Annotated in this window: 110 protein-coding genes and 1 tRNA gene (2 of these 111 running past the window's edge); 57 read left to right on the top strand and 54 right to left on the bottom strand. The window is 57.8% G+C overall.

Annotated elements, in window-relative coordinates; translation table 11 throughout:
* From fliQ to BM395_RS08595, 18 genes are all read left to right on the top strand, one after another.
* Positions 1–54, top strand: the 3' portion of a protein-coding gene (gene fliQ / locus BM395_RS08680) for a flagellar biosynthesis protein FliQ (RefSeq protein WP_069901764.1). The gene continues 216 nt to the left of window position 1, outside the view; only the last 54 of its 270 coding nucleotides appear in the window; the start codon falls outside the window, past its left edge; its stop codon occupies positions 52–54.
* A 35-nt stretch (positions 55–89) separates the two neighbouring features.
* Positions 90–866 (top strand): flagellar biosynthetic protein FliR, encoded by a 777-nt coding sequence (fliR, locus tag BM395_RS08675; RefSeq protein WP_090511022.1) that lies wholly within the window; start codon positions 90–92, stop codon positions 864–866.
* Between the two features lie 8 nt (positions 867–874).
* Positions 875–2,011 carry a flagellar biosynthesis protein FlhB gene (gene flhB / locus BM395_RS08670; protein WP_069901765.1) on the top strand — a complete coding sequence of 379 codons (1,137 nt, stop codon included), beginning with the start codon at positions 875–877 and terminating at the stop codon, positions 2,009–2,011.
* 142 nt (positions 2,012–2,153) lie between these two features.
* Positions 2,154–4,262, top strand: a complete 2,109-nt coding sequence (gene flhA / locus BM395_RS08665) for a flagellar biosynthesis protein FlhA (protein WP_090510651.1) — start codon at positions 2,154–2,156, stop codon at positions 4,260–4,262.
* 13 nt (positions 4,263–4,275) lie between these two features.
* Entirely contained in the window at positions 4,276–5,568 is a 1,293-nt protein-coding gene (gene flhF / locus BM395_RS08660; protein ID WP_090510648.1) for a flagellar biosynthesis GTPase FlhF, read from the top strand.
* A gap of 105 nt (positions 5,569–5,673) precedes the next feature.
* A complete protein-coding gene (fleN, locus tag BM395_RS08655) occupies positions 5,674–6,504 on the top strand; it encodes a flagellar synthesis regulator FleN (RefSeq protein WP_069901768.1) in 831 nt (276 codons plus the stop codon).
* Positions 6,501–7,244, top strand: a complete 744-nt coding sequence (gene fliA / locus BM395_RS08650) for an RNA polymerase sigma factor FliA (protein ID WP_170827796.1) — start codon at positions 6,501–6,503, stop codon at positions 7,242–7,244. The genes fleN and fliA overlap by 4 nt, the downstream gene beginning before the upstream one ends.
* 133 nt (positions 7,245–7,377) lie before the next feature.
* Positions 7,378–7,752, top strand: coding sequence for a chemotaxis response regulator CheY (locus BM395_RS08645; RefSeq protein WP_170827797.1), 375 nt, complete (start codon positions 7,378–7,380; stop codon positions 7,750–7,752).
* A 19-nt stretch (positions 7,753–7,771) separates the two neighbouring features.
* Positions 7,772–8,560, top strand: coding sequence for a protein phosphatase CheZ (locus BM395_RS08640; protein WP_069901770.1), 789 nt, complete (start codon positions 7,772–7,774; stop codon positions 8,558–8,560).
* Positions 8,561–8,573: 13 nt separating this feature from the next.
* Positions 8,574–10,859, top strand: coding sequence for a chemotaxis protein CheA (locus tag BM395_RS08635; protein ID WP_090510645.1), 2,286 nt, complete (start codon positions 8,574–8,576; stop codon positions 10,857–10,859).
* A gap of 86 nt (positions 10,860–10,945) precedes the next feature.
* Complete coding sequence (locus tag BM395_RS08630) at positions 10,946–12,076, top strand: protein-glutamate methylesterase/protein-glutamine glutaminase (protein ID WP_090510642.1); 1,131 nt, start codon at positions 10,946–10,948, stop codon at positions 12,074–12,076.
* Positions 12,076–12,816 (top strand): flagellar motor protein, encoded by a 741-nt coding sequence (locus BM395_RS08625; RefSeq protein ID WP_069901773.1) that lies wholly within the window; start codon positions 12,076–12,078, stop codon positions 12,814–12,816. The genes BM395_RS08630 and BM395_RS08625 overlap by 1 nt, the downstream gene beginning before the upstream one ends.
* Before the next feature lie 19 nt (positions 12,817–12,835).
* Positions 12,836–13,756 (top strand): flagellar motor protein MotD, encoded by a 921-nt coding sequence (motD, locus tag BM395_RS08620; RefSeq protein ID WP_090510639.1) that lies wholly within the window; start codon positions 12,836–12,838, stop codon positions 13,754–13,756.
* 5 nt (positions 13,757–13,761) lie between these two features.
* The gene (locus BM395_RS08615; protein WP_069901775.1) at positions 13,762–14,550 is read left to right on the top strand and encodes a ParA family protein; all 789 of its coding nucleotides are present in this window, start codon (positions 13,762–13,764) and stop codon (positions 14,548–14,550) included.
* Between the two features lie 86 nt (positions 14,551–14,636).
* Positions 14,637–15,497 (top strand): CheW domain-containing protein, encoded by an 861-nt coding sequence (locus tag BM395_RS08610; RefSeq protein ID WP_090510636.1) that lies wholly within the window; start codon positions 14,637–14,639, stop codon positions 15,495–15,497.
* A 103-nt stretch (positions 15,498–15,600) separates the two neighbouring features.
* A complete protein-coding gene (locus BM395_RS08605; RefSeq protein ID WP_069901777.1) occupies positions 15,601–16,080 on the top strand; it encodes a chemotaxis protein CheW in 480 nt (159 codons plus the stop codon).
* A gap of 3 nt (positions 16,081–16,083) precedes the next feature.
* Entirely contained in the window at positions 16,084–16,488 is a 405-nt protein-coding gene (locus BM395_RS08600; RefSeq protein WP_069901924.1) for a DUF2802 domain-containing protein, read from the top strand.
* Positions 16,489–16,621: 133 nt separating this feature from the next.
* Positions 16,622–17,074, top strand: coding sequence for a rhodanese-like domain-containing protein (locus BM395_RS08595; protein WP_090510633.1), 453 nt, complete (start codon positions 16,622–16,624; stop codon positions 17,072–17,074).
* Here the strand turns inward: BM395_RS08595 and BM395_RS08590 are convergent.
* Positions 17,043–17,375 carry an EscU/YscU/HrcU family type III secretion system export apparatus switch protein gene (locus BM395_RS08590; RefSeq protein ID WP_069901779.1) on the bottom strand — a complete coding sequence of 111 codons (333 nt, stop codon included), beginning with the start codon at positions 17,373–17,375 and terminating at the stop codon, positions 17,043–17,045. The genes BM395_RS08595 and BM395_RS08590 overlap by 32 nt on opposite strands.
* Positions 17,372–18,925, bottom strand: coding sequence for a flagellar hook-length control protein FliK (gene fliK, locus BM395_RS08585; protein ID WP_090510631.1), 1,554 nt, complete (start codon positions 18,923–18,925; stop codon positions 17,372–17,374). Before fliK ends, BM395_RS08590 begins: the two co-directional genes overlap by 4 nt.
* A gap of 193 nt (positions 18,926–19,118) precedes the next feature.
* Here fliK and ccmA point away from each other — a divergent pair, with 193 nt between their 5' ends.
* The 10 genes from ccmA (at position 19,119) to BM395_RS08535 (ending at position 26,437) form a co-directional block, all read left to right on the top strand.
* Positions 19,119–19,700: a cytochrome c biogenesis heme-transporting ATPase CcmA gene (ccmA, locus tag BM395_RS08580; protein ID WP_239655590.1), complete on the top strand. Its 582-nt coding sequence runs from the start codon at positions 19,119–19,121 to the stop codon at positions 19,698–19,700.
* Positions 19,697–20,368, top strand: a complete 672-nt coding sequence (gene ccmB, locus BM395_RS08575; RefSeq protein WP_069901781.1) for a heme exporter protein CcmB — start codon at positions 19,697–19,699, stop codon at positions 20,366–20,368. Before ccmA ends, ccmB begins: the two co-directional genes overlap by 4 nt.
* 79 nt (positions 20,369–20,447) lie before the next feature.
* A complete protein-coding gene (locus tag BM395_RS08570) occupies positions 20,448–21,203 on the top strand; it encodes a heme ABC transporter permease (protein ID WP_090510625.1) in 756 nt (251 codons plus the stop codon).
* Positions 21,200–21,376 carry a heme exporter protein CcmD gene (gene ccmD, locus BM395_RS08565; RefSeq protein ID WP_069901783.1) on the top strand — a complete coding sequence of 59 codons (177 nt, stop codon included), beginning with the start codon at positions 21,200–21,202 and terminating at the stop codon, positions 21,374–21,376. Before BM395_RS08570 ends, ccmD begins: the two co-directional genes overlap by 4 nt.
* Positions 21,373–21,831, top strand: a complete 459-nt coding sequence (gene ccmE / locus BM395_RS08560; protein WP_069901784.1) for a cytochrome c maturation protein CcmE — start codon at positions 21,373–21,375, stop codon at positions 21,829–21,831. The genes ccmD and ccmE overlap by 4 nt, the downstream gene beginning before the upstream one ends.
* 11 nt (positions 21,832–21,842) lie before the next feature.
* Entirely contained in the window at positions 21,843–23,816 is a 1,974-nt protein-coding gene (locus BM395_RS08555) for a heme lyase CcmF/NrfE family subunit (protein WP_170860578.1), read from the top strand.
* On the top strand, positions 23,813–24,349 hold the full coding sequence (locus BM395_RS08550) for a DsbE family thiol:disulfide interchange protein (RefSeq protein ID WP_090510621.1): 537 nt from the start codon (positions 23,813–23,815) through the stop codon (positions 24,347–24,349). The genes BM395_RS08555 and BM395_RS08550 overlap by 4 nt, the downstream gene beginning before the upstream one ends.
* Positions 24,346–24,825: a cytochrome c-type biogenesis protein gene (locus BM395_RS08545; protein WP_090510618.1), complete on the top strand. Its 480-nt coding sequence runs from the start codon at positions 24,346–24,348 to the stop codon at positions 24,823–24,825. The genes BM395_RS08550 and BM395_RS08545 overlap by 4 nt, the downstream gene beginning before the upstream one ends.
* On the top strand, positions 24,825–26,111 hold the full coding sequence (gene ccmI, locus BM395_RS08540; protein WP_090510615.1) for a c-type cytochrome biogenesis protein CcmI: 1,287 nt from the start codon (positions 24,825–24,827) through the stop codon (positions 26,109–26,111). Before BM395_RS08545 ends, ccmI begins: the two co-directional genes overlap by 1 nt.
* Positions 26,108–26,437 carry a hypothetical protein gene (locus BM395_RS08535; RefSeq protein WP_090510612.1) on the top strand — a complete coding sequence of 110 codons (330 nt, stop codon included), beginning with the start codon at positions 26,108–26,110 and terminating at the stop codon, positions 26,435–26,437. Before ccmI ends, BM395_RS08535 begins: the two co-directional genes overlap by 4 nt.
* Before the next feature lie 75 nt (positions 26,438–26,512).
* Here BM395_RS08535 and BM395_RS08530 read toward each other — a convergent pair whose 3' ends face one another.
* The 4 genes from BM395_RS08530 to BM395_RS08515 form a co-directional block, all read right to left on the bottom strand.
* Entirely contained in the window at positions 26,513–27,370 is an 858-nt protein-coding gene (locus BM395_RS08530) for a pirin family protein (protein ID WP_090510609.1), read from the bottom strand.
* Between the two features lie 160 nt (positions 27,371–27,530).
* The gene (locus BM395_RS08525; RefSeq protein ID WP_090510606.1) at positions 27,531–28,313 is read right to left on the bottom strand and encodes an MlaA family lipoprotein; all 783 of its coding nucleotides are present in this window, start codon (positions 28,311–28,313) and stop codon (positions 27,531–27,533) included.
* The gene (locus BM395_RS08520; RefSeq protein ID WP_069901791.1) at positions 28,306–29,604 is read right to left on the bottom strand and encodes an alpha/beta fold hydrolase family protein; all 1,299 of its coding nucleotides are present in this window, start codon (positions 29,602–29,604) and stop codon (positions 28,306–28,308) included. The genes BM395_RS08525 and BM395_RS08520 overlap by 8 nt, the downstream gene beginning before the upstream one ends.
* Positions 29,605–29,684: 80 nt before the next feature.
* Positions 29,685–30,176 carry a GNAT family N-acetyltransferase gene (locus tag BM395_RS08515; RefSeq protein WP_090510603.1) on the bottom strand — a complete coding sequence of 164 codons (492 nt, stop codon included), beginning with the start codon at positions 30,174–30,176 and terminating at the stop codon, positions 29,685–29,687.
* A 121-nt stretch (positions 30,177–30,297) separates the two neighbouring features.
* On the opposite strand from BM395_RS08515, the gene BM395_RS08510 reads away from it, so the two are divergent.
* Positions 30,298–30,678, top strand: coding sequence for a hypothetical protein (locus BM395_RS08510; protein WP_090511019.1), 381 nt, complete (start codon positions 30,298–30,300; stop codon positions 30,676–30,678).
* 51 nt (positions 30,679–30,729) lie between these two features.
* Here the strand turns inward: BM395_RS08510 and BM395_RS08505 are convergent, their stop codons facing one another.
* Positions 30,730–32,283: a glycoside hydrolase family 17 protein gene (locus tag BM395_RS08505; protein ID WP_244528955.1), complete on the bottom strand. Its 1,554-nt coding sequence runs from the start codon at positions 32,281–32,283 to the stop codon at positions 30,730–30,732.
* 219 nt (positions 32,284–32,502) lie between these two features.
* On the opposite strand from BM395_RS08505, the gene BM395_RS08500 reads away from it, so the two are divergent.
* Positions 32,503–32,823: a ComEA family DNA-binding protein gene (locus BM395_RS08500; protein ID WP_069901794.1), complete on the top strand. Its 321-nt coding sequence runs from the start codon at positions 32,503–32,505 to the stop codon at positions 32,821–32,823.
* Between the two features lie 168 nt (positions 32,824–32,991).
* Here the strand turns inward: BM395_RS08500 and BM395_RS08495 are convergent, their stop codons facing one another.
* Both BM395_RS08495 and BM395_RS08490 read right to left on the bottom strand, forming a co-directional pair.
* Positions 32,992–34,608 (bottom strand): NAD(P)/FAD-dependent oxidoreductase, encoded by a 1,617-nt coding sequence (locus tag BM395_RS08495; RefSeq protein ID WP_090510600.1) that lies wholly within the window; start codon positions 34,606–34,608, stop codon positions 32,992–32,994.
* A 173-nt stretch (positions 34,609–34,781) separates the two neighbouring features.
* Positions 34,782–35,447 carry a COG3650 family protein gene (locus BM395_RS08490; RefSeq protein WP_090510597.1) on the bottom strand — a complete coding sequence of 222 codons (666 nt, stop codon included), beginning with the start codon at positions 35,445–35,447 and terminating at the stop codon, positions 34,782–34,784.
* Between the two features lie 69 nt (positions 35,448–35,516).
* Between BM395_RS08490 and BM395_RS08485 the strand changes: the two genes are divergently transcribed.
* Positions 35,517–35,912, top strand: coding sequence for a DUF488 domain-containing protein (locus BM395_RS08485; RefSeq protein ID WP_069901928.1), 396 nt, complete (start codon positions 35,517–35,519; stop codon positions 35,910–35,912).
* 2 nt (positions 35,913–35,914) lie between these two features.
* Here the strand turns inward: BM395_RS08485 and BM395_RS08480 are convergent, their stop codons facing one another.
* From BM395_RS08480 to BM395_RS08410, 15 genes are all read right to left on the bottom strand, one after another.
* Entirely contained in the window at positions 35,915–36,172 is a 258-nt protein-coding gene (locus BM395_RS08480) for a cupin domain-containing protein (RefSeq protein WP_090510594.1), read from the bottom strand.
* 90 nt (positions 36,173–36,262) lie between these two features.
* Positions 36,263–36,643, bottom strand: coding sequence for a nuclear transport factor 2 family protein (locus BM395_RS08475; RefSeq protein ID WP_090510592.1), 381 nt, complete (start codon positions 36,641–36,643; stop codon positions 36,263–36,265).
* A 111-nt stretch (positions 36,644–36,754) separates the two neighbouring features.
* Positions 36,755–37,105, bottom strand: a complete 351-nt coding sequence (locus tag BM395_RS08470; RefSeq protein WP_069901799.1) for a DMT family protein — start codon at positions 37,103–37,105, stop codon at positions 36,755–36,757.
* A 62-nt stretch (positions 37,106–37,167) separates the two neighbouring features.
* Positions 37,168–37,431: a pentapeptide repeat-containing protein gene (locus BM395_RS08465; protein WP_212633018.1), complete on the bottom strand. Its 264-nt coding sequence runs from the start codon at positions 37,429–37,431 to the stop codon at positions 37,168–37,170.
* A gap of 65 nt (positions 37,432–37,496) precedes the next feature.
* On the bottom strand, positions 37,497–37,706 hold the full coding sequence (locus BM395_RS08460) for a hypothetical protein (protein ID WP_090510586.1): 210 nt from the start codon (positions 37,704–37,706) through the stop codon (positions 37,497–37,499).
* A gap of 13 nt (positions 37,707–37,719) precedes the next feature.
* A complete protein-coding gene (locus BM395_RS08455; protein WP_090510583.1) occupies positions 37,720–37,992 on the bottom strand; it encodes a hypothetical protein in 273 nt (90 codons plus the stop codon).
* A 50-nt stretch (positions 37,993–38,042) separates the two neighbouring features.
* A complete protein-coding gene (locus tag BM395_RS08450) occupies positions 38,043–38,438 on the bottom strand; it encodes a GFA family protein (protein ID WP_090510580.1) in 396 nt (131 codons plus the stop codon).
* A 40-nt stretch (positions 38,439–38,478) separates the two neighbouring features.
* Positions 38,479–39,306 carry a PhzF family phenazine biosynthesis protein gene (locus BM395_RS08445; RefSeq protein WP_090510577.1) on the bottom strand — a complete coding sequence of 276 codons (828 nt, stop codon included), beginning with the start codon at positions 39,304–39,306 and terminating at the stop codon, positions 38,479–38,481.
* Positions 39,307–39,508: 202 nt separating this feature from the next.
* Positions 39,509–39,877 carry a glyoxalase superfamily protein gene (locus BM395_RS08440; RefSeq protein ID WP_090510576.1) on the bottom strand — a complete coding sequence of 123 codons (369 nt, stop codon included), beginning with the start codon at positions 39,875–39,877 and terminating at the stop codon, positions 39,509–39,511.
* A gap of 58 nt (positions 39,878–39,935) precedes the next feature.
* On the bottom strand, positions 39,936–40,268 hold the full coding sequence (locus BM395_RS08435; RefSeq protein ID WP_069901806.1) for a YnfA family protein: 333 nt from the start codon (positions 40,266–40,268) through the stop codon (positions 39,936–39,938).
* A 35-nt stretch (positions 40,269–40,303) separates the two neighbouring features.
* On the bottom strand, positions 40,304–40,840 hold the full coding sequence (locus BM395_RS08430; protein ID WP_090510574.1) for an AAA family ATPase: 537 nt from the start codon (positions 40,838–40,840) through the stop codon (positions 40,304–40,306).
* Positions 40,841–40,974: 134 nt separating this feature from the next.
* The gene (locus tag BM395_RS08425; protein ID WP_090510571.1) at positions 40,975–41,385 is read right to left on the bottom strand and encodes a low affinity iron permease family protein; all 411 of its coding nucleotides are present in this window, start codon (positions 41,383–41,385) and stop codon (positions 40,975–40,977) included.
* A 174-nt stretch (positions 41,386–41,559) separates the two neighbouring features.
* Positions 41,560–42,126 (bottom strand): HdeD family acid-resistance protein, encoded by a 567-nt coding sequence (locus BM395_RS08420; RefSeq protein WP_069901929.1) that lies wholly within the window; start codon positions 42,124–42,126, stop codon positions 41,560–41,562.
* A 939-nt stretch (positions 42,127–43,065) separates the two neighbouring features.
* Positions 43,066–43,141 (bottom strand) — tRNA-Asn (locus BM395_RS08415).
* 256 nt (positions 43,142–43,397) lie between these two features.
* Entirely contained in the window at positions 43,398–44,594 is a 1,197-nt protein-coding gene (locus tag BM395_RS08410) for an amino acid aminotransferase (RefSeq protein WP_090510568.1), read from the bottom strand.
* A 236-nt stretch (positions 44,595–44,830) separates the two neighbouring features.
* Here BM395_RS08410 and uvrB point away from each other — a divergent pair, with 236 nt between their 5' ends.
* Positions 44,831–46,846 (top strand): excinuclease ABC subunit UvrB, encoded by a 2,016-nt coding sequence (uvrB, locus tag BM395_RS08405; RefSeq protein WP_069901810.1) that lies wholly within the window; start codon positions 44,831–44,833, stop codon positions 46,844–46,846.
* A gap of 43 nt (positions 46,847–46,889) precedes the next feature.
* Here the strand turns inward: uvrB and BM395_RS08400 are convergent, their stop codons facing one another.
* Positions 46,890–47,957, bottom strand: a complete 1,068-nt coding sequence (locus BM395_RS08400) for an FUSC family protein (protein WP_242454870.1) — start codon at positions 47,955–47,957, stop codon at positions 46,890–46,892.
* Positions 47,958–48,109: 152 nt separating this feature from the next.
* Here BM395_RS08400 and BM395_RS23135 point away from each other — a divergent pair, with 152 nt between their 5' ends.
* Together BM395_RS23135 and BM395_RS23320 are read left to right on the top strand one after the other, a co-directional pair.
* Positions 48,110–48,919, top strand: a complete 810-nt coding sequence (locus BM395_RS23135) for a hypothetical protein (protein ID WP_141124083.1) — start codon at positions 48,110–48,112, stop codon at positions 48,917–48,919.
* A 119-nt stretch (positions 48,920–49,038) separates the two neighbouring features.
* Positions 49,039–49,212 (top strand): hypothetical protein, encoded by a 174-nt coding sequence (locus BM395_RS23320; protein ID WP_170860566.1) that lies wholly within the window; start codon positions 49,039–49,041, stop codon positions 49,210–49,212.
* A 37-nt stretch (positions 49,213–49,249) separates the two neighbouring features.
* Here BM395_RS23320 and BM395_RS08395 read toward each other — a convergent pair whose 3' ends face one another.
* Positions 49,250–49,516 carry a hypothetical protein gene (locus BM395_RS08395; RefSeq protein ID WP_244528954.1) on the bottom strand — a complete coding sequence of 89 codons (267 nt, stop codon included), beginning with the start codon at positions 49,514–49,516 and terminating at the stop codon, positions 49,250–49,252.
* A gap of 84 nt (positions 49,517–49,600) precedes the next feature.
* A complete protein-coding gene (locus tag BM395_RS08390; protein ID WP_141124082.1) occupies positions 49,601–49,996 on the bottom strand; it encodes a hypothetical protein in 396 nt (131 codons plus the stop codon).
* A gap of 400 nt (positions 49,997–50,396) precedes the next feature.
* On the opposite strand from BM395_RS08390, the gene BM395_RS08385 reads away from it, so the two are divergent.
* From BM395_RS08385 to BM395_RS08375, 3 genes are all read left to right on the top strand, one after another.
* A complete protein-coding gene (locus BM395_RS08385) occupies positions 50,397–52,571 on the top strand; it encodes a bifunctional diguanylate cyclase/phosphodiesterase (RefSeq protein ID WP_090510561.1) in 2,175 nt (724 codons plus the stop codon).
* Positions 52,572–52,822: 251 nt separating this feature from the next.
* A complete protein-coding gene (locus BM395_RS08380) occupies positions 52,823–54,040 on the top strand; it encodes a Fic family protein (protein WP_090510559.1) in 1,218 nt (405 codons plus the stop codon).
* A gap of 35 nt (positions 54,041–54,075) precedes the next feature.
* Entirely contained in the window at positions 54,076–54,711 is a 636-nt protein-coding gene (locus BM395_RS08375) for a DUF5074 domain-containing protein (RefSeq protein WP_090510557.1), read from the top strand.
* 50 nt (positions 54,712–54,761) lie between these two features.
* Here the strand turns inward: BM395_RS08375 and BM395_RS08370 are convergent, their stop codons facing one another.
* Complete coding sequence (locus BM395_RS08370) at positions 54,762–55,949, bottom strand: MFS transporter (RefSeq protein ID WP_090510554.1); 1,188 nt, start codon at positions 55,947–55,949, stop codon at positions 54,762–54,764.
* Positions 55,950–56,056: 107 nt separating this feature from the next.
* On the opposite strand from BM395_RS08370, the gene BM395_RS08365 reads away from it, so the two are divergent.
* Positions 56,057–56,986 carry a LysR family transcriptional regulator gene (locus tag BM395_RS08365; protein WP_090510552.1) on the top strand — a complete coding sequence of 310 codons (930 nt, stop codon included), beginning with the start codon at positions 56,057–56,059 and terminating at the stop codon, positions 56,984–56,986.
* A 97-nt stretch (positions 56,987–57,083) separates the two neighbouring features.
* On the opposite strand, the gene BM395_RS08360 is transcribed toward BM395_RS08365, so the two are convergent.
* Both BM395_RS08360 and BM395_RS08355 read right to left on the bottom strand, forming a co-directional pair.
* Positions 57,084–57,512: an organic hydroperoxide resistance protein gene (locus BM395_RS08360; protein WP_069901818.1), complete on the bottom strand. Its 429-nt coding sequence runs from the start codon at positions 57,510–57,512 to the stop codon at positions 57,084–57,086.
* A 397-nt stretch (positions 57,513–57,909) separates the two neighbouring features.
* Positions 57,910–58,359: a MarR family winged helix-turn-helix transcriptional regulator gene (locus BM395_RS08355; RefSeq protein ID WP_090510549.1), complete on the bottom strand. Its 450-nt coding sequence runs from the start codon at positions 58,357–58,359 to the stop codon at positions 57,910–57,912.
* Between the two features lie 179 nt (positions 58,360–58,538).
* Here BM395_RS08355 and BM395_RS08350 point away from each other — a divergent pair, with 179 nt between their 5' ends.
* Positions 58,539–60,041 (top strand): aldehyde dehydrogenase family protein, encoded by a 1,503-nt coding sequence (locus BM395_RS08350; RefSeq protein ID WP_090510547.1) that lies wholly within the window; start codon positions 58,539–58,541, stop codon positions 60,039–60,041.
* Positions 60,042–60,192: 151 nt separating this feature from the next.
* Here the strand turns inward: BM395_RS08350 and BM395_RS08345 are convergent, their stop codons facing one another.
* Both BM395_RS08345 and BM395_RS08340 read right to left on the bottom strand, forming a co-directional pair.
* A complete protein-coding gene (locus BM395_RS08345; protein WP_069901822.1) occupies positions 60,193–61,446 on the bottom strand; it encodes a ribonucleotide-diphosphate reductase subunit beta in 1,254 nt (417 codons plus the stop codon).
* A gap of 453 nt (positions 61,447–61,899) precedes the next feature.
* On the bottom strand, positions 61,900–64,803 hold the full coding sequence (locus BM395_RS08340) for a ribonucleoside-diphosphate reductase subunit alpha (protein WP_090510542.1): 2,904 nt from the start codon (positions 64,801–64,803) through the stop codon (positions 61,900–61,902).
* 774 nt (positions 64,804–65,577) lie between these two features.
* Here BM395_RS08340 and BM395_RS08335 point away from each other — a divergent pair.
* Together BM395_RS08335 and BM395_RS08330 are read left to right on the top strand one after the other, a co-directional pair.
* Positions 65,578–66,303: a response regulator gene (locus BM395_RS08335; protein WP_090510540.1), complete on the top strand. Its 726-nt coding sequence runs from the start codon at positions 65,578–65,580 to the stop codon at positions 66,301–66,303.
* Positions 66,300–67,904 carry an ATP-binding protein gene (locus BM395_RS08330; protein WP_090510537.1) on the top strand — a complete coding sequence of 535 codons (1,605 nt, stop codon included), beginning with the start codon at positions 66,300–66,302 and terminating at the stop codon, positions 67,902–67,904. Before BM395_RS08335 ends, BM395_RS08330 begins: the two co-directional genes overlap by 4 nt.
* Positions 67,905–67,921: 17 nt before the next feature.
* Here the strand turns inward: BM395_RS08330 and BM395_RS08325 are convergent, their stop codons facing one another.
* Genes BM395_RS08325 through BM395_RS08315 form a run of 3 tightly spaced genes read right to left on the bottom strand, consistent with a single transcriptional unit; the run spans position 67,922 to position 69,723 of the window.
* Positions 67,922–68,329: a hypothetical protein gene (locus tag BM395_RS08325; RefSeq protein WP_239655556.1), complete on the bottom strand. Its 408-nt coding sequence runs from the start codon at positions 68,327–68,329 to the stop codon at positions 67,922–67,924.
* Positions 68,316–69,410: a polymorphic toxin type 44 domain-containing protein gene (locus BM395_RS08320; protein ID WP_090510531.1), complete on the bottom strand. Its 1,095-nt coding sequence runs from the start codon at positions 69,408–69,410 to the stop codon at positions 68,316–68,318. Before BM395_RS08320 ends, BM395_RS08325 begins: the two co-directional genes overlap by 14 nt.
* Before the next feature lie 37 nt (positions 69,411–69,447).
* Positions 69,448–69,723 carry a hypothetical protein gene (locus tag BM395_RS08315; protein WP_090510529.1) on the bottom strand — a complete coding sequence of 92 codons (276 nt, stop codon included), beginning with the start codon at positions 69,721–69,723 and terminating at the stop codon, positions 69,448–69,450.
* A 316-nt stretch (positions 69,724–70,039) separates the two neighbouring features.
* On the opposite strand from BM395_RS08315, the gene BM395_RS08310 reads away from it, so the two are divergent.
* Positions 70,040–70,264 carry a hypothetical protein gene (locus tag BM395_RS08310; RefSeq protein ID WP_090510526.1) on the top strand — a complete coding sequence of 75 codons (225 nt, stop codon included), beginning with the start codon at positions 70,040–70,042 and terminating at the stop codon, positions 70,262–70,264.
* 17 nt (positions 70,265–70,281) lie between these two features.
* A complete protein-coding gene (locus BM395_RS23715) occupies positions 70,282–70,416 on the top strand; it encodes a hypothetical protein (protein WP_280142219.1) in 135 nt (44 codons plus the stop codon).
* Between the two features lie 509 nt (positions 70,417–70,925).
* Here the strand turns inward: BM395_RS23715 and BM395_RS08300 are convergent.
* The 3 genes from BM395_RS08300 to BM395_RS08290 all read right to left on the bottom strand — a co-directional run bounded on the left by BM395_RS08300 (position 70,926) and on the right by BM395_RS08290 (position 74,362).
* Entirely contained in the window at positions 70,926–72,104 is a 1,179-nt protein-coding gene (locus BM395_RS08300) for a vWA domain-containing protein (RefSeq protein ID WP_090510521.1), read from the bottom strand.
* Positions 72,105–72,291: 187 nt separating this feature from the next.
* Positions 72,292–73,137 (bottom strand): AAA family ATPase, encoded by an 846-nt coding sequence (locus tag BM395_RS08295; protein ID WP_069901828.1) that lies wholly within the window; start codon positions 73,135–73,137, stop codon positions 72,292–72,294.
* Positions 73,138–73,297: 160 nt separating this feature from the next.
* Complete coding sequence (locus BM395_RS08290) at positions 73,298–74,362, bottom strand: DUF748 domain-containing protein (protein WP_069901829.1); 1,065 nt, start codon at positions 74,360–74,362, stop codon at positions 73,298–73,300.
* Positions 74,363–74,482: 120 nt separating this feature from the next.
* Here BM395_RS08290 and cysK point away from each other — a divergent pair, with 120 nt between their 5' ends.
* Complete coding sequence (cysK, locus tag BM395_RS08285; protein WP_090510518.1) at positions 74,483–75,457, top strand: cysteine synthase A; 975 nt, start codon at positions 74,483–74,485, stop codon at positions 75,455–75,457.
* 61 nt (positions 75,458–75,518) lie between these two features.
* On the opposite strand, the gene BM395_RS08280 is transcribed toward cysK, so the two are convergent.
* Positions 75,519–76,427, bottom strand: coding sequence for a DMT family transporter (locus BM395_RS08280; RefSeq protein WP_090510515.1), 909 nt, complete (start codon positions 76,425–76,427; stop codon positions 75,519–75,521).
* A gap of 176 nt (positions 76,428–76,603) precedes the next feature.
* Between BM395_RS08280 and aceK the strand changes: the two genes are divergently transcribed.
* The 3 genes from aceK (at position 76,604) to BM395_RS23710 (ending at position 80,658) form a co-directional block, all read left to right on the top strand.
* The gene (gene aceK, locus BM395_RS08275; protein ID WP_090510513.1) at positions 76,604–78,316 is read left to right on the top strand and encodes a bifunctional isocitrate dehydrogenase kinase/phosphatase; all 1,713 of its coding nucleotides are present in this window, start codon (positions 76,604–76,606) and stop codon (positions 78,314–78,316) included.
* Between the two features lie 62 nt (positions 78,317–78,378).
* On the top strand, positions 78,379–80,403 hold the full coding sequence (locus tag BM395_RS08270; RefSeq protein WP_090510510.1) for a TonB-dependent receptor family protein: 2,025 nt from the start codon (positions 78,379–78,381) through the stop codon (positions 80,401–80,403).
* A gap of 120 nt (positions 80,404–80,523) precedes the next feature.
* Entirely contained in the window at positions 80,524–80,658 is a 135-nt protein-coding gene (locus BM395_RS23710; RefSeq protein ID WP_256547039.1) for a PA1414 family protein, read from the top strand.
* A 36-nt stretch (positions 80,659–80,694) separates the two neighbouring features.
* Here BM395_RS23710 and BM395_RS08265 read toward each other — a convergent pair whose 3' ends face one another.
* The 5 genes from BM395_RS08265 to speB form a co-directional block, all read right to left on the bottom strand.
* Positions 80,695–81,417, bottom strand: a complete 723-nt coding sequence (locus BM395_RS08265; protein ID WP_090510508.1) for an MBL fold metallo-hydrolase — start codon at positions 81,415–81,417, stop codon at positions 80,695–80,697.
* Between the two features lie 73 nt (positions 81,418–81,490).
* Positions 81,491–82,831, bottom strand: a complete 1,341-nt coding sequence (locus BM395_RS08260) for a purine-cytosine permease family protein (protein ID WP_090510505.1) — start codon at positions 82,829–82,831, stop codon at positions 81,491–81,493.
* Between the two features lie 190 nt (positions 82,832–83,021).
* On the bottom strand, positions 83,022–84,413 hold the full coding sequence (locus tag BM395_RS08255; RefSeq protein ID WP_090510502.1) for a sodium:solute symporter family protein: 1,392 nt from the start codon (positions 84,411–84,413) through the stop codon (positions 83,022–83,024).
* A 90-nt stretch (positions 84,414–84,503) separates the two neighbouring features.
* Entirely contained in the window at positions 84,504–85,226 is a 723-nt protein-coding gene (locus BM395_RS08250; RefSeq protein WP_090510500.1) for a class II aldolase/adducin family protein, read from the bottom strand.
* Between the two features lie 91 nt (positions 85,227–85,317).
* Positions 85,318–86,277 (bottom strand): agmatinase, encoded by a 960-nt coding sequence (speB, locus tag BM395_RS08245; RefSeq protein WP_069901837.1) that lies wholly within the window; start codon positions 86,275–86,277, stop codon positions 85,318–85,320.
* A 213-nt stretch (positions 86,278–86,490) separates the two neighbouring features.
* On the opposite strand from speB, the gene BM395_RS08240 reads away from it, so the two are divergent.
* Together BM395_RS08240 and BM395_RS08235 are read left to right on the top strand one after the other, a co-directional pair.
* On the top strand, positions 86,491–87,384 hold the full coding sequence (locus BM395_RS08240; protein ID WP_090510496.1) for a LysR family transcriptional regulator: 894 nt from the start codon (positions 86,491–86,493) through the stop codon (positions 87,382–87,384).
* Positions 87,385–87,425: 41 nt separating this feature from the next.
* Positions 87,426–88,079, top strand: coding sequence for a tRNA-uridine aminocarboxypropyltransferase (locus BM395_RS08235; protein WP_090510494.1), 654 nt, complete (start codon positions 87,426–87,428; stop codon positions 88,077–88,079).
* Between the two features lies 1 nt (position 88,080).
* On the opposite strand, the gene BM395_RS08230 is transcribed toward BM395_RS08235, so the two are convergent.
* From BM395_RS08230 to BM395_RS08220, 3 genes are all read right to left on the bottom strand, one after another.
* Positions 88,081–89,430 (bottom strand): HlyD family type I secretion periplasmic adaptor subunit, encoded by a 1,350-nt coding sequence (locus BM395_RS08230; RefSeq protein ID WP_090511012.1) that lies wholly within the window; start codon positions 89,428–89,430, stop codon positions 88,081–88,083.
* Positions 89,431–89,434: 4 nt separating this feature from the next.
* A complete protein-coding gene (locus tag BM395_RS08225; RefSeq protein ID WP_090510491.1) occupies positions 89,435–91,585 on the bottom strand; it encodes a type I secretion system permease/ATPase in 2,151 nt (716 codons plus the stop codon).
* A 142-nt stretch (positions 91,586–91,727) separates the two neighbouring features.
* Positions 91,728–93,083 (bottom strand): TolC family outer membrane protein, encoded by a 1,356-nt coding sequence (locus BM395_RS08220; protein WP_090510490.1) that lies wholly within the window; start codon positions 93,081–93,083, stop codon positions 91,728–91,730.
* Between the two features lie 442 nt (positions 93,084–93,525).
* Here BM395_RS08220 and BM395_RS08215 point away from each other — a divergent pair, with 442 nt between their 5' ends.
* Together BM395_RS08215 and BM395_RS08210 are read left to right on the top strand one after the other, a co-directional pair.
* Positions 93,526–100,002 (top strand): retention module-containing protein, encoded by a 6,477-nt coding sequence (locus BM395_RS08215; RefSeq protein ID WP_090510487.1) that lies wholly within the window; start codon positions 93,526–93,528, stop codon positions 100,000–100,002.
* Between the two features lie 111 nt (positions 100,003–100,113).
* Complete coding sequence (locus tag BM395_RS08210; RefSeq protein WP_069901843.1) at positions 100,114–100,452, top strand: tryptophan synthase subunit beta; 339 nt, start codon at positions 100,114–100,116, stop codon at positions 100,450–100,452.
* Positions 100,453–100,522: 70 nt separating this feature from the next.
* Here BM395_RS08210 and lapD read toward each other — a convergent pair whose 3' ends face one another.
* From lapD to BM395_RS08190, 4 genes are all read right to left on the bottom strand, one after another.
* Positions 100,523–102,472, bottom strand: coding sequence for a cyclic di-GMP receptor LapD (gene lapD, locus BM395_RS08205; RefSeq protein WP_090510485.1), 1,950 nt, complete (start codon positions 102,470–102,472; stop codon positions 100,523–100,525).
* A 9-nt stretch (positions 102,473–102,481) separates the two neighbouring features.
* The gene (gene lapG, locus BM395_RS08200; RefSeq protein ID WP_090510482.1) at positions 102,482–103,159 is read right to left on the bottom strand and encodes a cysteine protease LapG; all 678 of its coding nucleotides are present in this window, start codon (positions 103,157–103,159) and stop codon (positions 102,482–102,484) included.
* Positions 103,160–103,252: 93 nt separating this feature from the next.
* On the bottom strand, positions 103,253–103,651 hold the full coding sequence (locus BM395_RS08195; protein WP_090510480.1) for a YbaN family protein: 399 nt from the start codon (positions 103,649–103,651) through the stop codon (positions 103,253–103,255).
* A gap of 8 nt (positions 103,652–103,659) precedes the next feature.
* Positions 103,660–104,247, bottom strand: coding sequence for a UPF0149 family protein (locus BM395_RS08190; protein ID WP_069901847.1), 588 nt, complete (start codon positions 104,245–104,247; stop codon positions 103,660–103,662).
* Between the two features lie 154 nt (positions 104,248–104,401).
* On the opposite strand from BM395_RS08190, the gene recQ reads away from it, so the two are divergent.
* From recQ to BM395_RS08160, 6 genes are all read left to right on the top strand, one after another.
* Positions 104,402–106,528 carry a DNA helicase RecQ gene (gene recQ / locus BM395_RS08185; RefSeq protein ID WP_090510477.1) on the top strand — a complete coding sequence of 709 codons (2,127 nt, stop codon included), beginning with the start codon at positions 104,402–104,404 and terminating at the stop codon, positions 106,526–106,528.
* Between the two features lie 110 nt (positions 106,529–106,638).
* On the top strand, positions 106,639–107,811 hold the full coding sequence (locus tag BM395_RS08180; RefSeq protein ID WP_244528953.1) for a GGDEF domain-containing protein: 1,173 nt from the start codon (positions 106,639–106,641) through the stop codon (positions 107,809–107,811).
* A 120-nt stretch (positions 107,812–107,931) separates the two neighbouring features.
* Positions 107,932–108,366, top strand: coding sequence for a MarR family transcriptional regulator (locus tag BM395_RS08175; RefSeq protein ID WP_090510476.1), 435 nt, complete (start codon positions 107,932–107,934; stop codon positions 108,364–108,366).
* Positions 108,363–109,769 (top strand): DHA2 family efflux MFS transporter permease subunit, encoded by a 1,407-nt coding sequence (locus BM395_RS08170; protein ID WP_244528952.1) that lies wholly within the window; start codon positions 108,363–108,365, stop codon positions 109,767–109,769. The genes BM395_RS08175 and BM395_RS08170 overlap by 4 nt, the downstream gene beginning before the upstream one ends.
* Positions 109,770–110,016: 247 nt before the next feature.
* Complete coding sequence (locus BM395_RS08165; RefSeq protein WP_090510473.1) at positions 110,017–112,215, top strand: FimV/HubP family polar landmark protein; 2,199 nt, start codon at positions 110,017–110,019, stop codon at positions 112,213–112,215.
* A 117-nt stretch (positions 112,216–112,332) separates the two neighbouring features.
* Positions 112,333–112,614: an Rdx family protein gene (locus BM395_RS08160; protein ID WP_090510471.1), complete on the top strand. Its 282-nt coding sequence runs from the start codon at positions 112,333–112,335 to the stop codon at positions 112,612–112,614.
* A 33-nt stretch (positions 112,615–112,647) separates the two neighbouring features.
* Here the strand turns inward: BM395_RS08160 and BM395_RS08155 are convergent, their stop codons facing one another.
* The 3 genes from BM395_RS08155 to BM395_RS08145 all read right to left on the bottom strand — a co-directional run.
* Positions 112,648–113,499 carry a DMT family transporter gene (locus tag BM395_RS08155; protein ID WP_069901852.1) on the bottom strand — a complete coding sequence of 284 codons (852 nt, stop codon included), beginning with the start codon at positions 113,497–113,499 and terminating at the stop codon, positions 112,648–112,650.
* On the bottom strand, positions 113,496–113,831 hold the full coding sequence (locus tag BM395_RS08150; protein WP_090510470.1) for a tRNA-binding protein: 336 nt from the start codon (positions 113,829–113,831) through the stop codon (positions 113,496–113,498). The genes BM395_RS08155 and BM395_RS08150 overlap by 4 nt, the downstream gene beginning before the upstream one ends.
* 81 nt (positions 113,832–113,912) lie before the next feature.
* Positions 113,913–114,018, bottom strand: partial view of an AraC family transcriptional regulator gene (locus BM395_RS08145; RefSeq protein ID WP_090511008.1) — the end only. 638 nt of this gene lie beyond the right edge of the window; only the last 106 of its 744 coding nucleotides appear in the window; its start codon lies off the right edge, out of view; its stop codon occupies positions 113,913–113,915.

Genomic DNA, 114,018 nt, shown 5'->3' with positions numbered 1-114,018 from the left:
TTAATGGAATACACGCAAAATTTAATCATGAGCATTCCGACGATGATTGGCTGAATGTACGCGCCTGAAACGGAGTGGCTGCAATGCCTTTGCTAGAGCTTAGCGATGCGCAAATTGGCGGCTGGGTCAGTACGTTTTTATTGCCGCTTTTTCGCATCGCCTCGCTGTTGATGACCATGCCGGTCATCGGTACGCAGTTGGTTCCACTGCGTGTGCGCCTGTACCTTGCACTGGCGGTGAGTGTGGTGTTGGTGCCGAGTTTGGCACCAATGCCGGCCGTGGATGCACTCAGTTTGCAAACCTGGTTGCTGATTGCACAGGAGGTGCTGATCGGCGTGATGATGGGTTTCACCCTGCAGTTGTTTTTCCATGCGTTCGTGATCGGCGGGCAAATACTCTCGACTCAGATGGGTCTGGGCTTTGCGTCGATGGTTGACCCTACCAACGGTGTTTCGGTGCCGGTAATCGGTCAGTTTTTCACGGTGCTGGTAACGCTGCTGTTTTTGGCCATGAATGGCCACCTGGTGGTCTTTGAAGTGTTGGCCGAAAGCTTCACTTCATTGCCGGTTGGCGAGAGTCTGGTCAGTCAGCATTACTGGGCAATTGCCACGCGCCTGGGATGGGTCATGGGCGCCTCGCTGTTGTTGGTGTTGCCGGCGATTACCGCGTTGTTGGTGATTAACTTGGCGTTTGGGGTCATGACCCGGGCCGCGCCGCAGTTGAACATCTTCTCCATCGGTTTTCCGCTGACGTTGCTGCTGGGTTTGGGGATTGTCTGGATTGGTACCGCGGATATCCTCTCGCAGTATCAGGTGTTCGCCACTGAGGCTTTGCAGTTCATGCGTGAACTGGTTCGGGCGAGTTAAAAAATAAAATGGCAGAATCTGAAAGCGGTGCCGATAAAAGTGAAGACCCCACGGAGAAACGCCTTCGTGAGTCCAGGGAAAAGGGACAGGTCGCACGCTCGAAAGAGCTTAATACGTTAGCTGTAATGCTCGCGGGTACAGGTGGATTGTTACTCGTCGGCGGCAATCTAGCCAATGCAATGCTCGAGGTAATGAGCACGAGTTTCGCGTTGAAGCGAGACATGATCATGGATGATCGAATGATGGGTATGTTGTTTATGTTCTCCGGGCGTGTCGCCCTGGAGGCGATGATGCCGCTTTTGCTGGTATTACTGGTCGCCTCCATTCTGGGGCCGATTGCTCTGGGTGGCTGGCTGTTTTCAGCCAAGGCCATGGCGCCCAAAGTCAGCCGGATGAATCCGGGTCCCGGCCTCAAGCGGATGTTTTCCGCCAAGGCGCTAATCGAACTTCTCAAGGCGCTGGCCAAGTTCAGTATCGTCTTGGTCGTGGCGTTGGCCGTGCTCAAATCGAATGAGCAGGAACTGCTTAAAATCGTTCACGAGCCCCTTGAGGGCGCCATTAAGCACGCAATCAATATTGTTGGTTGGAGTGCGCTGTGGATGTCCTGCGGGCTGGTTCTGATTACCTTGGTCGATGTGCCGTTTCAGCTCTGGGATAACAAGCAGAAGCTGATGATGACCAAGCAGGAAGTACGCGACGAATACAAGGACAGCGAGGGCAAGCCCGAGGTCAAACAACGTATTCGCCAACTGCAGCGCGAAATGACCGAGCGGCGGATGATGCAGGCGGTGCCGCAGGCCGACGTGATCATCACCAACCCGACGCACTTCGCCGTGGCGCTCAAGTACGATCCCGAAAAGGGTAATGCACCCGTGATGCTGGCCAAGGGCGCCGACTTTACCGCGCTGAAAATTCGTGAGATCGCGCAGGAGCATAACGTCATGCTGTTGGAGTCTCCGGCGCTGGCGCGGGCGGTGTTCTACTCGACTGACATCGACCAGGAAATTCCCGCGGGTCTGTATATGGCGGTGGCGCAGGTGTTGGCTTACGTCTATCAAATTCGCCAATTCCAGGCAGGGCGGGCCAAGCGTCCGGCGCCGCTCAAGGATCTGCCGATTCCCCCGGATCTGCGCCGCGACGAGTAACGCAAAAATAGCCATTGTTTTTGCCGGATACAGCTTATCCGGCAAAGTTGGACAGCTTTTTGCAAAACCAACCCCAAGGACGCTTCATGCGTCAAAAGTTTGAATCGTCTGGGGTAGGCAAGTGGCATTAGATCGCTCACAAATGCTGGGGAACGTGCGCAGTAACCTGTCTGGTTTGCGCGAAGGCAATCTCGGTATTCCGTTGATGTTGCTGGTCATGCTTGGCATGGTCATGCTGCCGATCCCGCCGTTCCTGCTCGATGTGCTGTTTACCTTCAGTATCGCCCTGTCGATCGTCGTACTGCTGGTGAGCATCTACGCGCTGCGCCCGCTCGATTTTGCTGTATTCCCCACCATTCTCCTGGCCGCCACCTTGCTCCGGCTCGCGCTAAACGTCGCCTCTACGCGCGTGGTATTGCTCAATGGTCACGACGGCCACGCAGCGGCGGGGCAGGTGATTCAGGCCTTCGGTGAAGTGGTGATCGGCGGTAACTACGTGGTCGGTATCGTGGTGTTTGCCATCCTCATGATCATCAACTTCGTAGTGGTGACCAAAGGTGCCGGGCGTATCTCCGAGGTGAGCGCGCGCTTCACTCTGGATGCAATGCCAGGCAAGCAGATGGCCATCGACGCGGATCTCAATGCCGGCCTGATCGACCAGCCGGAAGCCAAGAAGCGCCGGACTGAAGTGGCGCAGGAAGCCGACTTCTATGGTTCGATGGACGGTGCCAGCAAGTTTGTTCGCGGTGACGCAATTGCGGGCCTGCTGATCTTGTTCATCAACCTGATTGGCGGTATCGCCATCGGTATCTTCCAGCATCAGCTGAGTTTTGCCGACGCCGGCAAGGTGTACACCTTGCTGACCATTGGTGACGGTTTGGTGGCGCAGATTCCGTCACTGCTGCTGTCGACCGCTGCCGCGATCATGGTGACCCGGGTTTCCAGCTCCGAAGACATGGGTGCGCAGGTCAACCGGCAGATGTTCGCCTCGCCGCGTGCGCTGGCTGTCGCCGCGTCGATCATGATTGCCATGGGCCTGGTGCCGGGCATGCCGCATTTCTCGTTTATCAGCCTGGGCCTCGTGGCTGCCGGTGCGGCTTACTGGATCGCCAACAAGCAGCGCAAGGTCAAGGAAACCGAGATCAAGGAAGTCCAGCGTCAGCAGGAATTACTGCCGGCTCAGCGTGCTCAGGAAACCAAGGAGCTTGGCTGGGATGACGTGACCCCGGTGGACATGGTCGGGCTCGAAGTGGGCTACCGGCTGATTCCATTGGTTGATCGCAATCAGGGTGGCCAGCTGCTGGCGCGGATCAAGGGCGTGCGTAAGAAACTCTCGCAGGAAATGGGCTTTTTGATGCCCTCGGTGCACATTCGCGACAACCTGGATTTGCAGCCGAATGCTTACCGCCTCACCTTGATGGGCGTCAGCGTTGCCGAGGCAGAGGTGTACCCGGAACGCGAGCTGGCGATCAATCCGGGGCAGGTGTTTGGCCCGCTGAACGGCATTGCCGGTAAAGACCCGGCATTTGGCCTTGAGGCGGTGTGGATCGACCAGAGCCAGCGTGATCAGGCGCAATCCCTCGGCTACACCGTGGTCGACGCCAGCACCGTGGTGGCGACTCATCTCAATCAGGTACTGCACAAGCATGCGCATGAGTTACTTGGCCATGAAGAAGTGCAGCAGTTGCTGCAACTGCTGGCCAAGAGTTCGCCAAAGCTGGCCGAGGAATTAGTCCCGGGGCTGGTATCGCTGTCGACCTTGCTCAAGGTGTTGCAAGCGCTGCTGCAAGAGCAGGTACCGGTGCGTGACATTCGCACCATCGCTGAGGCGTTGGCCAACGTCGCCGGCAAGAGTCAAGATCCCGCCGCTATGGTCGCAGCCGTCCGGGTTTCGTTGGCCCGTGCAATCGTGCAAAGCATTGTGGGACTAGAGCCGGAGCTGCCTGTGATCACTCTGGAACCAAGGTTGGAACAGATATTGCTAAATAGCTTACAGAAGGCCGGGCAAGGCGCTGATGAAGGCATCCTGCTTGAGCCGGGCATGGCTGAAAAGCTGCAGCGCTCATTGATTGACGCTGCGCAACGCCAGGAAATGCTCGGCAAGCCGGTTGTGCTGTTAGTAGCAGGCCCGGTACGGGCAATGCTTTCACGGTTTGCGCGGATGGCAGTGCCGAGTATGCATGTACTGGCCTACCAGGAAATTCCAGACAATAAACAGGTCACTATCGTTGCGACGGTAGGGCAGAACTAAACGAGGTTAAGGCATGCAAGTTAAACGCTTTTTCGCAGCTGATATGCGTCAGGCCATGAAGCTTGTGCGTGATGAGTTGGGTGCCGACGCCTCGATTATTGCTAATCGCCGCGTGGCGGGTGGTGTCGAGCTGACAGCGGCGCTGGATTACCAGATGCCGGCCGCACCATCGCGCCAGGCTAATCCTGAGCTTGAAGCCGAGTTGCGCAAGACTCAGTCGCTGATCGCGACGGCGCATGCCGAATTGGTCACCCGCAGCGAAGTTGGCAGCAAGGATTTGCAACTGCAGGCAGAAGACCTGGGTCCGGCCCCGGTTGTAGCCGCCGCACCAATCGCCCAGCCAGCTGCCGGCGGTCACTTCGAGCAGAGCGCACTGGATGCCATGCGCTTTGAGCTTAATGGCCTGCGTGAGTTGATCGAGGTCCAGCTGGGTTCGCTGGCGTGGGGCCAACTGCAAACGCGGCGCCCGCAGCAAGCCAATCTGTGGCGTCGTCTGCAGCGCATGGGCTTGTCTGCCGACCTGTCGCGCAGCCTGCTGGAGAAAGTCTCAAATATTGATGAGCCACGTCAGGCCTGGCGCATGTTGCTGGCGCATCTGGCGCAGGCTATCAACACGCCGAAGGTCGAGCCGCTGGAAGAGGGCGGGGTTATCGCGCTGGTGGGGCCGGCAGGTATGGGTAAAACCACCACGCTGGCCAAGCTGGCTGCACGTTATGTGCTCAAGTACGGCGCGCAGAATGTGGCGCTGGTGAGCATGGACAGCTACCGCATCGGCGCGCAGGAACAATTGAACACGCTGGGGCGCATTCTCAATGTGTCGGTCACTCAGGTCGATCCTGGCCAGTCACTGACTCAGGCGCTGGCACCGTTGGCGCGTCGTCGCGTGGTGTTGATCGATACCGCTGGTTTGCCCGCCAATGATCCGGCGCTGCGCATGCAGCTAGAGGCATTGGCCAGCCGTGGCGTGCATGCACGCAACTATCTGGTTATGGCCGCCACCAGTCAGGATCAAGTGCTCACCGCCGCCTTTCACACCTACAAGCGTTGTGGGCTGGCAGGCTGCGTGCTGACTAAACTGGATGAAGCTGGCAGTCTGGGCGGCGTATTGAGCCTGGCCATCAGCCAGCGTCTGCCTGTGGCGTACACCACAGATGGTCCGCGGATTCCGGATGACTTGCAGATTCCGCGTAGCCATCAGCTGGTAAGCCGGGCCGTTGGCATGCAGGCTCAAGATGAGCCCAGCGAAGACACAATGGCGCAAATGTACAGTGCAATCGGCAGCCAACCGGCTTTGCGCGCCAGTTAGTAGAATGAATTACACGGTTATAGGCCCACTATCTGGCCTAGTGGGTGGTTTGCAGGGCAGAATAAGCCATGGGCTCACGACGGATTGACAAGGTAACGGAAAAAAATGGTTAAGCATCCCGTACAGGTGATCGCGGTAACTGGTGGCAAAGGTGGCGTCGGCAAGACCAACGTGTCGGTGAACCTCGCGCTGGCGCTGGCGGAACTCGGGCGTCGGGTCATGCTTATGGATGCCGACCTTGGTCTGGCCAATATCGACGTACTGCTTGGGCTGACGCCAAAGCGCACACTGGCTGATGTGATCAGCGGTGAATGTGATCTGCGTGATGTGATTCTGCAGGGCCCCGGTGGCGTGCGTGTCGTTCCGGCCGCGTCCGGTACTCAGAGCATGGTGCAGTTGTCGCCCATGCAGCATGCCGGCCTGATCCAGGCATTCAGTGATATCAGCGATAACCTCGATGTACTGATCGTCGACACCGCCGCCGGTATTGGCGACTCGGTGGTGAGTTTCGTGCGCGCCGCCCAGGAAGTGCTGGTGGTGGTGTGCGATGAGCCAACCTCAATTACCGACGCCTACGCGCTGATCAAGTTGCTCAACCGCGATTTCGGCATGAACCGTTTCCGCGTGCTGGCCAACATGGCGCACACGCCGCAGGAAGGTCGCAACCTGTTCACCAAACTGAGCAAGGTGACCGATCGTTTCCTCGATGTGGCGTTGCAGTATGTTGGCGCGGTGCCTTACGACGAAAGCGTGCGTAAAGCCGTGCAGAAACAGCGTGCAGTGTACGAGGCGTTTCCGCGCTCGAAATGCTCCCTGGCGTTCAAGGCAATCGCCGAGAAGGTTGATGCCTGGCCGCTCCCTGCCAACCCGCGTGGCCACCTCGAGTTTTTTGTCGAGCGTCTGGTCCAGCCCGCCATACAGGAAATCGAGCCATGAGCAACGCAGGCCTACGTATGTATAGCAAGGCGCAAGCCATGGACGCTCAGCATCAGTTGATTGAACGTTACGCGCCGCTTGTCAAACGTATCGCCTACCACTTGCTGGCCAGACTGCCGGCAAACGTTCAGGTCGACGACCTGATTCAGGCCGGCATGCTCGGCCTGCTGGAAGCATCGAAGAAATATGACGCCAGCAAAGGCGCCAGTTTCGAAACCTTTGCCGGTATCCGCATTCGTGGCTCCATGCTCGATGAGGTGCGCAAAGGCGACTGGGCCCCCCGTTCGGTCCATCGAAATAGCCGCATGGTCAGTGATGCAATTCGAAAAATTGAAGCCAGAACGGGTCGAGACGCTAAAGATCAGGAGGTTGCTGCCGAACTCCAATTGAGTCTCGAAGATTACTACGGCATTCTTGGCGACACTTTGGGCAGTCGCCTGTTCAGTTTTGACGACCTTTTACAGGACGGTGAGCAGGGCGGATTGCAGGAAGACGTCAATAGTCATCATCCCGGGCCTTCGCGTGAGCTGGAAGACGAGCGCTTTCAAAGCGCACTGGCAGACGCCATCGGCAATCTGCCGGAGCGTGAACGCCTGGTCTTGTCGCTGTACTACGACGAAGAGCTGAACCTCAAGGAAATTGGTGAGGTGCTTGGGGTGAGTGAGTCTCGGGTAAGCCAGTTACACAGCCAGTGTGCCGCTCGTTTGCGGGCGCGGCTGAGTGAGTGGCGGGCGAAGTAAACAGATTTCTGGCGCGCCAGAGCAACGTTGCATATTGCTGGAACGCGGGCCAATCAGCCGGTTTCTTGATTAAGGGGCGTGCCCATCAGTTGGGTGCGTTTGGGACTGTTCGGAGGTCGACTTGGACAAAAATATGAAAATCCTCATCGTTGATGACTTTTCAACGATGCGTCGGATTATTAAGAACCTGCTGCGCGATTTGGGGTTCACCAACACTGCTGAAGCGGATGATGGCGTAACCGCCTTGCCGATGCTGCAGAGCGGTAGTTTCGACTTTTTGGTAACAGACTGGAACATGCCTGGCATGAGCGGCATTGATTTGCTGCGTGCCGTGCGCGCGGATGAGCGCCTCAAGGGTATGCCGGTATTGATGGTGACGGCTGAAGCCAAGCGTGACCAGATTATCGAGGCAGCGCAGGCCGGCGTTAACGGCTACGTGGTCAAACCTTTCACCGCTCAAGTGCTGAAAGAAAAAATCGAGAAAATCTTTGAGCGAGTCAACGGCTGATCCACGCCGCGAGGTTGCAATGGAATACCAGGACTCCAGTAAGGCTGGTTTTGAATCAGCTTTAAAGCTTAACGCCAGCCAATTAGTCGACAGCCTAGAAAAAGGCGACATTGGCGAGGCGGTGCAACTCATCAATGAGCTTAACAAGACGCGTGATCGTGGCCTGTTTCACGAAGTCGGCAAGCTGACGCGTGAGCTGCACAATGCCATCGTCAACTTCAAGCTCGACCCGCGCTTGCCACATGCCAGCGAAGTCTCACAAATTGCCGACGCCACTGAGCGTCTCAATTACGTGGTGACGATGACGGAGAAAGCTGCCAATCGGACCATGGATCTGGTCGAGCTGAGCAGCCCTTTAGTCACGCAGGTCAGCACCGAGGCGCAAACCCTCAGCGAAGATTGGGGGCGCTTCATGCGCCGCGAAATGGACGCCGATGGTTTTCGTGAGCTTACCCGTCGAATCGAGCAGTTCCTTGCCCGCACGGCGCAGGATGGTGCTGCGGTTTCAGGGCACTTGAATGACATTTTGTTGGCGCAGGATTATCAGGATCTCACCGGTCAGGTCATCAAGCGTGTGACTCAGCTGGTCACCGAAGTTGAAAGCAATCTGTTGAATCTGATGCTCATGGCCAGCCGTGTAGACCGTTTTGCCGGTATCGAACACGGCGAAATTTCAGGGTCTGAGAAGGCTCACAAAGAAAAAAGTGCAAGTCACGGTGAAGGTCCGCAGATTCATGCCGATAAGCTTGATGACGTTGCATCCTGTCAGGACGACGTCGACGATTTGTTATCAAGCTTAGGGTTTTAGGAGCAGGTCCATTATGAGCTTCGGCGCCGATGAAGAAATCCTCCAGGATTTCCTGGTAGAGGCCGGCGAGATTCTCGAGCAGCTGTCTGAACAGCTGGTAGAGCTTGAAAGCCGCCCTGACGATATGAACCTGTTGAACGCGATTTTTCGCGGGTTTCATACCGTAAAAGGTGGTGCGGGCTTTCTCCAGCTGAATGCGTTGGTTGAGTGCTGTCACATTGCCGAGAACGTCTTCGACATCCTGCGCAAGGGTGAGCGTCGCGTCGACTCTGAATTGATGGACGTCGTGCTGGAGGCATTGGACACCGTCAATGCCATGTTTGACCAAGTGCGCGAAGGCGCCGAGCTGACCCCGGCAACGCCCGAACTGCTCGCGGCTTTGGCCAATCTTGCCCAGCCACAAGAACTGTTGAACGAAGAAGCCCCAGCCCCTGTTACAGAACACGTTGTGGCTGACAACCCTGCGGCAGCCGATGATGCGGCAGCCGATGATGTGGCAGCCAGTGCTGTGGCAGGTGATGCTGCTATTGCCGACGATGAATTCGAGCAGCTGCTCAGCGCATTGGCAGATAACGCAGCGCAGGCGCAAAAAGCGCCAGCCAGCCCGGTAGCCAGTGCGGCGCAACCGTCAGACAGTGATGAAATCACCGATGACGAGTTCGAGTCGTTACTCGACCAGCTGCACGGTAAAGGCCAATTTGTGGCCAACGCAGGCGGTCAGCCAGTTAAGGCTCAGCAGGATGACGATGTAGCCGTGGCCGATGCGCCCGACGAAATCACCGACGACGAATTCGAAGCCCTGCTCGATCAGTTGCACGGCAAAGGTCAATTCGCCAGCGGAGCTGCCCCAGGGTTGCCTGCCACAGCTTCGGCTGCCAGTACGCCGAGTGAACCAGTGGCCCCGGTTGCTGCCAGCAGCGCGGCGAGCGCTGATGAAATCAATGACGATGAATTTGAAGCGCTGCTGGATGAACTGCACGGCAAAGGCAAGTTCTCGGAAACGCCGGCCGTCAATGCCGCGCCCGTTGCTGCCAAGGCGGTAGAAAAGCCAGCGGCCAAGCCTGTAGCAAAACCAGTTGCTGCTGCGCCAGCCAAAGCCCCTGCGCCTGAAAAAGCTGCACCGGTCAATGAGGCCGAAACCACTGTGCGGGTGGACACGGCCCGGCTTGATGAAATCATGAACATGGTTGGCGAGCTGGTGTTGGTGCGTAACCGGCTGGTGCGTCTGGGTTCAACCAGCAGCGACGAGGCGATGGCCAAAGCCGTATCGAATCTCGATGTTGTCACCGCAGACCTGCAATCCGCGGTGATGAAAACCCGCATGCAACCGATCAAGAAAGTCTTCGGGCGTTTCCCGCGACTGGTTCGTGACCTGGCGCGTAGTTTGAAAAAGGAAATCTCGCTTGAGTTGATCGGTGAAGAAACCGACCTCGACAAGAACCTCGTTGAAGCCTTGGCTGATCCGCTGGTTCACTTGGTGCGCAATGCGGTTGACCACGGTATTGAAACCCCGGAAGAGCGCGTGGCTGCGGGCAAATCGCGCGGCGGTAAAGTGGTGCTCTCGGCCGAACAGGAAGGCGATCATATCCTTCTGGTCATCAGCGATGATGGCAAGGGAATGGATGCCGATGTGCTGCGCCGCAAGGCTGTCGAGAAAGGTTTGCTGGAGAAGGAAGCGGCCGACCGGCTCAATGAATTTGAATGCTACAACCTGATTTTCGCGCCGGGCTTCTCGACCAAAACCGAGATTTCCGATGTGTCCGGTCGCGGTGTTGGCATGGACGTGGTGAAAACCAAGATCAGCCAGCTCAACGGCACGGTCAACGTCTTCTCGGTCAAGGGTCAGGGCTCGCGGATCGTCATCAAGGTGCCGCTGACGCTGGCAATCATGCCAACGCTGATGGTCATGCTGGCCAATCAGGCGTTTGCGTTCCCGCTGGTCAACGTCAATGAAATTTTCCACCTCGACCTGTCTCGCACCAATGTGGTGGACGGTCAGGAAATGGTCATCGTCCGTGACAAGGCATTGCCACTGTTCTATCTCAAGCGCTGGCTCGTTGGCCAGGCTGCTCACGAAGAGCAGGTTGAAGGCCATGTGGTGATTCTGACTGTGGGTAATCAGCGCGTCGGCTTTGTTGTCGACCAGTTGGTCGGGCAGGAAGAAGTGGTCATCAAGCCGTTGGGCAAAATGCTTCAGGGCACACCGGGCATTTCCGGGGCGACCATTACCGGCGACGGTCGAATCGCGCTGATCCTCGATGTGCCGAGCATGCTCAAGCGCTACGCCCGTCGTTCCTGATCGCGCCTGTAGGGCAGTGGATGCGGCGCGGTTAAATTTGGCAGGACTGATCTGCAGTGGATTCAGGCAGATTATTAGGAGTGGGTATGGCGGTTAAGGTATTGGTTGTTGATGACTCCGGTTTTTTCCGCCGGCGGGTGTCCGAGATTCTTTCGGCTGACCCGAACATCATGGTTATCGGCACCGCTACCAACGGCCGCGAGGCAATCGATCAGGTGCTGGCGTTGAAGCCGGACGTGGTCACCATGGATTACGAAATGCCTATGATGGACGGCATTACCGCCGTGCGAAACATCATGCAGCGGTGCCCGACGCCGGTGTTGATGTTCTCGTCGCTCACCCATGAAGGCGCTCGCGTCACCCTCGATGCACTGGACGCAGGTGCCGTCGATTTCCTGCCGAAGAACTTTGAAGACATCTCGCGCAATCCCGAGAAGGTCAAGCAATTGCTTTGCGAGAAAGTGCATAGCATTGCCCGCAGCAATCATCGCTCCATGGCCCGGCTGACCACGCCGAGCGCAGCGCCTGCCGCTGCACACACACCAGCCCCTGCCGTGCGCACGCCGCCGAGTGCAGCGGTTGCGCGCCCTGCAAGCACGCCTACAAGCGCCACCCCGGCGCCTGCTGCGCGGCATTCTGTGGCCGTTAAGCGCAAGGCCTACCGGCTGGTTGCTATCGGTACGTCCACTGGCGGGCCGGTTGCTTTACAGCGCGTACTGACGCAACTGCCGGCAAACTTTCCAGTGCCGATCGTGCTGATCCAGCATATGCCGGCGGCCTTCACCAAGGCTTTTGCCGAGCGCCTCGACAAGCTCTGCAAGATCAGCATCAAAGAGGCCGAGGAGGGCGATATATTGCGCCCGGGTCTCGCCTTGCTGGCGCCAGGTGGCAAGCAGATGATGATTGATAATCGCGGCACGGTGCGCATTCTGCCAGGCGATGAACGCGTCAATTACAAACCCTGCGTGGACATTACCTTCGGCTCTGCCGCGCGTACCTATCACGACAAGGTGCTGGCGGTTGTACTGACCGGCATGGGCGCCGATGGCCGCGAAGGCGCACGTCTGCTCAAACAGGGCGGCAGCCAGGTGTGGGCGCAGGATGAAGCCAGTTGCGTGATTTACGGCATGCCGATGGCCGTGGTCAAAGCCAACCTCACCGATGCAATTCTGCCGCTGGATGATATTGGCCGGCATATTGTCGAGGCCTGCCTGTAATGGACGTCCTCAGCCTCATCGGGATTGTACTTGCTGCCGTGGCAATACTCGGCGGCAACTTTCTCGAAGGTGGCCATGCCAGCGCGCTGCTCAACGGCCCGGCGGCGTTGATTGTAATCGGCGGCACACTGGGCGCTGCGTTACTGCAGACGCCGATGCCGGTCTTCAAGCGGGCACTGGTGATTGTGCGCTGGATATTCATCGCGCCGGCCATCGATCTGGCGGGCGGTATTGATCGCGTGGTCGGCTGGAGCATGGTGGCGCGCAAGGAAGGCTTGCTCGGGCTTGAGGTGTTGGCCGATGGCGAACCGGATCCCTATGCGCGTAAAGGCTTGCAACTGCTGGTGGACGGCGTTGAGCCCGAATTGATTCGAAGCATTCTTGAAGTCGATTTGTACACCCAGGAAGGGCGCGATATTCAGGCGGCCAAGTTTTTCGAGTGCATGGGCGGCTACGCGCCGACTATCGGCATTATTGGCGCCGTGATGGGGCTGATCCACGTGATGGGCAATCTGGCGGACCCGAGCATGCTCGGCAGCGGTATTGCCGTGGCGTTCGTGGCGACCATTTACGGTGTTGGCTTCGCCAATCTATTGCTGCTGCCAATCGCCAACAAGCTCAAAGCGATCGCCATGCGCCAGTCGCGTTACCGCGAAATGTTGCTCGAAGGGTTGCTGTCTATTTCTGAAGGCGAAAACCCGCGCGCCATCGAACTCAAGCTCCAGGGCTTCATGGACTGATCGGCTCAGGGAGTTGGCTATGGCGCGGCGTCGGCATCAAGAAGAACACGAGAATCACGAGCGGTGGCTGGTTTCCTATGCGGATTTCATCACCTTGCTGTTCGCCTTTTTTGTGGTGATGTATTCGATCTCATCGGTTAACGAGGGCAAGTACAAGATTCTCTCGGAAACCCTGACGGGCGTGTTCAATCACCCCGAGCGCTCGATTGTGCCGATTGCTGTCGGCGAGTCGCGGCCGAAAACCACCTCGATGGATCAGGCCATCAGTAATCAGAATGGTGCGGACGACAACATCGAGAGCAGCAGTAATCAGCTCACGGTGATTGCGCAAAGCGTGCGCGAGGCATTTGCCGATCTGATTGATGCCGACCAGTTGCAAGTGCGGGGCAATGAGTTGTGGATCGAAATCGAACTGCGCTCAAGCCTGTTGTTTGGCAGCGGTGATGCGCTGCCCAATGACGCGGCCTTTTCGATTGTGGATAAAATTGCCAAAATATTGGCACCCTATGCCAACCCGATTCATGTAGAAGGCTTCACCGATGACCGGCCTATTAACACCATGCAGTTTCCGAGCAACTGGGAATTGTCGTCGGCGCGTGCCGCGAGCATCGTGCAGATACTGGCCATGAATGGAGTGAGTCCGGGGCGCATGGCCGCCGTGGGCTACGCAGAGTTCCAGCCCATCGCCGACAACACCACCGCCGAGGGACGTGCGCGCAACCGGCGGGTGGTGTTGGTTATTTCACGCAATTTGGATGTTCGCCGCAGCGTAAGTGGAGTCGGCAGCGCCAATGCCAAGCCCGATTCCACGCTCAAACGCGCTGGCATGCAACCTGCAACAGTCTCGTCGAAAGAGCCGGCAAATGCGGCTTCACAGCATGTAGACGTCAACCCTCCGTCGCCAGTTCTCGACCGGCCGGTGCCAGAGTCGAGAGGATAAATACAATGAGAGTTTGGGCTGTAGCCAATCAAAAAGGTGGAGTCGGCAAGACCACCACGTCCATCGCTCTGGCGGGTTTGCTGGCGGATGCTGGCAAGCGCGTGGTGGTGGTCGATCTCGATCCGCATGGCTCGATGACCAGCTATTTCGGGCATGATCCCGATAGCCTTGAGCACAGCACGTTCGATCTGTTCCTCAATCAGGGCAATGTGCCTGAAGGCTTGCCCCAGCAATTGCTGCTGCCAACCAGTCACGAGCGGATTTCGTTGCTGCCGTCGAGTACTGCGCTGGCCACGCTGGAGCGTCAGTCGCCGGGGCAGAACGGTCTGGGCCTGGTGGTCTCGAAAAGTCTGGCGCAGCTGTGGGGCGATTTTGACCATGCCATCATCGACAGCCCGCCATTGCTTGGCGTGTTAATGGTCAACGCATTGGCGGCCAGCCAGCAGTTGGTGATTCCGGTGCAGACCGAATTCCTCGCGGTCAAGGGGCTGGAGCGGATGGTCAGCACGCTGGCCATGATTAACCGCTCACGCCGTCAGGCATTGCCGTTCACCATCGTGCCAACATTGTTTGATCGTCGCACTCAGGCGTCCATGACCACGCTGCGCCAATTGCGCAACAGCTACCCCGAGAACCTGTGGCAGGCATACATTCCGGTGGATACTCGTTTGCGCGACGCCAGCCGTGCCGGCGTCACGCCTTCGCAGTTTGATCACAAGAGCCGCGGTGCGCTGGCTTACAAGGCGCTGCTTAAACACCTGCTCGAACAGCACGTGCGTGAAAAGGTAGCCTGAGTGGCAAACAATAGTGTGTGTCGGCCCTCAAGAATTTACTGCAACCTGCCGATAGCTGTTGCAAGTCAACTCTGTGAATTCGAACCATGAATCGTACCTTGCCCACTGCAACCAGGCCTCAAGTGGCCTTGCAGTCTTATCTCGACAGCTTGCTGCAAGAGGCCGTTATCGAGCTGGACAGCGGCAGTGAGTTGGCGGATTTCGAAGCCGCAGTGCTGGAAGAGCAATTGCGCGACGCCGAGCGCCTGCTCGAAAGCGTAGCGCCGGTCAGTGCGCCGCTGATACGTCCGGTCGAGTTGAGCCTGGTGACGGTGGCCGAAGAGCCGCCGGTTGCAACACCGATCCCGATGCCGGCTCCGGCCGCCAGTGAGTATCTGGCAGTCGCCGAACAAGCGCCGGCTCTTGAGGCGCCGCTGATTGACTTCAACCTCAACAATGAAGTGCCGGCAAGCCTTACGGTCGATTGGGATGAGCGTCCGCAGTGGGCAGAAGAGCCTTTTGAATGCCTGCTGTTCGAAGTCGGCGGCCTGACTCTGGCTGTGCCGCTGGTGTGTCTGGGGTCGATTTATCCGCTGGCGGGGCAGGAGCTGACACCGCTGTTTGCTCAGCCGGACTGGTTCCTCGGATTGCTGCCGTGTCAGGCCGGTAACTTGCGGGTACTGGATACGGCGCGTTGGGTGATGCCCGAGCGCTATCGCGATGAGTTACGCGAAACGCTGCAGTACGTGATTTCGATTCAAGGTTTTGAATGGGGGCTGGCCGTGCATCAGGTCAGCCGCTCGATCCGTCTCGATCCCGATCAGGTCAAGTGGCGCTCGCAGAGAGCCCAGCGGCCCTGGTTGGCGGGTACGGTTATTGAACATATGTGCGCGTTGCTGGATGTCGCCGCGCTGGCCAAGCTGATTGAAAGCGGCAATGCCCAGCGAGCACTGGCCGGCAATGGCTGACGGAGTATTGCGCGTGACCTGAAAAAGGTCGGCGCAGCCTGATAATTGACTGCGGGGTTTAACCGCGAATGCCGCTCAGGCGGCTTGTGATGAGGTCTGAATTATGAACAAAAGTGCAGCGCAAAGTGCTGATGATCCCATCCTGCAGTGGGTAACATTCCGCCTCGATAACGAGAGCTACGGCATCAACGTGATGCAGGTTCAAGAGGTGCTGCGTTACTCTGAAATTGCCCCGGTACCGGGCGCGCCGAGCTATGTGCTGGGCATCATCAACCTGCGCGGCAACGTGGTGACGGTGATCGACACGCGTCAGCGTTTTGGCTTGCAGCCGAGCGAAGTGACCGACAACACCCGTGTGGTGATCATCGAGGCCGACAAGCAAGTGGTTGGTATCCTGGTCGATTCGGTTGCCGAGGTGGTGTATCTGCGCCAATCTGAAATTGAAACCGCGCCGAATGTGGGCAATGATGAGTCGGCAAAGTTCATCCAGGGCGTGTGCAACAAGAACGGCGAATTGCTGATTCTGGTTGAACTGGACAAGATGATGAGCGAAGAAGAGTGGTCTGAACTGGAGTACATCTGAGTGATGGTAACGAGTGCGCTGGTAGCGCTGGCCTGCCTATGCCTGATTCTTGTCGGCGTTTGCACCAGCCTGCATGTACGCCTCAAGCGCGCCCTGCAACAGCAGGCCGAGCGTGATGGCGTGCGTGATCAGCGCATCAAGGAATTGTCCAAGCGCCTCGACGCGTATCTGACCGGCAGCATCACCATGGGTGAAGAGTTGCATGAGTTACGGCAGATCGTCGCGCCAATTCCCGACAAGCTCAGCCAGATCGAACAGCGTAATCCCAGCAGCCTGTCCTTCACGCAGGCCGCAAGGCTCGCCGGAATGGGTGCCAGTGTGGACGACCTGACCTTGTCCTGTGGCTTGAGCAAGGCTGAGGCTGAGCTGGTCGCCAAGTTGCATCAGTCGCGCCAAGCCAATCGCTGACGCACACAGCTTTTTCCAGTGCCTTTAGTCCACCAGGCTCTTAGCCTGCGCGGCAGGTGCGCTTTTTATTCCTTTACGTAACGGTCCTACCCCCTAAGCTGAACCTGTGTGAAACCAACACGGGAGCAAGCTCATGCGCGCAATGGTTATTGTCGCAGTCCTCCTGCTCGGCTGGTCTGCTGCGAATGCGCAGGAAGCCCCGGCGCAAGTACCTGGTGCGGTTACCGTCAACGTTTTGCAGGCGCGTTATCTGTATGAGCAGGGCGCTTTGTTCGTTGATGTTCGCCCACAGCGTGAGTGGCTCTGGGGGCACGTTAATGGCGCCGTACAACTGGGGTTGGCGGACGAGTTCAAGAGCCTTAAACAGCCCGATTTGCCGCGCGAAGTCGCCTTGGTCATTTACTGCGAGAGTGAGATTTGCAGTGCTGGTGCTCAGGCCGCCAAGCTCGCCGTAAGCTGGGGCTACAGCCAGGTTTACTACTTCCGCGAAGGCTATTTTGCCTGGCAGTTACTGGATTTTCCGCTGGCCAAGGGCTTTGAAGAGCCCAACGGGCTTATTGCTCAGGCGACTCGGGTGGCGCATTGAGCAGCAGTTGTGAATTGGCTTCGGGTTGCTCAGCGTTAAAGCCGGCCGGGCTTTTGCCTTGCAGATACCAGGCAAAGGCAATGATCTCGGCAATGCAGCGGTACAACTCGGCGGGTATCGCATCTCCCAGCTCCAGGCGCGCCAATAGTCTGACCAGTTCAGCGTTCTCGTAAATCGGAATCTCGTGCTCGCGGGCAATGGCCAGAATGGTCTCCGCCAACTGGTCATCGCCCTTGGCTGAGAGAGTCGGGGCGTTGAGGCCGTCGTAGGTGAGGGCAATGGCTTGGCGAGGGTTGCTCATGCGGTTTCATCCACCCAGCGTTGCTCCAGTGTCGTGCGCGCACCCTGCGGCGCCGTGCCTTGCTTGCACGCCAATTCCCTGACTTGCAGCCCGGCTGCCAACAGGCGTTCGCGCAGGTTGTCGAGTTCGCTGTCGATCAATAGTGCGGTGTCACTCTGTTGCGCCCACAAACAACCCGACAAACTGCCAAACGCCAACTGCGCCTGAACATGGATCGGCCCGAGTGGCGGTATATCGAACGCCAATTCGACCTTCCACAGGGTTTCCCGCGGCTCATCCGTTTGGCTTTGCTGCTGTTGCTGGTCCTGCTGAACCTTGATCTGCACCGGGTAGAACTCCTGCGCGTGACGCATCGGTACTTCCAGTTGCCAGGTGGTCAGTAAATTGCCATCCGGGCCGATCTGGCTTTGTGCAAGGCTTGAAAGCTGGTGAGTCTGCAGGCGGGAAATCGCGGCTGCCGCCAGTTTGAGCAGTGCTTCAAGATCGGCTTCTTCCTCACCATTGAGCGCTGCACCCGCATGCAGCGGGAAACTCAAAGCTTGTTGGCGGCTGTTGGACTGCGCCAGATTACCCAGAATATTGCGCGCGAACGCCGGCAAGGCTTGCGACAGCGCCGTGCTTGCCGCTGCATTGGCGGGGAGCAGTGGCGCCGGATTGGTCAGGTTGGGCTGCAGTTGGCCGAGCAGGCGCAGCAAATTGGCTTTGAGGTCGGTGGGCAACTGCTGGGTTTGCCCGCCGAGCAGCTTGCTCTCCAGAAACAGCCCGCTGTTTTCCAGTGCGCCGCTCAGGCCCTTGGCGGTGCTCAACTGGCTGCTGTCGGGCAGGGCGGCGAATAATTTGTCGATACTGCTGCGCAGGCCTTCACTCAAACCGGGTTGGCTGTTCAGGCTTTGCATGGTTTTCAGCAGGCCATCCAGCGAGCCCTGGCGCGTCTGTTGGCCGCCAAGGTGCTGGTTCAACGCCAGCTGGTCGAGCCGCGAGCCCAGCGGAATGAAATTCAGGGCCTGTGCACCTTTTACTTCGGCGCTGAGCAGGCTGCCCGGTTGCAGCGCCAGGTTGGTTTCAAGGTTGAGTGTGCGTCCCGCCAGCGCCGAGTTAAGCAGCATAACCACGGTCTTGAACACTGCCTGCGGGCCCGTTTGCCCCGGCAGGGCTTCACGGCTGAGCACCTTGCCCTGAAGCAGGGTGCCAACCGGTAATTGATTAAGGTCCAACTGGCCAAGGGGTTTCTCCGTTCCGCCCTGCAAGAGCACGCTCAGGCGGGTATCGGACAGGGCTGTGACCGCGGTATTCAGGCCGAGTGCCAGCGGGCGAGACGAGGTCGCTTCCAGGGTTGTTTGCCGGCCACTCTCGAGGGTCAGCTTGAGCAATACCTGAAAGCTCTGTTCGATCGACTTGACCGCCACCACTTCTGCCTTGGCGGTCTCGCCGCTGGCCAGCAAGCCGCCCAGCGGTTGCAGCAGTTTCAGCGTCTGCGCAACATTCTGCGCGGCGCTGCGAGCACTGGCTGGTGACGGGGTGGCTGGGCGAGGGCCGCTGATTTCGGTCATGGTGGGTTACAACCTTTTGGAAATGGCCCTGCGGTGGTGCAGGCATGCTATGTATAATGCTGCGCCAATTGAGCTTGGAGCCTTAGCATGTTAACGGCTACCAGTCTGCCAACTTGAATCAAATTTGGGTATCAATGCCTTGACCCGCGCCCTGATAGAAGCTGAAGCCATCGCCTGCGAGCGTGACTGGCGCATGTTGTTCGAAGATCTGCACCTGCGCCTGTTACCGGGTGAGATGCTGCAGGTTTCCGGCCCAAACGGCAGCGGTAAAACCAGCCTGCTGCGTCTGCTGGCGGGCTTGATGCAGCCCACAGCCGGACACATTCGGCTCAACGGGCAGGCGCTTGACGGCCAGCGCAACGAACTGACGAGCAATCTATTGTGGATTGGTCATGCCGCCGGAATCAAAGGTTTGCTCACCGCCGAGGAAAATCTGGCCTGGCTATGCGCGTTGCACAGCCCGGTGGAGCGCAGCCAGATCTGGCAAGCGCTGGAGGCGATCGGCCTGCGCGGTTTTGAAGATGTGCCGTGCCATACGTTGTCTGCCGGCCAACAGCGCCGGGTTGGCCTGGCGCGTTTATACCTGCCAGGCCCTGAATTGTGGATTCTCGACGAGCCGTTCACCGCGCTGGATAAACGCGCTGTGACCCAGTTGGAACAGCATCTGGCTGACCACTGTGAAAAGGGCGGTGCCGTGGTGCTGACCACTCACCACACCTTGGCCATCAAGGCGCAGGGTTATCGTGAGCTTGATCTGGGATTGCGCGCCGCATGAGTAACGTTTTCAGCCTTTTACTGGCCCGCGAATCGCGCTTGCTGTTTCGTCGTCCGGCGGAGCTGGCAAACCCGCTGGTATTCTTCGCAATCGTTATTGCACTGTTTCCGCTTGCTGTCGGCCCCGAGACCGAACTGCTGCAAAATATTTCCCCCGGCCTGATTTGGGTAGCGGCCCTGCTGGCCGTGCTGCTCTCGCTGGACGGGCTTTTCCGCAGTGATTTCGAGGATGGCTCACTGGAACAGTGGGTCCTTTCGCCGCACCCCCTGCCACTATTGGTTCTGGCTAAAGTGCTGGCACACTGGGCTTTTTCCGGGTTGGCGCTGGTCGTTTTGGCGCCGTTGCTGGCCATGATGCTGGGCTTGCCCGTGCGCTGCCTGCCGGTGCTGTTGATATCGCTGCTGCTGGGCACGCCGATACTGAGCCTGCTGGGCGCGGTCGGTGCGGCGCTCACGGTCGGGCTCAAGCGTGGTGGGTTGTTGCTGGCGCTGCTGATATTGCCGCTGTACATCCCGGTACTGATTCTGGGCACGGGTGCGCTGCAGGCGAGTTTGCAAGGTTTGCCTGCGGTCGGGCAGTTGCTCTGGTTGGCTTGCCTGACCGCACTGGCCGTAACATTTACACCTTTTGCCATTGCCGCCGGACTTAAGATAAGTGTTGCAGAATAGACAACACGGCTAACGTCCTGCGGCCTTGTGTGCCGGTGGGAAGCTCCACCGAATAATTGAAGAACTGATGAGTAAATAGATGAACTGGACGTGGTTTCATAAACTCGGCTCACCTAAATGGTTCTACGAGATCAGTGGCCGTTGGCTGCCCTGGTTGGCTGTCGCGGCTGGCGTCCTGATGGTCGTCGGACTTGTCTGGGGGCTGGCGTTTGCGCCGCCCGAACGTTATCAGGGCGACAGCTACCGGATCATCTATATTCACGTGCCGGCTGCATTCCTTGCACAGGCCTGTTACATCACCATGGCGCTGGCCGGCGCCGTAAGCCTCATCTGGAAAATGAAACTGGCCGACGTGGCCCTGCAACAAGCCGCGCCGATTGGCGCCTGGCTGTGTTTTATCGCGTTGGTCACCGGCGCCATCTGGGGTAAACCCACATGGGGCACATATTGGGTCTGGGATGCGCGACTGACCTCGATGCTGATCCTGCTGTTCCTGTACTTCGGCGTCATTGCACTCGGCCAGGCAATCAGTAATCGTGACAGCTCGGCCAAGGCCTGTGCGGTTCTGGCACTGGTGGGCGCTGTGAATATCCCGATCATCCAGAAGTCGGTCGAGTGGTGGAATACCCTGCATCAGCCGGCGACCTTCAAAATTACCGGCAAGGCCAGTATGAGCGCCGAAATGTGGTTGCCGCTGCTGATCTCGGTGCTGGGTTTTTACTGTTTCTTTGTGGTTGTGCTGTTGCTGCGCATGCGCCTTGAAGTTCTCAAGCGCGAGTCGCGGAGCAGTTGGGCCAAGGCTGAAGTTATTCGTCAGGTGGAGGCGCGCTCATGAGTTTCGACTCCTTCCAGGATTTTCTGGCAATGGGCAAACATGGAGCCTACGTCTGGTCGGCGTATGGCATCAGTCTGGCGGTTGTCGCGTTGAATATAGCCATGCCGATTCTAGCTAAACGGCGTTATCTGCAAGACGAGGCGCGCCGTTTGCGCCGGGAGAAAAAATCGTGAACGCGGTCCGTAAAAAGCGTCTGTATATTGTTCTGGCCCTGGTTGCCGGTGTAGGTATTGCTGTCGCACTGGCGTTGTCGGCGCTGCAGGAAAATATCAACCTGTTCTACACCCCGACGCAAATCGCCAACGGTGAAGCGCCAACCGGTTCGAGGATTCGCGCCGGTGGCATGGTTGAGGAAGGATCGCTGAAACGCTCGGGTGATTCGTTGAGCAATGAATTCGTCGTAACCGATTTTGCCAAGAGCGTGACCATTCGTTATCACGGCATTCTTCCAGATCTGTTCCGTGAAGGGCAGGGCATTGTTGCGCTGGGCAAACTCAATGCGGACGGCGTGCTTGAGGCCGATCAGGTATTGGCCAAGCACGATGAACAGTACATGCCGCCCGAGGTGACCAAAGCCCTCAATGAAAGCGGCAAGTCGAAACCACAGACCAAAGAGGGCGGAGCATGAGCAGCAGTCTGATGATCCCGGAACTTGGCCATCTGGCCATGATTCTGGCGCTGTGCATGGCGCTGGTGCAGGCAACCCTGCCGATGATTGGTGCCTGGCGGGGTGATCGCCAGTGGATGAGTCTGGCCCAGCCAGCCGCCTGGGGCCAATTTGCCTTCCTGCTGTTCTCATTTGCGTGCCTGACCTATGCCTTCATGGTCGATGACTTCTCGGTGCGTTACGTTGCCAGCAACTCCAACAGCGCACTGCCGTGGTACTACAAGTTCAGCGCCGTGTGGGGCGCTCACGAAGGTTCATTGCTGCTCTGGGCGCTGATCCTTGGCGGCTGGACCTTTGCGGTGTCGGTCTTCTCGCGCCAGTTGCCGGAAGAAATGCTCGCCCGTGTACTCGGTGTGATGGGCATGATCAGCGTTGGCTTCCTGCTGTTTCTGATCATCACCTCCAACCCGTTTGCACGCTTGCTGCCGAATATCCCGGCAGATGGCCGTGACCTCAATCCGCTGCTTCAGGACTTTGGCCTGATCATTCACCCGCCGATGCTCTACATGGGCTACGTCGGTTTCTCGGTTGCCTTCGCCTTCGCCATTGCGGCGTTGCTCGGCGGCAAGCTGGACGCTGCATGGGCGCGTTGGTCGCGGCCGTGGACGATTATTGCCTGGGCATTTCTCGGCATAGGCATCGCACTCGGTTCCTGGTGGGCGTATTACGAGCTTGGCTGGGGTGGCTGGTGGTTCTGGGACCCGGTAGAGAATGCTTCGTTTATGCCGTGGCTGGTCGGCACCGCGCTGATTCACTCGTTGGCGGTTACCGAAAAGCGTGGCGTGTTCAAAAGCTGGACCGTGCTGTTGGCCATCGCCGCGTTCTCGCTGAGCTTGCTCGGTACGTTCCTGGTGCGCTCGGGTGTACTTACTTCGGTGCACGCGTTCGCCACAGACCCGGAGCGCGGGGTGTTTATCCTGGCGTTCCTGCTGGTCGTCGTAGGCGGCTCGCTGGCCCTGTTTGCAGTGCGGGCGCCGGTGGTTAAAAGTCAGGTCGGCTTTGCGCTGTGGTCACGGGAAACCTTCCTGCTGATCAACAACCTGATCTTGGTCGTCACGGCGGCAATGATTCTGCTCGGCACCCTGTATCCGTTGGTGCTTGATGCCATGACCGGCGCCAAATTGTCGGTCGGCCCGCCTTACTTCAATGCCTTGTTCGTGCCGTTGATTGGCCTGCTGATGGCCGTGCTGGCGGTAGGTGTGCTGGTGCGCTGGAAAGACACGCCGGTGAAGTGGCTGGTCAGCATGCTGCTGCCGGTTGCGCTGGCCAGTGCGGTGTTGGCGGTTATTGCCACGCTGCTGCTGGGCGACTTCAACTGGTCGGTACTGGCTGTGTTCATGCTGTCAGCGTGGGTGGTGTTGGCGGGCGTGCGCGACATTCTCGACAAAACCCGGCACAAGGGTTTGTTCAAAGGATTGCCGGGTCTGGGCCGCAGCTATTGGGGCATGCAGATGGCCCACTTCGGCCTGGCGGTCTGCGCCATGGGCGTGGTGCTGACCAGCGTTGGCAACTTCGAGCGTGACCTGCGCATGGCGCCGGGTGACTCGGTTGACATGGGCCACTACCAGTTCGTGTTCGAGGGCGCAGCCCATCGCGAAGGCCCGAACTTCCAGGCTGACCGTGGCACCGTGCGGGTACTTGAAGACGGTAAGCAGATTGCCGTTCTGCACCCGGAAAAGCGTTTTTATCAGGTTCAGCAGTCGATGATGACCGAAGCGGCGATTGATGCCGGCTTTACCCGCGACTTGTTCGTTGCCTTGGGCGAGCCGCTGGAAAACGGCGCGTGGGCCGTGCGGGTTCAGGTTAAGCCGTTTGTACGCTGGATCTGGCTCGGCGCTTTGCTGATGGGCCTGGGCGGCTTGCTGGCTGCTGCTGACCGGCGGTATCGGGTCAAGGTCAAAACGCGCGTGCGCGAAGCGTTGGGGATGGCAGGAGCACAAGCATGAAACGACTGATTTTACTGGTGCCTCTGGCGATCTTTCTGGCTGTCGCCGTGTTTCTCTATCGCGGGTTGTTTCTCAACCCGTCTGAACTGCCTTCGGCGCTGATCGACAAGCCGTTCCCGGGCTTTGAGTTGCCTGCAGTTGAAGGCGACAAGACTGTGTCGTTGGCGGACATCAAGGGTAAACCGGCGCTGGTGAACATTTGGGCGACCTGGTGCATCTCGTGCAAAGTCGAGCATCCGGTGCTCAACGAGATTGCCAAGACTGGCGTCAATATCTACGGCGTTAATTACAAGGATGACAACGCCGCTGCGCAAAAATGGCTCAAGGAATTCCAGAACCCCTACCAACTGAATATCAGCGATCCGAAAGGTACGCTGGGTCTGGATTTGGGGGTTTATGGCGCGCCGGAAACCTTCCTGATCGACAAGAACGGCATTATCCGCCACAAGTTTGTCGGTGTGATCGACGAGTCGGTTTGGCGCGATCAGCTGGCACCGCTGTATCAGGCGCTGGTTGATGAGGGCACGCCATGAAACGTTTGCTAGCGGCCTGTGTGATTGGCCTCAGCCTGATCGGCGTGGCCAATGCGGCCATTGACACTTATGTGTTCAAGACCGACGCCGAACGCATGCGCTATCGCACGCTCACCGAAGAGCTGCGTTGCCCGAAATGTCAGAACCAGAACATTGCCGACTCGGATGCGCCGATTGCCATGGACCTGCGTGCGGAAATCTACCGCATGATGGAAGAGGGCAAGGACAACCAGCAGATCATTGATTATCTGGTCGCCCGCTACGGCAATTTCGTGCTCTACAACCCGCCAGTCACGGCGCGCACCATGCTGCTCTGGTATGGACCAGGCGGTTTGCTGATCTGTGGCTTTATCGTGCTTGCGGTCATCCTCATCCGTCGACGTAAGAAAGCCGCCGCGCCTATTGGCCTGCTTGCCGATGAGCAGCAACGTCTTGACGCCCTGTTAACTCAAGCGCCTTTGGATAAGAAAGACTGATGATTGAATTTTGGCTGTTAGCCGGCCTGCTATTAGTGGCCGCTCTGGGTTTCCTGTTGGTTCCACTGGTGCGTGGGCGTAAGGCTCAAACCGAAGAAGACCGCACTGCACTCAACGTTACGCTCTATCAGGAGCGCATGGCTGAACTCGAAAAGCAGGCAGCGGCCAACGTGTTGACCGCCGAGCAGTTGCAGGCGGGCAAAGATGAAGCCGCCCGCGAACTGCTGGCTGATACCGATGGCTTGCAAGCCAAGGGCACAACGGTGCTGGGCCGTCAGGTGCCGATTATCATCGCCTTGCTGGTGCCGTTGATGGGCTATGGCATGTATCTGCACTGGGGCGCGATTGGCGATGTCGAGCGCACGGTGGACATGGTTGAGAATCAGCCCAAGAGCATCGAGGAGATGACTGCCCGGCTTGAGAACTCCCTGAAAGAAGACCCCAACTCGGCTGAAGGCTGGTACTTCCTCGGCCGTACTTACATGGCGCAAGAGCGCGCCAGCGAGGCCGCCAAGGCTTTCGAGCGTTCCATTGAGTTGAGCAGCCGCGACCCTGCATTACTCGGCCAATGGGCGCAGGCGTTGTATTTTGCCAGTGACAAGCAATGGACCGAGCAACTGCAAAGCATCACCGACGAGGCGCTGAAGGCCGATCCGGAAGAGGCAACAAGCCTTGGGCTGCTGGGTATCGCGGCGTTCGAGGAAGGCCGCTTCAACGATGCGATTGGCTATTGGGAAAAGCTGGTGGCCGTGCTGCCGCCTGAAGACCCTTCGCGTGCCGCGATTCAGGGCGGTATCGAGCGTGCGCGTGCGCAGATCAATCCGGACGCTCAGGCCCCGGCTGTTGCCGGCGCTGATCAGGCTGGGCCGCAATCGGCTGGGCCGCAGTCGGCTGAGCCAGAAACTGCTGGGCCGCAAACGGCTGCCACTGACAGCGCTGCCAAGCTTAACGTCAAGGTTTCACTGGCCGCTGACCTAAAAGACAAGGTGCAGCCGGGCGACAGTGTGTTCGTATTCGCCCGCGCCGTTTCCGGGCCGCCAATGCCGTTGGCCGTCAAGCGCATGACGGTTGCAGATTTGCCAGCCGAGGTGAGTTTGTCTGACGCTGATGCAATGATGCCGATGCTGAAAATTTCCGGTTTCAAACAGGTGCAACTGGTGGCGCGCATCTCGCGCAGCGGCAATGCCCGCGAAGGCGAGTGGGTGGGGCAGAGTGAGCCCTTGAACAATGACACCGCCGAGTTGCAGCAACTGACCATCAACACAGCAGACACTCAAGTCCAATGAAACTGATACGTGGGGCGCTAGTCGCCGGTTTGTTGTTTGTTTCGGGGTGCGCCGTGCAGAGCACGGCGCCAGGCACTACGCCGGCCAGCCAGTTGCCGACCAAGCCGTCGCATCCGCGCTATGCACCGCCGCCTGGCGTGAGTAGCGAATGGGTGCCAAGCCTGGGCGTGTATGCCGTGGGTGGCCAGCGGGATATGTACTACCGCGAACGCACCTACTACCGTTGGAACAATGGCTGGAGCTGGGCGGTCAGCCCGAACGGCCCGTGGACTGACACGGACAGCAGCGGGATTCCGCCTGGCCTGTATCGCCAATACATTCAGTAACGTGTTCAGGGTTCGATAAAAAACCGCACAACCTCCCGGCTGTGCGGTTTTTATATTGCTGGCAACTACGCGCCGTTATTGGCCGAATACGCCATCGCGAAAATCACGCATGGCCTGCTCGATCTCTTCGCGACTGTTCATCACGAACGGCCCATATTGCACGATGGGCTCACCCAGCGGCTTGCCGGCAATCAGCAGCACGCGTGCGCCAGATTCGCTGTGGATAGTCAGGCTGCCGCTATCTGACAGACGCACCAAGTTGCCAGCCTTGACGCTACGGTTCGGCGTGCCCGGCAGCTGGATTTCACCTGAATACACATAAAGCATCGGGCGGATGCCGTCTGCCAGCAGCGGCGCGATGTGCGAGCCAGCCGGCAAGGCCAGATCGAACAGCTGCGGTTCGGTATGCGCACGCTGCACCGCACCTGCCTGTTCAATGTTTGCGGTGCGCAATGTACCCGCAATCACCACGGCCTCAACACCCGCTTCGGTGGTAATGCGTGGGATGCTCTTGGCCGGTATGTCGCGGTAGTCGGCGGGGTTCATCTTGTCTTTGCCTGGCAGGTTCAGCCACAACTGAAAGCCGCGCATCATGCCGTGTTCCTGTTCGGGCATTTCACTATGGATAATCCCGCGTGCGGCGGTCATCCATTGCACGTCACCGGCTTGCAGCAAGCCGACGTTGCCCAGATGGTCTTCGTGGCGCATGCGCCCTTCAAGCATGTAGGTAATGGTTTCGAAGCCGCGGTGCGGGTGCGGTGGAAAACCGGCGATGTAGTCATCGGGATTGTCGGTCGAGAACTCATCGAGCATCAGAAACGGGTCGAAGCGTTCGATACCGGCGCCACCAATTACCCGGTTTAGACGCACGCCAGCGCCATCCGATGCAGGCTGGCCGGGCTGAATGCTGAGAATGGAGCGAGGGTTATCCATGTGGCACCTCCGTAGTGAGCGATGTGCCTAGCTTATTCGGATTTATTCGATTAATGGGTGAGTAATTTACGACTTAAGAATCGAATATTTTGATGATTTGCCTTTAACCGGGTGACCTCAGTTGCCCCGGTTAAAGGCAGATACAGCATAACTTTCGGCGTTACTCGGCGATTTGCAGCTTACGTGCCTCGGTCACCACGTAGCGGATTTTCTCGTACTCGAATGGCGAGTTGAGCTGGCCGTAACGGAAGTCCGTGGTCTTGCGCAGGTCGATTGCCCACAGAGCGGTCATGGGCAGGGTGTCCATGCTGATCGAGGCAAACTCAAGGAAATCCACAGAGCCTTCGGTCTCGAAGTCGACCAGCAGACCGGTGCCATCGCGCAGGCTGGATGGGCCGAAGAACGGCAGCATCAAGTAAGGACCGGCTGGCACACCCCAGTAACCCAGTGTTTGGCCAAAGTCTTCGCGCTGCTGGGGAATGCCCATCTTGGTCGCCGGGTCCCAGGCACCCAATACACCAATGGTGGTGTTGAGGAGGATACGCGCGGTGGTGTCCATCGAACGCTTGACCTTGAGCTGCAACAGGCTGTTCATCAGGCCGCTGAAGTCGCGGATGTTGTTGAAGAAGTTGGTCACCCGGTCTTCGACAAAATCCGGGGTTATCCAGCGATAGCCGCGCACCGTTGGCAACAACACCCACTCATCAAAGCGGTAGTTGAAGTGGTAGATTTCCCGGTTGATCGGTTCAAACGGATCGTAGACTTCAAGTGCTTCGAGGGTTGAACGCTCAAACACGCGTTGATCCAGACCCGGGCGGAACTTGAGTTCTTGCAGCGGATTCTTGAAGCCATCGTCATCGACAGCGGGTTTTTCGCTATCAGGCTGTGCATGGGCCAGGCTGGTGGCGAGTAACAAGGACGGCAGGAGAAGATTCTTAACCACGGAAGAACTCCAGCATGGCGTCGCTGTTGACGCGGTAATTAAGGTTGCCGCAATGGCCCCCGAGCGGATAAACAGTCAGGCGATCACCAAAGGTGCTGCGCAAAAAGCCCAGATCGCCACGGCTGAGGATGATGTCGTCGGCGTTGTGCATGACCGCAATTTTCGGGCTGTTGTGCAGGTAGTCCTTGAGGCTGTAGAGACTGACGTCCTGAATCAACTGATTGAGACTGCCGCCGTCATAGCGCGCTCGCCACATGGGGATCAGCTGTTCGGTCATGTAGCAGTCAAAATCGCACGTCAGCGCACGGCGGAAATACGGCGTCATGTCGGTGCTTTTCTTGATCTTGACGTCTGGCGGGGTGATCAGCCCGCGATGGTTGAGCAGGTCTGAGGTGAAGGCAATATCGGCGGATGAGAAGCGAAATGCCGTGCCGATCAGCATCGCCATCTGCTCATCGTTCAAGGCTTCCTTGGAGCTTTGGAAGTCGGCCAGCATCGCTTCATTGATGTCGATGTAGCCCTTTTGCTTGAAGTAGCGCGTGAGCTTCTTGAAGATCAAGTCATAGAAGTTGGTGTTGTTGCTGACCCCCTTGACCTCGGTTTGCACCAGCTTGTTGAGGTTGCTGATCGAGGCGTACAGGTTCACCGGCGGGTTGAGCAGGAGCACGCGCTTGAAGTTGAAGCTGCGGCGTGTTTCATCCAGCTTGCTGACGAACGCGGCGTGCAGGCCGCCCAGGCTGTAACCGGTGAGGTAATAGTCGGTGACTTTGAGTTCCGGGTGCTGAGCACGTACCGCCTGCATGGCGCGGTAGAGATCGTCGGCATCTTCAGTAGACACGCCGGGCGTGGCGAAGCGCGAAGCCGATACCATGAAGTCATAGCTTGTAGGCGATGAGAGTTGCACCACATGGTAGCCCGCGCCATAAAACAGTTTTTTCAGGTATTCCGGCGTGCTGCTGGAGTAAGCCGCACCTGTGCCGGCAATGATGAATACCAGCGGCGCCGCGCCTTTTTGCCGGGCCAACCGGTAACCCATCTTGGTGACCGGCCAAAAGTTGTCAGTCAACTCAAAGGCGCGCTCGGGGTGCAACTGGATCTTGTAGTCATCCTGATCAATGTCGCTGTCCTCCGGAAGCTTCGGGCGCAAAGCTTCTGGGGTGGTGGCCAGCGTGGCGGCGAACGGATTGGTGATGGGGTAGCCGTAAGTCTGTGGGTCTACATCCAGTGCTAAAACCGGCGCACTGGAAAACAGACCGCAGAGTACAGCGGCAAAGTAGAAAACACGCAGCATGGCAAAATCCTGTTTAGCAAGCAGGGCAATTTAGTTATGGATGTATGACAATCGATTAAGCAAAATGATCGCTTAGCCTGCTATTTATTGTTATAGGCAGCCAACTCACCCAAGGCCGAGCCGGTTAACCGGTACACCGTCCATTCATCTTGCGGTACTGCGCCCAGCTTCTTGTAAAAGCCGGTCGCGGGTTCATTCCAGTCGAGAACAGACCATTCCAGGCGACCGCAATTACGCTCGACGGTCAGCTTGGCCAGTGCTCCGAGCAATGCTTTGCCGAGACCGACGCCGCGCGCGGACTGCCGCACATAGAGGTCTTCGAGGTAGATGCCGGGCTTGGTCAGAAACGTCGAATAATTGTGGAAGAACAGCGCAAAGCCCATTGGTACGCCGTCGATTTCCCCGATCAGCACTTCAGCATAGGGTTTGGCGCCAAACAGGTGTTCGGACAACTGCGCGGGATCGGCAACCACCTGATCACTGAGTTTCTCGTACTCGGCCAGCTCGCCAATCAACTCGATGATGAATCTGACGTCTTGAGGTTGAGCAGGGCGGGTGTTTATCTGGTGCATGGTCATTCCTTAACGGCTTAGCCTGAAGAGAATGCCGTGCTACCGGCAAATGAGCAACAGCACTTGCATCCTTTGGCCGTCAGATTACTCTAGCGGGCTTGATTGATAGGAATGCATGTTGATGCCTCGTTACCTCGGTTGGCTGGTCTTTGCGGTGAGTGTCTTGCTGGTTCTGGCAGCCAGTTTGTGGCTGCGCTATAGCTTGATGGAAGACGCGCAGTGGGTTGATATTTGTCTGCAACCCGAGGTGAGCTGGCAGTGCCAGTTGCGAGCCTATCTGGGCCTGTGGATACACTTCGGGGTCTTGTCGGCTGCCGCGTTGACCAGCGCCGTAGTGGCTTTTTTCTGGCCGGGCAAAGCAGGGCGTGTTATCGCAGGCCTAAGTTTTTTATTGGCGATACCGGCGCTCATTTTGTACAGCGCCAGCCTCGGTGTGCTGGCTACGGTGTTGGCGCTGTTGCGTTTGGTGCGTGACAACAAGCGGCCTTTCGCTGCCGCTTGATGTGCCGACTCATGGTTGTTTGCACAAAACCATTGCGGGGTTTGCGAGGCCTTATCCGGGCAACGGCCGCGAGCTGCGCCAGAGTGCGCAGGCGAGCAGTGCACTGACCAGCGCCCAGCCAATGGCCTGCTGATTACCCAGGGTTTCGATATACAGCTGCGGTGCAATGCCCAGCGTAACGATCAATGCCAACAGCCTGCACTCACGAACCGGCATACGCACTGGGCGCAACGCATAGAACAACGCCGGCAGCAGCAAAGCACTGCTCGGGAAGCTGCGATAACGCGCATCCACCACCAACGCGAGCATCATTACTGCCCCCGCAAAACCAGCCCCCAAAAGCCAGTAATGGGCGCGACGCTGCAACCACTGGAACCAGCGCTGGCGCCAGCCGTGCTGATTTGAAAGGGCGAGGGCCGCGTGCGCCATGACCAGCAAATTGAGCAGCAGCAAGGCAAATGCCCACAACCATTCGCCCCAATAGCGGCTGGTAAGCCAGCTCAACTGGGCCCACAGCGCGATAGAACCCCCGGCAATACTGGCCAGTGCAGGCAGCAGCAAGGCATTGCGTCGCGAAGTGACTGTACCGCCCAGCCATAAGGCTATCAGCGCCAAAGCGCCGCTGACCGCCAGCCAGACGGGCCAGTCAGGCACATTGGAGACATCGCCCTGCAAAATCGCCTTGTCGTTGCGGTCGGCATCATAAAGCCCCCAGTAACCGCCCACTGCGCCTTCGCTGGCGCGCTTCCAGGGCTGATCGAACGCTTCGATCAAGTTGTAATGCCAGCCATTTTCCTCAGCCATCGCCACGAAGCCGCGCATGAAGAGCGCTTGATTAACCCGGCTGGGCACTGCGGTTTCACGCTGGCGGCCTTCGCTTGGCCAGCCGGTTTCACCGATGAAAATCTCTTTCGGGGCGAATTGTCTGGCAAAGCGATCATGCACCTTGGCAACTTTGCTCAGCGCAGTGTCGATGCCCGCCGGATTATCTTCCCAATAGGGCAGCAGGTGGATGGTGATGAAGTCTACCGCCGGTGCTACTTCCGGATGCTTGAGCCAGAACTCCCAGACATCGGCGTAAGTGACAGGCTGCTTGACCTTGGCTTTGACCTGCTCGATCAGCTTGACCAATTGGCGCGGCGTCACTTCTTTGCGCAGCAGCGCTTCGTTGCCGACAATGACCGCTTTGACAACATCCGGATTGGCGTTGGCCATGCGTATCGCGTTATTGATTTCGACTTGGGTGTCGTCATGGCTACGGCTGACCCAGGCGCCGATCATCAATGTGAGGCCATGTTCGCGGGCAATTTCTGGCAACGCCTCAAGGCCTGTGACCGAATAGCTGCGCACGCAGGTGAATTGCTTGGCCAGCAGCGCCAGATCGGTCTCCATTTGCTCGCGGTGTATTTGCAGCGGCTGCTGGAATGGCGACTGGTCCTTGCCGAACGGGCTGTATGAGGCGCACTGCATTTTGTGGCTGGCGCTGGCAACATCAGGCAGGTTCACCGCGCGGCCAAGTCCGTACCAAAGGTAGGTCAGGAGCGCGAGGCTGACTGCGCAAGCAACAAGGTAGACGAGGCGAACAGAGGGTTTTTTGGCTGGCATAGTTGCGGTAGTCAAGGGACAAGCGGCGCATATTAGCCCAAGCGCAGCGGCGCGGATATGGACGGATTAACCGACCGTGAACGATCTACTTAAACGATATGAGCGCGCAAACACAAGCCCCGGATTGACAGCCGCTTACTGCCAGCTAGGTTTGCCCTTGCAGTTCGCCAACGCAACTGTGGCCAGGCCGGCCAATATTTACCGAGATGGAGTTCGACCATGCGCAGTCATTTTTTGCAGCTCATTTTTGCAACCCTCCTGTTAGCAGGCCCTTGTCATGTAATGGCCGAGCCGGAGCAGGCAGTGGCCGGTACTGAACCGGCCGTTCAGGAGCAAAACAACAGTGCGATAAACCTCAATACCGCCGATGCACAAACCTTGCAGCAGTCACTGGCTGGTGTCGGCGAGGTAAAAGCCTCGGAGATAGTCAATCATCGCGACGCGCATGGCGATTTTGTCAGCGTCGATGAATTGCTGGAGGTGAAAGGAATTGGCACCTCGATCATCGATAAAAATCGCGACAAACTGATCGTGGACTGAGATGTATACCAGCCGCCGGAGCGGAGACAGGCGGCAGGGATGTGATTAGCTGCGCCATGCCTCAGCGAGCTGGGGCGATGGCGCGGCACGCAAAACGCTTGGGGCATCTATGCTGAGGCGGGTGGGGTTGAACACGCCACCTGCCGCTGTATTGCGCGGTAAAAGGGCTCAGGCAGGAGAGGTGCCGAGCATGTCATGGATCACCGCTTCAGCAACCCGAATGCCGTCGACGCCCGCCGAGAGAATCCCGCCGGCGTAACCTGCACCTTCACCTGCCGGGAACAAACCTTTGACGTTAAGGCTTTGCAGTTCTGCGTTGCGGGTAATACGCAGGGGCGATGATGTGCGGGTTTCGATTCCGGTGAGCACTGCATCGTGCATCGAGAAGCCGCGAATCTGCTTTTCGAACGCGGGCAGCGCCTCGCGAATGGCTTCAATGGCGAAGTCCGGCAAAGACGGCGCCAGATCGCCCAGTTTCACCCCAGGCTTGTAGGACGGCTCGACGCTGCCCAGTCCCGTGGATGGCTTGCCGGCAATGAAATCACCGACCAATTGGCCAGGCGCTTCATAGGTGCTGCCGCCGAGAATGTAGGCGTGGGATTCAAGCTGCTCTTGCAGTTCGACACCCGCCAACGGGCCGCCCGGATAATCCTGCTCCGGGGTGATGCCCACGACGATACCGGCATTGGCGTTGCGCTCATTACGCGAGTACTGGCTCATGCCGTTGGTGACCACGCGATTGGGCTCCGATGTAGCCGCCACCACAGTGCCGCCCGGACACATGCAGAAGCTGTAAACCGAGCGGCCATTTTTTGCGTGATGCACCAGTTTGTAGTCGGCCGCGCCCAGTTTCGGGTGGCCGGCGTATTTGCCCAGACGGGCGCGGTCAATGATCGACTGCGGGTGCTCAATGCGGAACCCCACCGAGAACGGCTTGGCTTCCATGAACACGTCGCGGCTGTGGAGCATGCGGAAGGTGTCTCGCGAGCTGTGACCGAGCGCCAGAATCACGTGACGGCTGAGCAATTGCTCGCCGTTTTCGAGCACCACGCCTTGCAGTTGCCCGTCTTCTATCAACACATCGCTGACGCGTTGCTCAAAACGGACTTCGCCGCCCAGCGCCTTGATTTCTTCGCGCATGGTGGCCACCACGCCGGTGAGGCGGAAGGTGCCGATATGCGGCTTGCTGACGTACATGATCTCTTCCGGCGCGCCGGCTTTGACGAACTCGGTGAGCACTTTGCGGCCGAGAAATTTCGGGTCCTTGATCTGGCTGTAGAGTTTGCCGTCCGAGAATGTCCCGGCGCCGCCCTCACCAAATTGCACGTTGGATTCCGGGTTAAGCACATTCTTGCGCCACAAACCCCAGGTGTCTTTGGTGCGTTGGCGGACTTCCTTGCCGCGCTCCAGCACGATCGGTTTAAGACCGGCCTGCGCCAGAATCAAGGCCGCAAAAATCCCGCAGGGGCCAAAACCGACAACGATTGGGCGTTGTTCGGGCGCGGTCTTGGCTGCGCCCGCAGGCTTGTAGCTGATGTCGGGGCTGACGCTGATGTGGCGGTCTTCAGCGAATTTTTCGAGCAGTGCGGCTTCATCACGCACGGCGCAGTCGATGGTGTAGATGAACTGCAATTCGCTGGATTTCTTGCGCGCATCGTAGCTGCGCTTGAACAGGGTGAAGTCGAGCAAGGCGTCATCGCTGATGCCAAGACGCTGCGCAATGGCCGGGCGCAGGGCTTCTTCCGGATGATCGAGGGGTAATTTGAGTTCGGTAATGCGCAGCATGAGGGCGTCCACATTCAGGGCCGGAGGCAACCCGGCAACTTGAGAAGGCGCTGATTATACGCGGATTTGCGCGCCGCGAGACTGCCCGGCGCTGAGCCCGGTCAGCCGTTTGGCTGAAAGTGTTGCGAAGCAGCGGCTGCCAGCATCGGGGGTCGCCAGCAGCCACTTGCGATTTAGCGGTCGTATGCGCCGCCGTAGTAGGCACAACCGCGCATAACCGTGCCATTGAGGCGCAGTTCTGCGCTCAAGTGCTGCACGCCTCCGCTCATGCTGTTAATGCAGCGCTGCGGAGTGACCCACAATTCAACGCGCTCACCATTGGCTTCGCTGGCGATGCTGGTGCGGCCTTCCGGCATCTGCTCGACCACATAAGGCAGAACCAGCGGGTCTTTATCCAGACGCTTGAGGAGCATGCCCTTATTGCTGACCAACACATTCCAGTCTGGCTCAGTGCCACTGGCGTTGATCACGGTTGGCAAGAAATTCAGGTCGCGGCAGGTTTGGCCTTCGGCCTGCAGGCGATAAACCGTGTCGAGCACAAATCGGCCATCGGCTTCGTTGTTGTCACCGGCGGTCAGCTGGCCGCCAAAGTCGGCGTGAAGCGAGGTGGCGCCGTCAGCCATGAGGCGACGGGCGTCCTGAGCAACACCGGTTGGGTCATCGTCGCTGATGACAAACTGACGCTTCTCATCGCACGGCTGAAACAGCAGCTTGCCGGCACTCATTTTCACTTCGCCTTGCATGCGACTGGAAGGAATTGGCGCATCCGGCTTGCCGGTGTACACGCAACCGGCAAAAATGGGTAACAGGGCAAATACAAAGGCGCGGCTGAGTTGCATCACAAGGTCTCCTGACAAGTGCGGCCACGTTACCGAGCCCGCCCGGTGTTCACAAGAGGCAGCATGGCGATGATTCAATCTAAGCGAGTCTATGAAGCCGTAACCGATAACGACGGACAGCGGGTGCTGGTGGATCGGCTGTGGCCGCGCGGCATTAGCAAGGCTGATTTGTCTGACGTTAACTGGTGCAAAGAGGTGGCGCCGAGTGATGCGTTGCGCAAACAGTTTCACCAACACCCCGACACCTTCACTGAGTTCCGTCAGGGTTATCGTCAGGAACTGGCGGCGCATCCGGAATACTGGCAGCAACTGCTGGTGATCGCCGCACGTGAAACCCTGACGCTGCTGTATGCGGCCAAGGACACGGAGCAGAATAACGCCGTGGTCTTGGCCGAATTCCTTGAGGATGAGCTGGATAGGCGCGGCGATTCAAGCTCGCCAGTGTGTTACGCCGACGAACGCTAAGGCTATTCTGCTGCGATGTCGGTTGGCTTGAACCAGAACTCGATTTCGTCGGTGTCCTGCTCGAAAGAGGCGGCATGTTCAACATGCGCCGGTACGTGATACCAGTCGCCGATGCCGAAGCGCTGAACAGCGCCGTGCATATGCAAGATTAATTCGCCGCGAATAATCACCCCATAGTTATCGGTGTCGTGGCTGTGGGGTTCGATATGGTCGCCGCTGGCGTAGGAGGCCAGCAGGACATCGGCGCCGTCTGCCGCCAACTTGTAGGCATCAAATCGCCCGCTGTAGAGGGGTAGGGTGCGAAATTTGTCGGGATAAAGACCGCTCTTTAAACCTCCGTGTCGGGATAGCTAGAACATTCCGTGTTGATTCGGTGACTGGGCAGGCACCGCCTGAGCAATATCCCACAGTTCGACGATAAGGCCATCGACAAATCGAAACAGGTGCACCACCGCAATGCCGGGATCGCCCGGTTTATGAATCACCCGCGAGTGAACAGCCACGCGGTCACCGTCCTGCAAGCAGGTCTGTACCTCGAGTGCGGCGCAAGGATTGTTCTCGGCATTTTCCTGCATGGCCTGCATCAGCGACTGGGCATCGCCCTTGAAGTGCGGGTTATGGTGGATAAAGTCGTGGCGCACGCAGGCGCTGTAAGCCTTGGCGCTATGCCCCGAGATAGCCAGCTGGAGAAAGGCGACTGCGGTTTCTTTGTTTGACTGGGCTGTGTTCATCTTCGGCTCCTGTCAGGTGGCGCGTGATGCTGGTCCGCGATGCCAGTGGGTTAGCGCATGAGTAAAGCGCATCACCCGAAAAGCCACAATTTTCAGCTGTTACCAGCCGGATCAGCCGAGCTTGCTTCTAAACATAAAGTAAACCGCGCCCACCAGGCAAAGGCCTGCCCACAAGTAATCCAGCTTCAGTGGTTCCTTGAGGTACATCACCGAAAACGGCACGAAAACACTCAGGGTGATGACTTCCTGAATGATTTTCAGCTGGCCGACACTCAACACAGTAAAGCCAATGCGGTTGGCCGGAACCTGCAGCAAGTATTCGAACAGCGCGATGCCCCAACTGATGAACGCGGCGATTATCCAGGGTTTGTTATTCAATTCCTTGAGGTGGGCATACCAGGCGAAGGTCATGAACACATTGCTGCAGGCGAGAAGCCCGATTGAGACGAGGATTGGATTCATTGCTGTGGTTTCTGCGAGGTCAGGCCAGAGTCAGGCCGCGAGCGCCAATGATAGGGTCGAATTCAGCGCGCGTGAAGCAGCTGGTAGGCACGAAACAACTCGCTGACGGCAATGCCATCAATGGTCATTTCGCTGAGGTCGGCATCTTCGATACGAACCCCGCTCAGGCAGACGTTGCGCAGGGTAGCGTTACGCAACGAGACGTTGTTGAACTGTGCCAGATCCATGCGAACGTCATTGAAGCGGGCGTGGCTCAAATTGACGTCGTCAAAAGTCGAGCCTGTAAGGTCGGTGTTCTCGTGGTGTACGGCGTTGGTGTTCGGCATCGCTGTGCTCATTGGCAGTGGTTGCAGCATCCATTTATCGCGGCGATAACACGCGGTTGTTGAGCCTAGCGCCTGAAAAAGTAAGGCAATGCCGCCACCACGGCGCACACCGCGACCATCAGCACAACAGATTCGATGAAGTAGGGCAGGCCCATCAGCAGCAGGCCGCAAACAAAAGGCACGGCTGAGCGCTGTTTCTTGCCGTAAATGGCGTAGCCGAGGCCAATAGAGCCGAACAGCAAACCCCACAACAGTGCTGCTGTGCCTGAGTTCAACCTGAGTTACCCATCAGCGTTTCAGGCTCCAGGTGTCTGGCGCGCCCTGAACGGCGATAATTTCCGGGCTGCGCGTGCAAACTGCGCGAACCCGGTCGGGGGGCAGGAGTAACGCTTCGGCCATGCCTTGCGCGGTGTGGCGGGTTTCAGGGTTTGTGGCGGCAGCGTCTCGCAGAAACTTCAGCACCACGCCTTCATCGATTTTGAACTTGATCCATTTATAGAGCCAGTAATGGCCGATAAGCGCCACGATCACCACGATGGCAATTATCACTTTTGCTTCCATGTCCGGCTCCTGTTTCTGCGCTCAGGCTTAAAGCGCCAAGCATACGGGTTTCAGCGCCCCGGCTGCCACTGATCATAGGCCGGCAGGCCGTTGTATTCGAGCCACGGCACGTCGTATTCAGTCCAGATATGGTGCTGAGGTTGCACGCCAGGGTCTTCATCGAGTGTGGCAACGCGCACAATCACATGAGGCTGCTGGTCGCGCTCGGCAACCAAGTGCGAGCCGCAGACTGAGCAGAAGCGCCGCAGTTTGCCGGGCGATGACTCGAAAGATGCTAGTTTGTCTTCACCTTTGAGCCAGCGAAAATGCTCGCGCAGTACCCCGGCCGTGGTGGCAAAGGCCGCAGAGTGCGCCTTGCGGCAGGTGCGGCAATGACAATGCCCGATCGGCTTGTCGAGGCTGTCTATCTGGTATTCGATTGCGCCGCACAAACAACTGCCTTTCATGTTGCCTCCAGAGACGCTGGTTAATGAATGGTTATTGCTTTCAGAGGGTTCGTACCGCGCCTGAAACACGGATGGAGGCGCCTGGTGTTGGGGGAATATGCGCGGTGATTCGCGAGCGCATCCCCATGTCCTCACCCTGAATAATCTCTATTTGGCCGTTATGTGGCCAGCTTATGTCACGCAGGTAGCCCGCCAGTGCAGCGGTTGCTGCTCCGGTTGCCGGGTCTTCGTAAACGCCGCCCGAGGCAAAGGGATTACGGCTATGGATCAGCTGCGGTGTTTGCGCATAGCCGAGCAGAATGGTCACCAGCCCGGCATCGTTCATCAGCTTGCGACCAGCCTCCTGGTCGTAGCGCATGGCAGCGAGTTGTTCGCGGCTGTTGAGCATGATCAGCAAATGATCGGCGCCGCCGTTTGCCAGCGCGGGTGCAATGCGCGTGTCCAGTGCTGCACGGTTATAGCCGAACAACGTCAGGGCTTGATCCAGCAGGTCATCGGGCGCTGGCGCGCTGCGTGTGGGAGGGGATTGCAGCGCCGCCGAGAGCTGACCATCGACTTGTTGGCCTTCGACGCTGATCGATGCCAGATTCAGTTCCAGCGGATAGACGCCATTGCCGTGACGCATGGCCAGCGCTGCGCCCAGTGCAATGGTTGCATGGCCGCAGAAAGGCACTTCCGATTCTGGCGAGAAATAGCGCACGCGCCATGCCGAGCCTTGAGGCGCCGCGAAAGCTGTTTCGGAGTAACCGACTTCATGGGCGATACGCTGCATGTCTTCGGCGGCGGGCAATTCGTTACAGATAACAATGCCAGCAGGATTGCCGCCCGTTTCTCCATCAGCAAATGCCGCCAATCGTTGGATGTCCATGATCGCTCCGGGGCTAGTCGTGTGTTATCAATTTTACTGTGAAGTCCTGCGTTGCGCCTGGTGCTGCAAACAACTGTCCGAGTGTGTGAAAGTCTTCTTCGCTAGCAAAAGCGCCGCGCTGCGGTTGTTAGCGTCTGCGCTCCGCCAGTTGCGCCAGACGCAGCGCATCGCTCGTTTGCAGTCCGTATTGGGGCTCGATTTCTCAGGTGTCGGTGGCCATGGTGAAGATCAGGCGGTTGCCGAACGGGTCCATCACCGACATATCGCGGCTGCCCCACGGCATGTCGGCAATGTGCGGGCGACTGTAGCCGTAGGGTTTGGCGAGTAATTGTTGCTGCAGTGCATCGATGTCTGCGCTCTCGATACGCAGTGCCGCACCGGGGCAGCAATCGCCGTGATGCTCAGACAAGTGAATAATGCAGGCATCGCGCGAGACCTGCATATACAGCGGTAAGTCTTCGGCAAAGCGATGTTGCCAGTCGAGCGTGAAACCGAGGAAGTCGACATAAAATTCAAGGGCCTTGGCACTGTCGAAAATCCGCAGAATCGGGGTGGTTTGCAGCAGCTTCATGGCCACGCGCTCCCTGTGCGAGTTGTTGTGTGAGCCTTGTATAGTTCAGCCCGGCGCTTCAAAGCTGGCGCGGGGCAAACATGATGATTGCCATGCCCAGCAGCGCCACGCCGCCGCCAATCAGGTCCCAGTGGCTGGGTTTGATCCCGTCCACCAGCCACAGCCAAATCAGCGCGGTTGCTATATAAACGCCGCCATAGGCTGCATACACGCGACCTGCGGCCGTTGGGTGCAGGGTTAAGAGCCAGGCAAACAGGCTCAGGCTGAGCAATGCCGGGAGCAGCAGCCAAATGCTCTTGCCTTGCTTCAACCACAGATAGGGCAAATAGCAGCCGATTATTTCGGCCAGCGCGGTCAGTACAAACAGGCCGATGGTTTTAAGCTCAGGCATGGGCGATTACCTGCAACAGGCGCTGGTGCGGGGAGTCAAAATACATCTTCGACTACGTCCAGAATGAAGTCGGCGCGCTCTTCAATACTCACCTTGGGCACCTCGACAGGCGTGTATCCCCAGAGCGTGTACCACTGTTTCAGTCCCTCGAAAACCTGCACCGACTCCTCGAAGGTCTGGTCGCGCTCGGTGTCGGTCGCGTAGATTTCCGGCCACGGCTCGAACAAAAACACCACCTCGTTGTACGGATGGGCAACCACTTTGCGGGCCTTGTCGAGGTGTGAAAGGGCGCCGATGACATTGAGCATGTACAACGCATCGAGAACGCCACGGTCGTAAAACGTGGGTTCGTCTTCGATCCAGAGTTTGTGATATTGCTCGATGTCTGCGCGCAGAACGTCCTGGGCAAAGGTTTTCGGGTCTGGGCGCGGCGGCAGATTCTGACTCAGACGGGCTTGGATGATTTGCCTGGCAGACTCCGGTGCAACCGCCAGTTCACGTTGCTGCAAGGCATGCAGTACGCTGGTTTTGCCCGCACCCGGGCCGCCCGTGAGTACAAATCTGCTATTCATTTACACCGCCAATGTGTGCTGGGAGTCATCTGCTGCTGCCGAGTGTTTGCGTGGCCGTGGCACAAGGTCTGAGCACTTTACCCGAGCACAGGTTCAAGTTTGTTGAAAAGTTACAGATTGAACCGGCCACGTACTTAGGCTTCGGGTGTGCCCGTGTCCTGGTCGCCTGAAGACAAACCAGCCCGTGCGGCTGCGGCCAGGGCCTGATATTTGAGTTTGAAGGCATCCAGCGCGTCTTCTTCCAGCTCTTCAAGGTCCAGCAACGCGTTGTGCGCACCTTGGGTGGCACGAATCAACTCATCCAGCTTGACCTGAATCGCCTCGGTGTCGCGGTTCTGGGTGTTTTGGATGAGGAACACCATCAGGAAGGTGATGATGGTCGTGCTGGTATTTATCACCAACTGCCAGGTGTCGCTGAAGCCAAACAGCGGGCCGCTGATCAGCCACACGACGATTAATCCGGCAGCGAAGGTGAATACGCGTGGGCGGCCGCAAAAGTGTGCCGCCGATTTGGCGAAGCGGGAATACCAGGCGTTGCGTTGCATCAGGCAGCTCCAGTGACGGTTGTGGGCTTACTTTTGTCGAGATTTACGAGTCGATGATCATGTCGTTTAGCAGCACTCAGTCTTGGATGAAGGTGGCTGCACAAAAAAGGGATCAGCCGACCATTTGCATCGGGCTGATCCCTTGTTTAACGGTTGAGCTTTGGGCCTGAGGCGTTAGCTATTAACCAGTTGTTTCTTGAATTTCTTGGCCTTGAACGCCAGCACCACCATGATCACGCCAAAAACAACCGCATATGTGGCGATGAGCCAGAGCAGGGTCAGAGCACCGGCAAGCGGTTGCGCCACCATGATCACGCCAAACAGAATCGAGGCGGCACCTGCCAGAATCAACAACCACTCACCCTTGATCTCACGGCGCAGACGAATAGCCGTAACCACCTGCATTACCCCCGATGCAATCGCCCAGATTGCAATGTAGAACATCAGCGCCACGGTCGTAATGCCCGGGGCTGTGAGCGTCAGTACCCCAATGCCCACGCCGACCAGCCCCCAAAGAAGAAAGGCCCACCAGTGATCGTCTTCTTTACGCCCGGATATTGCAGTCCAAATCCCCAGTACCCCATCTGTCAGGCTGTAGATACCGAACAGAATGACTAATGCCGCCAGAGAAATGCCCGGTTGGATCCACGTCAGTACGCCAAACAAAATTGCTATCACGCCGCGTACCAGCAGCATCCACCATGTATCGGAAAGAATGCCGGACAATTGGTTTTTATCCATCTGAATATCCATATGCGATTTACTCCGTCAATTAAGAACCTGCCACTTCAGTCTATGCCAATCTGCAATTTTTGCTTGAGTCATACGCCGTCCAGAAATGTGCGCACGGGGTGTCTAACAGGCATGGATCGGGGCTTTAGCGATACGGGGCTGGGGGAAAGGACAACGTGGTACGGCGTCGACGTTTTTTGCGACCGAAGCTGCCCGGCAAAATAGTAGGGCTAGCCCACCGAAAGATGGATAACCGCAGGTTAAGTGACCATTGAGAAAAGGTGCGGCATTGTCGCGGGCCCGAGATTGGGCGATTGTCATCGCCATGACGGATTACTCGGCGCCGCCGTGTTATCCATCCTCCGGTTTAGCCATCAAGACCGAGGCGAGTGGCGGAGGATGGATGAACCGCAGGTTGATCCATCATTGGGGGATCGGCGTGTAATGGTTGCGCCCGCATTGGGCGATTGTCATCGCCATGACGGATTACCCGGCGTAGCCGTGTTATCCATCCTCCGGTTTGGACATCAAAACCGAAGCGAGTGTCGGAGGATGGATGAACCGTAGGTTGATCCGTCATTGGGGGAGCGGCGTGAAATGGCTGCGACCGGTTTAGGCGATTACCATCGCCATGACGGATTACCCGGCGTAGCCGTGTTATCCATCCTCCGGTTTGGCCATCAGGACCGAGGCGAGCGGCGGAGGATGGATGAACCGTAGGTTGATCCGTCATTGGGGGATTGGTGTGTACAGGTTGTGACCGGTTTAGGCGATTGCCATCGCCATGACGGATTACCTGGCGCAGCCGTGTTATCCATCCTCCGGTTTGGCCATCAGGACCGGGGCGAGTGGCGGAGGATGGATGAACCGAAGGTTGATCCATCATTGGGGGAATGGTTTTGTAACGCGCATAAAAAAGCCCCGGTTATTAAACCGAGGCTTTGAATTTGGCTCCACGACCTGGACTCGAACCAGGGACCCAATGATTAACAGTCATTTGCTCTACCAACTGAGCTATCGCGGAACAACGGTGCGTATCCTACTGATTCAGAACGGAAAGTCAACACTCTACCGATCATTGAAATGCAATTTTTTTCGCTCTTTTATAATTTTAGCTGGCGCTGCAGAATTTTGGCCGGTGAGGCGCTGCTGAAAAGAAAAAAACGGCATAAAAACCCAGATTATTTAGAAGCAATCTGGGCCTTTAGCCGTTTTCAGGGTGCCGATTATCTCGACACCGTTTCTGCTGGAGGCGCATTTTGGTTGCGCCTCTTAATCGCTTACAGGACGCTGGCGATTGCTTCGGTCACTGCTGGCAGGTTGCGCTGGTTCAGCGCCGCTACGCAGATGCGGCCTGTGCCGACGGCGTAGATGCCGAACTCGTTGCGCAGGCGTTCTACTTGCTCGGTGGTGAGGCCGGAGTAGGAGAACATGCCGCGCTGTTGGGCAACGAAGCTGAAATCGCGCTTGGCGCCACGGGCAGCCAGTTGTTCAACCATGGCCATGCGCATGTTGCGGATGCGGTCGCGCATTTCGCCCAGCTCGGCTTCCCACATCGCCCGCAGCTCTGGCGTGTTGAGCACGGTGGCGACAACGCTGGCGCCATGCGTTGGCGGGTTGGAGTAGTTGGTGCGGATGACACGCTTGACCTGCGACAGAACGCGGCCGGTTTCGTCGTTGGAGCCGGTCACGATCGACAGTGCGCCGACGCGCTCGCCATACAGCGAGAACGACTTGGAGAACGAGCTGGACACGAAGAAGGTCAGGCCCGACTGAGCAAACAGGCGCACAGCCACGGCATCTTCTTCAATGCCGTCGCCAAAGCCCTGATAAGCGATGTCGAGGAATGGCACGTGCTCGCGCTCACGGAGGATTTCCAGGATCGCTTGCCAGTCTTCAAGGTTCAGGTCCACGCCGGTCGGGTTGTGGCAGCACGCGTGCAGCACAACGATTGAGCGGGTTGGCAGGTTCTTCAGGTCTTCGAGCAGGCCGCCGCGGTTTACACCGTTGCTGAATGCATCGTAGTAGCGATAATTACGCACAGGGAAGCCGGCCGACTCGAACAGGGCGCGGTGGTTTTCCCAGCTTGGGTCGCTGATGGCGACAGTTGCATCCGGCAGCAGGCGCTTGAGAAAATCTGCACCAATCTTCAGTGCGCCGGTACCGCCGAGCGCCTGAGTGGTGACTACCCGGCCTTCGCTGATCAGTCGCGAGTTGGCGCCGAACAGCAGGGTTTGTACCGCTTGGTCGTAAGCCGCAATGCCTTCAATTGGCAGATAGCCGCGCGGGGCGTGCGCTTCAATGCGCGCCTTTTCCGCCTCGGCCACTGCGCGAAGCAGCGGAATACGGCCTTCTTCGTTGGTGTACACACCAACTCCGAGGTTGACCTTGGTGGCGCGGGTATCCGCGTTGAATGCTTCGTTAAGACCCAGGATAGGATCGCGCGGAGCCATTTCGACGGCAGAGAACAGACTCATGGATGCGGCAACTCTGTGGCAAAGAGTGGAGGGCAGCAAACCGCAGTCGGCAAGGGCTGCGGGTTACGTAGTTGGCCCGGTAGTATAACGGGCCTGTGCACGTGCTGCGACTGCGCAAGCACGCTTTTCGTTAGGCTCTTTTGCCGCGTTAACGCCAGTTGACGCAGAAACGGCAATAGACCCTCGTTATGACGTACTCTATTGGGTCGCGTCACAACCGTTTGTCGAGGTTTGCTATGTCTGAGTTTGAATTAGTCACCCGTTTTCAGCCTGCAGGTGATCAACCGGAAGCAATCCGGCAGATGGTCGAGGGCCTTCAAGCTGGGCTCTCTCACCAGACCCTGCTCGGCGTGACCGGCTCGGGCAAGACCTTCAGCATTGCCAACGTAATTGCTCAGGTAAAGCGCCCGACGCTGGTGCTGGCGCCGAATAAAACTCTCGCCGCGCAGCTTTACGGGGAGTTCAAGAGTTTCTTCCCGCACAACGCAGTCGAATACTTCGTTTCCTACTACGACTATTACCAGCCCGAGGCGTATGTACCGGCGTCGGACACGTTCATTGAGAAAGATGCCTCTATCAACGACCATATCGAGCAGATGCGGCTGTCGGCGACCAAGGCGTTGCTGGAGCGCAAAGACGCGATTATCGTCACCACCGTGTCGTGCATTTACGGTCTGGGCAGCCCCGAGTCGTACTTGAAAATGGTCCTGCACGTTGACCGTGGCGATCGCATGGATCAGCGCGAACTGCTGCGCCGTCTGGCCGACTTGCAATACACCCGCAACGACATGGACTTTGCCCGTGCGACCTTCCGGGTGCGTGGCGATGTAATCGACATCTTCCCGGCGGAATCGGACCTCGAAGCGGTGCGCATTGAGCTGTTCGATGACGAGGTGGAGAGCATTTCGGCATTTGATCCGCTGACCGGCGAAGTGATCCGCAAAATGCCGCGCTTCACCTTTTACCCCAAGAGCCACTACGTAACGCCTCGCGAAACGTTGATGGAGGCAATCGACAAGATCAAGGTCGAGTTGGCCGAGCGCCTCGAATACCTGCGCGGCGCCGACAAGCTGGTCGAAGCGCAGCGCCTTGAGCAGCGCACACGGTTTGATCTGGAGATGATTCTCGAACTCGGCTACTGCAACGGCATCGAAAACTACTCGCGCTATCTGTCCGGTCGCGGGCCGGGCATGCCGCCGCCAACTCTTTACGATTACCTGCCGGACGAAGCCCTGCTGGTGATCGACGAGTCGCACGTGAGCGTGCCGCAAGTGGGCGCCATGTACAAAGGCGACCGCTCGCGCAAAGAGAATCTGGTCAATTACGGCTTCCGTTTACCGTCGGCGCTGGATAACCGCCCGATGCGTTTTGAGGAGTGGGAAGCCGCCAGCCCGCAAACCATCTTTGTCTCGGCAACGCCTGGGCCGTATGAAGCTGAACATGCCGGACGGGTGATTGAGCAAGTGGTGCGGCCGACCGGTCTGGTCGACCCGGAAATTGAGGTGCGCCCGGCGCTGACGCAGGTTGATGACTTGATGTCAGAAATCCACAAGCGCGTGGAGATCGGTGAGCGCGTGCTGGTGACTACACTGACCAAGCGCATGGCTGAAGATCTGACCGATTATCTCGGCGATCACGGCATCAAGGTTCGCTACCTGCACTCCGACATCGACACGGTTGAGCGGGTCGAGATTATTCGTGATCTGCGCATCGGCGCGTTTGATGTGCTGGTCGGGATCAACTTGCTGCGTGAAGGCTTGGATATGCCGGAAGTCTCGCTGGTGGCGATTCTCGATGCCGACAAGGAAGGCTTCCTGCGTTCTGAGCGTTCATTGATCCAGACTATCGGTCGTGCCGCGCGAAACCTTAACGGCCGGGCGATTCTCTACGCGGACCGAATGACTGGCTCCATGGAGCGCGCAATCGGCGAAACCGAACGCCGCCGCGACAAACAGATCGCCTTCAATAAGGCAAACGGCATCGTGCCCAAGGGCGTGTTCAAGGACGTCAAAGACATCATGGAAGGCGCCGTGGTGCCGGGCTCGCGCAGCAATAAGCGCAAAGGCATGGCCAAAGCGGCAGAGGAGCAGGCGCGCTACGAAAACGAACTGCGCTCGCCGAGCGAGATTGCCAAGCGGATTCGTCAGCAGGAAGAGAAGATGTACCAGTTGGCTCGCGATCTGGAGTTCGAGGCTGCGGCGCAAATGCGCGACGAGATACAGAAATTGCGCGACCGCTTATTGCAGGTTTGATCGCTTTTATTGCGCGGGCGGTTTTCCCGCGCAGTGATTGCGATTAGTGGGCCTTCCACTTTTTCGCGGTATCGGCGAGTTGTTCACGCATGCCTTCAAGTGTTGCCGACAACTCATGCGTCAGCAGTATGTAGCCACCCAGGCTGGAAATGGTGTCGGCCTCAAAGTGCAGCGGTTTTTCCAGCGGATGGCGTTGCTTGCTGATCGCATTCGCCGAGCCGATGCGCAGTGCACGCGCCATGCCCACCAATAAGCGCCTGATGCTGCGATTCTCTGCGCCCAGCGCGGACTGCAATAACGCCAAACCTTGTTCGTCATTCGGCCGGGTATGCGCGAGAATTTCCAACGTGCTGATGCACATGCGCAAACTGCGCTGAATCGCGTCCATGCGGGTCATGGATATGTGCATTTCCTTGGCCGCCGAAGGCATTAATGAACGCAGTTGCACCATTGTCTTGTTCAGGCGATTGAGAATCGCCTGATGCTCATCGCCCGTTACCGGCTTGCCGGAAATAATCCGACTATGAATGGCCGCGCAATCACGCAGTGCGCCCGACAGGTTGTAGCGCCAGGAATAAAACGCGTAGAGCGGCAAAGCAAACGAGAACAGCAGCGCCAGGACGATACCAATCAGAATATTCAGGCTGCGCCAAATGCCAATGCTCAGCGGATTATCGCCATGCCCGGCGACGATAAACAGGGTGATGGCCGAGAGCAGGGCGATGTAGCCGCCCTTGTCGATGGCGTGATAGGCAAACACGCCGCAGCATAACGACATCAAGGTGTACGTCAGCACTGGCATTTGCAGGTAGTCGTGCTGGATAGCCAACAGCAAACCCAAACCAGCGCCGATCAGTGTTCCTGCCGCACGTTCTGCGGCCTTGCGGCGAATATTGCCGTGATGCTGCAAGCCGCCAATAACCACCAGCATGGTCACCGAAGCCCATTCACCGTGGGGCACACTGATGCCGGTGGTGAGCAAAATGGATACCAGCAACCCGACCGAAATACGTCCCGCATGGATATAACGCGCATTGCGATAACGCCGGTACGGATCAGTAACCGGGCGAACCAGTTTGTGCAAAAAAGTGCGGATACGAAGAGTGTGCAAATCGCCGCCTGTTCGATGTTCAAGGGTCGGACGTTCAGAGTACTAAAGTCCATCTGCAAACCGTAGCCCAAAGCCGGTCAGCCACCAAACGCCGATGCGTTGCGCAGAGAGATTTTATCGCCGGCCGATAATATGCCGACCCCGTATAACCGGTGGCGAGCCATGACGGAAGCCGCGACGCGGATTCCATCCTCCACATTCAACCCAGAACCGAAACCGGAACACCGAAAAACCGAAAACCCGGAGGATGGATAGCGTGCGCAGCACCGCAATCCGTCAAGGCGATACAATCGCCCAATCAACAGACCAACGCAAAATCCCTCACCGCCCAAAGCCCAAAGCCAATCCGCGCAACACAGCCCCGCCGTCATGACGGAAGCCGCGATGCGGATTCCATCCTCCACATTCAAACAAGGACCGAAACCGGTGATCCGAAAAACCGGAAAACCGGAGGATGGATAGCGTGCGCAGCAACGCAATCCGTCAAGGCGATGCAATCGCCCAATCAACAGACCCACGCACAATTTCGCACCGCCCAAAGCCAATCCGCGCAACACAGTCCCGCCGCCATGACGGAAGCCGTGATGCGGATTCCATCCACCACATTCAAACCGGAACCCAAATCCGGACAACCGAAAAACCGGACAACCGGAGGATGGATAGCGTGCGCAGCACCGCAATCCGTCAAGGCGATGCAATCGCCCAATCAACAGACCACCGCAAAATCCCGCACCGCCAAAAATCCAAAGCCAATCCGCGCAACACAGCCCCACCGCCATGACGGAAGCCGCGTTGCGGATTCCATCCTCCAGATTCAAATAGGAACCCAAATCCGGACAACCGAAAAACCGGACAATCGGAGGACGGATAGCGTGCGCAGCAACGCAATCCGTCATGGCGATGCAATCGCCCGATCAACAGACCCACGCAAAACCCCGCACCGCCAAAAAGTCCAAAGCTAATCCGCGCAACACAGCCCCGCCGTTATGACGGAAGCCGCGTTGCGGATTCCATCCTCCACATCCAAACCGGAACCCAAATCCGGACAACCGGAAAACCGGACAATCGGAGGATGGATAGCGTGCGCAGCACCGCAATCCGTCAAGGCGATGCAATCGCCCAATCAACAGACCAACGCAAAATCCCGCACCGCCATAAAACCAAAACCAATCCGCGCAACACAGACCACCGCCATGACGCAAATCGCGATGTGGATTCCATCCTCAGAAATAAACCTCAAACATCGCTTGGATGACGGCGATCCGCGCGCGGTGTGGCCGAAAATGCAGACCTTAGCGTTTGCCCATCGAACGACGGGTGCCGTTTGGTGCGGGGCCGATCTTCTTTTCGTGGGCGGATTTATGACCTTTGCCGTGCCACGCTTGATTGTCGTTCTTGCCCGGCGCAAATGTGGCGGGTGAGAACGGGAATTTGAAGGCAGGAATAACCGGCTTGCTGTTGGGTTCGCCAGTCGCTTCAGGCGTCGACTCGTTGATAGCTGCCTCCGGCGAAATCGCTTGGGGCTCGAGTGACTGGGCGGGCGTTTGTTTTGTGGTCATGATGATCCGGCAGGCGCTGGGGGAATAGGGGGCGCGAGTATACGCCTTGCCCGCTAATTAGCTATGCAGGGCGCTGGCCGCTGATCAAATTCCGATGCGCAGCGTCAACAACGCGCCTGGCACATAACCCGGATGAGGGGCCGGCATGGTTTTAATCGATGTGACATTAAAGCTGACCCGTTCATGGCGCGTCTTGGCTGCGGCAATAAAATGACTGGGTTCGTGGTTGCGTCCGGGTATGGCGACCAAGCGCGTCAACAGTTGAGTGTTCCGGCCACCCTGGCTCAGCCGGCGCTCAATACTCACCGCCTTGATTTCTGTAAGCCCCATGCTGGCCGAGGCCATTGGTGGTTGGATCAGAGATTTGTCCATGCCGGTTGCACCGACTCGTTCAGACAGGCAGGCGGTGATTAATCCGGTAAAGGTGAGACAGAGCGCGTGGAGGTGGAGCATTGCACAATCCTTGTGGGGTAAATCCATGCTGAAAATCAGCGCGATAGTCGTTGACTCGATGCGCCAATTCTAGAGCCAGCAGCGCTGGCTAGGGCTAACCGCAATCACACAATTGCCGACACAAGGCGTGCCACTGCCAGAGGCTTGCAAAACTGTGATCTACGCCAGCAACAGCAACTCGCTGGTAGGCCAATAGCGTTGAGCCGTCCTGAGAAATGGACTGATTTTCTACCGTTGATCGCTTTTGGAAAATCTTTCGTAAAGTAAATCAAGAAGCAGGCCGATATGCCCGAAGAGGCCTCTATTGCACAGTTTTCGGCGTTAAAAAAACACTGTAAATTTTGTGGGATTGGCAATGGTGTTGCGTATATAGTGGCTATTTGATGTCAATGGTGCCGTTTCGTCGTCTGCACCCAATAGGTGTTTCATGCTTGCCAGCAGTTACAACAGTGTTTTTGTCATCTTTTCTCTGATTGTTGCCATTCTCGCGTCTTACACTGCCCTGAACATGGCTGGGCGTGTTTCCAGTTCCAGAGGGGCGTCCCACACGGGCACGTCCTCTACTGGCATGTCCCGAACGGGCACGTCCTCTACAGGCACGTCCCGCACGGGCAAGTCCCAATACAGCAAATCATCTGCGCTCTGGTTGGCGGGCGGCTCGTTTGCGATGGGCTTTGGGATTTGGTCGATGCACTTTATCGGCATGCTCGCATTCAGTTTGCCCATCCCGCTGGGCTATGACGTCACGCTGACAGTGCTGTCGTTGTTGATCGCTATCGTATCCTCGGCCTTTGCGCTGTGGCTGGTTTGCCAGCACAATCTTCCCGGCGTGCGGCTCGGGGTTGGCGGCTTGTTGATGGGCTCAGGCATCGCCGCCATGCATTACACCGGCATGGCCGCAATGATGATGACGCCAGGCGTGGTCTATATCCCGTGGCTGTTTGTGTTGTCGATTGTTATTGCCGTTCTCGCTTCGTGGGCATCGTTGTGGATTGCCTTCCGCCTGCGCAGTGACAGCAAAAAGAATACCTACGCGCGTATTGGTGCATCGCTGGTGATGGGCTGCGCCATTGTCGGTATGCATTACACCGGTATGGCGGCTGCGCAGTTCCCGGTGGGGAGTTTCTGCGGCGCGGCGAACAGTGGCATTGATACCAAGTGGTTGGCGGTGCTGGTGATTGTTGTGAGCCTGGCTGTGTTTGCCATTGCTCTGATTATTTCGATGCTGGATGTGCGCACCAATATCCTCGCCACCTCCCTGGACCGGGCCAACAGCGAACTCTTGCAGTTGGCGCTGCATGACACCCTGACCAAGTTGCCGAACAGACTGCTGCTTAACGACCGCCTGGAACAGGCGATCAATAAGTCAGCACGCGAGCGTTACCCCTTTGCGGTGCTGTTCATGGACTTGGATGGCTTTAAAGCGGTCAACGATGTTTATGGGCATCACACGGGTGACCGCCTGCTTATGGAAGTTTCACAGCGGATTCTGAATACCAAGCGGGTTGAAGATACGGTGGCGCGCATAGGCGGTGACGAGTTCGTGTTGTTGATTGATCCGAGCGCTCCTGAAGACGCAGCGGCATTGGCGCAACGTTTGATCGACACCATCAACAAGCCTTACAGCATCGCCGGTAACGCCCTCAATGTGAGTGCAAGCATTGGCATTGCACTATTCCCGCATGATGGCAAGACCGCGCACGATCTGATGATTAACGCCGATGCGGCGATGTATCACGCCAAGGAAACCGGTCGTAATGGATACTGCTTCTTTGAGAGCAAGATGAACGCCAACGCGCACGAGCAAATGCAGCTGCAACAAGAGTTGCGCAATGCTGTTGAGCGCAATGAATTCCTTTTGCACTACCAACCAAAAATGCTCGCACCGAAAGGCCCGATGATTGGCGTCGAAGCGCTGTTGCGCTGGCAAAGCCCTGAGCATGGTCTGATTCAACCCGATATTTTCTTGCCACTCGCAGAGAGAAGCGGGTTGATTATCCCGATTGGCAACTGGGTGATTGATGAAGCTTGCCGGCAAATTCGCCAATGGCATGACGAAGGCCATACCAGCTGGAGCGTAGCGGTAAACCTTTCGACAGTTCAGTTGGCCCATGCCAGCTTGATCGATGTTGTACGTGACGCTTTGGCGCGGCATTCGCTCGATGCACGCCATCTGGTTCTGGAAGTGACCGAGTCCACCGCCATGCGCGATGCCGAGGCCAGCCTTGAGGTGCTCAATCGTTTGTCGGCACTGGGTGTGAGTATTTCCATCGATGACTTTGGCACCGGCTACTCCAGCCTGTTGTACCTCAAGCGGCTGCCCGCCAATGAGCTGAAAATCGACCGTGGTTTCGTCACTGAGTTGGCGCAAGGCAATAATGATGCAGCGATCGTTTCAGCAATCATCGCGCTGGGGCAAACCCTCGACATGCGAATCGTGGCTGAAGGTGTGGAAACCACTGGCCAACAGGAACTGTTGACGCGTTTGGGTTGCGACACCTTGCAGGGATATTTCCTGGGCAGGCCCATGCCGGCAAACAAGTTGATCAACAGTTTGGCTGCAAACACCGCAATGGCTAATGATGCTGTGGCAGCTGGGTAAAGTGGCGCTCATATCAATCTGAATCGGCCCAATCTGAACACCGCTGAGCCGGCTGCAGTTGATGATGCAAGCAAAGAGACGGGGACGGCTCTGGTCAGCAAGCGACCGGGCCCGTCCCCGTTTTGCTGTGAGCCTGTTGCATCACGTGCCTGCCAACAACTGGAGCGTGGCGGCAATCGCTGCTTGAATGATGCACGACGAGTTTTTCTGCTAAGGCTCTAGCGAAATGATTGCGGGCGTGGTGCGAAGCAATGGATTCACTGATTACAGCGGCGGCGCAGGCACTGGCGGCGGGCGATGCGTTAGGTGCGCTGAATCGGGTTGCCTTGCGTGATGATGCGCCGGCACTGGCGTTGCGCGGCATTGCCATGGCGCAGCTGGGTGATTTGGCGCGGGCGAAAATACTGCTGCGCAAAGCCCGCCAGACGTTTTCGCCCCGGGAGACAATGGCTCGTGCACGCTGCGCAGTGGCTGAAGCCGAAGTCGCCCTTGCCGACAGAGATCTGAATTGGCCGACTCAGGCTTTGCTGAGCGCGCGGGCCACTCTGGAGGCTCATGCTGATCTTGAAAATGCGGCGCACACGTATTATCTGCAAGCCAGACGCTGGCTATTGCTCGGCCGGTTGGATGAGGCGCAGCAGGCGCTGGTCAAGCTTGATGGCAGGCGTTTGTCTGCGGCCCTGAAAGCAGCCTGTGAGTTGGTTGTTGCGGGCATTGCCATGCGGCGCTTACAGGCGCAGCCCGCACGCGACGCACTCGAGCGGGCGCTGCATTCTGCGCGGCAATCGGCTATTGCGGCACTGGTGAGCGAGGTGGAAAACACCTTGCGGGTGATCAATCAACCAGTTGCCCGGCTGCTGAAAGGCGGGCAGGCGCAGCCGCTGTTGCTTGATGAGGTAGAAGCGCTGCACGCCTCTTCGGCGCTGGTGGTTGATGCCTGTTGTTATGCGATCAGCGACTCGCGAACACGGGTATCACTGGCCACCCGGCCCGTGTTGTTTGCGTTGGCGTATGCTCTGGCTGAGGCGTGGCCTGCGGATATTGCCCGGGCAGCGCTTTATGAGCGCGCGTTTCGCGGCACCTTCAGTGATGAAACCCACCGCGCCAGACTGCGCGTAGAGATCGGCCGGCTCCGCGGTTTGTTAGGCGAAATGGCCGCGATCAAGGCGACTGCCAACGGTTTTGTTCTGCAGCCGCGTGCTGACGAAATCGCGGTGCTGGCACGACCTGTCACTGACAAAAACGGCGCCATACTGGCATTGCTGAGTGATGCGCAAGCTTGGTCCAGCTCGGCCTTGGCCATGGCATTGGGCATCAGCCAGCGCAGTGTGCAGCGGGCACTGGATGCATTGGAGACGTCCGGGCTGATAAAGCCAATCGGCAACGGCAGAGCGCGTCGCTGGATCACCTCACCGGTGCCGCGATTCGCGACGACCTTGTTACTCCCGGTCTCATTGGCAACTGATTAATCTGGACTTCTCGATCACTGATGAGGTTTTAAGCGATGAAACGTTCCAGTGCTGAAATTGTTCGTGAGTTTTCCGATTTCCCCGGTGTTGATCACGTCAACGGTGTGAGTTACGACGGCACGCATGTGTGGGTCGCGACCGGTGCCAAACTCAATGCGCTCGACCCGCAAAGCGGTGTCATCCTCCGCTCGCTGGATATTGCGGCTCATGCGGGTACGGCGTTCGACGGGCGCTATTTGTATCAGATAGCGGAAACACAGATATACAAACTCGACCCGCAAACCGGCGCGGTGCTTGCCAGTATTGCCGCGCCGGGAGGCGGTGAGGATTCGGGATTGGCGTGGGCAGAGGGTTCGCTTTGGGTGGGCCAGTACCGTGAGCGCAAGATCCACCAGATTGATCCCGAAACCGGCAAGTTGATTCGCAGCATCGACTCCAATCGCTTCGTCACCGGCGTGAGTTGGGTCGATGGCCAGCTGTGGCACGGGACCTGGGAGGGTGATGAAAGCGAGCTACGCCAGATCGATCCCCAGTCGGGCGAAGTCCTGCAAAGCATGGTCATGCCTGAGGGCGTTGGTGTTTCCGGGCTTGAGTCGGATGGCGGCGAGCTGTTCTTCTGCGGCGGGGGGAACAGCGGCAAGGTGCGGGTAGTGCGCCGACCCCGCGGATGACGAGTCAGCGCAACGGTGGGAGGTTCGCCCACCGTTGCGTGTTCAAGCGGTTACTGGCGGCGCAGCATCAGCAATGCAATGACTACGCCGAGGGCGGCAATGCCGGTGGCAATAATGCCCAGCGACGCCAAGCCAAAATGGCGGATACCCAAGCCACCAATAATCGCGCCCAAGCCAATCCCGGCGTTCGCGGCCGAGATATTCATCGTCGCCGCCAGCGCCTGAGCCTTGGCGCCTGCTTGCATGACGCGCACCTGACACACCGGAAACATGGCGGTGTAGGCAACGCCCCAGGCGATAAGTGCGATCACCAGCCCAATAGAATTTGTGGCCAATGGCACAGCAGCGAGCATGCCCGCGCCAAGAATTAACAGGAACAGCAGCATTGCGCCGAGCGGGCTTTTATCGACCATGCTGCCGCCAATCTGGTTGCCGATCATGCCGATAGCGCCGAAGCCCATCAACCACCAGCCAACTTGACTGGCCGGGATGCCCGCGAGGCTTTCCAATGTGTCAGCCAGATAGGTGTAAGCCGTGAACATCGCAGTAAAGGCGACGACTGAGAGCAGCACGTGGGCGAGAAAGCGCGGCTCCCTGAGGATCGTCGTTTGCTTGTCGCCTGCTGCGCGTTTGGGCGATGAGGGCAGCGTTGGCATGCACAGGTGCATCAGCAAGCCAATCAGCAAGCACAGCGCCGCCAGAATCCAGAAACTACCGCGCCAGCCCACTGAGTCTGCCGCAAGGGTGCCCAGCGGCACACCGAACACCAGTGCTGCGGAGATGCCCAGATAAACCCTGGCGACTGCTTTACCAGCCTTGCTCGGCCCGGCCAATTGTCCGGCTGTTTCGCTGGCCGTGCCCCAGAAAACCGGTAGAAACAGCGCCGGGATAAACCGTGCCAGCGCCAATATCCAGAAATTGCTGGCGAGCGCGGCCAGCACGTTGGAAGCCGCAAAAATCAGCAGAATACCGGTGAACAGTTGCTTGCGATTAACCTGCGCCAGCTTGGCGGTTAGCACGGGCCCGAACAGCATGACGGTAAAGGCAAACAGTGTGACCACCTGGCCTGCCAGCGCGACGGAAATGTTCAGGTCACGCGCGAGCGCAGGCAGCAGGCCGACAATCAGGAACTCTGTGGTCACGATGACAAACGCGGCCACCGCCATGATCAGAATCTGTAAGCCTGTGCGGGAGGTATCTGGCGTGATTGCGCTCGGCGTCAGCGTCGAGGTTTGCATAAACCTTTACTCAAAGAAGAATTTGAGCCAGCTTATTAGAGAATTTAATGCTGATTCAGGCTTAAATTTATTAATTGTTATGAAATAAATTCTCAAATGAGGCGGCGATGTATTCGTCTGAACGGCTCAAAGGCATTGATGTGTTTGTTTGTGTGGCCGATGTCGGCAGCTTCACGGCTGCTGCCGAGCGCTTGAACCTGACCAGTTCTGCGGTCAGTAAAGGCATTGCCCGGCTGGAGAGCCGCCTGCGGGTTCGGCTGTTCAACAGAACCACGCGGCGCTTGTCGCTTACCGACGCCGGTGTCGAGTTTTATCGCACCTGCGCAGGTGTGCTGGCCAATCTGGAAGAGGCCGAGCTGGCGTTGCATGCCGAGGCCGAAGAGCCCCGTGGCAAAGTGCGCATCGACTTGCCTGCCTCATATGGTCGCCTGCATGCGCTACCGGCGATTCTGCAGTTTGTTGAAGATCACCCGTTGTTGAATCCGCATATATCGTTCTCCGATCGATTCGTCGATCTGGTCGAGGAGGGTGTCGATATTGTTGTGCGCATTGGCGGCGCAGATACGTGGCCGGCCACGCTGGGTCGACGATTTCTCGGCATGCAAAGGCTGATTTTCTGCGCCGCCCCTGCGTATCTGCGCAAGTACGGCGAACCGCGGAGTGACCGCGACTTGGAGCAGCATCAATGCATCAGCTACGGTGCGACCGATGGTTTGCTAAGGCCCTGGTATTTTGCCGGAGCCCAGCCCGGTGAGATGGAACAACGGGTGCTCCCGGCACGGATTGCTGTCGGCGATGGAGAAGGCCAGGTGATGGCGGTATTGGCCGGGCACGGCGTCGCGCAACTGCCAACCTGGCTGGTCAGGCATCACCTTGAACAAGGGGCTCTGGTTGAAGTGCTGCCGCAGTTGGCCACTGATGGCCTGCCGCTCAATCTGGTGTGGCTGAAAAGCCGCGAGAAACTGCCGAAAGTCAGTGCGATGCTGGAAATGCTCAGCGCCTGCCTGACCCCGGCAGGTCGATCCGACGCGATATAGAGTCGAGAGGATATAACGGGGCCCATCAAGTGTTTATGCTGGGCCACGCTATCAGCCGGAGTGCTTTGGGTAAGCACTCCGGCCACTTACGCGTTGATTAATCGACCAACGTCAGGGTGACGTCGATATTGCCACGGGTGGCGTTTGAGTAAGGGCAAACGATGTGCGCCCGGTCGATGAGCAGTTGTGCTTGCTCACGGTCCACGCCCGGAAGGCTGATGCGCAATTCAACTTCAATGCCGAAACCGTCAGGAATGGCGCCGATACCCACCACGCCTTCGATTGAGGCATCCGCTGGAATCGCCAGTTTGTCGCGGGCGGCGACGAACTTCATGGCGCCAATAAAGCAAGCGGAGTAACCGGCAGCGAACAGTTGCTCCGGGTTGGTGCCTTGGCCGCCCGCGCCACCGAGTTCTTTTGGCGTGGTCAGGGCAACATCAAGCACACCATCGGAAGAGATGGCACGGCCGTCACGGCCACCTGTGGCTTCGGCGTAAGCGCGATAAGCAATGGTTTCGATCGACATAGCAGTATTCCTCTTCACGTGTGTTCGGGGTGCCGAACTGAAATGGTTCTGTGCTATCCAATGATTAACCGCAGGGTTGGATTCATCGGCAGCATTCGATTTGTTGCGAGCCAGATTCTTGCGCGCTAATCAAATTCGATGGGCAAACATTAGCGCTCAATTATTTAGTGCGCAATATATATTTTAGAGTATTCGGCTATAAAGCCATTTGCGTTGGCTATTTCAGGTTGTCACGGGTGAGATGAACCCTGCGCTTCGAGCGTGCACTGGCCAAGCATTTCAATGATAGTCGCTGCTGCTCGATACGCAGTGGTTCCGCCCGGCACACAGGCAATCTGGGCGTTTGCGTGGGCAATGTCAGGCAGGGGAATGCAGCCGCAGGGCGCAGCTGCTGGGCTCAGAGAGCGTCTTGCAGGCTTTTGCGCAGCACGATCAAATCTTGTTTGAGCGACTGCAACTGTTCCACCGTCTGCTGGCTGGCGCGCACGATACACGCGGGAACTGCTTTAGCCTTCTCGCGCAGTGCACGGCCCTTTTCCGTGAGGTGCAGTTCGACCACACGCTCGTCAGTTCTGCTGCGGGTGCGGGCGAGTAATCCTTCTGCTTCCAGGCGCTTGAGCAATGGCGTTACCGAGCCCGGATCGGTGATAAGCCGGGTGCTGAGTTCGCCGACGGTAATGCCATCGCCTTCCCAGAGCACCATCATGGCCAGGTACTGCGGGTAGGTCAGGCCGAGTTCCTGCAGCAGGGGTTTGTAGACCTTGGTCATCATCAGCGAGGTGGAATAGAGGGCGAAGCATAACTGGCTGTCCAGATGCAGTTCGACGTCGGAGTCTGGGGTTTTCATGAGGGCCTCGAGTGACGCAGGTGTGTGCAACAATTTAACGCGCAAATTAACAGAGTGCCAAGTTATTACCGGCATACGTGGAGGCGGCATACACAGCCGAACGAAATGCCGGGTCAGATGACGCTATAAAGTGATTCCTATACATTACGAGCCCGCTCATTGAATGGTGAAATTGCTTCATGGCTCTCGCGCTCGAACGTCTCATCGCCGGTACACCGATACCTTACGCCGGTAATCGTGTTTCTTTGGTCAGTGCCGAATTGGCCGCTCGTTTCCAGCCGGGTGACCACCTGTTGGTGGAGCAAACCAGTGGCGAGTTGCTGCTGATCCCCGTGGCTGACCAGCAAGCGGCTGCCGTAGCGATTGAGCGGGCGCAGTTGGCCTTCAAGGCCATGTCGGCCGTTTCAGATGCGGACATCAGTCGATTCTTTGATCTGTTTGCCCAGCGTCTGGAGTCCGCTGAAACATGGGTACTGATCGAAGCCGCCAATTTGGCTGACATTGAAAAGGCCAAGGCGCGCGGCCGTTCAACTACCCGGTTGCTCGCCAACGAGGCCATGCGCCGCGACATGATCGCCGGCTTGCGTGCATGGCGAGACGCTGCGCCAACACGTGGCAAGGTCTTGAGTTGTGTCGAGCATGACGGCTGGAAGGTCGAACAAGTGATGGCGCCATTGGGTATTGTCGCCTTCGTGTTTGAAGGCCGCCCCAATGTATTTGCCGATGCCGCCGGTGTTTTGCGCACGGGTAATAGCGCGGTGCTGCGCATTGGCAGCGACGCCTTGGGCACGGCGCAAGCGATTGTCAGCCATGCGCTGAATCCTGCGCTCAGTGAAGCCGGGTTACCTGTCGGTGCCGTATCACTGGTCGAAAGCATCAACCATGCCGCGGGCTGGGCAATGTTTGCCGACCGGCGTTTATCGCTGGCCGTTGCCCGTGGCTCCGGCCGTGCGGTCAGTCAGTTGGGCAGCATTGCCCAGCAGGCCGGCACGGATGTCAGCCTGCACGGTACAGGCGGCGCCTGGCTGATTGCCAACCATGACGCCGATGCTGAGCGCTTCTCCAGCGTTGTGCGCAACTCTCTCGACCGCAAAGTCTGCAACACCCTGAATGTTTGCCTGATTCACCGTGACCGCGCGGCGCAGCTGGTGCCGCTGTTCCTTGCCGCCTTGCAAGAGGCCGGTGCAGCCCGAGGCCAGGCCTGCAAGCTGCACGTTGTTGAGGGCAGCGAATCGTATCTTCCAGCCGATTGGCTGAGCGCCAGCGTCGAGGTTTATCGCGCCGAAGGCTATCGCACCGAGAAGCAAGTTGAACCGCTGCCTGAAAATCAGTTGGGCCGCGAGTGGGAATGGGAAGAAACGCCGGAAGCCAGCCTCAAAATCGTCGATGATCTGGACCATGGCATTGGCTTGTTCAATAGCTACAGCCCGCAGTTCACAGTGTCGCTGATCAGTGAAAGCGCGCAGGCACATGCGCATTTCTACGAGCAGGTGAATGCGCCTTTCGTGGGCAACGGCATCACCCGCTGGGTAGACGGCCAGTACGCGCTGAACAAGCCGGAGCTGGGCCTTTCCAACTGGGAGAACGGCCGCCTGTTCGCGCGCAGTGCCATTCTTTCCGGCGATGGCGTATTCACTATCCGCAGCCGCATGACCCAAACCGATCTGGGCGTCAAACGCTAACGACGCAAGAGAGCAGGGTGGATGAAGCTGTGTTCATCCACCAACTCCAGGCTGCAACGTTTGCCTGTCTTGGGTTTACGCGTTAGCTGCGTAGCAGAAACAAAAAGCCCCGCACTCAGGCGGGGCTCTCAACTTTCAGCGAGTGAGCTGATTAATCCCAGCTCAGCGCGCCGCCTGTTTGATACTCGATCACGCGGGTTTCGAAGAAGTTCTTCTCTTTCTTCAAGTCCATGATCTCGCTCATCCACGGGAACGGGTTGGTGGTGCCCGGGTACTCTTCTTTCAGGCCAATTTGGGTCAGACGACGGTTGGCGATGAACTTGAGGTAGTCCTCCATCATTGCCGCGTTCATACCCAGTACGCCGCGTGGCATGGTGTCACGTGCGTATTCGATCTCAAGCTGAGTGCCCTGCAGAATCATCTGCGTGGCTTCTTCTTTCATCTGCGCATCCCACAGGTGTGGGTTTTCGATTTTGATCTGGTTGATCACGTCGATACCGAAGTTCAGGTGCATCGACTCGTCACGCAGAATGTACTGGAACTGCTCGGCAACGCCGGTCATCTTGTTGCGGCGGCCCATCGACAGGATCTGGGTGAAGCCGCAGTAGAAGAAGATGCCTTCCAGTACGCAGTAGTAAGCCACCAAGTTGCGCAGCAGTTCTTTGTCGGTCTCGACGGTGCCGGTATCAAACGTCGGGTCGGAGATCGAACGGGTGTACTTCAAGCCCCAGGACGCTTTCTTCGCGACCGAAGGAATCTCGTGGTACATGTTGAAGATCTCGCCTTCATCCATGGCCAGCGATTCGATGCAGTACTGGTAAGCGTGGGTGTGGATCGCCTCTTCGAACGCCTGACGCAGGATGTACTGGCGGCATTCCGGGTTGGTGATCAGGCGGTACACAGCCAGCACCAGGTTGTTGGCAACCAGCGAGTCGGCGGTGGAGAAGAAGCCGAGGTTACGCATGACAATGCGGCGCTCGTCGTCGGTCAGGCCGTCGGTGCTTTTCCACAACGCGATGTCGGCGTTCATGTTGACTTCTTGCGGCATCCAGTGGTTTGCACAACCGTCCAGATACTTCTGCCAGGCCCAGTCGTACTTGAATGGTACGAGCTGGTTCAAGTCTGCGCGGCAGTTGATCATGCGCTTCTCGTCAACCGCTACGCGGGCCGAGGCACCTTCCAGTTCGGCCAAGCCTTCAGCCACATCGAGCTCGTCCAGTGCAGCTTTGGCGCGCGCGATTGCAGCGCTGTCGTCAGCCGAGACTGCGCGGGCTTCTTGAGCGGCAGCGTCGCCAACCTGATCCAGTTTGTCGATGTTCATGTCTGCCATCGAGGCAGCAGCGTTGCTGCTGGCGGCTGCAGTTTCTGCGCCGTCTTCCTTATCGAATTCGTCCCAGCTCAACATAGTCGGCTCCTTAAGATATAAATTTCGTGGGCCTGCTGCGCATAGCCCAGACTTCGTTGAACGCGATAATCGCGGGTTCTTGTACGCCACCCGCTCAACCGCGTCTGCCTTGCCTGAACTCCGCTCGCAAGTCCCTGACTCGAAGCTTAAAGCGCTAGGCGCTCCACGTCGTGTATCGCTGCTGCCGCGAAATGCAGCGCCAGCAGAGTGCTCTTGTGTCTGACAAAGCACCTTGATTTGAATCACTCAACTGCATCTGCAAGTGCACTCAAACCAAAATGCTTTTATGTTCTTGATCTCACCCGTATCACTACAAATGCAGCGTGCTGCTGAGAGAGTAGCCGTTAGGCACCGGCTGGCACTGAACCCTGAGCGTACGCCTGTACGTGAGGGGGCTGGGCCAGTCGGCAACAACGCGGATGCCTCTCAGCATCGCGCGTCATCTGTTACAACTTACTGACAAGCTTCACAGTCTGGCTCGTCGATGGCACAGGCTTTAGGCACTGGCGCCGGACCGGCGGACATCTCAACTGCTGGCGCCTTGGCTGGAGCGGCGCTCAGACCATCACCACCACCGCTGGATACGGCGTTCAGCTTGCCGGTGCTGACAGTCGACTTCTCGGTGCTGGTCGCGGCCAGGGCACGGAGGTAGTAAGTGGTTTTCAGGCCACGGTACCAAGCCATGCGGTAGGTCACGTCGAGCTTCTTGCCTGATGCGCCGGCGATGTACAGGTTCAGCGACTGAGCCTGGTCGATCCACTTCTGGCGACGGCTGGCAGCGTCAACAATCCACTTGGTTTCAACTTCGAACGCAGTGGCGTAAAGGTCTTTCAGCTCTTGCGGGATGCGCTCGATCTGCTGCACGGAACCATCGTAGTACTTCAGGTCGTTGATCATGACCGAATCCCACAGGCCGCGAGCTTTGAGGTCGCGAACCAGGTACGGGTTGATCACGGTGAACTCGCCGGAGAGGTTCGATTTCACGTACAGGTTCTGATAAGTCGGCTCGATCGACTGCGACACGCCTGTGATGTTGGCGATGGTGGCGGTCGGTGCGATGGCCATGATGTTGGAGTTACGAATACCTTTCTGTACACGGGCGCGAACCGGTGCCCAGTCGAGGCTTTCGTTGAGGTCAACATCAATGTACTTCTGGCCGCGCTGCTCGATCAGGATTTGCTGCGAGTCGAGCGGCAAAATGCCTTTGGACCACAACGAACCGTCGAAAGTCTCGTAAGCGCCACGCTCATCAGCCAGGTCGCACGAGGCTTGAATGGCGTAGTAGCTGACCGCTTCCATCGACTTGTCGGCGAACTCAATGGCAGCGTCCGAGCCGTAAGGAATGTGCTGCATGTACAGCGCATCCTGGAAGCCCATGATGCCCAGACCGACCGGACGGTGCTTGAAGTTGGAGTTACGCGCCTGTGGCACCGAGTAGTAGTTGATGTCGATAACGTTATCGAGCATGCGTACCGCGGTGTTGACGGTTTTTTCCAGCTTGGCAGTGTCCAGCTTGCCGTCCACGATGTGGTTCGGCAGGTTGATAGAGCCTAGGTTGCAAACTGCGATCTCGTCCTTGTTGGTGTTCAAGGTGATCTCGGTGCACAGGTTCGAGCTGTGGACCACGCCAACATGCTGCTGCGGGCTGCGCAGGTTGCATGGGTCTTTGAAGGTCAGCCACGGGTGGCCGGTTTCAAACAGCATGGAGAGCATTTTGCGCCACAGGTCTTTGGCCTGAATGGTTTTGTGCAGCTTGATCTTGCCGTATTCGATCAGCGCTTCGTAATACTCGTAGCGCTCTTCGAAGGCTTTACCGGTCAGGTCGTGCAGATCCGGCACTTCGCTCGGCGAGAACAGGGTCCACTTGCCGTCATCGAAGACACGCTTCATGAACAGGTCAGGGATCCAGTTAGCGGTGTTCATGTCGTGCGTACGGCGACGGTCATCACCGGTGTTCTTGCGCAGTTCGATGAACTCTTCGATGTCCATGTGCCAGGTTTCAAGGTAGGCGCACACAGCACCCTTACGCTTGCCACCCTGGTTCACTGCAACAGCGGTGTCGTTGACCACTTTCAGGAAGGGTACAACGCCCTGTGATTTGCCGTTGGTGCCTTTGATGTATGCGCCCAGCGAACGAACAGGGGTCCAGTCGTTACCCAGACCGCCTGCGAATTTCGACAGCATGGCGTTGTCGTGGATCGCGTGGTAGATGCCCGACAGGTCATCCGGAACGGTGGTCAGGTAGCACGAAGACAGCTGTGGACGCAGAGTGCCCGCGTTGAACAGCGTAGGGGTCGAGCTCATGTAGTCGAACGACGACAGCAAGTTGTAGAACTCGATCGCGCGGTCTTCTTTCTGCTTCTCTTCAATCGCCAGGCCCATGGCCACACGCATGAAGAACACCTGTGGCAGTTCGAAGCGAATGCCGTCTTTGTGAATGAAGTAACGGTCGTACAGAGTCTGCAAGCCGAGGTAGGTGAACTGGCCGTCGCGCTCGTGGTTGATCGCTTTGCCGAGTTTCTCCAGGTCGAAGTCTTGCAGCTTCGGATCCAGCAGGTCGAACTGAATACCTTTGGCGATGTAAGCCGGCAGGGCCTTGGCGTACAGGTCGGCCATTTCGTGGTGAGTCGCGCTGGTTGCAACTTCGAGGAAGGTCAGGCCTTCAGCACGAATGTTGTCCATCAGCAGGCGAGCCGTTACGTAGGTGTAGTTCGGCTCGCGCTCAACCAGAGTACGCGCGGTCATTACCAGCGCGGTGTTGACGTCGCTCTGAGCAACGCCGTCGTAAAGGTTTTTCAGGGTTTCTTTCTGGATCAGCGCGCCGTCCACCTCAGCCAGGCCTTCACAGGCTTCGGTGATGATGGTGTTCAGACGACCCATGTCCAGCGGCGCAACCGAGCCGTCGGCGTGGGTGACGCGGATGCTTGGGTGCGGCTCGGCAATATCGGTGCCTTCGCGCTTACGCTCTTGCGAACGCGATTCGCGGTAGATCACGTAGTCGCGGGCCACTTTCTGCTCGCCTGCACGCATCAGCGACAGTTCGACTTGATCCTGAATTTCTTCGATATGAATGGTGCCGCCCGAAGGCATGCGACGCTTGAAGGTTGCCGTGACTTGTTCAGTCAGGCGGGCAACGGTTTCATGGATGCGCGACGAAGCGGCAGCGGTGCCGCCTTCTACTGCGAGAAACGCCTTGGTGATGGCGACGGTGATCTTGTCATCGGTATACGGCACGACGGTACCGTTACGCTTGATCACACGCAGTTGGCCCGGTGCGGTTGCCGCCAGGTCTTGAGTGGCGTCAGGGCTTTGCGGTGCAGCGCCCTGCGATTTCTCGCGAGAAGTGTCGGTGTGCATGAATGTCTCCGTGTTCATAATTATTTCAGTTAGACGCTTGTGCGGTTGATTGCTACGACGTACCAACGTTCATTCCATTTCTAACAACGTCACTCGCCCGGAACACAGTCCGAGCCAATTGCATATTGCTGGTGGTATCTGGAGGTGCGACGAAAGCGCCTCTAACAGCTTGCTTAAGTCTAGTGCCGGCTTTTCGCAGGCACCACTACATGTAGTGTTCTGTCTGTTCGTGCTCAACAGCCTGTGGAAGGCCCGTGCGCGCGAGTGGCGTCTTACCGGTTACGCTTGCTACAGGTGGTGCTCAAACAGCCAGTAATGCTTTTTTATGCACAATTTCGGTTCGGGATATGGACTAAAACTGTGCAAATGTGTTTGGGTTGTTTTTAGGTTAAACCCCAATATGTAGGTGTTTAACGCGATGGGGATACAAGATAGTGCGATGGGTGAGGGTTGGCAAGTTGATAAAAACGCTCAGCCTGTGGATAAAGCTGTGGGTTATCGTGGGGTAACAATCGCCAAGCCGCGTTGTTGCTGGGATTGTTGTCTGTTCGCCGTTCGTCGAAGTCGCCGGAGGTTTTTTTTAGTGACTTTTTAGGCGTTATCAGTCAGTCACAAAAACACTACATATAGTCATAGAAGCCCTGCATATGGTGTGTGTTTTGCAGTGCTGGCAGCGCACTCGGCGCCAGGCCTTTTTCAGTGCTACGGATTAGCCGTGCGGCGTGGTTACAATGCACGCCGAAGAGATGGTTTTCGAAAACCCTGGAGGTCGTGGTGGAGCAAGCGTCTTGGCAAATTCTGATCGTTGAAGACGATCAGCGGCTGGCCGAACTGACCCGCGAGTATTTGCAGGGTAACGGCTTTGCCGTTGCGGTGGAGTCGGATGGCGCGCTTGCCGCTCAGCGTATTTTAACCGAGCAGCCCGATCTGGTCATACTGGATTTGATGCTGCCGGGCGCCGATGGTCTGACAATCTGCCAAGCGGTGCGTGATGGCTATTCGGGGCCGATTCTGATGTTGACGGCGCGTACAGATGATCAGGACCAGGTGCTGGGTCTGGACATGGGCGCAGACGATTACATGTACAAGCCGGTGCGCCCGCGCGTGTTACTGGCGCGGATCAATGCGCTGCTGCGTCGGCTCGATGCGCCGCAAGTGGCCCTGGCAGATAACCCGGCGCGGCGTTTGCAGTTCGGCTCGCTATTGATAGATGCCTCGCGGCGTGAAGCATCGCGCGCGGGGGAGCGGATCGATCTGACCAGTGCCGAGTTCGATCTGCTCTGGCTGCTCACCGCCAATGCCGGGCGTATTCTGTCCCGCGAAGAGATCTTCACCGCCTTGCGCGGCATCGAGTACGACGGCCTCGACCGTTCGATTGATGTGCGCATCTCACGCATACGCCCCCGCATCGGCGATGACCCGGTACAACCGCAAGTCATTAAAACCGTGCGCGGCAAGGGTTATCTGTTTGTCGCTGAAGCGGCTGTCGAGCTGCTATGAACTCGATCTTCCTGCGTATCTACGGTGGCATGCTTGCTGTTTTGGTGTTGGCGGCACTGCTGGGCGTGGTGACTCTGCACATGGTTAACGAGGTGCGCACTGACCAGTACCGCGAAGACCTGGCGCGCGGTACGTTCCGCCTGATGGCGGATAATCTGGCCGGCCTCGACGATGTTGAGCGCCGCCGCGCCGTGGCGGTCTGGGGACGACTTCTGGGCGTGCCGCTTAAAGTCGAGCCCGTGGACGCTGCTGGTTTGAACAGCGGTGAGCGCGGGCGCTTACTGCGCAGCCAGGTTGTGGTGCGCATGACCGGCCCGCACGCGGCACATATATATAGCCTGATTGGTGAGCAGAACGTGTTGCTGCTCACCGGCGAAGTGCAGCAAGTCAGCGAACAGCTGGCGCGCGCCACCGCGTTCCTGTTGATCGATGAACTGGTACGTTACCCGGTGGATGAGCAGCCACGGCGTCTGGCCGAGTTAAAGCAATCGAAGCAGTTCGGCTTCGAATTGCGTCTGGTCAAGCTCGATAAAGCCAATCTCGATGACGACCAGCGTCGCCGCGTCGATGAGGGCGACACGGTGATGGCATTGGGGCAGGGCGGTGACACCATTCATGTGTTCTCCGGCATCGTCGACACGCCATGGGTATTGGAGATCGGCCCGCTGTATCAAATGAATCCCTATCCGCCGGAATTGCTGGTGCTGATCGGTGCGCTGGGCCTGAGCATGATTGGCCTGATGGTTTACCTGTTGGTCCGTCCGCTGGAGCAACGGCTGCGAGAACTGGAGGGCGCCGCTACGCTGATCGCCAGCGGCCGGCTGGAGGCGCGGGTGCCGACACGTGGCCCGGATTCGATTGGTCGCCTCGCCGTCGCATTTAACGACATGGCCGAGCACTTGCAGCGCTCATTGGGCATTCAGCGCGAAATGGTGCGGGCGGTGTCGCATGAATTGCGTACGCCGGTCGCACGCCTGCGTTTTGGCCTGGAAATGATCGAGGATGCGCCCAGTGAGCAGGCGCGGCGAAAGTACATGGAGGGTATGGATAATGACATCCAAGACCTCGACAAACTGGTCGACGAGATGCTCACCTTCGCCCGGCTGGAGCAGGGCGCGCCGGCGCTGAATTTTGTCGATGTAGAGCTCGACACGTTAATCGATCAGGTAATCGGCGAACTGGCACCGTTGCGCGCCGATGTGCAGGTTGCTCAAGGCCCGGTGTCGTTGGCCGAGGCGGGAATGAGTACGCAGGTTGATGCAGATTTTCGCTATCTGCACCGTGCCCTGCAGAATCTGTTGAGCAACGCCATGCGTCATGCTGAAACGCAGGTGCGCATAAGTTTACAAATTGGTCTTAAACACTGTCGGATCGACGTGGACGATGACGGGCCCGGAGTGCCGCAAGAAGCCTGGGAGCACATATTCACCCCATTCCTGCGCCTCGATGACAGCCGCACCCGAGCCTCCGGTGGCCACGGTCTGGGCCTGTCGATCGTGCGGCGCATTGCCATTTGGCATGAAGGTGAGGTGTTGCTCGATCACAGCAACGCACTAGGCGGCGCCAAATTCAGCCTGGTGTGGCCGTGTAAGCAAGGGTAAGTGCGTAACCGTGTGGGCTACATATCTGCTGACATGTAGGCGCATCTGTGGAGTCGGTCAGCGTCGGTGTCTTTGCTGTAGTCAATATCGGCATTCTTGTCGAGGTAGATAACCGTATTTGGCCACTTTGGGGTGACGCTGACACAGTGAGTGCGCCCTCCATTAGGCTGCCACCATATAAACTCGACGTAGTAATCCTCGTCCCTGACGATATCCAATAGTTCGATGGTATAGCCGCCAGGGTAGATCGCACTGTCGTATGTTCGTCTGTTGTCTTCCCAAACGAATCGAAGTTCTTTTGGTGCATCTTCTGCGTAGTGGACGCTGACGCGTGGCATCACCAGCGATCCGTAGCGCATACAAACAAATGCAACCACTAGCCACATCCACCAGCGTATGCGCCACTTGCGTTTACTTGCACTCATGCTTTTGTACACCGCCTCCCCAATCTTCGATAGGCACCGCAAGCACTTCGGCCTTGATCATTTCTCCGGTCACGCCGCCTTTGGGGTACAGCCGCGCCAACTTCATGCCGATGCCAACCGAGATTCTGTCCGGTACATCATCGAATGCTCGCATGCCCTCGCTCAAGTCCCCCGAAATTGTCGGCCCCTCCATCTTGCCTGTGGTATCGCCCAGCCACCGAACAGTGTCCGAACCAACCTGCTCTACACCTGCCGCATCCAGTAGCACCGCTTCCGGCACTCCGGCGATCACGCCGACGTAACCGTAATGCACGTTGGACCATATGTCGTAGTAGTAATCGTAATCACCCTGCTTATGCCACACATCGTCAAATATTCTGCGCAGCTCAGGCTTGTGATCCCACACCTGATCCTGTCCGACTTTCCCCATCCAGATCGCCGCCGCTCGGGTCTTTTTGCCCAGCGCGATACCGAAGAAGTTCGGCGTTGGGCCGAGCTGTAGATACAGCGGCAGTTCTCTGTACTCGCGCTGCTTGGCCAGTGGATCGTAGCTGTTCAACTCCTGCATTTCGAGCACTGTCGGGTCGTGGATGTTCTTGTTCATTTCACCGGCAATGTAAGTCGCCAGCTCGATCATCCGGTCGGGATCGGTACAGGCTTTGGGTGTCGGTGCGTTCGGGTCGACCAGCGCTCCGGCAGCGACCGCCTTGGCGATCAGGTTCGGGTCGCTGATCAGGTCGGCCATTATCGGCTCAGACACGCTGCCGTCCGGGCCGATAGCCCCCATTTTCTGGAAGTCGACGATTGGCCCCATGATCACACCGCCGCCGACATTTTCCGAACCGCTGATGATCATGCCGCCGTGGCTGGTCGGGCTGCCTAAATAGGCCATTGGCCGACCGTTGACCATGATCGTCGGGAAGCCCGCGATGATCACGGCTCCGCACCCACAGGCATCGCCGACTCGCGCCGACCCCATGCCGTTGATTACCACGTTGCCGCTGGCTGAATTTATGGCCGTGGTGCCATGCCCGGGAAGCGGGCAAACGTGGCTGTCGCCCTTACGCGCCGAAGGGATCATCTATGCACCTCATTTCATCCGTGAAAAGTAGCGCTGCCTAGCGGCAAACCACGCTGTTGTGGGCGGCTTCGTAGCAAGTGACCGTTCGCCGTGGGGCGGGCGATTGGTTGCTGTAGCCGTAGTCAACCACCGTGTCTTCCACTGGCGCCTGTGGCGGCGGGGCCGCGACTGGTTTGGGCGGGGTTGAGTTGAAATACTGAATAGGCGGCGCGGGCGGGATATACCCATCGTCGTACGCATCGTAGTCGTAGTCGTAGGCGTGCGCAGCAAACGGCGTGAGCACCAGGGCGAGGACGCAAAGTCCCATTTTCATAAGCGAAATCCTTTCGCGGAAAAATCCATAAAAAATTTCATTTCCCGCGTGGCAATTGTTGCGGGTTAGAGAGGTTTTGCCCGCGCAAAGTCGCATAGCGAATGACGCTGGGTAAAGGAAATAAGTTTGTAGGAAAAGGACTACACGCGAGGAAAGTTCCGGGGCGAATGCCACAGGTCGCGGGTGACTGGGGGGTATGGGGGGTTGGCTGGCTAGGGACTCCCAAACGGATTCGACTTCTGGTTCCGGTCGTTCTCGTTTTCAAACCCAAGGAACCTTGTTTTGACCCCCCCGGGGGGGTCTAGGAGACAGCGACATGATCTGGCTGACCACACCCGCAGAGCGCACGCACGCGCACACCTACCGCATGCAGCGAGCGACCCGCGACATGGAATTGTTGTTGTGCGAACTGGCTATTGAGGCAGTGCATCCGGGCAACTTGGGTGCGTTGCCACCCTCGCCCGAGGTGCTGCTATGCAAGGCGCAGCAGATAGGGCTCGTCACACCTGCTGAGCAGCGAGTGCTACTCGGCTTCAACTGATCAAGGAGGATCAACGTATGAACGACATATACATGGTAGTCGCAGCCTTCTGGCTGCTCAGCGTGGCCGTTACGGTATGGCCACTTGTTAAAAAGCCTGCTCACCGCAGCAACGGTGAGCAGGCCACACGTAATACCCCACAAACTAAGTAAAGGAACTACACCATGCACGCTATCAAAGTCACCGATATCATCGCAACCGCTCGCGGCACAGAAGTGCTGCTGCCACTCATTACCAAGCAAGTCACACCTAAAGAATGGGCAATGGCACTCGCCAAAGAGTCCGTCACCGTCAAGTCGGGGCGTAAAGTCAGCGCTGCCCGCCACGCGCTCAACGGCTCGCAGTTTGCGATGACCAACATCAGCATGGCCTTGCGCGCTGCCACCGAAATCGGCGCGCTGCCCTTCACGCAGGCGGTACGCGAAATCAACCGCGTGTACACCCTGCTCGATGCCATGCGCTCAGCCTTCTCGGGCATCCGCGAAGAAGCGCACCGCGAGCTGACGGTCGCCGAGGTCACACTGGACGTTAAGGACGGCGCGTTCTCGGGGCTCCAGTCGGTTGACGACGAGCCATACGGGGAAGAAGAACTGCGCGACACGGGCATGGCTTGGGAGGACGTTCAGGAGTTGCGCCGCATTGCGGCGCAATCCATCAAGGTTTATTTAGACAAGAACTTCATGCCGTCTTCCAGACCCTGCAGCGTCAGCGGGTACATCTGGTCTTCGATCAGCTCGCGGACGATGTTGGTCGAAGCCGTAAAGCCCCAGGTGTCTTTTGGATACGGGTTGATCCAGATGAGCTTCTTGTATTTATCCATGAAGCGGCGAATCCACACGTGTCCGGCTTCCTCGTTCCAGTGCTCGACGCTGCCACCCGCCTGAGTGATTTCGTAGGGCGCCATCGCCGCATCACCGACGAACACGACCTTGTAGTCGGCGCCGTATTTATGCAGCAAATCCTGGGTGGAGAAGCGTTCCGAAGTGCGGCGCAAATTGTTCTTCCACACCGATTCGTACACGCAGTTATGGAAGTAGTAATACTCCATATGCTTGAACTCGGTCTTGCAGGCGGAGAACAGTTCTTCACAGACCTTTACGTGCGCATCCATCGAACCGCCAATATCAAACAGGATCAGCAGTTTGACCGTGTTGCGGCGCTCCGGGCGCATCTGGATGTTGAGCAAGCCACCGTCTTTGGCGGTGTGGTCGATGGTGCCGTCGAGATCGAGTTCGTCTTCGGCGCCTTGGCGGGCGAACTTGCGCAAGCGGCGCAGGGCGACCTTGATGTTGCGCGTACCCAGTTCGACCTGATCATCGAGGTTCTTGTACTCGCGCTGATCCCAGACCTTGGCCGCTTTACCCTGGCGCTTGCCCGCGTCGCCGACACGAATGCCTTCCGGGTTGAAACCGCCCGAGCCAAACGGGCTGGTGCCGCCGGTGCCGATCCACTTGTTGCCGCCGGCATGGCGTTCTTTCTGCTCTTCGAGACGTTTTTTGAACTCTTCGATCAGTTTGTCGAGGCCGCCGAGTGATTCGATCTTGGCGCGCTCTTCTTCAGACAGCGAGCGTTCAAACTCCTTGCGCAGCCACTCATCGGGGATTAGTGCCTCGATGTGCTGATTAAGGTTTTGCAGGCCGTTGAAGTAAGCGCCAAATGCGCGGTCGAACTTGTCGAAATGGCGCTCGTCTTTCACCAGAATGGTTCGCGACAGGTAATAAAACTCGTCCATGTCGGCGAACACCACGTTGTGCTTCAACGCGTTGATCAGGTCGAGCAGCTCTCGCACCGAGACCGGCACTTTAGCTGCACGCATTTCATTGAACAGGTTGAGCAGCATGGCTGCACCCTCGTTATTCGTTGGTTGCAGAGCGCGGCCAATGAGGCCAGCCGTGCTCTTTCATCGCGCAAGGCAGGGCTTGCGAGCGTCAATCAGGCATATCGGAAGCCGCTGGTGGCGCGCCATTCACAGCAGAGAAGGCGCACGCTGAGCCAAATGCCAGCGCCGCATGCCCGACAACCGCTAATTATCGAGAGCCGCGACGGCTCATGAAGGCCAGGCGTTCGAGCAGTTGCACGTCTTGCTCGTTCTTGACCAATGCTCCAGCCAACGGCGGAATGGCCTTGGTCGGATCGCGCTCGCGCAGAACCGCTTCACCAATGTTGTCGGCCATCAGCAGCTTCAGCCAGTCAACCAGTTCTGAGGTCGAGGGCTTCTTCTTCAGACCTGGCACTTTACGCACGTCGAAGAACACATCCAGCGCTTCAGCAACCAGATCTTTCTTGATGTCGGGGTAGTGCACATCCACGATCTTTTGCAGGGTCGTGCGATCCGGGAAGGCGATGTAGTGGAAGAAGCAGCGGCGCAGGAACGCGTCCGGCAGCTCTTTCTCGTTGTTCGAGGTAATGATGATGATCGGGCGCTGAACGGCCTTGATCGTCTCGTTGGTCTCGTAAACGTAGAACTCCATCTTGTCGAGTTCTTGCAGCAGGTCGTTAGGGAACTCGATGTCGGCCTTGTCGATCTCGTCGATCAGCAGAATCACCCGCTCTTCAGACTCAAACGCTTCCCAGAGCTTGCCTTTCTTGATGTAGTTGCGCACATCGTGAACTTTGTCCGAGTCGAGCTGCGAGTCACGCAGGCGGCTGACCGCATCGTATTCGTAGAGGCCCTGATGGGCTTTGGTGGTCGACTTGATGTGCCAGGTAATCAGCTTGGCACCAAAGGACTCCGCCAGTTGCTCGGCGAGCATGGTCTTGCCGGTGCCGGGTTCGCCTTTGACCAGCAGCGGGCGCTGCAAAGTGATCGCTGCGTTTACTGCCAGCTTAAGGTCGTCTGTGGCGACATAGGACTGAGTGCCTTCGAATTTCATCAATAAATCCTCGAACCGAACGCCCGGGCTAAGCACCTCGGGTCAAATAGGTAAAAAACTACTATACCGCGCAGGCCGGTCGACTGTGAACGTAGACGGGGCATTCAGTCACTGAATGGCGAGTCACGCCAGCAACGTACCCGCCTCGGCGGGCACGGGTTTACTCGCTTGTGGAGTCAAATCGATTGCTGAAGGCTTTGACGAAGGCATTGCGCAGAATGGCCTTGAATGCCTGCCATTGGCTGACGTCGTAGGCGTTGAGGTCGCCGGCCAGCTCGATGCGTGTGGCGAATTGATCTTTTTGGTGGTTTTTCAGCAGCCAGCCACCGCTGCCGACCAACGCTTCCCAAATGCCGGTGAGAATATTTTTGTCCTTGGCTTCAACATCCTGCTTCCAGTCGAAAATTTCCATATCCCGAAGCAAGGGTTTGGCGTAGCCATCAAGCTTGCCTTTGCGCGCCTTAATTTCCATGACGAAATCCCCGTGACCTTTCACAAAGTCAAACTCGGCATAGGTGCGGGTGAAGTCGTTAAGCCGCTTGAGTTGAATGTCGGTGATGCGCAGTTTCAAATCGAAGTCATCGAGTTTGCCCAGCGGATTGAGCTTGGCGCTGGTCTCGAGTGGTGCGTCGCCGAGCACGTTTGCCGTGGCCTGGAAACTGGCGGGCAGCAACTCCTTGCTGTTGCGGGTGTTGCTCAGGTTTAGCAAGGTTGCGTTGACCTGAGTGGCTTCGAGGTCAACGTTGGGTTTCGAGGTGAAATTGCGAAAGGCCAGCGTGCCTTGCTCCACACGCACCTCGTTAAGGGTGATGGGCAGCAACGCTTTGAGTTGCTCACGCCAGTCGACGCCTTCACCGGTTTGCGAGGCTTCAGCATTGCCGCCGTCAACAAAGTTCAGCCGGGGTTGTTCAAACACCACGCTGGCGACAATTGCATGCTCATGCCAGAGCGCGCTCCAGCTCACCGATAAATCAATCGCAGGCGCGTCGAGCAACGGCACCGGTACCTTGCCGTTGACCTTGTTGATCTTCAACTCATTAATCCGGTAAGCGCCACGCCAAAGCGCGAGGTCTACGTCGGTGACATGGCCACGGTAGTCGCCCATGTCAGCCATCTGTTTATTGAGGTAGTCACGCACCAGAGACGGCAGGGCAATATGCAGCACCACCAGTGCTATGACCAGCGTTAGGATAATCCCGGACGGAATAGCGAAACGTTTTCTCATAGTTATGTGACTAAGGTTATGGCAATAAGTTTTAATCATGGTCTGTGACGCACTGGACTGCCAACCCAACGCGTCATACGCTTGCAGGCTAACCGGCAACGCACGCACAAGGAATTCGTTATGAGCCGTATCTATGCAGACAACGCCCAGGCCATCGGCAATACGCCGCTGGTGATGATCAATCGTCTGGGCCCTAAAGGCGTCACAATTCTGGCCAAGATCGAGGGCCGCAACCCGGCTTACTCAGTAAAGTGCCGCATTGGTGCCAACATGATCTGGGATGCTGAAGCGCGTGGCGTGCTCAAGCCGGGTATGACTATTGTAGAACCAACCTCCGGTAACACCGGGATTGGCCTGGCCTTTGTGGCCGCAGCGCGTGGTTATAAATTGCTGCTGACCATGCCGGCGTCGATGAGCCTTGAGCGGCGCAAAGTACTCAAGGCGCTGGGCGCCGAGTTGGTGCTCACCGAGCCTGCCAAAGGCATGAAGGGCGCGATTGAAAAAGCCAGCGAGATTGCAGGCTCCGATCCAGCGCAATACTTTTTGCCGCAGCAGTTCGAGAACCCGGCCAACCCGGCGATTCACGAGAAAACCACCGGGCCGGAAATCTGGAACGACACGCAAGGCGCCATCGACGTACTGGTGTCGGGCGTTGGCACTGGCGGCACGATTACCGGTGTCTCGCGCTACATCAAAAATACCGCGGGCAAGGCGATAATCTCGGTGGCCGTAGAGCCCGTCAGTTCGCCGGTGATCAGCCAGACCCTTGCCGGTGAAGAGGTGAAGCCCAGCCCGCACAAGATTCAGGGGATTGGCGCAGGTTTCGTGCCGAAGAACCTCGATTTGAGCGTGGTTGACCGGGTCGAGCAAGTAACCGATGAAGACGCTAAGGACATCGCCCTGCGACTGATGCGCGAAGAAGGCATTCTCTGCGGCATTTCCTGCGGCGCGGCCATGTCGGCTGCCATCAAGCTGGCCAACGAGCCGAACATGATGGGCAAGACCATCGTGGTTATCCTGCCGGACTCCGGCGAACGCTACTTGTCGAGCATGCTGTTCAGCGACATGTTCAGTGAGCAGGAACTGGTGCAGTAATCGCCGCTTAACCGCTGCGAACAAAGCCGCACATCCGCGAGGGTTTGCGGCTTTTTACGTTTCAGCGCGCGGCATTATTGAGCTGGACTGTTTCAGTCGGGCGCACCACCAGCCACAAGGCCAGCGCGATCACTGCACCGCCGTAGAGGTAAGCCCACGACAGCGGCTCGTCGAGCAGCAGCCAGCCCCAGAAAACCCCGAAAACCGGAATCAGAAATGTCGTGGTCGAGGCTTTGATCGGGCCGATGTCGGTTATCAGACGAAAGTACAGCACGTAGGCGAATGCCGTGCAGATAAAGCCCAGCCCGGCCAGAGACAGCCATTCCTGCAAGCCGCCCCACGAGGCCGGCGGCTGTACGGCCAGCGAGCCGAAGAACAGCGGCAGCAAAAACAGGCTGGCACCGCACAAGCTGCTGAATGCAGTCAGGCGATTGTCCAGACCGCCTTGCTGGCCGATCCATTTACGCGTGAGAAACCCGGCAAAGCCGTAGCAGATAGTCGCAATAAGGCAGGCACCAGCGCCCAGCAACAGGTACATGTCGACCGCGACCGGGCCGGTTTGCGTAAGCAGCCAAACACCAAATAGCTCGAGCGCAACGCCAGTGGTTTTGCTGGGCGTGAGCGCCTCGGAGAAGAACATTGCACCGATCAGCACGCCCATCAATGGCGTCAACGCATTGAAGATGGATGAGTAACCGGCGGGCAAGACCAGCGCGGCCAGGCAATACATGGCCGAAGGCAGACCGGCGTTGATAACGCCGAGTACCAGGCATTGCTTGAGCTTGCCGCGAAAATCCCAGCGCACGCGCATGATCAGCAAAATCGCCAGCAAACCGAGTGCGCCCAGGCTGGCGCGGAAGAAGGCCGTGGGCATACTGCCCAGCACCGGCGCAACAATACGCATCAACAGGAAACTGGCGCCCCAGATGGCGGCGAGCAATAGCAGTCTGAGCAGGTCGGTAATGCGCACAATAGGCTCCGGGCAGTGGCAGGCGGGAAGTGTTGCTGCGCACCGCAGCCAATGCAATACACAACTGACTTTTAAATTCGCGTGCGGGCAACTGGCAATCGATGCAGAGGCTTTCCCGTGCTAGTTTGACTGAATACGTTCACCGCCACCCAGCCTTGCACGCACTGAGGTTTTTCATGTCGCAGCAACCGCTAGCCACCGAGATCGCCGCGCAGATTCTGACCGGGTTTGATGATTACCGTGAGCATTTCCGGCAGATCACCGACGGTGCCCGCGCGCGCTTCGAGCAAGCGCTCTGGCAAGACGCGCAAAAAGCCTCGGCGGCGCGGATCAACCTGTATGAAGATAAAGTCAGCGAGTGCAGCCAGCGCCTTAAACGGCATTTCCAGCAGGGGCTGACTGATGTGGAGCAGTGGCCGCTGGTCAAGCGTGCCTACATCAAGCTGATTGATCTGCGCTTTGATGATGAGTTGTCCGAGACTTGGTTCAACTCGATCTTTTGCAGCCTGTTCAGCCATGACCAGATCAGCGATGGTTGTATGTTCATTCACAGCACACGGCCAGCCTTGCGCAGCCAGGAACGTGTGGCGCAAACGCGGGTGTACCAGCTCGATGGCAGCCTCGGCGAGATGCTCCAGGCAATTTTCCACGATTACTGTTTTTCGGTGGCATTCGAAGATTTACCACGGGATTTGGCGCGTCTTGAAGGCCAGTTGCGCGAGAGCCTGCCGGACTGGGTGTGCAAAGACCCGGCCTTAACCGTCGAGTTGTTCTACTCGGTGCTCTATCGCAATAAAGGTGCGTACCTGATCGGGCGCATTTACACCCATGATGAGCAATGGCCGTTGGCGATTCCGTTGCTGCACCGTGAAGGCCAGGGCATCCAGATTGACGCGCTGATTACCGACGAAGCCGATGTGTCGATCATCTTCTCGTTCACCCGCTCGTACTTCATGGTGGATGTCGCCATCCCGGCCGAGTTTATCGGCTTTCTCAAACGGATTTTGCCGGGCAAGCACATTGCCGAGCTTTACACCTCTATCGGCTTCTACAAACACGGTAAATCCGAGTTCTATCGCGCGCTGATCAATCACCTGGCCTCGACCGATGACAAGTTCATCATGGCGCCGGGTGTGCGCGGCATGGTCATGAGCGTATTCACGCTGCCGGGCTTCAACACCGTGTTCAAGATCATCAAGGACCGTTTCTCGCACACCAAGAGCGTGTCGCGCCAGACCGTGATCGAAAAGTACCGGTTGGTTAAAAGTGTCGATCGGGTAGGGCGCATGGCCGATACCCAGGAATTTGCCGATTTCCGCTTCCCCAAAGCCAAGTTTGATGAGCAGTGCCTGGCCGAACTTTTGGAAGTTGCACCTTCAACCGTTGAAGTTGAAGGCGACACCGTGCTGGTGCGCCATTGTTGGACCGAGCGGCGCATGACGCCGCTCAATCTGTATGTCGAGAGTGCCAGCGAGTTGCAGGTCAAGGCGGCGCTCGAGGACTACGGATTGGCGATAAAACAGCTGGCGGCGGCGAATATATTTCCGGGCGACATGTTGCTGAAAAACTTCGGCGTTACTCGTCATGGCCGTGTCGTGTTCTATGACTACGATGAAATCTGTTTTCTGACCGAAGTTAATTTCCGGCGCATTCCGCCGCCGCGTTACCCTGAAGATGAAATGGCCAGCGAGCCCTGGTATTCGGTGGCGCCGATGGATGTGTTTCCGGAGGAGTTTCCGCCATTTCTGTTTGCCGATATCCAGCAGCGGCGCTTGTTCAGCAAGTTGCATGGCGAACTTTACGATGCCGAGTATTGGCAGAGCCTGCAGCAAGCGATAAACACCGGCAAAGTGATTGATGTGTTCCCTTACAGGCGTAAGACCGAATAAACCAACGCGTGTCAGCAAACCTGGCTCATCCCCCGGATACAGAGGTTTTATTGAGATTATCCTTGGTCACAGCGGCCGGCGTGCTGCTGGGTACAAATGCGCAGCTGGCACCTGCAAGCGAGCCCGAATCAGACCAAGCGGTCGAGATGGCGCCTCTGCTGATTGTCTCGCCCCGCATCCGCAGCAGCTGGTTGACCACGCCCGCGGCAGTCAGCGTGGTCGAGAGCAATGATGTCAGCGCCGAGAAGAGCCTTACCCTGCAAGGCCTGTTGGCTTCAGTGCCGGGCGTATTCAGCCAGAATCAATACAACCTGGCGCAAGGTTTAAGGCCGTCTATTCGCGGCTTTGGCGCGCGCGGCAACTTCGGTGTGCGCGGCGTGCGCGTGCTGGTTGATGGCGTGCCGCTGACCATGCCGGATGGCCAGACTGAACTCGACGGGCTGGATTTGGGCTTGGTCGAACGACTGGAGGTGCTGCGTGGGCCGTCTTCTGTGCTTTACGGCAACGCAGCTGGCGGGGTTTTGAATATCGAGACCCGGCAGCCACCCGCCACGCCCTACAGCTTTTTTGATCTCAGTGCCGGCGAGTTGGGCTATCAGCGGGCGCGCGTTGAAACCGGTGGCAGTGTTGGCGATATTGGCGGGTTGCTGGCCTTCAACAGCACCCAGTCCGACGGCTACCGTGACCATGCGCGGGCCGAGACCAATAGCCTGACCGGCAAGCTGCGCTGGTACAGCGATTATGGGCGGCTGCGCATTGGCTTCAACGCCATCGACAACCGCGCCGAAGATCCGGGCGGCTTGCGGGCCAGTGAAGTTGACGCTGATCGTGGTCAGGCGGCACCGAATAACTTGCGTTACGACGCTGACGAGACCATCCGCCAGCAGCGCTTAAGCGCGGTCTGGGATGGTTTCGCGACCGGCAGCGATGAGTATCAGCTTCGCAGCTACGTCGGCCAGCGTGAGTTTGGCAACCGGCTACCGTTTACCGGCGGCGGCCAAACAACTTTCGACCGTTTGTTCGCCGGGATTGGCGGTCAATACAGTCACAACAACGAGTGGCTGGGCATGGCCCATAAGATTACCTCTGGTTTCGACGTTGAAACCCAGCGTGATGATCGTCGTCGTTACGATAACCTGCTCGGCGAGCGAGGCGCTGAGACGCTCAAAGAGGACGAGAATGCCGACAGCAGCGGGATATTTGTCGAAGATCAAATCGACCTTGCACAGAATTGGCAGGCCACATTGGGCGTGCGCTACGACCGCGTGCGCTTGTCGGTCGACGACCGCTTTCTGAGTGACGGTGACGACTCCGGCTCACGCAATCTCGAGGACTGGAACTACAGCGCCGGCTTGAGCTATCAACTCGATGCCCATCAGTCGATTTACGCCAAGATCGGCACCTCATTTGAAACACCGACCATCAGCGAGCTGGCCAATCCCGCCGGCGGTGGTTTCAATCCCTCGTTGCAGCCCTCGCATGCGCTCAATCGGGAGCTGGGCCTGAAAGGTGAGTGGCAAACCTTACGTTACGATCTGGCCGTATACAGCATGAAGCTGGATGACGAACTGGTGGCTTACAGTTTGCCGGGCCAGTCGGGGCGCAACTTTTACCGCAATGCTGGTGAGTCGCACCGCGAAGGTGTGGAAATGAGCCTGAGCTGGCAGCTGGCCGATGCCTGGCGCTTGTCGGGCGCTTATACCTACAGCCGCTTTCGGTTTGATGAGTATCAGCTCGATGGCGCCGATTACAGTGACAACTCGCTGGCAGGGATTCCGCAGCAATCCCTGTTTACCGAGATTGCCTTTGAGCAGAATGATTACTACGCACGCTTGAATCTGCGTGCGTTTGACTCCATGTATGCCAATGACGCCAACACGGTCGAGGTGGCCGGCTACGCGCTCACCAACTTGCGCGCAGGCAAACGTTTCAAGGCCGGCGGGCAGCTGTGGGAGCCTTATGTTGGGGTCGATAATCTGTTTGATCGGGAGTATTACGACAACGTGCGCATCAATGATGCAAACGGCCGGTATTTCGAGCCGGGCCCTGGCCGTACGGTGTATGCGGGGCTGCGTGTAACATTTTGAGTGGAGTTATTGGCGCGCAACTGACGAACATCAAGCTTGCGCAGATTCATTCAAGGTAATCTATGCTCATAGCAAGCATGTAAACAGTGCTTTTCGTTAGTCTTGGCAGGAGGGTGTCTTATGATCGCCAAGTTGCAGAATGCTTTTCATGACCTGTTGGTGGCGTTGGGCTTGCTGGACCGCCCAAAACTTCAACCTATTCCAGTGCGCACTGATGATCCGCGTCGCCCGCGTGAGCCGCGCCGTCAGCGCTGAAATCCGCTCCACCTGCTGCAAAGCGTCAATCGCTGATCAGTGGTCCAGAAGCCACTGATCTATCATATCGCGCATCCGCTGCCCGGAAAAACTCTGAAAATGCCCGCCATGAACCGTGCGTATCGGCAGCTCCCGCAGCCGTTGCAGGCTCTTGGCGTAATCATCGAGATTGGAATGGTAGGCATCTTCGATCAGCGGGCCGTCATAAATAATGTCGCCGCTGAACAGCGTCTGCGTTGCCGCTTCCCACAGGCTGATACCGCCCGGTGAATGGCCTGGCGTGTGCAGCACTTGCAACACGCGATCACCCAGATCAAGCACATCACCTTCCTCAATCAAGCGTGTGGCGGGTGCTGCGCGCACCTTGTACTCGGCGTAGCACAACGGACAATCCGGGTGCGCTTCGAACATATCGTCGCCAACAAAGTCGCTGGCCAGCGTATTGGCACCGGTTGGCGCAGCGAGAATGTCGGCTTCCGCCGGATGCACCAGGCGTTCGGCAAACTCATGATGCCCGGCAATATGGTCGAAGTGGCAATGGCTGGCCACGGCTAATAGCGGGCGCTCAGTAAGCCAGGGCAATTGTTCGCGCAAGCTGACCAGCCCTGAGCCCGAGTCAATCAACACATCGCGATCACGCCCCTGCACATGCCACAGATTGCAGCGATAGAAGGGCCGTACGTACGGCTCATGAATCAGGCTGATGCCATCGTAGCGATGCTCGACCTCGAACCATTTGTCGCGGCTGACGATTTTCATGCGGCAATTCCTTGCTGGCGGTGCAATGGGAATCGGGCCTGAGGCGCAGTGCTCAAGCCCGATGTTGGCGTGCTTAGGCGGTTTGCTGGCGCGGAACCAGCAACCATTTACGCACCACCACGTAGCTGCAGGCCGTGATCACGAATACCGGCAGCGATGCGCCAAACGCCAACGGCGAGACCCAGCCCCAGTAATACGCCAACACGGCGCCGAGTGCATAGGCGACGAATGCCGCCGGGTTGATGCCGTTGCTGTAGTGATAGCAGCCACCGTCTTCGCGGGTCAGGTCGCTCACCGAGTACTGGCCGCGATTGATCACGAAGTAATCGGCGATCAACACCGCAAATGCCGGAATGAACACGCTGCCGATAATCAGCAGGAAATTCTGGAAATTATCGAGGATGCCCGGAATCTGCGAGCCGAGAATCGACAGCACACCGATGATCAGTGCGGGTTTCCAGAACGTGCTTTTCGGGCTGATGTTCAGGTAAGACAGAGTGGCGCTGTACACGCACATTACGTTGGTGGTCATCACCGAGAGGAACACCACGATAGCCGCCGGCAGACCAAAGCCGAAGCCAGACAACAGCACCGCCGGGTCGTAGGTTTGCTCGCTGCCGGTAAGGATGCTGAAACCCGAAACCGTCGCGCCAAGGCCCATGGCCAGCAGCGTTGCCGCCACATAACCGACCCAGGTGCCCGTTGCGGCAATGCCCTGGCTGCGGCAGTTACGGTTGTAGTCGGCGGCCAGCGGAATCCATGAAAACGCCGTGGCAATCACGATGTCGAATGCAATGCCGGCGGTAATGCCATTGCGCGGCTCCTCGTTCATGCTCAGCAGTTGGCTGAATTCGAAGTGCTGGTTCATCGAATAGAACACGGCGGCGGCAAGAATCAGCATGCCGACAGCGGCCCAGCGCTCCACACGTTCAATGCCCAGATGCCCGCGCAGGGCAATCAGCAGTACCAGCGTTTCACAGAGGATGGTGAACAGCGCCAGGTTCGAATAACCGGTGATGTGTTCGACGGCAAAGTTCAGGCTCATGCCCGCCAGCAACGCCTGAATCCAGCTCCAGGCCAGCAGCGTCAGCAGGTTGATCAGAGAGGGCAGTTTAGCGCCCAGGGTTCCGTAGCTACCGCGAGCCAGCACCATGGTGGTGAGGCCTGTGCGCTGGCCCATCAAGCCGACCAGCACCAATGGCAGGATGCCAATCGCAGAGCCGATCAGCACGATCACCATGGCTTGCAGAAACGGAAGGTCCGGCACCAACAGCATGCCGGTAAGAATGGTTGTGACCACCACGTTAGCGCCCAGCCACAGCGCGGTTGTGCCGCTGAAGCCGAGGCTGCGGTGGTCGGCCGAGGTCGGGGCAAGCCCATCCTGACCAAAGTGTTTAGTGAGGTTCTTGAGCACGAGGGTTACTCCCAGAGTCTTTATGATTATGGTTGTTGGGTTAAGCGTTCGTGGCAGATTTCAAAAACAGCAATCGTTGCAAGGTTCAGGTTCACGCTGACGCGGCGAGACCTTTTTATTAGGGGTAAAACCAAAACATCGACTCAGCCGGCTAGCGGCTGAGTCGATGGTCTTATCAGTGCAGCAGCCCTTACGCGAGGCTGATGCGGCTGGTGCTGGCGCGGGTCATGAGGCTGATGGCAACAAAGCTCACGCCACCGGCAGCCAGGCTGTAGTAGATCGGCGTGTTGGCTTCGAGGCCGTCGATGTACATGAACACGCAGGCGGTCAGGCTGCCCAAGGCCATGCTGGCGATAGCGCCGGCAGTGGAGGCGTGCTTCCAGTAAATAGCGCCCAGCAGCGGGATCAACATGCCGCCAACCAACAGGTTGTAAGCCATGGTCAGCGCGCTGATTACATCGCTGACAACCAGGGCGATGGCCAATACGACGAGGCCCAGCAAGAAGGTGAAGATGCGGTTTTCATGAGCGCTCGACTCATTGCCCTTACCCTTACCCTTGCGCAGCAGCGGCCAGAGGTCTTGCGCAGCAGTGGTCGATGCGGCCAGCAGGCCAGCACTTGCGGTCGACATCAACGCAGCCAGAGCTGCTGCAATGACCAGGCCGCGTACGCCGTCCGGCAGGCTCAGTTGCACGATGCTGGCGAATGCATTGTTGACGTTTTCAAGGTCCGGGATCAGCACTTTCGCGGCCATGCCGATGATTGCAGCGGCCAAACCGTAAAGGACGCAGTAGATCCCGGCAGCGGAGCCGGCAACCTTGGCAACCTTTTCACTGCGTGCGGTGAACACACGCTGCCAGATGTCCTGGCCAATGAAGATGCCGAAGAAGTAGATCAGGAAGTAGGTGATGATGGTGTCCCAGCCAATCGCGGTCATCGAGAAGTAGCTGGCGGGCAATTTAGCGACCAGTGCGTCCCAGCCGCCGGCATCGCTGATCGACATAGGCATGAGAATGAACACCAGGCCGATGGTCATGATCAGGAACTGAACGATATCGGTGAGGCTCAGCGACCACATGCCTCCAACGGTCGAGTAGGCCACTACGATGCCGCCACCGATCAGAATCGATACCCAGAACGGCAGATCGAACAGAACGCCCATCACGGTGCCAATGGCAATGGTCGAAATGGCACCGATCATCAGCGCGTAGATCAGCATGATGGCTGCGCTGGCGGTACGCGCTGTTGGGCTGTAACGGCGCTCAAGCACTTGGGTGACGGTGAAGATTTTCAGTTTCAACAGGGGTTTGGCGAGGAACAGGCTGATGCCGACAATCCCCAGCCCCAATGTTGCGCAAAGCCAGAAGCCGGAAAGGCCGTAAACATAGCCAAGGCGCACGGTGCCGATGGTGGAAGCGCCGCCCAGAACAGTTGCCGCCATGGTGCCCATGTAAAAACCAGGGCCCAGATTGCGACCTGCTACCAGGTAGTCTTCGCGGGTTTTCGCACGGCGCATGCCGTAAAAGCCGAGCCCGAGCATGGCCGCGACGTACAGTAGGATTACAACGATATCTAAGGTCATTTCAGGTCACTCACTCTGATTTTTTTTATAGGCAGTGCTGGTGTTAATGCTTCGCCAAACGCATTCGCGGCCAGCGCTGTGCAGCAGGTTTTAGTTTTTGTAGTCGGGACACTCACGATCAAGCTTGCGCAGCCAGGCCTCCCATAACAGCTGGCGTTGCCCTTCAGCCCCCTGAAATTGTTCGCAGGCATGCTGGCTGAGGGCTTCAGGCATTTCGCTGACACCCTGCAGCGCCGCAGCACTGAGTTGGATTTCACAGGCTTTGTTCAGGTAATACATGACGTAAAACGCATCGGCGACACTGGCGCCAACGCTGAGTAAGCCGTGGTGCCTGAGAATCAGCGCGATATTGTTGTCGAGCGAAGCGACCAGTCGCTCGCGTTCTCCCAGATCCAGCGCAATACCTTCATAGGTGTGGTAACCCACACGCTGATGAAATTCGGCGTTGATCTGGTTGAGTTGCAACAAACCTTTATCGGCAGCCGCGACGGCCATGCCGGCCAGCGTGTGCGTGTGGATGACGCAATGGGCGTCTTCGCGGGCCATGTGCACAGCGCTGTGAATGGTAAAGCCGGCGACATTGTAATCGGCTTTGCCCTCAATAACGCGGCCGTGCATGTCGACAATAATCAAGTCACTGGCTTTGACTTCTTCGAAGAACAAACCGAATGGATTGATCAGAAAGCGCGGCTCTTCGCCGGGCAAACGCGCAGAGAAGTGGGTGTAGAGCGTGTCATCCCAGCCGAACATCGCCGCTAACCGGTAAGCGGCAGCGAGATCTCGGCGCAGGGTAGCCTCATTTGTTGTAGTCATAGGCTTGAATCCGCTTGAGCGTGTATCGGGTTGGTCGCGGCGCCCCATCACTTACCGCTGCGGGATGGGGCGGGCGCTGGTTTGCTTGCGATTACCGGCGTTCAACACCTGGCAAAATGCAGAGCATTTCGTACAGCAGGTTGGCACCCAACAGCGAAGTGTTGCCGGTGGTGTCGTAAGGGGGGGAGACCTCGACCAGATCGCCGCCGATAATGTCCAGGCCCTGACAGCCACGAATGACTTCGATGGCCTGAATGGTGGTCAAACCGCCAATTTCAGGGGTGCCGGTGCCCGGCGCCCAGGCCGGATCGATGCCGTCGATATCGAACGACAGGTAAACCGGGCCGCCGCCGACTTTCTCGCGGACTTCAGCCATCAGCGGCTCCAGCGATTTGTGCCAGCATTCTTCGGCCTGGACCACGCGGAAACCCTGCTTGCGGCTCCAGTTGAAGTCTTCTGCGGTGTAACCCTGAGCCCGCAAGCCAATCTGCACGACGCGGTCGCAGTCGAGCAGACCTTCTTCAACGGCGCGGCGGAAGGTGGTGCCGTGGGCGATTTTCTCGCCAAACATGTGATCGTTGACGTCGGCGTGCGCATCGATATGCACCAGACCGATCTTGCCGTGCTTCTTCTTTAGCGCACGCAGAATCGGCAGAGTGATGGTGTGGTCGCCGCCCAGTGTCAGCGGCAGGATGCCGTCTGCAACGATCTGGTCGTAGGATTGTTCAATGATGCGAACGGCTTCAGCCATGTTGAAGGTGTTGATTGGCACATCACCGATGTCGGCGATATTCAGCGAATCAAACGGCGCAGCGCCAGTGGCCATGTTGTAGGGGCGGATCATGACCGACTGAGCGCGAATCTCGCGTGGGCCAAAGCGGGTGCCGGAGCGCAGTGAAGTGCCGATGTCGAGGGGAACACCGACGAAACCAACGTCGAGTTCGGCGCGCTCTGCAGGCGACTGAATATGCGGCAAGCGCATCATGGTGGCGATCCCGCCGAAGCGTGGCATCTCGTTGCCGCCAAGTGGCTGGTGCAGATTCTTTTCCATGGAGGCCTCACAGTTTTTATGGTTTTAAATTTCAGTGAGGGAATTCTTGGTCAGGACGGCTTGCGGAAAAATCGCTGGGAGAAAAAACTTAGTTCATGATTTTCTAAACTATTGGCATGTACACTTAGCGCCGTTGCAGTTGAATGAATTGCAGTCCCGGCCCATCGGCGTTCCCTCGCGTCGCCAACGGCCGCTGATTCGTGTGGAGTGTTCATGAGCCAAACCTTGCCCGACCTGAAGTTACTGCGGATTTTTGTCAGTGTGGTCCGCAATCAGGGCTTTGCAGCGGCGCAGCCCGAGCTGAATTTATCGACCTCGGCCATCAGTACTTATATGAGCCAACTGGAATCCCAGCTCGGCCTCGTGCTGTGCCACCGTGGGCGCGGTGGTTTCAGCCTGACCAGCAAAGGTGAGTTGTTCTATCAAGAGACGCTGCGTCTGTTGAGTGAGCTGGAAGGATTCGAGCGCTATTCTGCAGCGCTCAAGGGCGAGTTGCGCGGCACGCTGAATCTGGGCGTGTTGGACTCGACCGTGGGCGATAGCTCGTTGCCCCTGGCTGAGGTGATTGGCGCCTACAGCCTCGAACACCCCGGCGTGCACCTGCATTTGTCGGTGATGAGCCCGTATGAGTTGCAGTTGGCGGTGCTCGATAACCGCCTGGATATCGCCATTGGCGCGTTCTCGACCCGCATGACTGGCTTGATATATCAGCCGCTTTACCGTGAACAACACTGGCTGTATTGCAGTGAGCGTCACTCGCTTTATACCCAGCGGCGCATTCCGGCTGAGGTGATTACCCAGCAGCGCATGGTGGGGCGTGGATACTGGAGTCAGGCCGAACTGGCGCGGCACGGTTTCAAGCACAGCGCGGCCACGGTGGATTCAATGGAAGCCCAACTGATTCTGGTGCTTTCGGGCGCCTACATCGGTTATCTGCCCGAGCATTACGCGCAGTATTGGGTCGACCGCAAAGAATTACGGGTTTTGCTCCCGGCCACCTTTGGATATCAGGCGCCGTTTTCGCTGATTTTGCGCCGCGGACGAACGCGCGAGCCACTGATTCAAACCTTCCGCGACTTGCTCAAGGCACAGCTTAATGCGCAATAACAGTCAGCAGATTCAGAAGTCGTCAGACGCGCGGGGCGGCTATGGCGCGGCCTGAATGTGAGCGTTGTAAACGGCCGCAGACGCGCTGCTTGTGCGCCATGATTCCGCATTTGCACTGCCGCACGCGGGTGCTGATCCTGCAGCACAGCAGCGAGGCGGGGCATGCGCTGAACACCGCCCGGTTAGCGGCTCTGGGGCTGGATAACGCACAGCTTGAGGTCGGCGAAACATTCAGCCAACTGGAAGACTGGTTGGCGTTGCCAGGCTATCGCCCTTGCTTGCTGTTTCCGGGGGATGAGGCCGTGCCGGTCGCAGACTTTGCCCAGGCTGCAGTGGCCACGCCGTTATTGCTGGTGGTGCCGGATGGTACGTGGCGCAAGGCGCGCAAGTTGCTGTATTGCAATCCACTGCTGCAAGCGTTGCCGCGCATCACTTTGCCGTCCGGGTTGAGTTCACGCTATCGCTTGCGCAAGGCGCCAGAGCCTGGCGCGTTATCGACTATTGAAGCGATTGTGGTGGCACTTGAGGCTATCGAGAAGCCCGCGCAGTTTGGCGAATTGCTCAAGCCATTCGAGGCCTTGATCGAAGGCCAGATCGCGGCGATGGGCGCTGAGACCTATCAGCGTAATCACGCGGGCGGTGCCGCAACGGCGGCACCTAAAACCGGCCCGGATTCGCCCGAGCAGGCTGACTGAATCAGCGTTCGCGCAGGGCTTCGGTTCTGGCTTTGAGCACCGGTTTGAGCAAGTAGTCGAGCACGCTTTTCTCGCCGGTTACGATATCTACAGTGGCGATCATGCCGGGAATAATGGTTAACGGGTGGTCATCTCCGCCTAAATGGCTTTTTTCAGTGCGCACTTGAATCAGGTAGAAACTGTTGCCTTCATCATCGGTGATGGTGTCGGCGCTGATCAGTTCCAGATTGGCTTTGAGACCACCGTAAATGGTGTAGTCGTAGGCGCTGAACTTGACCATGGCCTTTTGCCCCGGATGGAGAAAGGCCACATCCTGTGGGCGCACCTTGGCTTCGATCAGCAGATTGTCGTCCAGCGGTACAATCTCGATCATGTCATTGCCCGGCTGAACCACGCCGCCGATGGTGTTGACCTTGAGTTGCTTAACGATGCCGCGCACCGGTGAAACTACCGTGGTGCGGCTGACGCGGTCATCTATCGCCTCGGTGCTGGCGCTGAGTTTCTTAAGCTCTGTGCGCGCATCATTGAGCTCCTTGAACGCATCGGAGCGAAACGCCAACTCGGACTCGTCCACCTTGCTTTTGATTTCGTTAATCGCCGACTCGGCGCGCGGAATGGCCAGTTTGGTTGCATCCAGCGAGCCACGCATTTCCACCGCTGTGCGGCGCAACCGCAGAATCTCGACCTGCGAGATGGCGCCACTCTTGACCAGCGGCTGTGACATGTTCAGTTCCTGCTGAACCAAACCAAGCCCCGAGCTGTATTGCTGGGCTTTCGAGCGGTACTCGGCCAATTCCTGTTGCTTCTGGCGCAGTTGTTCGCCCAGCGTGCGTTGCTCGCTTTGCAAGCGATCCTGACGGGAGCGGTACAGGCCTTCCTCATCCAGTGCCAGTTGTGGGGCTTTGCTGGCAATTTCTTCTGGCATCTTCAACGGGCGGCCTTCGGCCTCCGCAGTCAGGCGTTCGATCCGGGCGATCAGGGCGAGCCGGTCGGCATCGCTTTCGCCTTTGTTCGAGAGAAAGCGGGTGTCGTCGAGGCGCAGCAGCACGTCGCCTTTCTCGACCACCTGACCTTCACGGACGAATATCTCGCTGACAATGCCGCCTTCAAGGTTCTGGATTACCTGAATCTTGCTTGATGGAATGGCTTTGCCCTGACCGGTAGTCACCTCTTCGAGTATCGCGAACTTGGCCCACACCACGGCTGCAACCAGGCACGCACAGACCACCCAAAGGGTGACGCGTGAAAGCCAGGGCGAATCCTCAAGCATCACGCCCTCGACTTCGGGCATGAACTCGGCGTCTTTCCTGTTCGGCCGCTGGTTGACGAAATAGCTGCTGTCAGTCGTCATCACCTCACCCCGCAGCCGGGCCAACACGGCCCTTACGCAATGCATCAATCACGGTTTCTTTCGGACCATCGGCAACGATGTGCCCGTTATCCATGACAATCAGTCGCTCAACGAGGCTGAGCATCGACATGCGATGGGTAATCAGCAGCACGGTTTTGTCTTTCGCCCAGCTCATCAGCTTGCCGCGCAGGGCATCTTCGCTGCTGTTATCCATTGCGCTGGTAGGCTCATCCAACACCAGAATTGGCGGGTCGAGGAGCATGGCGCGGGCGATCAAAACGGCCTGGCGCTGGCCACCCGAAAGCAGTTGGCCGCGTTCGCCCACGGGTCGGTCAAAGCCTTGCGGGTGTTGTCTGGCCAGCTCGTTGACGCCGGTTAGCTCGGCAACTTCAAGCATCCGCGCATCACTGACATAACGCGCGCCGAGGGTCAGGTTGTCGCGCAAACTGCCCGCCAGCAGGGGCAGGTCATGCGAGACGTAACCGATCTGGTGACGCAGGTCGGCGACATCGAGCTGGCGCAGGTCGAGGTCGTCGAGGAGTATTTGGCCTTCATCCGGGCTGTAGAACGCCATGAGTAATCTGGCCAATGTGCTCTTGCCGGAACCGCTGCGACCGATGATGCCAATCCGCTCGCCCGCTGCCATGCGCAAGCTGACTCCGGCCAGCGCTGGCGTGCTTTGCTCCGGGTAACTGAACGTAACGCCACGCACTTCCAGCGCGCCTTTAAGCTGGGTGCGTTCCAGTGGCCGTTGTTTGGCTTCGCGCTCTTGTGGCAAGGCCATCAATGCATCGGTTGAGGTCATGGTCAGGCGGGCTTGCTGGTAGCGCGTGATTAAACTGGCAACCTGGCCCAGTGGTGCCAGCACGCGGCTGCCGAGCATGTAACAGGCAACGAGGGCGCCGACGCTGAGATTGCCAGCGATAATGCTGTAAACGCCGGCGATAATCGTGCTCATGCCGGCGAACTGCTGAAGGAACAACGTGCCATTGGTGGCCAGTGAGGCCAGAAAACGTGCATGCATGTCGAGACGGGTCAGGGAACCGTGGGTTTTCTCCCACTGATGCTGGCGTTCACTCTCGGCGCCACAGGCCTTGAGGGTTTCCAGCCCGCCGAGGGTTTCGATCAGCAACGCCTGACGTTGTGCGGCCAGCACCAGGCTGCGTTCCACGGTATCGCGCAGGCGCACTTGAATGATCCAGGCGAACAGGGCGGTGAGTGGAAATGCCAGCAGCGGGATCACCACCAGCCAGCCGCCGAGCAGGCCGATAACTGCAATCATCAACAGCGCGAACGGCAAGTCGATCAGGCTGGTCAGGGTAACAGCGGTGAGAAACTCGCGCAGGCCTTGGAAGTCATGAATACTCTGGGCAAAGCCGCCGACGGTGGCCGGTCGCGACTTCATGGACATGCCGGTGATGCGCTCGAACAGCGTGGCGGATAACACGATGTCGGTCTTTTTGCCGGCGGTGTCCAGCAGGTGCGCGCGCAGCACGCGCAGCAACAACTCGAACCCCGCCCCGATCAGCAAGCCAATGGCCAATACCCATAGCGTCGCCGTCGCCTGATTGGGCACCACGCGGTCGTAGGTTTGCATCACAAATAACGGAACCAGCAGCCCCAACACGTTAATCAGCAGACTGGCCAGCACGGCGTCGGCATACAGCCAGCGTGACAGCTTCAAAGTGTCGCGAAACCACGCTGTCATTCTGGGCATCAGTGGATTGCGCGCTTGCTCCAGTTCGTGACGCGGCCGGGCAAACAATGCTTGGCCGGCGTATTCGTTGGCAAGCTCAGCGCCGTTCACCCATTGTTCGCCGCCATCTGTTTCGCAGGGGAGAATCAGTGCCTGCTCATTTTCGCCCCAGGCCTTGAGCACGGCACTGCGGCCATCTTTGAGCAGTAACAGAACCGGCAGATTGAGCGCCGAAATCGCGCTCAGCTCACGGCGTAGCAAGCGTGCCTGCAAACCGGCACGCGCTGCGGCGCGACTGAGTAAATTGGCGGACAAGGTTTGTTGCGGCAGCGGCAGGCCGGCAGTCAGGCTGCCGCGGCTGACTTTGCAATCATGCAGGCGACAGAGAATCAGTAAACCATCAAGCAGCGGATCGTCATGGCTCAGGCGTGGGTCATTAACCGGACTGCTGTGCTCCATATTCGTCACTAGCGACTACTCCTAAACATCTGTCCCTGAGGTTTCAGCGCCATGTGCTGGCCAGTCACGCAACTGAAAAATCCGTGAAACGTGTGTTGCCAGTGGCCACAAGGCCCTGCCCGGAGCAGGGCCTTGTGGTTACTTATTGCAAAGCAGGCAGATGCGCCTCGCTTTTGACTTCGCTCAGCGCAACCGATTCGGCTGGCAGCACCACTTGCTGTTGGCGCAGCAATTGGCCGGTGGCTGCCAATACGCGGTACATCGAGTATTCCTCGGTGTAACGCACATCGGTGTAGCGACGGTTGGCGGTGAACAACTCGTTCTCACTGTCGAGCAAGTCGAGCAGGGTGCGCTGCCCCAAGGTGAATTGCTGTTGATATGCCTCACGAACACTGGCGGTGTATTCGGCATAGTCACGCGCTTTCGGGGTTTGCAGCCGCGCATTTTCCATCGCGTTCCAGGCCAGCGCCGTGTTCTCGTTGATCAGACGCAGGGCATTGTTGCGGATGTCCATAGACTCGTTGATCTGGTGTGAAGAAGACTCCAGACGTGCCTTGTCACGCATGCCGTTGAACAGGTTGTAGTTCATCACAACACCTGCGCGCCACGTGTTGTAGTGGCCGGCGTCGCCCTGAATATTATCGTCAGCAGTGGTTGCCAGTTCGGCATCTACGCGCGGGTAGAACGGCGCCTTGGCGGACTCGTATTGTTTCTCGGCCGCGTTGACATCGGCTTGCGCAGATTTCAGGAACGGGTTGTCCGCCATCATCACCTGGCGTGCAGTGGGCAAGTCAGCCGGCACTTCGCCCTTGACCGACGCCGGTGCAGAGAGCTCGTCCGGATAACGGCCCACGGCGCTGAAGAAGTTGGCCTCGGCATCGGCCAGGTTGACCTGCTCGGTGTAGAGATTGTTTTCCGCCAGGGCCAGACGTGCACTGGATTGGTCGAGGTCAGCCGTGCTGCCAACGCCTTGCTGGCTGCGCAGCGAGATCTGGTCGTTGATGCGCTGATGCGCCAACAGATTGTTCTTGGCCAGCGCAACCATTTCCCGACGTTTCAGTACATCGAGGTAAACCTCGGCGGTGCGCAGGGCCAGGCTCTCGGATGTGCCGCGCACGTAGTAGGCACGTGAGTTGACCACCGCCTGGGTCCGCGCCACTTCATTCGGGGTATTGAACCCGTCGAAGAGCATCTGTCGCAGGCGCAACTCGGTGTTGCTATAGGTCAGGGTTTCCTTGTTGTGATCGCCGATGATGCGGGTGCTCGGGCTGTCGGTATTTTCACGGCCATAGCCGACGAGTGCATCTACGGTTGGCAAGTAACCGCCCTTGGCAATTTTCACGTCCTCGTCTGACGACAGACGACGGTTCACGCCCGCGCTTATTTCCGGGTGGTTATCGATGGTGCTCTGGATCGCCTCTGACAAAGTCATTGCTTGGACGGGTGAAAAAGTCATGGCCAGAAGCATGCCTGTCCATAGCGGGTTGACTGCACGCATTGGTAATACTCCTTTGCTGTGTGCTCTGATCTTTCCTCTCCGCCAAAAAAATGTCTTTTTAAGGCGGGCGTCGTTTTTGGGTTCTCACTCTAGGCATTGAAGATCATTATTTATGTTGGCACAGAAAAATTTAGCACAAGATTTATGAAAAAATATTCTTATACAAAAAAGCCGACAGAGGACATTGTTACCCCTGAAAGTAGGCGTGGAAGCCGCATGGCGTCTAAGCTTGATGAAAATAGGCCTGAAACAGGCAGTTGTTTACACAGGGCGGGGTTGCAGTTGGGACGGTAGGCAGCAAGGAGGCGACAATAATTTGTCGTTTTTACGAAGGGCCGAATTGCTGTCTTCTCAACCGCTTAGGTGAAGTATCTGTGTTTTGCACTGTTGATGCCTTCTTTAGGAGATACCGGCGAACGCCGGTGGCAGTGAGGAACACGTTATGGCCACTCTGATTGGTAAAGTCACCCAGGTTATTGGTGAGGTTTTCGCCGTTGCAACTGATGGCTCGCGTCGCCCACTGGGTGTGGGTGATCAAGTTTTTGCAGGTGAGCAATTAGTCACGGGCGCATCGGGTGCTGTGGCTGTAGCGATGACCGACGGTCAGCAATTAACCTTGGGGCGTGAGAGTCAGCTCAGCCTGAATGCCCAAATGCTTGGCCAGGGGGACGACAGTCAGGCGCCTCAGGATGCGCCTGTCACGGCGCCAAGCGCTGATGACTTAACAGACGTCGAACAACTCTTGGCGGCGATTGAAGCGGGTGCCGACCCCACTCAGGAAGCCGAAGCCACAGCCGCAGGGCCTGGTGGCGCCGGATCGGGTGGCGCTGGCGGTGTAGGGGGTGGACACAGTTTCGTGCTGCTCGATACCGTCGGGGGTGCGGTTGAGCCGGTTCTGGGCTTCGATACCTCAAACTTCAACACGGGGCCAGAGTTCCCTAATCCTGAACCCATCGTGATTCCAGTGCCGCCGCTGGTTCAGGAAGCTCCAGTTCCTCCAGCTCCGCCAGCGCCTCCAGCAGAGCCTGAAGTGGTTGATTTCCAGCCGGTCGTCAGCGTTATTTATCAGGACGCTGTCGGCAGTATCAGCACCAGCCCGGCTGTGGTTGAGGAGCGTGCATTGGCGGGTGGCAGTAACCCGCAGAGTAATGCAGAACAGGCCAGCGGGCGCTTTCAGGTGGTTTCACCCGATGGCGTAAGTGCGCTTGAGGTGCAGGATGCCAACGGCAACTGGGTGAATGTGACCGCTGGCAATTCGGTGCAGGGCCAGTACGGCACTTTGCAGGTGGATGCACAGGGCAATTGGACCTACACCCTGACTGCCGGCGTGCAGCACGGCACACCGGGGGCGACCGGTGCTGATGATCAGATTGGCGAAAGCTTCAATGTGCGGGTTACCGACAACGATGGCGATGTATCGCCGGTGGCGGTGCTCGACGTAAGCATCTATGACGACGGACCGCAGGCTATCAACGACGTTAACAGCGTGCCTGAGGACAGCGTCGCGCCGGTTGTCGGAAATGTGCTGAGTAACGACCAAGTCGGTGCTGACTCACCTGCAAGTTTTGTCGCTTGGCAAAGCACCGCGGCAACCTTTGGCACTTTCACGCCGACCGCCAACGGTGGTTACAGCTACCTGCTCAATTCGGACAATCCGCTGATTCAGGCGCTCGACACGGGTGAGACGCTGACAGAAACCTTCAGCTACACCATGCAGGATGCGGACGGTGACACCTCGACGGCCATGCTGACGATTACCATCACCGGCACCAACGACATTCCAGTGGTCAGCGTGCCGCCGTTTGGTGAAGGTACTAATGCGCAAGTTTATGAGTCCGGACTGGCCAATGGCAGTGACGCCGCTGCCAACAGCGAGTTCACCACCGGCACCTTCACCTTGAGCGATGTTGATGGCCTGGATGATTTGCAAAGCGTGACCATTAACGGCGATACCGTGGCAATCGGCAGCCTGAACAGCGGCTTGAATGTGTTTGTCGGTGCGTTCGGCACCCTGACCATTACCGGCTACGACGCGGCGACGGGGCAGGGTACTTATCAGTATCAACTGACTGCACCGACAATCGATGGCGCAGGTATTGAGACCGATACCTTTGTCATCAGCGTATTCGACGGGACTTCGTCGTCGGCACCGGCCAATATCGTTATCGAAATCATTGATGATGTGCCGACCGCTAACGCCGACACTGGCTCGGTCAAAGAAGGCGCAACGCTCACGGTTAATGCTGCCAATGGTGTGCTGGCTAACGATGTTGCCGGGGCCGATGGTTTTGGCTCGTCCAGCGTTGTGGGCGTGCGCGCGGGCTCGGATATAGCTACAGACGCTTCGGGCAATGTTGCCACTTCCATCACCGGCGCATACGGCACATTAACTTTGGCTGCGGACGGCTCATACACCTACCACTCGACTGCCAATGGTGTGGGCGCCAATGCGCTGGACGCCAATGCGCTGGACGCCAATGCGCAGGATCACTTCGTCTACACCGTGGTTGATGGTGACGGCGATCTGAGCACCACCACTTTGACTATCGACGTGTGCAATTTCACCGTGGTTGGCGGTGTCGGTGGCGAAGCGGATACCAGCGTGCGCGAAGCAGCGCTCGATCTGATCGGCAGTAATCCTGCCAGCAACGATGAGGTGGCGAGCGGCCAACTGACCGGCAGCGGCGGCGCGGGTGGTTATCAGTTCAGCATTGCCGATGGCGTTGGCCAATACGGCACGCTCAGCGTTAACGCCAACGGCCAATACACCTACACACTCACCAGCCCGGTTGATACACCAGCCGGTGACAACGGCAACAATATCCAGGCGCAGGAAACCTTCACCTTTACCGTCACCGATGCCAACGGCAACACCGGCACCGGCACGTTGCTGATTGATATTGTCGACGACATTCCAAAGGCCTATGCCGACACGGGCTCGGTGCAAGAAGGCGCAACACTCACGGTTAACGCTGCAAATGGTGTGCTGCATAACGATGTTGCCGGTGCCGATGGTTTTGGCTCGTCCAGCGTTGTGGGCGTGCGTGCCGGTTCGGACACCGCCACAGACGCTTCGGGCAATGTTGCCACTTCCATCACCGGCGCTTACGGCACCTTAACCCTGGCAGCGGACGGCTCTTACACTTACCACTCAACCGCCAATGCGCTGGACGCCAGTGCGCAGGATCACTTTGTGTATACCGTGGTTGATGGTGACGGCGATTTGAGCACCACTACTTTGACTATCGATGTGTGCAATTTCACCGTGGTTGGCGGTGTCGGTGGCGAAGCGGATACCAGCGTGCGCGAAGCAGCGTTGGATCTAATTGGCAGTAATCCGACTAGTAATGATGAAGTGGCCAGCGGCCAACTTACCGGCAGCGGCGGCGCAGGTGGTTATCAGTTCAGCATTGCCGATGGCGTTGGCCAATACGGCACGCTCAGTGTTAATGCCAATGGCCAATACACCTACACACTCACCAGCCCGGTTGATACACCAGCTGGCGATAACGGCAACAATATCCAGGCGCAGGAAACCTTCACCTTTACCGTCACCGATGCCAACGGCAACACCGGCACTGGCACCTTGCTGATTGATATTGTCGACGACATTCCAAAGGCCTATGCCGACACGGGCTCGGTGCAGGAAGGTGCAACGCTCACGGTTAATGCCGCCAATGGCGTGCTGGCTAACGATGTTGCCGGTGCCGATGGTTTTGGCTCGTCCAGCGTTGTGGGCGTGCGTGCCGGTTCGGACACCGCCACAGACGCTTCGGGCAATGTCGGCAGTTCCATCACCGGCGCTTACGGCACCTTAACTCTGGCAGCGGACGGCTCATACACCTACCACTCAACCGCCAATGCGCTGGACGCCAACGCGCTGGGCGCCAATGCGCAGGATCACTTTGTGTATACCGTGGTTGATGGTGACGGCGATCTAAGCACCACCACTTTGACTATCGATGTGTGCAATTTCACCGTGGTTGGCGAGGTAGCAAGTGGTTCGGATACCAGTGTGCGTGAGGCCGCGCTGGATCTAATAGGCAGTGATCCGACCAGTAATGATGAAGTGGCCAGCGGCCAGCTTACCGGCAGCGGCGGCGCGGGTGGTTATCAGTTCAGCATTGCCAATGGTAACGGTAACTTTGGCACCCTAACGGTGGATGCCAGCGGTAATTACACTTACACGCTGACCAGTGCGCCCAAATTGCCGGCCGGTAATAACGGCAATAATATCCAGACCCAGGAAACCTTCAGTTACACCGTGACTGATGCCAACGGCAACACCGGCACGGGCACGCTGGTGATAGATATTGTCGACGATGTGCCCACTGCGCACGATGACACCGCTTGCGTGGGCACCGAGCGAGGCCTCGATTACAACGCGGTGTTTGTGCTCGATTTCAGCGGCAGCATCAGCAACAGCGAGCTCAATGTGATGATGCAAGCTGTGCGAGCGGCAGGGCAGAAGCTGTTTGATGGCACCAATGGCGATGTCAGCATTCAACTCGTGGCCTTTTCGGGCACCGCAAAGTCGTATGCGGCGGTGAGCAATTTTGCCGACCTTTCGCACCTTATCGACACGCTCAATCCGGCTGATGGCGGTACCCGGCCTTACAGTGGCAATACCGACTTTACGGCTGCAATCAAAGAGACCATGGCTGTATTCGATCCTGTGGTGGGCGCCAGCAATCAGGTGTTCTTCATCAGCGATGGCAATCCCAATGAGCAGACCGGTAATAACTCTTCGTTGACCAACACCACGGCGGCGCAATGGAGCAATTTCGTTAATGGCAACAACATTAACGTGACCGCAGTCGGCGTGGGCGGCGGTATCGACAATGCCCGCTTGCAGGACATCGATGTAGACGGTCAGGGTGCGCCGATCCAGGTCGCCAATTTTGAAGATCTGGTCGAGTCACTGCTGCAGGTCGTCACCGGTGTCAGCGTTCAGGGCAATGTGCTCAAGGGCGATGACAATGCTGTGGGCGGCGGCGATGACGATGTATTTGGCGCCGATGGCGGCCGCATTCTGTCTATTTCGGCGGATGGCCAAACCTACACCCTCAATGGCACGACTATCCAGACCGCTGCCAGCGCCTCGCAATACAGTTGGGATGCAAGCACCAAGCTGTTGACCCTCAATACGGACACTGGCGTTCTCAAGTTCTATATGGCGGATTCCAGTGGCCATGCGGCGGGTGATTATCAGTTCCAGGCGCACAGCGGTTTGGATTTTGGCGCCAGTGGCCAGCTCAATGAAGTCTTTACCTACACGCTGATCGACAACGACGGCGATACGGACTCGGCCAATCTGACCATCTGCATCGACGGGCCGGAGATTTCAGCGCTGGTGGTGGGCAGCAATGCCAGCGATCAGGGTAACTCCGCGGTTGAGCACACCGTGCCGAATCCGCAGGATGCCGATCGCGCCGGTGAGATCATGGGCACCTACGGCAAGGATGTTCTGCTGGGGGATGTCGGCGGCGTTAACAGCAACTTCACACCGGGCAAGAACTACAACATCGCGCTGATCCTCGACCGCTCGGGGAGCATGGCGGATGCTTCCGGTACGCCTGGGTTGAGCCGCCTGGCGCTGGCCAAGGATGCACTGACCTCGCTGGCCAATCAGTTAGCCGGGCACAGCGGTGTGGTCAACGTGCGGCTGATTCCGTTCGGTGAAACGGCCTCTAATGGTTACACCATAAATGGCCTCAACTCGACCAATGTCGTGACCTTGATTGCTGCAATCAACGGCCTGACAGCCAGCGGCGGCACTAACTATGAGTCGGCATTCAAGGCCACGGTCAACTGGTTCAATGACCAGGTCAACGGTGGCAAAGACGCGGCGCATGGCTTCGAGCAGCTGACGTTCTTCCTCACTGACGGCAACCCGACGTTGTACCTCAACGGCAGCGGCAACACTGCTGGTAGCGGCAGCAACACGGGATACAACGAATTGAGCCAGTCGGTTGATGCGGTGCAGGCGCTGGTTGCCGGCACGGGGGCCGATGCAGTGCAAATGCACGCCATTGGGATTGGTAATGGCGTGAGCGCCGACTTCCTCAAGTTTTTCGACAATACCCCGTTGACCGGGAACACGCTCGGACAGGGCTCTTACGACTTCCCGAATGACAATAAGCCGCCTGTCACCGGCCAGACCGGCGACCCGACAATCGTCAATACCGCCGATGAGCTGCATGCGGCGCTGGTCGAAGGCAGCACCACCACAACGCTTGCGGCGGTGGGAGCCGATCATCTGATTGGCGGGCAGGGCGACGACATCATCTTTGGCGATGTCATTAACACGGACAGCCTGGCGTGGGCCGGGAATGCGGCGGGCACGCATGACGGCGCCGGTTATCAGGGCTTGCTCGATTACCTGACGGCAACAACCGGCACCGCAACGCTGGATCAGGTCAAAGCCTACATCGAAGCCAATGCAACGTCCCTGAACGTGGCGGGTGATACCCGTGGCGCCGGTGACTTGCTTGATGGGGGCGCGGGCAATGACTGGCTGTTCGGCCAGGGCGGCGATGATGTATTGATCGGTGGAGTAGGCAACGACCACTTATACGGTGGCACGGGCGCCGATACCTTTGTCTGGAATGCCGCTGATCGCGGCGGAAATTATCACGATGTGGTGCATGACTTTAATGTGGCCGATGGCGACAAGCTGAATTTGTCGGCCTTGCTCGATGGCGTCGATCCCAATGCCGGTGTCGATGTGCTGAGTCAGTACCTGAGCGTAGATACCAGCAATGGCGTAGACACGCTGGTCAATGTGTCCAGCAGTGGCCATGTGCAGGATACGGCTGCGGTGGATCAAACCATCACGCTGGCTAACACGGTGTTGTCCGGCGGCGACAGTGCGTCGATTATCCAGGGCATGCTGGATAACAACACGCTGGTGAGCTAGAGCGGTTGGCTGCGTAATATTTCAGTCGAATCGCTGGACTGCGACTAAAATAAAATCACCCGTCTCTGATGTTGGAGACGGGTTTTTTATGACTGCTGCAGAGGAGCTCCAATGGTTTTCGTTCAGCGCGATGGGCACAACAGAATTATCCGGGTTGATGGCGAGCCTTTCAGCGCCATGACACAACCCATGCAAGAGGATGACCCGGAGGTAATAGCATTCCGAGCGAGCAACTCACTGAGTGATCGCTTGCTGGATCTGCAGCGCTCCGACCTCGAAATGGTGCGGGTAGTTGAAGACTTGGTGACCGTATTGGTCAGCAAGGGTGTGATCCGCTACACCGACTTGCCCGAAGCCGCTCGCAGAAAACTCAGCATGCGCGAAGAAACCCGGGCCAAACTGAATGACCTCACCGGCCTGCTGGGCAGCGACGAAGAGCATTTCCCCTAGTCACAGCTTGCAGTAACAGTGCGTTTGCGCAGCCGTATGGGCTCACGGCTGGGCAAACGCACCTGATCTTTTAATCCTCCGGCCACGGCGCGGGCGCACCGATCAGGCGACCCATCGCGCCATCAATGCCCAACTCTTTCAGCGCGGCCAGTTCACCCTCGGTTTCAACCATCTCGGCGATCAATGGCAAGTCGATGCTATTCGAGGCGCGGAACAATGCTTCGATGAACAGGCGTTTATCCGCTTCCTGGTCGATTGAACGGATGTAGCTGCCATCAATCTTCAGATAATCGAGGCCCAGATGCGTGAGGTTGCCGATAAGGCTGAAACGCCCCCCGAAGTGTTGCAGGCCCAGCTTGTAACCGGTTTCGCGGATGCGCAGGCTTAGCGTTTCCAACTCGGCGGCGGGGGGCAGATAACGCTCATCCAGTTCCAGCGTCATCAGTGCGCCGTGCTGCGGATGCTCTTTGAGTACTTTAATGAGCTGCGCAAAGCTTTCCTCGTCGCGCAACGTCGCAGCGGCCAAACTCAGCGCCAGCGGCAGCGGATGTTTGGTCAGATGCTCAAGGCTGTGCTCGAGCATTGCCAGGTCGAAGCGAGCCGCCCAGCCCAAACGGTCAATCCAGGGCAAGAAACGGCCCGCTGCAATCGCCTCGCCTTGTGGGTCGAGCAAGCGCGCCAGTACCTTTTGGTGCATGACCTGAGTCGTGTCGTCGCAAGGCGCCACGGGTTGGAAGTAGAGCTGGAGTTTGCCCTCATTGAGCGCTGCATCAATCCAGTTGCGCCACTCATGCAGGCCTTGCTCGGGGGCAACATTAAAGTCGTCCAGCCGCGCCCAGCACTGTTCCGGATTGCTCTGCGCTTGCGCCAAAGCCTGATCGGCACGGCCAATCACGTCACGCACCTCCTCGCCGGGACGGAATGCGGCAATGCCGATATGGGCAACCGGTTTACAGTCACTGGCGCCGGTCTGGCGCAAGCTTTCGAGTTGCTCGCTGAGTTCCTGAGCCAACCGGTCGCAATCTTCTGCACTCAGGCCGGGCGCAAGCAGCGTGAATTCCCCGCCACGGCTGCGCGAGGCCAGCCAGCCCGTGGAGTTTCTGTTCTCGATGTCACGGGACAATTGAATGCCGATACTTTTAATCAACGCATCGGTCTTCTGGCCGCCCAAGCGCTGGTTGAGCCCGCCGAGATCATTGACCCGCAAGAACATCAGATAACCGTCAGTGTTCTGCTCGTTGGCTGACAGTTGATTGGCCAGGCGAATATCAAACAGGCGGCGATTGGCCAGGCCCGTGAGGCTGTCCTGATACGCCTCTTCGCGTAACTTCTCACTGCGCGCTGCTTCTTCGGCAAACAGGGTTTTGAGCTTTTCGACCATCTGGTTCATGGCCAGCACCACACGCTTGAGTTCCGGCGTGCGCGGCACCTTTTGCAGGCTCATGAATTCACGTCGGGTAATGGCTTCGGCCTGCTGCACCATGTTGTCGAGCGGGCGCAATTGTGAGCGCAACAGCCAGCCGCCAAGCAAGGCACTGACAATTCCGCAGCCGAGCAACCAGAGCAGGCTGCCGATGGCGCTGTCCCAGAGTTTATTGATGGCAAACTGCGGATGGCTGAGTACCTCGACCCGCGCCGCCTGTTCCCAGCCGCGCATGATCAATGCATCGCCCGGCTGAGGTTGCAGATCAACCATGTCGACAAACCAGCCCGGCACATTCTCGGGCGTGGTGGTGGTGCGCCGCTCTACGATGGTCTTGTTGTCGGCGATGTTGACCACACGGATCTGCGCGAAATAGCCGCTGTCGAAAATCGAGCTGACCATCAACTCAATCATCGCCGGATCATCGACATGCGGAGTCATCGACAGGCCAAGGGCCGTGGCGGCGTCTTGCGCATGCGAGCGTAACTGGCTGAGCAACTGCTCGCGGGAACTCTCCATGCTGCTGATGAAACTGCCGGTAAACGCAACAATCAAAAACAGGCAGATGGCGATGAATAGCTGTTTGAGTAAGGACATTAAATTCTCCTAGCCTTCGCCTATGGCGAATCCTTCCGCGCGCATTTTTTTAAGCAAGTCCTGCCAGCGCGATAGTTTCTTGGTGTCGCTCTTACGCGTGTTGGAACCCGCCACATACAGGCCTTCTGCGTTGAAGGCATATACCGGAAGCAAGTCTTTGCGTTGTGAGGCGGGGCGTATTTGGCCAATCAGGTTGTCCAGCACCAACGGCTCGCTGGTGGGCGTTGCGTAGTAGGTGAGAACCATGTGCGCCTGATTCTGGCGCAGGGCTTTTACGTAGGTGATGCGTAGCTTTTCCGCGGGCATGCCGAGGCGGCGCAAGGTGAAATACTTGGCGATCGAGTAGTCTTCGCAATCGCCCGCACCTTTGACCAGAGACTCGACCGGCGTGGCCCAATAATCGGCCTGACGCCAGTTGCGCTGATCATCGCTGAAGCGCAACTGCTTGTTGAAAAAGCCATTTACGACCTTGAGTTTTTCCGTGTCGGGCAGGTCGGTGCTGGCGTTGATCAGGCTGTCCCAACTCTTGATCCGCTGCTCTGCAACGCCGAGATTGCCGTAGCGGCCTTCGGCGTTCTTGAGGATCAGGGCAAAGTCCCAGTTTGCCATCGCAGCGGCATAGGCCAGGAGCAGGCTTGCGCCTATCCATAGCTGGCCTCGCACCCGGCGGCCTGGCACTTTGTGCATGAAGAGTTTCCCTACGTTTGATCCTGGCAAGTCTAGGCACTGTTGTGCCGGTTCGCAGGCGCGCAAGGCGATTATTTACAGGGATTTAGAGCGCTAAAGGCTGGCGCGGGTTTTCTGCCGCAGAATGTAGAGGGTTACCAGTACCGCGCTGGTGAGCATGAAGGTGCGCGCCCAGAACAGCGGCACCAGATAACAAGAAAAACCAATGCTCAGCCACATCAGGCCAATGGCGTAGATTTTACCCTTGAGCGGAATGCCCTCGCCGTCGAGATAGTCGCGAATCCACGGGCCGAGGTGCGGGTGGCTGGTCAGCCATAAATAGAAGCGCTCTGAGCTGCGCATGAAACAGGCAGCGGCGAGCAGCAGGAAGGGCGTGGTCGGCAGCACCGGCAGGAATATGCCGATGACCCCAAGCGCTACGCTAAGCCAGCCAATGGCCAGCAGAGCGTAACGAATCAGCGGATTACGATTGAGCTTGGGCGCCTGCGCCATCGTGGCGATCAGTGATGGCGGGGTTTGAGCAGGGCTGGCTTCTCATCGGGGGCGTTGCACAGCAGGAACAGGGCGGTCAGCAGTTCCGGGATTTGCTCGGCCATGCTATCGACCAGGTCGCGGTCCTGAGCCATTTCGTCGAATTCAGGCTGCTCGTCGAACAGGCCGGAAGCGACCATGATTGGCAGCAGCAACTCGCTGACTTCATCTTCCGAGTCTTCAAACCAGACCGACTCACGCAGGAATACGCCTTCCATGAAACCGATGCACCAGCCGCGCAGCTCGGATTCGTCCGGGTCGTCGCCAAGGTCAAGATCGCACGGCATTTCAGGCTCATCGTCACTCGCCAACTGACGGGCGATGTGCGCGCGCAACTGGATCAGCGTGGATTCGATTTCTTCACGCTCGGCATCGTCGCGATATTGCGGCGTCTCTGAGAACAGGGCGTCGATCCATTCGCGCTCCGGAACAAGCTCCGGGCAAATGGAGATTGCCGTGAGGTAACCATGAGCTGCGACGTAGTCCAGAGCTTCTTCATGCAGATCATCGGCATCGAGGAAGGCTTGCAGGCGGGACAGTTGCTCGGCGAAGGACATCGGGGGGCTACCTTGAAGAAGTAAACGAGGCTGAATTCTAGTCTACAGCGGACGCTGCGGCCATAGGCGCGGATCAATGTGCACGTGATTACAGATCAAAAACCAGCTGGCGACTCACATGAGTATAATGCGCGGTTAGATTTGGAGGCCTTTGATGCTTGAAAACGCGCAGCGCATATTAAAAGACGTATTTGGCTATGACAGCTTTCGGGGCCGCCAGGCTGCGATTATCGAGCGAGTAGCCAATGGCGGCGACGCGCTGGTGCTGATGCCGACCGGCGGCGGCAAGTCGCTGTGCTTTCAGGTGCCTGCGCTGCTGCGCGAAGGCCTCGCCGTGGTGGTTTCGCCGCTGATTGCGTTGATGGACGATCAGGTCGCAACGCTCGATGAGCTGGGTGTTGCCGCCGTTGCATTGAACTCGACACTGAGTGCCGATCAGCAGCGCGATATTGCCGAGCGCATTCGCCGGCGTGAAATCAAGATGCTTTATCTGGCGCCTGAGCGTCTGGTGCAGCCGCGCATGTTGAGCTTCCTGCAGCGCCTGGATATTGCCCTGTTTGCCATCGACGAGGCGCATTGCGTGTCGCAATGGGGCCACGATTTTCGGCCGGAATACCTGCAACTGGGCCAGTTGGCCGAGTTGTTTCCCGAGGTGCCGCGTATTGCCCTTACGGCAACTGCCGACATGCGCACCCGCGAAGAGATCATCGAGCGCTTGCATTTACAGCGCGCCGAGCGCTTTCTTTCAAGTTTTGACCGGCCCAACATTTTTTACCGGATCGTGCCCAAAGAGCAGCCGCGCAAGCAGCTGTTGGGATTTTTGAGCGCGCGTAAAGGTGACGCCGGTATCGTCTATTGCCTGTCGCGTAAAAAGGTCGATGAAGTGGCCGCGTTCCTGTCTGAGCAGGGTTTTCCGGCGTTGCCTTATCACGCCGGATTGCCCAGTGAGTTGCGCGCCTACCACCAAAAACGCTTCCTTAATGAGGAAGGCTTGATCATGGTCGCGACCATCGCATTCGGCATGGGCATCGACAAACCCAACGTGCGCTTTGTCGCCCACCTCGATTTGCCCAAGTCGCTGGAAGCCTACTATCAGGAAACCGGCCGCGCCGGTCGTGATGGTTTACCCGCCGATGCGTGGATGGCTTACGGCCTGCAGGACGTGTTGCTGCTCAAGCAAATGCTCAACAACTCCGAAGGCGATGAGCGGCACAAGCGTGTCGAGCAACACAAGCTCGATGCGATGCTCGCCCTGTGCGAGGAAACCCGTTGCCGGCGTCAGGCGCTGCTGGCCTATTTTGACGAAATTCTCGAAAAGCCCTGCGGGCATTGCGATAACTGCACCGATGGTGTTCAGACCTGGGATGCGACAGAGCCCGCGCGCCAGGCGTTGTCAGCCATTTATCGCAGTGGTCAGCGTTATGGCGTCGGCCATTTGGTCGACATGCTGCTGGGGCGCGATAACGAGCGGATGCGCAAGGAAGGCCATCAGCACTTGTCGGTGTTTGGTGTGGGCAAGGCGCTCAGCGAAGGCGAGTGGCGCTCGCTGTTCCGCCAATTGGTCGCACGCGGGCTGGCTGACGTAGACCTTGAAGGCTACGGCGGGCTGCGGTTGTCCGAGAGTTGCCGGCCATTGTTGCGCGGTGAGGTCAATTTGCAGCTGCGCCGCGATCTGAAGCCGCAGCAGAGTGCCAAGGCTTCAAGCAGTGCCGCCAGCCAGCTGGTGCGTGGTGATGAGCGTGAGCAGTGGGAAGCGTTGCGCGCCTTGCGCCGCAAACTGGCGGAAGAGCACGGCGTGCCGCCTTATGTCATCTTCCCGGATGCGACGCTGCTGGAAATGCTGCGCAGCAAACCGAGCACTCTGCCGGAAATGGCGCAGGTCAGTGGCGTTGGCGCGCGTAAGCTTGAGCGTTATGGCGAGGCGTTCCTGCAAGTGCTGGGCGGCGGTGAAGAGGCGCCGAGAGCAGTTGTCGATTTGCGGCACGAGTTGATCAGCCTGGCTTGCGCCGGGATGACGCCGGCCCAGATTGCCAATCAGTTGCAGTGTTCACAGAAAAACGTTTACAGCATGTTGGCCGATGCATTGGCCGCTCAGCAGATTTCGCTGGATCAGGCGCTCGACTTGCCGGAAGACCTGCTGCTCGAGATTCAGGACGCGTTCCTCGATGGCGAGGGCGAGTTACCGGCGGTCTCAGAGGTGTCGGAGCAATTTGCCAAGCGGGTGGATGAGGGCGTTTTGTATTGCGTGCGTGCGGCCTTGCAAGCGGAGTTTCAGCTCTAGGCCATTGGCCCCTTACATACAAACTAATAATTGACGCCAGTATCGCGTCTTGTGGCTAGTGGCTCCGGGCCACTAGACTGCTGGCTGGAGATACATATGCCGAGGGAATTGTGGCTTCTGAAGAGATTGGTCTGGACGACGTCCTGCACAGTCCGTACACCCAGCAATTGGTTGCAGGCTTTCGCATGCTGCGTTTTTCGCCCGTGCTCGAGGGCGAATACCGCCAGTACCTGTTAGAGGAAAGCGTCGATCTCAAGCGCGTTGCACTCTTTCTGGGCATCATCTTGTGGACCAGCTTTACCGTTCTCGATATTGCCCTCGCTGCGCCGGGCAATCTGTGGGCGACGCTGTTACTGCGCATGGCAGTGCTGAGCCCGCTGCTGTTGAGTGTCTGGTTGGTGCATACGCGAACCCGTCTGCCGTTACTGCAGGTGATGTCGCATGTGTGCATCCTCTCGCTGGGCATTGGCGGAATCATGATCATTGGCAATGCCCATCAATCACAGCCCAATTTCCCCTATGAAGGCTTGTTTCTGGTGTGCATGGCGGCCTATTTTCTGGTCGGTTTCAGGCTCATCGAGGCCTTGGTGTGCTCGACCATCATCATGCTCGTCTACCTGTTTGTTGAACTCTGGGTGCAGCTGCCAACGCACCAGTTGATCAACAATTTCGTGTTTATGGCCAACGCCAATCTGATCGGCGCGGTGGGTTGCTACCTGCTGGAATTCAAATCACGCGAACACTTCCTGACCAAGCGAGTGCTGAGCTTGCAGGCCGAGCAGGACAGCCTTACCGGGCTGGACAACCGGCGCAGTCTTGGGCGTATCTTCACGCGGTTGTGGCGACAGGCCAGGCGCGAGTCCTATCCGATCAGCATGCTTTTGTGTGATTTGGACTTCTTCAAGCAATACAACGACTCCTATGGGCACCAGGCTGGCGATGAGGTGCTGGTGCGGGTGGCGTCGATTCTCAATGAATTGGCACGCCGGCCACTCGATGTTGCGGTGCGTTTTGGTGGCGAGGAGTTTGTGCTGATTTACTACAATCTCAACGAAGCAGAGGCGGTGCAACGGGCTGAATTGCTTTGCCACACCTTGCGCCGCGTCAACATAGAACACGGCACGTCCGCCGCAACCTCGCGGGTGAGTGTTTCGATCGGGGTGGCGATGATCCAGCCACATTTGAATGAACACTTCAGCGACCTCTACAAGCGCGCCGATGATGCCTTGTACAAGGCCAAGGAGCAGGGGCGAAACCGGGTTGTTTGCAGTTGCCCATGCTGAAGACGTTGAGACGCCAGCACCGCTTGTAAAATACTGTTTGATTCAGAGGCTTGCGCACTTTAGAGGGTTATGATTAGCTTGCTAATAATTGCTATTTCATACTTATAAGAGTTGCTACCGATGTCGTTGTCTGATCAACACCGTTTTGCCATGCAGGTTGCCCAGTTATCCCGCTCCTGGCGGGCTGAGCTCGATCGCCGATTGGCCGGGCTTGGCTTGTCGCAGGCGCGCTGGCTGGTTTTATTGCACCTGGCCCGCTTTGATGAGCTGCCGACCCAGCGCCAGCTTGCGCAAAGCGTGGGCGTTGAAGGCCCAACCCTGGCCCGTCTGCTGGACGGTCTTGAGGCGCAGGGACTTGTCAGTCGTCAGGCAGTTCCGGAAGATCGCCGCGCCAAGAAAATCGCCCTGAGCCCTCAAGCCCAGCCGCTGATTACTGAAATTGAAGCCATTTCCACTCAACTGCGTCTTGAACTGTTCTCGGGCATCAGTGAAGAAGACCTCAGCTGCTGTCAGCGCGTGCACGCACAGATTCTGAGTAATCTGGAAAAGCGGTGAGTCTGCAAAGTCTCGATGCGTTGCATGAGCGTTACGGCAAGCACTATCCCCGTTGGCTTTTAAGCCTGTTGATGATCAGCACCATGGCGATGGTGCTGGCATCGACCAGCATAAACGTTGCCTTACCGGCACTCATGCACGACCTGGATATCGGCCGGCCACTGGCGCAGTGGTTGTCTACCGGTTTTCTAGCCGCCATGACCGCCGGTTTGTTACTAAGCGCCTGGTCATTGGGCCGGTTTGGTGCGCGGCGGACCTCGCAATTTGGCCTGTTGGTCTTCATTCTTTCATCTTTATTGGCTCTGATCAGTGACTCGGCCTGGCAACTGATTGCCTTGCGCATTGTTCAGGGGCTCTGCGCCGGGATCATCCAGCCACTGGCCATGGTTCTGATTTTTCGGGTGTATGCCGGTGCCGGCAGGGGCATGGCGCTGGGCATTTATGGGCTGGGCATCATGCTGGCGCCCACCGTGGGCCCGACAGTCGGCGGCTATCTCACTGATGTTTTTGGCTGGGTGGCGGTCTTCTGGTTGCCGCTGCCGCTGTGCTTCATCGGGCTGTTGGGTGCGGGCTGGCTGATGCCTAACACGCGTGAAGCGCAGCCGCCCACGTGCGATGTATGGGCCTTCATGCTGTTATGCGTGGCGCTTTTTGCGTTGCTGGGTGCGCTGGCGGAAGCGCAACGCTTCGTCTGGAGTGAGCCGCGTGTTTATGTGCCGGGGCTGATTGGCGGCTTGGCGTTGCTGGGTTTTGTTCAGCGTTGTCGAAAACAGGCGCGGCCATTACTGCCGGTGCAACTGTGGCGTTACAGGGGTTACCGCAACGCTTGCTGGGTGGCCGTTACGCTGGGCGTCGGGCTTTACGGTTCCACCTATCTGATTCCCTTGTACCTGCAAACCGTCGAAGGCTATAGCGCCGGGCGTGCCGGCTTGTTGCTGCTGCCGACGGGGGCAGTGCTCGGGTTGGCCTCGTTTGCCGGCGGCTGGTTGAGCGACCGGATCAGCGCAGCGGTGCTGTTGGTGACAGGGTTGCTGTTGTTTGCCGTGTCGAGCGCCGCCTTCGGTGTGCTTGCCAGCGGTACTTCCTTTGCCGTGTTGTGCTTCTGGGCGTGTGTCGGGCGTATCGGTTTCGGCCTCATTCTGCCGGCCTTGAATACCGGTGCGCTGGATATTCTTAACCCGCAAGAACTGGCGCAGGGCGCGGGAACCATCACCTTTATGCGGCAGTTGGGTGGCGCATTCGGGGTGAATCTACTGACCTTCTTTGTTGAATGGCGACATGCAGCCGGTGGCGGCGATGCACTGGCTGAGGCGACGGCTTTTCAACAGAGCTTCGTAGTGTTGGCAGCGGTATTCGCACTTACCGTACTGGCCGCGATGAAAGTTCAAGTGTCGAGTCGATAACTCAACAAAAGTCCTGTAATTACCTATGAATTAACGCTAATTAGTGATTGCTGGCGATATGCCTTGTCTGCGAGTTTGTCTATACTGAGACCCAGTTCACGCGGCTGTGAACTCGATAAAACAAGGGGTGCACGGAAGCGCATCCCAACAAAAAAATGTATTCACCGCTCTAAGTCGTAGTTCTCAGGATGAGCAAGCCCAGTGGGTAATAGCGATGGAGTTTTGAGCGGGGCAGAGGGAGGCACGGATGATTCAAGTTCGCCATTTATTAATTGGCCTTGCGTCCAGTTCAGCGTTTTATTCAGGATTCACACCGGCGTTGGGGCTGGGTGAGATAAGCCTGCACTCTGCATTGAATCAGCCACTGAATGCAGACATTCAGTTGCATGACGTCAGGGACCTGACGTCGGCCGAATTCAAAATCAAATTGGCATCGACCGATGTCTTTGATCGCGCAGGTGTTGAGCGCTTCATCTTCCTCAATGACTTGCGATTTACGCCAGTACTCAAAGGCAATAACAGCATCATCCGGGTGACATCCAGTCAGCCTGTTCGCGAACCCTATCTGAATTTTATCGTTGAGGTCTCAAGGCCCAACGGTCAATTGCTGCGTGAGTACACCGTGCTGCTCGATCCGCCGGGTACATCGGCATATCGCAGCACAGCCTCTGTTCCCGCCGCACCCAATTATGCCCCTCGTCCTGTTGCCAAAGTAAACACGACACCGGTATTCAAAGCACCGCCGGTAATGCCGAGCACCGAGCTGGGCAAACAGTACACGGTGGCCAGTGGCGACAGCTTGTGGAAAATTGCCGGCAAAATGCGCGGAGCCGACGGCGATATCAATCAACATACGTTGATGCGCGATATTTTTGCCCTCAACCCGCAAGCGTTTAGTAACGGTAATCCGGATCGTTTGATTGCCGGTGCCAATCTGACTCTGCCTGACCGCGTTAGCGTGCCGGGCAGCAATAACAGCCCGGCGCCTGAACAGAATCTCGCTGAAAGCGATGCGAATGGCCAATCTTCGGCAGGCGCACCTGTGGCAGACACCTCTGCGGCAGGCATTCCTGCGGCAGGCGTACCTGTGGCAGGCACCCCTGCGGCAGACGAATCTTCTATTGCAGAGCCGGCGTTAACAAATGCCACTGCAGACACAGCCGCCGCTGATACTGCCCCTGCACAAACCCCGGCCGCCGGCACTAACAGCGCTGCCGATCAAGCGTCGCTGGCTTCGGCTGATACGATAGGTGCGCAAGGTGAGCAACCAGTGGTTGCAACTGATGCGGATGTGAGTATCGAGCAATTGGCTGCGCAGCAGAATCGGGTCGAGCAGGAGCTGGCCAATCGTTCTGAAGAAAACCTGCAAATGCAGCAAGGTCTGGCTGATCTGCAAGTTCAGTTGGAACAGTTGCAAGCGCAAGTGCTCGATAAGGATGAGCAGTTGGCTGCCTTGCAAGCACAGCTGAGCGCCAAAAATGCCGTAAGTGCTACCCAGACCAGTTGGTTCTCGCAGAATAATCTGCTGTACACCGGGCTGGGTGGGCTTTTATTGCTGTTGCTGGCCGCATTCGGCTGGTCGCGGCGCAAACCAACCGAGCCGGTAACGGTGGTCAACGCCAGTACGCAGGCAGTCGATCCTCTGGAAAGCTCAGCGCCGCAACTGCGTCCAGTCGCGGCAGTGAGCAATGCTCCGGAGGCGAAACTCGATCCGCTGGAAGGTGCCAATCTGTATATCGCTTACGGGCGTCTGCCCGAGGCTGAATCCGCCTTGCGTCAAGCTTTGGATGAGGAGCCGCAGCGCACCGATTTACGCTTCCGCCTGCTGGAAGTGTTGGCCCAGATGGGCAGCGCAAAGGCCTTTGCAGCAGAAGAAGCCATCTTGCGCGGCAAGGGCTTTGATGCCGAACGCATCGATGCGCTGAAAGCCGGCATGACCCCTGAGCCTGAGTTTGAAGATGTGCTGGACGTGGACTTGGTTGCGCCTTTGCCGGTAGAGGATAAAGCCGCGCCTGTTGAGCAGGTCGATAACTTCAAGCTCAACCTGGATGAATTGTCGCTCGACGATGACTGGGATCAGATCAGCCCGTTCGATGACAAGCCGGCAGACAAGCCGACTGCCGGGAAGAAACCAGCGGCGGACAGCGATTTCTCCATGGGTTTGGATGCACGCAGCCCATTCGCCGAGCCAATGCTGGTCGAAGAGGATGACTGGTTAGAGACGCCGACAGGTGAGCAGGGTTTTGAGTTGGATGAAGAGATCAACTTTGACGATCTGCTCGATGCCGATACCCAGCCAACCAATGTTGCCAAACTCAATCAGGCGCTGGCCTATATAGAGCAAGGCAGTTTCGACAGTGCCTGCGATATTCTTCGTGAGTTGATCCACGGTGGTGATGAGCTGGTGAAGAAAGAAGCTCGCGCTTTGCTTGATAAAATTGCCTGACCCCGCCTCAAGGCTGTGCAGCTCCCCGCTGCGCAGCCTTGATGATTAGCCGCTTTGTACGGCTATTTCGACAGACCGCAGATGCGTTATCCTGACGTTTTTGCCGGTGCCTGAATCATGTCTCCAGCCAAACCCGAAGTTGTCATTACCTACTGCACGCAGTGTCAGTGGCTGCTGCGCGCCGCGTGGCTGGCGCAGGAGTTGCTTTCGACATTCAGTGATGAATTGGCAAGGGTCAGTCTTGAGCCGGCTACGGGCGGTACGTTTCGGATCACCTGTAATGGCGTGCTGATCTGGGAGCGCAAGGTCGATGGCGGATTTCCTGAGGCCAAGGTGCTCAAGCAACGCGTGCGCGATGTCATCGACCCAGCGCGGGATCTGGGCCATAACGACCGCTAAGTGTTGCGCGGGACAAGTGCTTAGCGGGTTCCTTTAGCGGGCCATTCGCGCCGAGGCAAAAATTGCCAGAATGATCAGTGCGCCGCCAATACACATGCGCAGTGTCGGTTGCTCGGCGAACAACAGCCAGGCAAATGCGATGCCGTAAACCGGCTCCATGGCGAAGATCACCGCTGTGGTGCGCGCCTTCAATACACGCAGGCTGGCAACAAACAGGCTGTGCGCAAGGCCGGTGCAAAATATGCCGAGCATGGCCAGCCAGAACCAACTGATCGCGCTGAGGTTAGGCAGTTGCTGCCAGGTAAAGGGCAGCAGGCAGATGAGAACCGTGAAGTTCTGATACAGCGCGGCCTTGACCGGGTCCAGGCCTTTGGTACTTGCCCGGTTCAGCAGTGACAACAGCGCAAACAGCAGGCCTGAAAGTACCGCCCAAAGCAGCCCCTCGGTTGCCTGATTGGCAAGGTCGAAGCTGGGTGTTACCAGTGCCAGACCGACACACACCAGCGCGACCATGAGAAATTCGCTGGGCCGCGTGCGCTCCCTGAACAGAATACCTTCGAGCAATACGGTAAATGCCGGGAAGCTGGCAAAGCCCAGCGTTGCAATCGCCACGCCGGAGACATTGACCGCCTGAAAAAAACTCACCCAATGCCCGCCCAGCAGTAGCCCGCCAAGCGCGAGCAGACCGAGTTGTCTGAGTGAGGGATGTTGCCCGCGAGACTGTTTGAACAGTTGTGCAAACAGAGCCAGCGCCAGCACGGCAAAAATTGCCCGCCCGGAACTGATTGCCATTGGCGTGGTGCTGGCTAACTTACCGAAAATGCCCGACAAACCGAAGAGCAGGGCGCCCAGATGAATCGCCCACAATGCCTTGCGCTCGTTCATGCCAGTCGTGCGCCATTTGCCAGTGGCCTGTCGAATCCGGCAAGCACGACGCGTTGTTGATCGTCATACACGCCAGTCACTAAAACTTCGGAGCGAACTCCGGCGACCCGTTTGGCGGCGAAGTTACACACGCACAAAACCTGACGGCCGATAAGCTGGTCGGCTTGATAGTGCGCGGTAATTTGCGCGCTGGAAGTCTTGATGCCCAAATCGCCCAGATCAACCTGCAGCACGAAGGCGGGCTTGAGGGCTTTGCTATTTGGCTGCGCCGAGATGATGGTGCCGACCCGCAATTCGATCCGTTGAAAATCTTCCCACTGTATTTCCTGCATAACGCCTCCAGCCTCAAGTGGCTCTAGTGTAGGTGGCGGGGCGTGGGATTGTCTGTCGCGAAAGTCGCGCGGTTTGTCGCGTTACTCGCGCAGGCGGCGTAATTGTCGGGGCGTCATGCCGCAGTGGCGCGAGAGGGCGGCGGTGAAGGCGCTTTGCGAGCTGTAACCGGTTTGTTCGGCCACTTCA

The organism is Pseudomonas marincola (assembly GCF_900116605.1).
GTDB lineage: Bacteria > Pseudomonadota > Gammaproteobacteria > Pseudomonadales > Pseudomonadaceae > Aquipseudomonas > Aquipseudomonas marincola.
This window is presented reverse-complemented; position numbering and strand designations above follow the sequence as displayed.

Coding starts and splice junctions, on each gene's coding strand:
- BM395_RS08420 (WP_069901929.1), bottom strand. CDS start 42,126: ATGGATAAAAACCAATTGTCCGGCATTCTTTCCGATACATGGTGGATG.
- BM395_RS08430 (WP_090510574.1), bottom strand. CDS start 40,840: ATGAATAGCAGATTTGTACTCACGGGCGGCCCGGGTGCGGGCAAAACC.
- BM395_RS08355 (WP_090510549.1), bottom strand. CDS start 58,359: ATGAAAACCCCAGACTCCGACGTCGAACTGCATCTGGACAGCCAGTTA.
- BM395_RS08455 (WP_090510583.1), bottom strand. CDS start 37,992: ATGGAAGCAAAAGTGATAATTGCCATCGTGGTGATCGTGGCGCTTATC.
- BM395_RS08190 (WP_069901847.1), bottom strand. CDS start 104,247: ATGTCCTTCGCCGAGCAACTGTCCCGCCTGCAAGCCTTCCTCGATGCC.
- BM395_RS08605 (WP_069901777.1), top strand. CDS start 15,601: ATGAACAAAAGTGCAGCGCAAAGTGCTGATGATCCCATCCTGCAGTGG.
- BM395_RS08520 (WP_069901791.1), bottom strand. CDS start 29,604: ATGCTGCGTGTTTTCTACTTTGCCGCTGTACTCTGCGGTCTGTTTTCC.
- BM395_RS08545 (WP_090510618.1), top strand. CDS start 24,346: ATGAAACGTTTGCTAGCGGCCTGTGTGATTGGCCTCAGCCTGATCGGC.
- BM395_RS08610 (WP_090510636.1), top strand. CDS start 14,637: ATGAATCGTACCTTGCCCACTGCAACCAGGCCTCAAGTGGCCTTGCAG.
- cysK (WP_090510518.1), top strand. CDS start 74,483: ATGAGCCGTATCTATGCAGACAACGCCCAGGCCATCGGCAATACGCCG.
- lapG (WP_090510482.1), bottom strand. CDS start 103,159: ATGCACAAAGTGCCAGGCCGCCGGGTGCGAGGCCAGCTATGGATAGGC.
- BM395_RS08435 (WP_069901806.1), bottom strand. CDS start 40,268: ATGCCTGAGCTTAAAACCATCGGCCTGTTTGTACTGACCGCGCTGGCC.
- BM395_RS08615 (WP_069901775.1), top strand. CDS start 13,762: ATGAGAGTTTGGGCTGTAGCCAATCAAAAAGGTGGAGTCGGCAAGACC.
- BM395_RS08225 (WP_090510491.1), bottom strand. CDS start 91,585: ATGGAGCACAGCAGTCCGGTTAATGACCCACGCCTGAGCCATGACGAT.
- BM395_RS08445 (WP_090510577.1), bottom strand. CDS start 39,306: ATGGACATCCAACGATTGGCGGCATTTGCTGATGGAGAAACGGGCGGC.
- BM395_RS08350 (WP_090510547.1), top strand. CDS start 58,539: ATGGCTCTCGCGCTCGAACGTCTCATCGCCGGTACACCGATACCTTAC.
- BM395_RS08635 (WP_090510645.1), top strand. CDS start 8,574: ATGAGCTTCGGCGCCGATGAAGAAATCCTCCAGGATTTCCTGGTAGAG.
- BM395_RS08535 (WP_090510612.1), top strand. CDS start 26,108: ATGAAACTGATACGTGGGGCGCTAGTCGCCGGTTTGTTGTTTGTTTCG.
- BM395_RS08550 (WP_090510621.1), top strand. CDS start 23,813: ATGAAACGACTGATTTTACTGGTGCCTCTGGCGATCTTTCTGGCTGTC.
- BM395_RS08175 (WP_090510476.1), top strand. CDS start 107,932: ATGTCGTTGTCTGATCAACACCGTTTTGCCATGCAGGTTGCCCAGTTA.
- BM395_RS08600 (WP_069901924.1), top strand. CDS start 16,084: ATGGTAACGAGTGCGCTGGTAGCGCTGGCCTGCCTATGCCTGATTCTT.
- BM395_RS08595 (WP_090510633.1), top strand. CDS start 16,622: ATGCGCGCAATGGTTATTGTCGCAGTCCTCCTGCTCGGCTGGTCTGCT.
- BM395_RS08295 (WP_069901828.1), bottom strand. CDS start 73,137: ATGAAATTCGAAGGCACTCAGTCCTATGTCGCCACAGACGACCTTAAG.
- fliA (WP_170827796.1), top strand. CDS start 6,501: ATGAGCAACGCAGGCCTACGTATGTATAGCAAGGCGCAAGCCATGGAC.
- ccmD (WP_069901783.1), top strand. CDS start 21,200: ATGAGTTTCGACTCCTTCCAGGATTTTCTGGCAATGGGCAAACATGGA.
- BM395_RS08330 (WP_090510537.1), top strand. CDS start 66,300: ATGAACTCGATCTTCCTGCGTATCTACGGTGGCATGCTTGCTGTTTTG.
- BM395_RS08155 (WP_069901852.1), bottom strand. CDS start 113,499: ATGAACGAGCGCAAGGCATTGTGGGCGATTCATCTGGGCGCCCTGCTC.
- BM395_RS08390 (WP_141124082.1), bottom strand. CDS start 49,996: ATGGATTTACCCCACAAGGATTGTGCAATGCTCCACCTCCACGCGCTC.
- BM395_RS08640 (WP_069901770.1), top strand. CDS start 7,772: ATGGAATACCAGGACTCCAGTAAGGCTGGTTTTGAATCAGCTTTAAAG.
- BM395_RS08470 (WP_069901799.1), bottom strand. CDS start 37,105: ATGAATCCAATCCTCGTCTCAATCGGGCTTCTCGCCTGCAGCAATGTG.
- flhA (WP_090510651.1), top strand. CDS start 2,154: ATGCTGGGGAACGTGCGCAGTAACCTGTCTGGTTTGCGCGAAGGCAAT.
- BM395_RS08385 (WP_090510561.1), top strand. CDS start 50,397: ATGCTTGCCAGCAGTTACAACAGTGTTTTTGTCATCTTTTCTCTGATT.
- BM395_RS08255 (WP_090510502.1), bottom strand. CDS start 84,413: ATGACCTTAGATATCGTTGTAATCCTACTGTACGTCGCGGCCATGCTC.
- BM395_RS08625 (WP_069901773.1), top strand. CDS start 12,076: ATGGACGTCCTCAGCCTCATCGGGATTGTACTTGCTGCCGTGGCAATA.
- BM395_RS08530 (WP_090510609.1), bottom strand. CDS start 27,370: ATGGATAACCCTCGCTCCATTCTCAGCATTCAGCCCGGCCAGCCTGCA.
- BM395_RS08370 (WP_090510554.1), bottom strand. CDS start 55,949: ATGCAAACCTCGACGCTGACGCCGAGCGCAATCACGCCAGATACCTCC.
- BM395_RS08380 (WP_090510559.1), top strand. CDS start 52,823: ATGGATTCACTGATTACAGCGGCGGCGCAGGCACTGGCGGCGGGCGAT.
- BM395_RS08510 (WP_090511019.1), top strand. CDS start 30,298: ATGCCTCGTTACCTCGGTTGGCTGGTCTTTGCGGTGAGTGTCTTGCTG.
- BM395_RS23715 (WP_280142219.1), top strand. CDS start 70,282: ATGAACGACATATACATGGTAGTCGCAGCCTTCTGGCTGCTCAGCGTG.
- fliK (WP_090510631.1), bottom strand. CDS start 18,925: ATGACCGAAATCAGCGGCCCTCGCCCAGCCACCCCGTCACCAGCCAGT.
- BM395_RS08425 (WP_090510571.1), bottom strand. CDS start 41,385: ATGCAACGCAACGCCTGGTATTCCCGCTTCGCCAAATCGGCGGCACAC.
- BM395_RS08555 (WP_170860578.1), top strand. CDS start 21,843: ATGATCCCGGAACTTGGCCATCTGGCCATGATTCTGGCGCTGTGCATG.
- BM395_RS08290 (WP_069901829.1), bottom strand. CDS start 74,362: ATGAGAAAACGTTTCGCTATTCCGTCCGGGATTATCCTAACGCTGGTC.
- BM395_RS08265 (WP_090510508.1), bottom strand. CDS start 81,417: ATGAAAATCGTCAGCCGCGACAAATGGTTCGAGGTCGAGCATCGCTAC.
- BM395_RS08340 (WP_090510542.1), bottom strand. CDS start 64,803: ATGCACACCGACACTTCTCGCGAGAAATCGCAGGGCGCTGCACCGCAA.
- BM395_RS08240 (WP_090510496.1), top strand. CDS start 86,491: ATGAGCCAAACCTTGCCCGACCTGAAGTTACTGCGGATTTTTGTCAGT.
- ccmB (WP_069901781.1), top strand. CDS start 19,697: ATGAGTAACGTTTTCAGCCTTTTACTGGCCCGCGAATCGCGCTTGCTG.
- uvrB (WP_069901810.1), top strand. CDS start 44,831: ATGTCTGAGTTTGAATTAGTCACCCGTTTTCAGCCTGCAGGTGATCAA.
- BM395_RS08220 (WP_090510490.1), bottom strand. CDS start 93,083: ATGCGTGCAGTCAACCCGCTATGGACAGGCATGCTTCTGGCCATGACT.
- aceK (WP_090510513.1), top strand. CDS start 76,604: ATGTCGCAGCAACCGCTAGCCACCGAGATCGCCGCGCAGATTCTGACC.
- BM395_RS08505 (WP_244528955.1), bottom strand. CDS start 32,283: ATGCCAGCCAAAAAACCCTCTGTTCGCCTCGTCTACCTTGTTGCTTGC.
- BM395_RS08490 (WP_090510597.1), bottom strand. CDS start 35,447: ATGCAACTCAGCCGCGCCTTTGTATTTGCCCTGTTACCCATTTTTGCC.
- fleN (WP_069901768.1), top strand. CDS start 5,674: ATGGTTAAGCATCCCGTACAGGTGATCGCGGTAACTGGTGGCAAAGGT.
- BM395_RS08235 (WP_090510494.1), top strand. CDS start 87,426: ATGGCGCGGCCTGAATGTGAGCGTTGTAAACGGCCGCAGACGCGCTGC.
- BM395_RS08440 (WP_090510576.1), bottom strand. CDS start 39,877: ATGAAGCTGCTGCAAACCACCCCGATTCTGCGGATTTTCGACAGTGCC.
- BM395_RS08315 (WP_090510529.1), bottom strand. CDS start 69,723: ATGAAAATGGGACTTTGCGTCCTCGCCCTGGTGCTCACGCCGTTTGCT.
- BM395_RS08210 (WP_069901843.1), top strand. CDS start 100,114: ATGGTTTTCGTTCAGCGCGATGGGCACAACAGAATTATCCGGGTTGAT.
- BM395_RS08485 (WP_069901928.1), top strand. CDS start 35,517: ATGATTCAATCTAAGCGAGTCTATGAAGCCGTAACCGATAACGACGGA.
- BM395_RS08365 (WP_090510552.1), top strand. CDS start 56,057: ATGTATTCGTCTGAACGGCTCAAAGGCATTGATGTGTTTGTTTGTGTG.
- BM395_RS08410 (WP_090510568.1), bottom strand. CDS start 44,594: ATGAGTCTGTTCTCTGCCGTCGAAATGGCTCCGCGCGATCCTATCCTG.
- BM395_RS08590 (WP_069901779.1), bottom strand. CDS start 17,375: ATGAGCAACCCTCGCCAAGCCATTGCCCTCACCTACGACGGCCTCAAC.
- flhF (WP_090510648.1), top strand. CDS start 4,276: ATGCAAGTTAAACGCTTTTTCGCAGCTGATATGCGTCAGGCCATGAAG.
- BM395_RS08345 (WP_069901822.1), bottom strand. CDS start 61,446: ATGTTGAGCTGGGACGAATTCGATAAGGAAGACGGCGCAGAAACTGCA.
- BM395_RS08450 (WP_090510580.1), bottom strand. CDS start 38,438: ATGAAAGGCAGTTGTTTGTGCGGCGCAATCGAATACCAGATAGACAGC.
- BM395_RS08375 (WP_090510557.1), top strand. CDS start 54,076: ATGAAACGTTCCAGTGCTGAAATTGTTCGTGAGTTTTCCGATTTCCCC.
- BM395_RS08300 (WP_090510521.1), bottom strand. CDS start 72,104: ATGCTGCTCAACCTGTTCAATGAAATGCGTGCAGCTAAAGTGCCGGTC.
- BM395_RS08250 (WP_090510500.1), bottom strand. CDS start 85,226: ATGACTACAACAAATGAGGCTACCCTGCGCCGAGATCTCGCTGCCGCT.
- BM395_RS08395 (WP_244528954.1), bottom strand. CDS start 49,516: ATGACCACAAAACAAACGCCCGCCCAGTCACTCGAGCCCCAAGCGATT.
- BM395_RS08500 (WP_069901794.1), top strand. CDS start 32,503: ATGCGCAGTCATTTTTTGCAGCTCATTTTTGCAACCCTCCTGTTAGCA.
- ccmI (WP_090510615.1), top strand. CDS start 24,825: ATGATTGAATTTTGGCTGTTAGCCGGCCTGCTATTAGTGGCCGCTCTG.
- recQ (WP_090510477.1), top strand. CDS start 104,402: ATGCTTGAAAACGCGCAGCGCATATTAAAAGACGTATTTGGCTATGAC.
- BM395_RS08645 (WP_170827797.1), top strand. CDS start 7,378: ATGAAAATCCTCATCGTTGATGACTTTTCAACGATGCGTCGGATTATT.
- flhB (WP_069901765.1), top strand. CDS start 875: ATGGCAGAATCTGAAAGCGGTGCCGATAAAAGTGAAGACCCCACGGAG.
- ccmA (WP_239655590.1), top strand. CDS start 19,119: ATGTTGTTCGAAGATCTGCACCTGCGCCTGTTACCGGGTGAGATGCTG.
- BM395_RS23710 (WP_256547039.1), top strand. CDS start 80,524: ATGATCGCCAAGTTGCAGAATGCTTTTCATGACCTGTTGGTGGCGTTG.
- BM395_RS08630 (WP_090510642.1), top strand. CDS start 10,946: ATGGCGGTTAAGGTATTGGTTGTTGATGACTCCGGTTTTTTCCGCCGG.
- BM395_RS08160 (WP_090510471.1), top strand. CDS start 112,333: ATGTCTCCAGCCAAACCCGAAGTTGTCATTACCTACTGCACGCAGTGT.
- BM395_RS08150 (WP_090510470.1), bottom strand. CDS start 113,831: ATGCAGGAAATACAGTGGGAAGATTTTCAACGGATCGAATTGCGGGTC.
- BM395_RS08325 (WP_239655556.1), bottom strand. CDS start 68,329: ATGAGTGCAAGTAAACGCAAGTGGCGCATACGCTGGTGGATGTGGCTA.
- BM395_RS08515 (WP_090510603.1), bottom strand. CDS start 30,176: ATGCACCAGATAAACACCCGCCCTGCTCAACCTCAAGACGTCAGATTC.
- motD (WP_090510639.1), top strand. CDS start 12,836: ATGGCGCGGCGTCGGCATCAAGAAGAACACGAGAATCACGAGCGGTGG.
- BM395_RS08465 (WP_212633018.1), bottom strand. CDS start 37,431: ATGCCGAACACCAACGCCGTACACCACGAGAACACCGACCTTACAGGC.
- BM395_RS08165 (WP_090510473.1), top strand. CDS start 110,017: ATGATTCAAGTTCGCCATTTATTAATTGGCCTTGCGTCCAGTTCAGCG.
- lapD (WP_090510485.1), bottom strand. CDS start 102,472: ATGTCCTTACTCAAACAGCTATTCATCGCCATCTGCCTGTTTTTGATT.
- BM395_RS08570 (WP_090510625.1), top strand. CDS start 20,448: ATGAACTGGACGTGGTTTCATAAACTCGGCTCACCTAAATGGTTCTAC.
- BM395_RS08195 (WP_090510480.1), bottom strand. CDS start 103,651: ATGGCGCAGGCGCCCAAGCTCAATCGTAATCCGCTGATTCGTTACGCT.
- BM395_RS08230 (WP_090511012.1), bottom strand. CDS start 89,430: ATGACGACTGACAGCAGCTATTTCGTCAACCAGCGGCCGAACAGGAAA.
- BM395_RS08495 (WP_090510600.1), bottom strand. CDS start 34,608: ATGCTGCGCATTACCGAACTCAAATTACCCCTCGATCATCCGGAAGAA.
- BM395_RS08215 (WP_090510487.1), top strand. CDS start 93,526: ATGGCCACTCTGATTGGTAAAGTCACCCAGGTTATTGGTGAGGTTTTC.
- BM395_RS08475 (WP_090510592.1), bottom strand. CDS start 36,643: ATGAACACAGCCCAGTCAAACAAAGAAACCGCAGTCGCCTTTCTCCAG.
- BM395_RS08310 (WP_090510526.1), top strand. CDS start 70,040: ATGATCTGGCTGACCACACCCGCAGAGCGCACGCACGCGCACACCTAC.
- speB (WP_069901837.1), bottom strand. CDS start 86,277: ATGGAAAAGAATCTGCACCAGCCACTTGGCGGCAACGAGATGCCACGC.
- BM395_RS08320 (WP_090510531.1), bottom strand. CDS start 69,410: ATGATCCCTTCGGCGCGTAAGGGCGACAGCCACGTTTGCCCGCTTCCC.
- BM395_RS08360 (WP_069901818.1), bottom strand. CDS start 57,512: ATGTCGATCGAAACCATTGCTTATCGCGCTTACGCCGAAGCCACAGGT.